At 62.7% G+C, this 115,343-nt stretch carries 100 protein-coding genes, 2 tRNA genes and 1 pseudogene (2 of these 103 running past the window's edge); 49 read left to right on the top strand and 54 right to left on the bottom strand.

Annotated features, from left to right (window positions below; all coding sequences use genetic code 11):
* Positions 1-6,023, top strand: the 3' portion of a protein-coding gene (locus G7Y31_RS01330; RefSeq protein ID WP_165011229.1) for a type I polyketide synthase. 3,187 nt of this gene lie to the left of the window's left edge; 6,023 of the gene's 9,210 nt are visible here — the last part of the coding sequence; its start codon lies beyond the left edge, outside the window; it ends in the stop codon at positions 6,021-6,023.
* 499 nt (positions 6,024-6,522) lie between these two features.
* Positions 6,523-7,686: a Fic family protein gene (locus G7Y31_RS01325; RefSeq protein ID WP_244977417.1), complete on the top strand. Its 1,164-nt coding sequence runs from the start codon at positions 6,523-6,525 to the stop codon at positions 7,684-7,686.
* A gap of 384 nt (positions 7,687-8,070) precedes the next feature.
* Here G7Y31_RS01325 and G7Y31_RS01320 read toward each other — a convergent pair whose 3' ends face one another.
* Positions 8,071-9,135 (bottom strand): HNH endonuclease signature motif containing protein, encoded by a 1,065-nt coding sequence (locus tag G7Y31_RS01320; protein ID WP_196823590.1) that lies wholly within the window; start codon positions 9,133-9,135, stop codon positions 8,071-8,073.
* Between the two features lie 94 nt (positions 9,136-9,229).
* Positions 9,230-9,433: a hypothetical protein gene (locus G7Y31_RS01315; protein WP_165011067.1), complete on the bottom strand. Its 204-nt coding sequence runs from the start codon at positions 9,431-9,433 to the stop codon at positions 9,230-9,232.
* 141 nt (positions 9,434-9,574) lie between these two features.
* Here G7Y31_RS01315 and G7Y31_RS01310 point away from each other — a divergent pair, with 141 nt between their 5' ends.
* A complete protein-coding gene (locus tag G7Y31_RS01310; protein ID WP_165011065.1) occupies positions 9,575-10,033 on the top strand; it encodes an S-ribosylhomocysteine lyase in 459 nt (152 codons plus the stop codon).
* A gap of 29 nt (positions 10,034-10,062) precedes the next feature.
* On the opposite strand, the gene G7Y31_RS01305 is transcribed toward G7Y31_RS01310, so the two are convergent.
* The gene (locus G7Y31_RS01305) at positions 10,063-11,247 is read right to left on the bottom strand and encodes a UDP-N-acetylmuramate dehydrogenase (RefSeq protein ID WP_165011063.1); all 1,185 of its coding nucleotides are present in this window, start codon (positions 11,245-11,247) and stop codon (positions 10,063-10,065) included.
* A gap of 24 nt (positions 11,248-11,271) precedes the next feature.
* Here G7Y31_RS01305 and G7Y31_RS01300 point away from each other — a divergent pair, with 24 nt between their 5' ends.
* The 3 genes from G7Y31_RS01300 to G7Y31_RS01290 are packed head-to-tail and all read left to right on the top strand — an operon-like array spanning position 11,272 to position 13,370.
* Entirely contained in the window at positions 11,272-11,766 is a 495-nt protein-coding gene (locus G7Y31_RS01300) for a DUF2505 domain-containing protein (RefSeq protein WP_165011061.1), read from the top strand.
* A gap of 6 nt (positions 11,767-11,772) precedes the next feature.
* A complete protein-coding gene (locus G7Y31_RS01295) occupies positions 11,773-12,603 on the top strand; it encodes a class I SAM-dependent methyltransferase (protein WP_165011059.1) in 831 nt (276 codons plus the stop codon).
* 2 nt (positions 12,604-12,605) lie between these two features.
* On the top strand, positions 12,606-13,370 hold the full coding sequence (locus G7Y31_RS01290) for an LmeA family phospholipid-binding protein (RefSeq protein WP_165011057.1): 765 nt from the start codon (positions 12,606-12,608) through the stop codon (positions 13,368-13,370).
* Positions 13,371-13,389: 19 nt separating this feature from the next.
* Here the strand turns inward: G7Y31_RS01290 and G7Y31_RS01285 are convergent, their stop codons facing one another.
* The 7 genes from G7Y31_RS01285 to G7Y31_RS01255 all read right to left on the bottom strand — a co-directional run bounded on the left by G7Y31_RS01285 (position 13,390) and on the right by G7Y31_RS01255 (position 19,658).
* Entirely contained in the window at positions 13,390-13,863 is a 474-nt protein-coding gene (locus G7Y31_RS01285) for a beta/alpha barrel domain-containing protein (protein WP_165011055.1), read from the bottom strand.
* Between the two features lie 15 nt (positions 13,864-13,878).
* A complete protein-coding gene (locus G7Y31_RS01280; protein WP_413227960.1) occupies positions 13,879-14,175 on the bottom strand; it encodes a DUF2516 family protein in 297 nt (98 codons plus the stop codon).
* A 7-nt stretch (positions 14,176-14,182) separates the two neighbouring features.
* Positions 14,183-15,496 (bottom strand): DUF445 domain-containing protein, encoded by a 1,314-nt coding sequence (locus G7Y31_RS01275; RefSeq protein ID WP_165011051.1) that lies wholly within the window; start codon positions 15,494-15,496, stop codon positions 14,183-14,185.
* Between the two features lie 66 nt (positions 15,497-15,562).
* Positions 15,563-15,937, bottom strand: coding sequence for a hypothetical protein (locus tag G7Y31_RS01270; protein ID WP_165011049.1), 375 nt, complete (start codon positions 15,935-15,937; stop codon positions 15,563-15,565).
* 189 nt (positions 15,938-16,126) lie between these two features.
* Positions 16,127-16,876 carry a succinate dehydrogenase/fumarate reductase iron-sulfur subunit gene (locus tag G7Y31_RS01265; RefSeq protein WP_165011047.1) on the bottom strand — a complete coding sequence of 250 codons (750 nt, stop codon included), beginning with the start codon at positions 16,874-16,876 and terminating at the stop codon, positions 16,127-16,129.
* Positions 16,876-18,885: a fumarate reductase/succinate dehydrogenase flavoprotein subunit gene (locus tag G7Y31_RS01260; protein ID WP_165011045.1), complete on the bottom strand. Its 2,010-nt coding sequence runs from the start codon at positions 18,883-18,885 to the stop codon at positions 16,876-16,878. The genes G7Y31_RS01265 and G7Y31_RS01260 overlap by 1 nt, the downstream gene beginning before the upstream one ends.
* 17 nt (positions 18,886-18,902) lie before the next feature.
* Entirely contained in the window at positions 18,903-19,658 is a 756-nt protein-coding gene (locus G7Y31_RS01255; protein WP_165011043.1) for a succinate dehydrogenase cytochrome b subunit, read from the bottom strand.
* 402 nt (positions 19,659-20,060) lie between these two features.
* Here G7Y31_RS01255 and ramB point away from each other — a divergent pair, with 402 nt between their 5' ends.
* On the top strand, positions 20,061-21,470 hold the full coding sequence (gene ramB, locus G7Y31_RS01250) for an acetate metabolism transcriptional regulator RamB (RefSeq protein WP_165011041.1): 1,410 nt from the start codon (positions 20,061-20,063) through the stop codon (positions 21,468-21,470).
* A 76-nt stretch (positions 21,471-21,546) separates the two neighbouring features.
* Here ramB and lpdA read toward each other — a convergent pair whose 3' ends face one another.
* Both lpdA and G7Y31_RS01240 read right to left on the bottom strand, forming a co-directional pair.
* A complete protein-coding gene (gene lpdA / locus G7Y31_RS01245; protein WP_165011039.1) occupies positions 21,547-22,959 on the bottom strand; it encodes a dihydrolipoyl dehydrogenase in 1,413 nt (470 codons plus the stop codon).
* A gap of 141 nt (positions 22,960-23,100) precedes the next feature.
* Positions 23,101-23,256 (bottom strand): hypothetical protein, encoded by a 156-nt coding sequence (locus G7Y31_RS01240; RefSeq protein ID WP_165011037.1) that lies wholly within the window; start codon positions 23,254-23,256, stop codon positions 23,101-23,103.
* A 177-nt stretch (positions 23,257-23,433) separates the two neighbouring features.
* On the opposite strand from G7Y31_RS01240, the gene G7Y31_RS01235 reads away from it, so the two are divergent.
* The 4 genes from G7Y31_RS01235 to G7Y31_RS01220 all read left to right on the top strand — a co-directional run bounded on the left by G7Y31_RS01235 (position 23,434) and on the right by G7Y31_RS01220 (position 28,737).
* On the top strand, positions 23,434-24,957 hold the full coding sequence (locus tag G7Y31_RS01235) for an alpha/beta hydrolase (protein WP_196823589.1): 1,524 nt from the start codon (positions 23,434-23,436) through the stop codon (positions 24,955-24,957).
* A gap of 58 nt (positions 24,958-25,015) precedes the next feature.
* Positions 25,016-26,122, top strand: a complete 1,107-nt coding sequence (locus tag G7Y31_RS01230) for an alpha/beta hydrolase (RefSeq protein ID WP_165011085.1) — start codon at positions 25,016-25,018, stop codon at positions 26,120-26,122.
* 218 nt (positions 26,123-26,340) lie between these two features.
* On the top strand, positions 26,341-27,348 hold the full coding sequence (gene rfbB, locus G7Y31_RS01225; RefSeq protein ID WP_196823634.1) for a dTDP-glucose 4,6-dehydratase: 1,008 nt from the start codon (positions 26,341-26,343) through the stop codon (positions 27,346-27,348).
* A gap of 18 nt (positions 27,349-27,366) precedes the next feature.
* Positions 27,367-28,737 carry a sugar nucleotide-binding protein gene (locus G7Y31_RS01220; RefSeq protein ID WP_165011033.1) on the top strand — a complete coding sequence of 457 codons (1,371 nt, stop codon included), beginning with the start codon at positions 27,367-27,369 and terminating at the stop codon, positions 28,735-28,737.
* A 127-nt stretch (positions 28,738-28,864) separates the two neighbouring features.
* On the opposite strand, the gene G7Y31_RS01215 is transcribed toward G7Y31_RS01220, so the two are convergent.
* The 3 genes from G7Y31_RS01215 to G7Y31_RS01205 form a co-directional block, all read right to left on the bottom strand.
* Complete coding sequence (locus tag G7Y31_RS01215) at positions 28,865-30,025, bottom strand: HNH endonuclease signature motif containing protein (RefSeq protein WP_165011031.1); 1,161 nt, start codon at positions 30,023-30,025, stop codon at positions 28,865-28,867.
* Positions 30,026-30,565: 540 nt separating this feature from the next.
* Positions 30,566-31,198 (bottom strand): MBL fold metallo-hydrolase, encoded by a 633-nt coding sequence (locus G7Y31_RS01210; protein ID WP_165011029.1) that lies wholly within the window; start codon positions 31,196-31,198, stop codon positions 30,566-30,568.
* A gap of 11 nt (positions 31,199-31,209) precedes the next feature.
* Entirely contained in the window at positions 31,210-32,304 is a 1,095-nt protein-coding gene (locus tag G7Y31_RS01205) for an S-(hydroxymethyl)mycothiol dehydrogenase (RefSeq protein WP_165011027.1), read from the bottom strand.
* 120 nt (positions 32,305-32,424) lie between these two features.
* On the opposite strand from G7Y31_RS01205, the gene rfbA reads away from it, so the two are divergent.
* The 3 genes from rfbA to G7Y31_RS01190 are packed head-to-tail and all read left to right on the top strand — an operon-like array spanning position 32,425 to position 34,540.
* A complete protein-coding gene (gene rfbA, locus G7Y31_RS01200) occupies positions 32,425-33,315 on the top strand; it encodes a glucose-1-phosphate thymidylyltransferase RfbA (RefSeq protein ID WP_165011083.1) in 891 nt (296 codons plus the stop codon).
* Positions 33,316-33,325: 10 nt separating this feature from the next.
* The gene (locus G7Y31_RS01195) at positions 33,326-33,697 is read left to right on the top strand and encodes a zinc ribbon domain-containing protein YjdM (protein ID WP_165011025.1); all 372 of its coding nucleotides are present in this window, start codon (positions 33,326-33,328) and stop codon (positions 33,695-33,697) included.
* Between the two features lie 6 nt (positions 33,698-33,703).
* Positions 33,704-34,540, top strand: a complete 837-nt coding sequence (locus G7Y31_RS01190; RefSeq protein WP_165011023.1) for a DsbA family protein — start codon at positions 33,704-33,706, stop codon at positions 34,538-34,540.
* 6 nt (positions 34,541-34,546) lie between these two features.
* Here the strand turns inward: G7Y31_RS01190 and G7Y31_RS01185 are convergent, their stop codons facing one another.
* Positions 34,547-35,374 (bottom strand): GDSL-type esterase/lipase family protein, encoded by an 828-nt coding sequence (locus tag G7Y31_RS01185; RefSeq protein WP_165011021.1) that lies wholly within the window; start codon positions 35,372-35,374, stop codon positions 34,547-34,549.
* 195 nt (positions 35,375-35,569) lie between these two features.
* Here G7Y31_RS01185 and G7Y31_RS01180 point away from each other — a divergent pair, with 195 nt between their 5' ends.
* The 7 genes and pseudogenes from G7Y31_RS01180 to G7Y31_RS01150 all read left to right on the top strand — a co-directional run bounded on the left by G7Y31_RS01180 (position 35,570) and on the right by G7Y31_RS01150 (position 45,740).
* Positions 35,570-37,246 carry an AMP-binding protein gene (locus G7Y31_RS01180; protein ID WP_165011019.1) on the top strand — a complete coding sequence of 559 codons (1,677 nt, stop codon included), beginning with the start codon at positions 35,570-35,572 and terminating at the stop codon, positions 37,244-37,246.
* A 202-nt stretch (positions 37,247-37,448) separates the two neighbouring features.
* Complete coding sequence (locus G7Y31_RS01175) at positions 37,449-39,173, top strand: ATP-binding cassette domain-containing protein (RefSeq protein ID WP_165011017.1); 1,725 nt, start codon at positions 37,449-37,451, stop codon at positions 39,171-39,173.
* Between the two features lie 27 nt (positions 39,174-39,200).
* Positions 39,201-41,015 carry an ATP-binding cassette domain-containing protein gene (locus G7Y31_RS01170; RefSeq protein ID WP_165011015.1) on the top strand — a complete coding sequence of 605 codons (1,815 nt, stop codon included), beginning with the start codon at positions 39,201-39,203 and terminating at the stop codon, positions 41,013-41,015.
* Positions 41,016-41,148: 133 nt separating this feature from the next.
* Positions 41,149-42,651 carry an ATP-binding cassette domain-containing protein gene (locus G7Y31_RS01165; RefSeq protein WP_280527295.1) on the top strand — a complete coding sequence of 501 codons (1,503 nt, stop codon included), beginning with the start codon at positions 41,149-41,151 and terminating at the stop codon, positions 42,649-42,651.
* 322 nt (positions 42,652-42,973) lie between these two features.
* Complete coding sequence (locus tag G7Y31_RS01160) at positions 42,974-44,176, top strand: IS1249 family transposase (protein WP_196823588.1); 1,203 nt, start codon at positions 42,974-42,976, stop codon at positions 44,174-44,176.
* Between the two features lie 839 nt (positions 44,177-45,015).
* Positions 45,016-45,243 (top strand): annotated as a pseudogene (locus G7Y31_RS12125) (ATP-binding protein); the annotation flags it as partial.
* A gap of 107 nt (positions 45,244-45,350) precedes the next feature.
* On the top strand, positions 45,351-45,740 hold the full coding sequence (locus G7Y31_RS01150) for a hypothetical protein (protein ID WP_165011089.1): 390 nt from the start codon (positions 45,351-45,353) through the stop codon (positions 45,738-45,740).
* A 68-nt stretch (positions 45,741-45,808) separates the two neighbouring features.
* Here the strand turns inward: G7Y31_RS01150 and G7Y31_RS01145 are convergent, their stop codons facing one another.
* From G7Y31_RS01145 to G7Y31_RS01130, 4 genes are all read right to left on the bottom strand, one after another.
* Positions 45,809-46,102, bottom strand: coding sequence for a hypothetical protein (locus G7Y31_RS01145; RefSeq protein WP_165011091.1), 294 nt, complete (start codon positions 46,100-46,102; stop codon positions 45,809-45,811).
* A gap of 11 nt (positions 46,103-46,113) precedes the next feature.
* Positions 46,114-46,293, bottom strand: coding sequence for a hypothetical protein (locus G7Y31_RS01140; protein WP_165011093.1), 180 nt, complete (start codon positions 46,291-46,293; stop codon positions 46,114-46,116).
* A 59-nt stretch (positions 46,294-46,352) separates the two neighbouring features.
* Positions 46,353-46,425: transfer RNA gene (locus G7Y31_RS01135), tRNA-Thr, on the bottom strand.
* Between the two features lie 168 nt (positions 46,426-46,593).
* Complete coding sequence (locus G7Y31_RS01130; RefSeq protein WP_165011095.1) at positions 46,594-47,829, bottom strand: DNA polymerase III subunit delta'; 1,236 nt, start codon at positions 47,827-47,829, stop codon at positions 46,594-46,596.
* Here G7Y31_RS01130 and G7Y31_RS01125 point away from each other — a divergent pair.
* Entirely contained in the window at positions 47,828-49,342 is a 1,515-nt protein-coding gene (locus G7Y31_RS01125) for an adenylate/guanylate cyclase domain-containing protein (protein ID WP_165011097.1), read from the top strand. The genes G7Y31_RS01130 and G7Y31_RS01125 overlap by 2 nt on opposite strands.
* An 80-nt stretch (positions 49,343-49,422) precedes the next feature.
* Complete coding sequence (locus G7Y31_RS01120) at positions 49,423-50,733, top strand: DUF418 domain-containing protein (RefSeq protein WP_244977416.1); 1,311 nt, start codon at positions 49,423-49,425, stop codon at positions 50,731-50,733.
* Here G7Y31_RS01120 and G7Y31_RS01115 read toward each other — a convergent pair.
* The 3 genes from G7Y31_RS01115 to G7Y31_RS01105 form a co-directional block, all read right to left on the bottom strand.
* Positions 50,647-51,351 (bottom strand): hypothetical protein, encoded by a 705-nt coding sequence (locus G7Y31_RS01115; protein WP_165011099.1) that lies wholly within the window; start codon positions 51,349-51,351, stop codon positions 50,647-50,649. The two genes, G7Y31_RS01120 and G7Y31_RS01115, sit on opposite strands and share 87 nt — an antisense overlap.
* Before the next feature lie 12 nt (positions 51,352-51,363).
* The gene (gene topA / locus G7Y31_RS01110; RefSeq protein WP_165011101.1) at positions 51,364-54,405 is read right to left on the bottom strand and encodes a type I DNA topoisomerase; all 3,042 of its coding nucleotides are present in this window, start codon (positions 54,403-54,405) and stop codon (positions 51,364-51,366) included.
* A gap of 153 nt (positions 54,406-54,558) precedes the next feature.
* Positions 54,559-55,104, bottom strand: coding sequence for a hypothetical protein (locus tag G7Y31_RS01105; RefSeq protein ID WP_165011103.1), 546 nt, complete (start codon positions 55,102-55,104; stop codon positions 54,559-54,561).
* Between the two features lie 432 nt (positions 55,105-55,536).
* Between G7Y31_RS01105 and G7Y31_RS01100 the strand changes: the two genes are divergently transcribed.
* Positions 55,537-56,166 (top strand): DedA family protein, encoded by a 630-nt coding sequence (locus tag G7Y31_RS01100; RefSeq protein ID WP_165011105.1) that lies wholly within the window; start codon positions 55,537-55,539, stop codon positions 56,164-56,166.
* A gap of 25 nt (positions 56,167-56,191) precedes the next feature.
* On the opposite strand, the gene G7Y31_RS01095 is transcribed toward G7Y31_RS01100, so the two are convergent.
* Both G7Y31_RS01095 and G7Y31_RS01090 read right to left on the bottom strand, forming a co-directional pair.
* A complete protein-coding gene (locus tag G7Y31_RS01095; protein ID WP_165011107.1) occupies positions 56,192-57,463 on the bottom strand; it encodes an MFS transporter in 1,272 nt (423 codons plus the stop codon).
* A 156-nt stretch (positions 57,464-57,619) separates the two neighbouring features.
* Positions 57,620-57,835, bottom strand: coding sequence for a cold-shock protein (locus G7Y31_RS01090; RefSeq protein ID WP_165011109.1), 216 nt, complete (start codon positions 57,833-57,835; stop codon positions 57,620-57,622).
* Positions 57,836-58,043: 208 nt separating this feature from the next.
* On the opposite strand from G7Y31_RS01090, the gene G7Y31_RS01085 reads away from it, so the two are divergent.
* Positions 58,044-60,461, top strand: coding sequence for a DEAD/DEAH box helicase (locus G7Y31_RS01085; protein ID WP_165011111.1), 2,418 nt, complete (start codon positions 58,044-58,046; stop codon positions 60,459-60,461).
* Here the strand turns inward: G7Y31_RS01085 and G7Y31_RS01080 are convergent.
* The 7 genes from G7Y31_RS01080 to ssd form a co-directional block, all read right to left on the bottom strand.
* Positions 60,458-60,841 carry an Rv3654c family TadE-like protein gene (locus tag G7Y31_RS01080; RefSeq protein WP_244977415.1) on the bottom strand — a complete coding sequence of 128 codons (384 nt, stop codon included), beginning with the start codon at positions 60,839-60,841 and terminating at the stop codon, positions 60,458-60,460. The genes G7Y31_RS01085 and G7Y31_RS01080 overlap by 4 nt on opposite strands.
* Positions 60,838-61,191, bottom strand: a complete 354-nt coding sequence (locus tag G7Y31_RS01075) for a hypothetical protein (RefSeq protein ID WP_413227956.1) — start codon at positions 61,189-61,191, stop codon at positions 60,838-60,840. The genes G7Y31_RS01080 and G7Y31_RS01075 overlap by 4 nt, the downstream gene beginning before the upstream one ends.
* Complete coding sequence (locus tag G7Y31_RS11900) at positions 61,166-61,357, bottom strand: DUF4244 domain-containing protein (protein WP_413227961.1); 192 nt, start codon at positions 61,355-61,357, stop codon at positions 61,166-61,168. The genes G7Y31_RS01075 and G7Y31_RS11900 overlap by 26 nt, the downstream gene beginning before the upstream one ends.
* 182 nt (positions 61,358-61,539) lie before the next feature.
* Positions 61,540-62,202: a type II secretion system F family protein gene (locus G7Y31_RS01065; protein ID WP_165011115.1), complete on the bottom strand. Its 663-nt coding sequence runs from the start codon at positions 62,200-62,202 to the stop codon at positions 61,540-61,542.
* Positions 62,199-63,083 carry a type II secretion system F family protein gene (locus tag G7Y31_RS01060; protein WP_165011117.1) on the bottom strand — a complete coding sequence of 295 codons (885 nt, stop codon included), beginning with the start codon at positions 63,081-63,083 and terminating at the stop codon, positions 62,199-62,201. Before G7Y31_RS01060 ends, G7Y31_RS01065 begins: the two co-directional genes overlap by 4 nt.
* Positions 63,080-64,282, bottom strand: coding sequence for a TadA family conjugal transfer-associated ATPase (locus tag G7Y31_RS01055; RefSeq protein ID WP_425321644.1), 1,203 nt, complete (start codon positions 64,280-64,282; stop codon positions 63,080-63,082). The genes G7Y31_RS01060 and G7Y31_RS01055 overlap by 4 nt, the downstream gene beginning before the upstream one ends.
* Positions 64,279-65,526, bottom strand: coding sequence for a septum site-determining protein Ssd (ssd, locus tag G7Y31_RS01050; RefSeq protein ID WP_165011119.1), 1,248 nt, complete (start codon positions 65,524-65,526; stop codon positions 64,279-64,281). Before ssd ends, G7Y31_RS01055 begins: the two co-directional genes overlap by 4 nt.
* Positions 65,527-65,813: 287 nt before the next feature.
* On the opposite strand from ssd, the gene G7Y31_RS01045 reads away from it, so the two are divergent.
* Complete coding sequence (locus G7Y31_RS01045; RefSeq protein WP_165011121.1) at positions 65,814-66,671, top strand: HAD family hydrolase; 858 nt, start codon at positions 65,814-65,816, stop codon at positions 66,669-66,671.
* 9 nt (positions 66,672-66,680) lie between these two features.
* On the opposite strand, the gene G7Y31_RS01040 is transcribed toward G7Y31_RS01045, so the two are convergent.
* Positions 66,681-67,370 carry a Fic family protein gene (locus G7Y31_RS01040; RefSeq protein WP_165011123.1) on the bottom strand — a complete coding sequence of 230 codons (690 nt, stop codon included), beginning with the start codon at positions 67,368-67,370 and terminating at the stop codon, positions 66,681-66,683.
* Positions 67,371-67,499: 129 nt separating this feature from the next.
* Between G7Y31_RS01040 and G7Y31_RS01035 the strand changes: the two genes are divergently transcribed.
* The 6 genes from G7Y31_RS01035 (at position 67,500) to G7Y31_RS01010 (ending at position 74,451) form a co-directional block, all read left to right on the top strand.
* Positions 67,500-68,009, top strand: coding sequence for a phage holin family protein (locus tag G7Y31_RS01035; protein WP_165011125.1), 510 nt, complete (start codon positions 67,500-67,502; stop codon positions 68,007-68,009).
* A gap of 20 nt (positions 68,010-68,029) precedes the next feature.
* On the top strand, positions 68,030-68,926 hold the full coding sequence (locus tag G7Y31_RS01030) for an alpha/beta fold hydrolase (RefSeq protein ID WP_165011127.1): 897 nt from the start codon (positions 68,030-68,032) through the stop codon (positions 68,924-68,926).
* A 155-nt stretch (positions 68,927-69,081) separates the two neighbouring features.
* Positions 69,082-70,683, top strand: a complete 1,602-nt coding sequence (locus G7Y31_RS01025; protein WP_165011129.1) for a peptide ABC transporter substrate-binding protein — start codon at positions 69,082-69,084, stop codon at positions 70,681-70,683.
* A 165-nt stretch (positions 70,684-70,848) separates the two neighbouring features.
* Positions 70,849-71,775, top strand: coding sequence for an ABC transporter permease (locus tag G7Y31_RS01020; RefSeq protein WP_165011131.1), 927 nt, complete (start codon positions 70,849-70,851; stop codon positions 71,773-71,775).
* On the top strand, positions 71,768-72,727 hold the full coding sequence (locus G7Y31_RS01015; RefSeq protein WP_165011133.1) for an ABC transporter permease: 960 nt from the start codon (positions 71,768-71,770) through the stop codon (positions 72,725-72,727). The genes G7Y31_RS01020 and G7Y31_RS01015 overlap by 8 nt, the downstream gene beginning before the upstream one ends.
* A gap of 2 nt (positions 72,728-72,729) precedes the next feature.
* The gene (locus G7Y31_RS01010) at positions 72,730-74,451 is read left to right on the top strand and encodes an ABC transporter ATP-binding protein (RefSeq protein ID WP_165011135.1); all 1,722 of its coding nucleotides are present in this window, start codon (positions 72,730-72,732) and stop codon (positions 74,449-74,451) included.
* A gap of 164 nt (positions 74,452-74,615) precedes the next feature.
* Here G7Y31_RS01010 and G7Y31_RS01005 read toward each other — a convergent pair whose 3' ends face one another.
* Complete coding sequence (locus G7Y31_RS01005; protein WP_165011137.1) at positions 74,616-75,158, bottom strand: hypothetical protein; 543 nt, start codon at positions 75,156-75,158, stop codon at positions 74,616-74,618.
* Between the two features lie 168 nt (positions 75,159-75,326).
* Here G7Y31_RS01005 and istA point away from each other — a divergent pair, with 168 nt between their 5' ends.
* Positions 75,327-76,919: an IS21 family transposase gene (gene istA / locus G7Y31_RS01000; RefSeq protein WP_165011245.1), complete on the top strand. Its 1,593-nt coding sequence runs from the start codon at positions 75,327-75,329 to the stop codon at positions 76,917-76,919.
* A 3-nt stretch (positions 76,920-76,922) separates the two neighbouring features.
* Positions 76,923-77,684, top strand: a complete 762-nt coding sequence (locus G7Y31_RS00995; RefSeq protein ID WP_165011246.1) for an ATP-binding protein — start codon at positions 76,923-76,925, stop codon at positions 77,682-77,684.
* A gap of 89 nt (positions 77,685-77,773) precedes the next feature.
* Here G7Y31_RS00995 and G7Y31_RS00990 read toward each other — a convergent pair whose 3' ends face one another.
* From G7Y31_RS00990 to nth, 5 genes are all read right to left on the bottom strand, one after another.
* The gene (locus G7Y31_RS00990) at positions 77,774-78,970 is read right to left on the bottom strand and encodes a hypothetical protein (RefSeq protein ID WP_165010811.1); all 1,197 of its coding nucleotides are present in this window, start codon (positions 78,968-78,970) and stop codon (positions 77,774-77,776) included.
* A 151-nt stretch (positions 78,971-79,121) separates the two neighbouring features.
* Positions 79,122-80,309, bottom strand: coding sequence for a MarP family serine protease (locus G7Y31_RS00985; RefSeq protein WP_165010813.1), 1,188 nt, complete (start codon positions 80,307-80,309; stop codon positions 79,122-79,124).
* Positions 80,310-80,372: 63 nt separating this feature from the next.
* The gene (locus tag G7Y31_RS00980) at positions 80,373-81,035 is read right to left on the bottom strand and encodes an NUDIX hydrolase (protein WP_165010869.1); all 663 of its coding nucleotides are present in this window, start codon (positions 81,033-81,035) and stop codon (positions 80,373-80,375) included.
* A gap of 14 nt (positions 81,036-81,049) precedes the next feature.
* A complete protein-coding gene (locus G7Y31_RS00975; RefSeq protein WP_244977414.1) occupies positions 81,050-81,628 on the bottom strand; it encodes a TlpA family protein disulfide reductase in 579 nt (192 codons plus the stop codon).
* Entirely contained in the window at positions 81,625-82,263 is a 639-nt protein-coding gene (gene nth / locus G7Y31_RS00970) for an endonuclease III (protein ID WP_165010815.1), read from the bottom strand. Before nth ends, G7Y31_RS00975 begins: the two co-directional genes overlap by 4 nt.
* 51 nt (positions 82,264-82,314) lie before the next feature.
* Here nth and G7Y31_RS00965 point away from each other — a divergent pair, with 51 nt between their 5' ends.
* Together G7Y31_RS00965 and glxR are read left to right on the top strand one after the other, a co-directional pair.
* A complete protein-coding gene (locus tag G7Y31_RS00965; RefSeq protein ID WP_165010817.1) occupies positions 82,315-82,467 on the top strand; it encodes a hypothetical protein in 153 nt (50 codons plus the stop codon).
* 220 nt (positions 82,468-82,687) lie between these two features.
* Positions 82,688-83,371, top strand: coding sequence for a CRP-like cAMP-activated global transcriptional regulator GlxR (gene glxR, locus G7Y31_RS00960; RefSeq protein WP_165010820.1), 684 nt, complete (start codon positions 82,688-82,690; stop codon positions 83,369-83,371).
* A gap of 195 nt (positions 83,372-83,566) precedes the next feature.
* On the opposite strand, the gene G7Y31_RS00955 is transcribed toward glxR, so the two are convergent.
* From G7Y31_RS00955 to G7Y31_RS00940, 4 genes are all read right to left on the bottom strand, one after another.
* Positions 83,567-84,385, bottom strand: a complete 819-nt coding sequence (locus tag G7Y31_RS00955; protein WP_165010822.1) for an MBL fold metallo-hydrolase — start codon at positions 84,383-84,385, stop codon at positions 83,567-83,569.
* Between the two features lie 30 nt (positions 84,386-84,415).
* Complete coding sequence (locus G7Y31_RS00950) at positions 84,416-84,874, bottom strand: RidA family protein (protein ID WP_165010824.1); 459 nt, start codon at positions 84,872-84,874, stop codon at positions 84,416-84,418.
* Positions 84,874-85,035, bottom strand: coding sequence for a Sp36 family protein (gene sp36, locus G7Y31_RS00945; protein WP_196823586.1), 162 nt, complete (start codon positions 85,033-85,035; stop codon positions 84,874-84,876). Before sp36 ends, G7Y31_RS00950 begins: the two co-directional genes overlap by 1 nt.
* A gap of 125 nt (positions 85,036-85,160) precedes the next feature.
* On the bottom strand, positions 85,161-85,478 hold the full coding sequence (locus G7Y31_RS00940; protein ID WP_165010828.1) for a WhiB family transcriptional regulator: 318 nt from the start codon (positions 85,476-85,478) through the stop codon (positions 85,161-85,163).
* Between the two features lie 190 nt (positions 85,479-85,668).
* On the opposite strand from G7Y31_RS00940, the gene G7Y31_RS00935 reads away from it, so the two are divergent.
* Entirely contained in the window at positions 85,669-88,095 is a 2,427-nt protein-coding gene (locus G7Y31_RS00935; RefSeq protein WP_165010830.1) for a transglycosylase domain-containing protein, read from the top strand.
* An 84-nt stretch (positions 88,096-88,179) separates the two neighbouring features.
* Here the strand turns inward: G7Y31_RS00935 and G7Y31_RS00930 are convergent, their stop codons facing one another.
* Positions 88,180-88,629, bottom strand: a complete 450-nt coding sequence (locus tag G7Y31_RS00930) for a GatB/YqeY domain-containing protein (RefSeq protein ID WP_165010832.1) — start codon at positions 88,627-88,629, stop codon at positions 88,180-88,182.
* A 35-nt stretch (positions 88,630-88,664) separates the two neighbouring features.
* On the opposite strand from G7Y31_RS00930, the gene G7Y31_RS00925 reads away from it, so the two are divergent.
* Both G7Y31_RS00925 and G7Y31_RS00920 read left to right on the top strand, forming a co-directional pair.
* A complete protein-coding gene (locus tag G7Y31_RS00925) occupies positions 88,665-89,570 on the top strand; it encodes a metallophosphoesterase (protein ID WP_235922933.1) in 906 nt (301 codons plus the stop codon).
* A 155-nt stretch (positions 89,571-89,725) separates the two neighbouring features.
* Positions 89,726-89,802, top strand: a tRNA-Pro gene (locus G7Y31_RS00920).
* A gap of 136 nt (positions 89,803-89,938) precedes the next feature.
* Here G7Y31_RS00920 and G7Y31_RS00915 read toward each other — a convergent pair.
* A complete protein-coding gene (locus tag G7Y31_RS00915; protein WP_165010836.1) occupies positions 89,939-90,097 on the bottom strand; it encodes a hypothetical protein in 159 nt (52 codons plus the stop codon).
* Between the two features lie 91 nt (positions 90,098-90,188).
* Between G7Y31_RS00915 and G7Y31_RS00910 the strand changes: the two genes are divergently transcribed.
* On the top strand, positions 90,189-91,649 hold the full coding sequence (locus tag G7Y31_RS00910) for an HNH endonuclease signature motif containing protein (RefSeq protein ID WP_244977413.1): 1,461 nt from the start codon (positions 90,189-90,191) through the stop codon (positions 91,647-91,649).
* A gap of 411 nt (positions 91,650-92,060) precedes the next feature.
* Here G7Y31_RS00910 and G7Y31_RS00905 read toward each other — a convergent pair whose 3' ends face one another.
* Both G7Y31_RS00905 and G7Y31_RS00900 read right to left on the bottom strand, forming a co-directional pair.
* Entirely contained in the window at positions 92,061-93,392 is a 1,332-nt protein-coding gene (locus tag G7Y31_RS00905; protein ID WP_165010838.1) for an AAA family ATPase, read from the bottom strand.
* Between the two features lie 66 nt (positions 93,393-93,458).
* Complete coding sequence (locus G7Y31_RS00900; RefSeq protein ID WP_165010840.1) at positions 93,459-95,006, bottom strand: catalase; 1,548 nt, start codon at positions 95,004-95,006, stop codon at positions 93,459-93,461.
* Positions 95,007-95,376: 370 nt separating this feature from the next.
* Between G7Y31_RS00900 and G7Y31_RS00895 the strand changes: the two genes are divergently transcribed.
* Positions 95,377-95,934 (top strand): RNA polymerase sigma factor, encoded by a 558-nt coding sequence (locus G7Y31_RS00895; RefSeq protein ID WP_165010842.1) that lies wholly within the window; start codon positions 95,377-95,379, stop codon positions 95,932-95,934.
* Between the two features lie 226 nt (positions 95,935-96,160).
* Positions 96,161-97,603, top strand: coding sequence for a YkvI family membrane protein (locus tag G7Y31_RS00890; RefSeq protein ID WP_244977412.1), 1,443 nt, complete (start codon positions 96,161-96,163; stop codon positions 97,601-97,603).
* Positions 97,604-97,677: 74 nt separating this feature from the next.
* On the opposite strand, the gene G7Y31_RS00885 is transcribed toward G7Y31_RS00890, so the two are convergent.
* From G7Y31_RS00885 to G7Y31_RS00875, 3 genes are all read right to left on the bottom strand, one after another.
* Positions 97,678-98,448, bottom strand: coding sequence for a hypothetical protein (locus G7Y31_RS00885; protein ID WP_196823585.1), 771 nt, complete (start codon positions 98,446-98,448; stop codon positions 97,678-97,680).
* Positions 98,449-98,818: 370 nt separating this feature from the next.
* Complete coding sequence (locus tag G7Y31_RS00880) at positions 98,819-99,850, bottom strand: aspartate-semialdehyde dehydrogenase (protein ID WP_165010846.1); 1,032 nt, start codon at positions 99,848-99,850, stop codon at positions 98,819-98,821.
* A 54-nt stretch (positions 99,851-99,904) separates the two neighbouring features.
* On the bottom strand, positions 99,905-101,170 hold the full coding sequence (locus tag G7Y31_RS00875) for an aspartate kinase (protein WP_165010848.1): 1,266 nt from the start codon (positions 101,168-101,170) through the stop codon (positions 99,905-99,907).
* Positions 101,171-101,474: 304 nt separating this feature from the next.
* On the opposite strand from G7Y31_RS00875, the gene G7Y31_RS00870 reads away from it, so the two are divergent.
* Positions 101,475-102,332 (top strand): DMT family transporter, encoded by an 858-nt coding sequence (locus tag G7Y31_RS00870; RefSeq protein ID WP_165010850.1) that lies wholly within the window; start codon positions 101,475-101,477, stop codon positions 102,330-102,332.
* Positions 102,333-102,384: 52 nt separating this feature from the next.
* Here G7Y31_RS00870 and G7Y31_RS00865 read toward each other — a convergent pair whose 3' ends face one another.
* From G7Y31_RS00865 to G7Y31_RS00855, 3 genes are read right to left on the bottom strand one after another with little or no spacing between them, the layout of a single operon-like run.
* Complete coding sequence (locus tag G7Y31_RS00865; RefSeq protein ID WP_165010852.1) at positions 102,385-103,080, bottom strand: AAA family ATPase; 696 nt, start codon at positions 103,078-103,080, stop codon at positions 102,385-102,387.
* Between the two features lies 1 nt (position 103,081).
* A complete protein-coding gene (locus G7Y31_RS00860; RefSeq protein WP_165010854.1) occupies positions 103,082-103,828 on the bottom strand; it encodes an AAA family ATPase in 747 nt (248 codons plus the stop codon).
* Positions 103,828-105,027 carry a mannosyltransferase family protein gene (locus tag G7Y31_RS00855; RefSeq protein WP_244977411.1) on the bottom strand — a complete coding sequence of 400 codons (1,200 nt, stop codon included), beginning with the start codon at positions 105,025-105,027 and terminating at the stop codon, positions 103,828-103,830. Before G7Y31_RS00855 ends, G7Y31_RS00860 begins: the two co-directional genes overlap by 1 nt.
* A 213-nt stretch (positions 105,028-105,240) precedes the next feature.
* On the opposite strand from G7Y31_RS00855, the gene leuA reads away from it, so the two are divergent.
* From leuA to G7Y31_RS00825, 6 genes are all read left to right on the top strand, one after another.
* Complete coding sequence (leuA, locus tag G7Y31_RS00850; protein WP_165010856.1) at positions 105,241-107,061, top strand: 2-isopropylmalate synthase; 1,821 nt, start codon at positions 105,241-105,243, stop codon at positions 107,059-107,061.
* A gap of 110 nt (positions 107,062-107,171) precedes the next feature.
* Positions 107,172-108,131, top strand: coding sequence for a hypothetical protein (locus G7Y31_RS00845; protein WP_165010858.1), 960 nt, complete (start codon positions 107,172-107,174; stop codon positions 108,129-108,131).
* Between the two features lie 232 nt (positions 108,132-108,363).
* Positions 108,364-110,715, top strand: coding sequence for a hypothetical protein (locus G7Y31_RS00840; protein ID WP_165010860.1), 2,352 nt, complete (start codon positions 108,364-108,366; stop codon positions 110,713-110,715).
* 52 nt (positions 110,716-110,767) lie between these two features.
* Complete coding sequence (locus tag G7Y31_RS00835) at positions 110,768-112,093, top strand: DNA polymerase III subunit epsilon (RefSeq protein WP_196823584.1); 1,326 nt, start codon at positions 110,768-110,770, stop codon at positions 112,091-112,093.
* A 27-nt stretch (positions 112,094-112,120) separates the two neighbouring features.
* The gene (locus tag G7Y31_RS00830) at positions 112,121-113,419 is read left to right on the top strand and encodes a Mur ligase family protein (protein ID WP_165010862.1); all 1,299 of its coding nucleotides are present in this window, start codon (positions 112,121-112,123) and stop codon (positions 113,417-113,419) included.
* Positions 113,412-114,161: a type 1 glutamine amidotransferase gene (locus G7Y31_RS00825; protein ID WP_165010864.1), complete on the top strand. Its 750-nt coding sequence runs from the start codon at positions 113,412-113,414 to the stop codon at positions 114,159-114,161. Before G7Y31_RS00830 ends, G7Y31_RS00825 begins: the two co-directional genes overlap by 8 nt.
* A 36-nt stretch (positions 114,162-114,197) precedes the next feature.
* Here the strand turns inward: G7Y31_RS00825 and G7Y31_RS00820 are convergent, their stop codons facing one another.
* Positions 114,198-115,343: the 3' portion of an MFS transporter gene (locus tag G7Y31_RS00820; RefSeq protein WP_244977454.1), read on the bottom strand. Its footprint extends 57 nt past the window's final position; the window shows 1,146 of its 1,203 coding nt (coding positions 58-1,203); its start codon lies off the right edge, out of view; the stop codon is at positions 114,198-114,200.

Raw genomic sequence — 115,343 nt, 5'->3', positions numbered from 1 at the left:
TCGAGGGCCTGCTCAACGCCGTGCACCTGGACCACGTGGTGGATGTGCGGGTGCCGTTGGCACAGCTGGCTAATTCCCGGCGCATTAACGTGACCTCGCAGTGCTCCAGCATTGCAGAGTCCGTCTCCGGCCGGGTGGTCACTGTGGACTTGGAGCTTGCCGATGCCGCCACCGGTGAGGTGGTTGCCACCCAAACGCAGCGCTTTGCCATCCGCGGCCGGGCCCACGGCAACGCCGCGCCGGTGCCGGCGCCGCAATATGGCGGCGGTAAGTCAGCGGAGCTGATTGAGGCCACCCCGCGGTCCTTTGTGGACCGCGGCACCGTGACCGCCCCGGCGGATATGACGGCCTTTGCGCTGGTTTCTGGTGACTACAACCCCATCCACACCTCCTATAACGCGGCGCAGCTGGTGAATCTGCGCGCCCCGCTGGTCCACGGCATGTGGCTGTCTGCCACTGCCCAGCACCTGGCTGCCAAGCACGGCACGGTGGTGGGCTGGACCTACTCCATGTATGGGATGGTGCAGCTCGAAGACACGGTGGAAATCACCGTCGAGCGCGTGGGCCGCAAGGGCATCCACGCCGCTCTGGAAGTCACCTGCCGGATTGATGGCGAGGTGGTCTCGCGTGGCCAGGCCTTGCTGGCGGCTCCGCGCACCGCCTATGTCTACCCCGGCCAGGGCATTCAGGCTGTGGGAATGGGCGCTGGCGATCGCGCTGCCTGCCCGGCTGCCCGCGAGGTCTGGCGCCGCGCTGACCGGCACACCCGGGAGAACTTGGGCTTTAGCATCACCCAGATTATTGATGAAAACCCCACAGTGCTCAACGTGCGCGGCACCACTTTCCGTCACCCGCAGGGCGTGCTGCACCTGACGCAGTTTACCCAGGTGGCCCTGGCGGTGGTGGCCTACGCCCAGACTGAGCGCCTGCGGGCCGCCGATGCTTTGGCCCCGGCGAGTGCCTCCTATTACGCCGGCCACTCCCTGGGCGAATACACCGCCTTGGCGTCTTTGGCCAACATCTTTGACCTCGAGGGCGTTATTGACATCGTCTACTCGCGCGGTTCTGCGATGGGCTCGCTGGTCCCGCGCGATGCCGAGGGCAACTCCGAGTACGCCATGGCCGCACTGCGCCCGAACTTGGTGGGTGCTGACGCCGCTGACGTGGACGCTTATGTCGCCCGCGTGGGCGCAGACACCGGCGAGTTTCTGGAGATTGTCAACTACAACATCCGCGGCCAGCAGTACTCCGTTGCGGGTACCAAGCGCGGCCTGGCCGAGCTGGTGGCCCGCGCTACCGCCGCCCACCCGCGCGCCGCGGTGCTGGTGCCGGGCATTGACGTGCCTTTCCACTCGCGGGTGCTGCGCGATGGCGTGCCGGCTTTTGCTGAAAAACTGGACCAGCTGCTGCCGCGCGAGCTCGACCTGGATGCCCTGGTAGGCCGCTATATCCCCAACCTAGTGGCACGTCCCTTCGAGCTGACGCAGGAGTTCGTCGACGCAGTTGCGCCGCTGGCTCCGTCGGGCCGCTTGGATGGTCTGCGCGCAGAAACGCTCAGCGAGCAGGAGCTAGCACGCACGCTGCTTATCGAGCTGCTGTCCTGGCAGTTCGCTTCCCCGGTGCGCTGGATTGAGACCCAGGAGCTGCTCTTCGAGCGCGTGGAGCAGATTATCGAAGTCGGCTTGGCGTCCTCGCCGACCCTGACTAACTTGGCTACGCGTTCCCTCGATGTTGCCGGCGTTCCGGCTGGGCGCATTGCTGTGTTCAATGTGGAGCGCGACCAGGATCAGGTCATGTTGGCTGACTCCCGCCCCGCCCCTGCCGCTCCCACCACCGACTCCTCTGACTCCTCCGCGGCTACAGCTGGTGCGCCTGCACCAGCTGCCGATGCCGCCACCCCGGCTGACTCCGCGACTACAGCTGGTGCACCTGCACCAGCTGCCGACCCTGCCGATACCGCCGCTCCTGCTGCCTCCGCTGCTCCAGCTGGTGCGTCTGCACCAGCTGCTGGCGGCGGATCTGGCGCGGATGCCCCGGAGTTGGCCTTTGGCGCCGCGGACGCCATCGACGTGCTCTTCGCCTTCCAGAACAAGATCCGCCGCGAGCAGATTCTGGCCTCGGACACCATCGAGGAGCTGACCAACGGCATCTCCTCGCGCCGCAACCAGCTGCTCATGGACATGTCCGCGGAGCTTGGCGTGCCCGCCATCGACGGCGCCGCCGATGCCGACGTGACCTCCCTGCGCGAAAAAGTCACCACCGCTGCCCCCGGCTACAGCGCTTTTGGCTCCGTGCTTGGCGATGCCGTCGCCGCCCGCCTGCGCAGCCTCTTCGGCGCCGCTGGCCTCAAGCCGGCCGCCGTGGCTGACCGGGTGACCGGCACCTGGTCCCTGCCCGCTAGCTGGGTGGCCCACGTCGAAGCCGAACTACTGCTGGGCACCCGCGATGAGGATTCCGTGCGCGGTGGAACGCTAGCCACCCTGCCGACTGCGGTCAGCAGCGCCGCCCAGGCCCACGAGCTGATCGATGCCGCCGTCCAAGCCGTCGCCCAGGCCCACAACGTCTCCGTCTCGCTCAACTCCGGCGGGTCCAGCTCCGGTGGTGCCGTGGTGGATTCCGCCGCACTCGATGCCTTCGCGGACACCGTCACCGGCCCCGATGGCGTGCTGGCTTCCACGGCCCGCCACCTGCTGACCCAGCTGGGCATCACCGAACCCGAGGAAGCCGCTGAGCTTCCCGATACCACCGCCATCGACGCCATCGAAGCCGAACTCGGCTCCCAGTGGCTGGCCTCGGTCACCCCGGCCTTCGACGCCGCCCGCGCGGTACTCTTCGATGACCGCTGGGCCAGTGCCCGCGAAGACCTCGCCCGCGTAGCCCTGGGCCACGCAGACCTGCCGGTAGCGCGTTTCCAAGGCACGGGACAAACTATCGCCAAGCAAGCAACCTGGTGGGCAGCCCAGGACACCGTCTCTGCGCCCGTGCGCGAGACCCTGCGTGAGATCGCTCAGGCCGCCACCGATGCCCCGGCTGCCGAATACAGCCAGGACATCGCCCTGGTCACCGGCGCGGCCCCTGGTTCGATTGCCACCGCCCTGGTCGAAAAACTGCTCGCCGGTGGCGCCACCGTCATCATGACCGCGTCCTCCGTGACCCAGGCACGCAAGGAATTCGCCCGCCAGCTCTACGCCACCCACGCTGCACCCGGCGCGGCCCTGTGGCTGGTCCCGGCCAACCTATCGAGCTACCGCGACGTCGATGCCCTGGTCGAGTGGATCGGCTCCGAACAGCGCCAATCCGTGGGCAACGAGGTCAAGATCCTCAAGCCGGCCCTTATCCCCACCCTGGCCTTCCCCTTTGCCGCACCGTCGGTCTCCGGCTCGCTGGCGGAAGCCGGCGGCCAGGCCGAGTCCCAAACTCGTCTGCTGCTGTGGTCGGTTGAGCGCACCATCGCCGGGCTCTCGCGTCTGGCCCAGGCCGGCGTGGACACCCGCTGCCACGTGGTGCTGCCGGGCTCGCCCAACCGCGGCACCTTCGGCGGCGACGGCGCATACGGTGAGGTCAAGGCCGCCCTCGATGCCATCGTGGCCAAGTGGCACGTCGAAGCCGGCTGGCCCGCGGGCATCACCTTGGCCCAGGCGATTATCGGCTGGGTCTCCGGCACCCACCTCATGGGCGGCAACGACGCCCTGGTGCCCACCGCCGAAAAGAATGGCATCCACGTGTGGACCCCGGAGGAAATCTCCTCCGAGCTGCTCGCCCTGGCCAGCCCGGATGCCCGCGCCCAGGCCGCCGAGGCTCCGCTCAGTGCCGACCTCACCGGTGGTCTTGAGGGCGTCTCCCTAACTGCCCTCGCTGCCGATGCCGCCGCCGATGCCGCCGCTACCGACGCATCCACCGCGGCCGACTCCGCAACCGCATCCGACGCAACCACCGCAACCGGGACTGCAAGCGCACCCACGGGGGCATCGGCAAGCACCATTGCTGCCCTGCCCAGCCCCGCACGGCCGGTACAACCTGGCCTGGACGGGGGCATCGGCACGGTAGCCACGGACCTCGAAGACATGGTGGTCATCGCTGGCATCGGCGAAGTCAGCTCTTGGGGCTCCGGGCGCACCCGCTTCGAAGCCGAATACGGCATCCAACGCGACGGCTCCGTGGAACTAACCGCCGCCGGCGTGCTCGAACTCGCGTGGATGATGGGCCTGGTGCAATGGCGCGAAGACCCCCACCCCGCCTGGTTCGTGGGTGATACCAGCGAAGAAATTGCCGAGGAAGACATCTACGCCCGCTTCCGCGACGAGGTCGTTGCCCGCTCCGGCGTGCGCACCCTCACCGACAAGTACCACCTGGTAGACCAAGGATCCATCGACTTGACCCCGGTGTTCCTTGACCGCGACGTCACCTTCGCTGTCGCCTCCGCTGAGGAGGCACACGACATCATCGACGCCGACCCCGAGTTCACCACCGCCACCGAAGTCGACGGCGAATGGCTGGTCACCCGCCGCCGCGGCGCCACCGTACACGTTCCACGCAAGGCCACCCTCACGCGCACCGTCGCCGCCCAAATGCCCGACGACTTCGACGCTGCCAAATGGGGGATCCCCGAGCACATGCTCGACGCCCTCGACCGCATGGCCGTATGGAACCTGGTCACCGCCGTGGACGCCTTCATCAACGCCGGCTTTAGCCCCGCAGAGCTGCTGCAAAGCATCCACCCGGGGCAAGTGGCCACCACCCAAGGCACCGGTATCGGCGGCATGGAATCCCTGCACAAGGTCTTCGTGTCGCGCTTCCTGGGTCAGGAGCGCCCCTCCGACATCCTGCAAGAGGCGCTGCCCAACGTCATCGCCGCACACACCATGCAATCGCTAGTCGGCGGCTACGGCTCCATGATTCACCCCATCGGTGCCTGCGCCACCGCCGCCGTGTCTATTGAAGAAGGCGTGGACAAAATCGCCCTGGGTAAGGCCGACGTAGTGGTTGCCGGCGGCATCGACGACGTGCAAGTTGAGTCCCTGACCGGCTTCGGTGACATGAACGCCACCGCGGAGACCGCCGCGATGACCGCCCAAGGCATCGACCCACGGTTTATCTCCCGCGCCAACGACCGCCGCCGCGGCGGATTCCTCGAAGGCGAAGGCGGCGGCACCGTGCTGCTGGTGCGCGGCTCGCTTGCCGCCGAACTGGGCCTGCCCGTGTTGGGCGTGGTCGCCCACGCCGCTTCCTACGGCGACGGCGCCCACACCTCCATCCCGGCCCCCGGCCTGGGTGCGCTCGGCGCTGGCCGTGGCCGCGAGAACTCCCGTCTGGCGCGCTCCCTGCGCGGACTGGGGCTCAGCCCCAACGACGTCACCGTGCTGTCCAAGCATGACACGTCCACCAACGCCAACGACCCCAACGAGTCCGAGCTGCACTCCCTGTTGTGGCCGGCGATTGGGCGCGACGCGGACCAGCCGCTGTTCGTCATCTCCCAGAAGACGCTTACCGGCCACTCCAAGGCGGGCGCTGCACTGTTCCAGACCGGTGGAATCCTGGACGTCTTCCGCACCGGGCAGATTCCGGCCAACGCGTCCCTGGACTGCGTGGACCCGCTGATCGAGGCCAAGGCCAAGAACCTAGTGTGGCTGCGTTCCCCGTTGGACGTCGGCGCTGCCGACCGCCCGGTCCTGGCGGCCGCACTGACCTCCCTGGGCTTCGGGCACGTGGGCGCGCTGCTGGTGTACGCGCACCCTGGCGTCTTCGAGGCCGCTGTCGAGCAGCAGCGCGGCGCCGAGGCTGCCGCCACCTGGCGTGCTCGCGCCGAGGCCCGCTTGGCCGCCGGCCACGACCGCTTCGAGGCCGGCATGCTGGGGCGTGCCCCGCTGTTTGAGGTCATTGAGGGCCGTCGTCTGCCCGCCGGCTCTGCCCCGGTGGAGATCCCCGGCTACGGCACCGTCGCCGCTGACAAGGCCGCCGAGATTGCCATGCTTCTCGATGCCTCCGTCCGCCTCACCCCCGAGGGCACCTACCCCAGCGCCTAGCTTTCCGATGCCGCCCAGCCACCAGCTGCCGTACTGCGTCGCTTGGGTGCGCCCAGCTGCCAGCCGTGCGTAAGCCACCGGTGAGTGCCCAGTAAGGCAAGGCCCGTGTCCCCTTCTTTTATGGGGCGCGGGCCTTTGCCATGCGCACCGGGCGGGATGAGCCTGATTAGCCAGCGTGTACTGGCCGCAATGCCTTTGCCATGCGCACGGGGCGGTGCACTGAGCACGGGAACAGGTTAAGCCCTAACCCAGCAGACTACTCACGTAATCCACCTAGATAACTCTTAACCTAGTAAACTGCTCACGTAATCCACCTAGATAACTCTTAAGGTGGCACCCCAAGCAGACAGTGTATCCACGCAGGCAGTGCATCCACGCAGGCAGAGTATCAAGGAGTTGATAATGGCCCGGCACGTTAAGTTGCACTGGATCCCGATTGATGGCTCCGGACTCTCAAGGCGGGACCTACCATGCCTTCGTTCCCGATACTCTCGCGTCATTGGCTGTTAGACTTCCTGCTGAGCTCTCGCAGCGGATCGTCCTCGTCGAGCGCACTATTCACCGACTGTCGGCTTACAATAACCCTTTGTCGCTGGAAGCCGTTTTCCGGCTACTTTTACGTTCCGAGGCTGTAGCGTCCTCCCGCATTGAGGGCTACGCGCCTAATTCGGACAAAGTAGCCATGGCAGTCCTCGCTGGCAGTTCTTCACAGCACATTGCCGGTTTCTCGGCCGCTGCGGCAGCCGTGGCGCGCAATGTCAGTATCCTTAGCGACCTTAACCCTCAGCTCGCTGATAAGGATGTACTCGAGCTCGAAGATTTCATCACCATGCAATCCAGCCTTGTCGCGGAGACTCAGCTTAAAGGAATTCGCCACACCCAGAACTGGATTGGTGGTTCGAACTACCACCCATTGACGGCTGCATTCGTACCACCACCTCCAGAGGAGGTTGAAGGTCTTCTCGAAGACCTCCTCACCTACCTCAACGGTGCAGACCACTCCGCCTTGGTGCAGGCTGCACTCGTCCATGCGCAGTTCGAGACCATTCATCCCTTCCCGGACGGAAATGGCCGTGTAGGCCGAGCGATGATCCACACTGTGCTCCAACGCCGCGGCCTGACCCAGGCTGCAGTCCTGCCCATCAGTATGGTTCTGGGAACTCTGAGTGACCGTTACGTTGATGGCCTTACCGCCTTCCGAAACGGAGAGGTGCTCGACTGGATAGCCTTCTTTGTCGATGCCGCTGAAATCGCAGCGGAGAAGGCCGCCCAAATCGCCCAAGATGTCGCCGCATTGGAGGCTGATTGGACCGATCGGGTCAATGATTACCGCAAGCAGCAGGGACTGTCGCGAGCTCTACGCTCCGATTCCACCGAATCCCGGGTACTTGATAGTCTTCCCTCCACTCCCTTGGTCACGGTGGCGAGCGTCCAGTCCCTCCTGGGCACTTCATCCACTGCTGCTGCTCGCGCTGCGTTGGAGTCACTGACTGAGTCCGGGGTCCTGCGAAAGAGGAGCATCGGTCCGGGAGGCCTTCAAGGTTATTTCGCCGATGATGTCTTCCGCCTTGTCGACGATGCCGAGCGCCAACTAGCCTCCACGCAATTCGACACGCGCCTCTCCCCACCTAGCCGCCAGAACGTGCCGAAGCACCGCGAGTGAGGCTAGCCGCCCTGCCCACACTGCGCGCTTAAACCCATTCCGCTCACCCCTAACCCCTCCGGCTGCCTGTTTTCGACTGCCGTGGGACTGTGGGTGCTGCGCTGTCGCCGCCTATTGCGCCCCGCGTTGCCTGCCCGCGCTACTCGTTGCGCTGGGTTGCGCCGCTGGCTTGGAGCGCTACACCGACTATTGCGCTGAGCCCGCACGTCTAGCCCCTCCGGCTGCCTGTTTTGGCCGCCGTGGGGCTGGGGTCTTGCGCGGCGCCGGACTTGAGCGCTGCGCTGCTTGCCGCGCTGCTGGTTGCGCTGCGCTGCGCCGGACTTGTGCACTGCGCTGCTTGCCGCGTCGCGCTTGGCGTGCTGCCTGCGCTGTGGGCGCGGGGGTTTAGTTGGTGGGGCTAGTCGGCACTGGGACACCACCACCAGGTGACTGCCAAGCCACCTGCCCACCAAGCCTTGTCATCCGGCCCCGCCGGACGGGCACTCCTCCTGGCGGGTGGTCCTCGTTGGCACCATTATGGTGCGGGCATAACACTGTCAGGTTCCTGATGTTGGTTTCCCCACCATCAGCCCACGACGTGATGTGGTGGACTTGGCACTTATCAAACGGCACGTGACAGTCCAACCACGCACACTCAGGGCTCTCCGCAGCAAGGAGTAGGCGCTGCTTGTCGGTAGCAAAGCGCTCCATACGGTAAACATCCACCGGACCGTGCACCCGGCTTAGGATTGCGACAAACCCATGCTTGAACAAAATGCGCTGGGCTAACTCCGCCCCAGTCATCCGCGCCCCATTATTAGCCCGAACAATAATGTCCGAATCGGCGCCGGCAGAGTCTGCACCGGTGTGGTCGCATTCGTTAACGGCGAGCAGTTTGGCGAAGGTATCCAGCTGCAGGGTGATCATGGGGATGTAGTTCAATCGCCCGGCTCCACCTTCACCGCGTACTAGGTTAAGGAAGCTTTCTGCCGGGGCGGATTGGTCGATGGCATCGTAGACATCGGTAAGGTCCACATCGCGGGCGGTAATCGACATGGTGGCTGTGCCGTTGGCGTAGCGGCGCATGGTGACTTTTTCTACCGGGGTGTCATCCTTTGGGTTCCATTCTCGGCGTAGTTTGCGTGCCACAGTGGTGAATTGGCCTGCGGGTGTGGCGCACAGTTGTTGGCGCATTCTCCATTGTTGGGTGGTTTTGGTTTTGGTGACTTCGCGTTCTATTTCTTGCATGGCGATAAGCCCGTGGCCGTGGCGGCGGGCGCCTTTAATAGCGCTCCTTTGCCGCCGGGAGGGCTGGCCGGGCCCGTAGTACAGGCGGTAGAGGCGCACCAGGAACTCTGCGGTATCTGGTGCAACACCTAAGCCCACCAGGTCTGTGGTGGTGGCATGCTCTAGCTGTGGCAGTGCGTCGATGACGCTGCCTAGCAGGGCGGCGATGTTGATCTCGTTCATGGTTTTGACGCTAAGGCGATTGTGCAACCCTGCGCAAGGGGAATTTTGGGAAAACCCGAAATCTGTGGATAACTCTGCGAAAATGTGCACTCTATTAGACAATTGTCGAAGAATTCCACAGGGAGAATGCCACAAACGTGACATAATCTAGCCCCGCACGAGCAAAGCGGGGGTGCTGACGCAGCCCGGCCCGGCCATAAGACAGCGGCGCACACGCGGGAAAAGGGGCCACAAACCGAGCTGCCCCGTACACGGGCAGACAGCGGCGCACGCGGGGAGGGGCTGCGTGTCGAGTCATGAAAGACAAGCGTGGCGCACGGGCGGACTACGGCACGCGAGAAAGATGGGAGCCACTGGTTCAGTCTGGACCGGCGGTAGGTGGTGGCGGGTGAGGGAGAGGGGCATCGGCAAGCTAGGCAGGCGGGATAAACTGGTGGCCATGACCAAGAGCAATGTGGAATCTTTTGACCTCGACCACCGGCTAGTCAAGGCGCCATATGTACGCGTTGCCGGGCGCAAAGAGCTGGGCGGCGGGGTGGAAATAATCAAGTATGACCTGAGGTTCTGCCAACCTAATAAGGCGCACCTGGAGATGGCCACCGTGCACTCCATCGAGCACATGATGGCGAACTTCATGCGTGATTACACCGATAAGCTCATCGGGTTTGCCCCAATGGGCTGCCAAACCGGGTTTTACGCGATTACCAACAACATGGAACAAGACGAGCTGCTCAGCGCCCTCGAAAGCGCGCTCAATGACATCCTCAACGCCACTGAAGTGCCCGCCGCCAATGAACGCCAATGCGGTTGGGGCGCCAACCACGATCTTGCGGGGGCACAAGCTGCCGTGCGCAACTACCTAGCGCACAAGGACGAATGGTTAGAAGTCATGGCGTAATTGCGAACGCGCGTCATGTTAAATGCGCGCTAAATGCTCACGCCGAGCCAGATGGGTTCCGGTTCCAGCGTCACGCCGAAGGCGTCCTGGACACCGGAGCGAATCTCCCGAGCGAGGGCAACGATGTCCGCCGCCGTGGCACTGCCCCGGTTGGTCAGCGCCAAAGTGTGCTTCGTGGACAAGGTCGCAGGGCCCGAGCCCGGGTAGCCTTTGGCAAAGCCTGCGCGCTCAATGAGCCAAGCAGCCGAGAGCTTCTCCAACGGTTCGGCGGTATTAGCGCGAGTGGCTGCGGGTTCGGTGGATTCTGGCGCTGAAGGAGTGGCAAGTGCTCCCTCAGCGTCGGTGGAAGCGGCGGGGAGAGGGTGGCGGGGCATGCGGGCGGCATCGTCCTCGCCGTGCGTGTCGCGGACGCGGGCCTGGATGGTCTCGGCAAGAGAAGCCGGCACGATGGGATTAGTGAAGAAGGACCCCGCGGACCAGGTGTCATGGTCGGCGGCGTCGAGGACCATGCCTTTGGAAGCCCGCAACGCTAGGACCTGCGCGCGGACATCGGCAACCGGACGTCGCTCCCCCGGTGTTTGCGTCAGCTGGCCAAAACGCAGCGGCGCAGACAAACCATCGGTGCTCAAATGCAGCTCAATGGCCAGGACCACGCCGCGGCCGGTGAACTTCAAGTTGGAATAGCGATAAGCCAGATCCAGAGCGCTCGCGGGAACCCAGGACGCCTCACCGGTGGAGGTGTCGTAGAGATAGACCTGGGTGAGGACATCGGCAATCTCGGCGCCGTACGCGCCCACGTTTTGGACCGGCACTGCCCCCGCATGCCCCGGAATGCCGGAAAGACACTCGATGCCGCCTAAGCCTACGGCCACGGCGGTATCCACCACGTCATCCCACACCACCCCGGCCTCAGCGCGCACCAGCCCGGAAGCCACGTGGACGTCCAGCGCGTCGAATGCCAGGCGCACCACCACAATGTCTTGCGGGCCATCTGCCACCAACAAATTAGAACCACCGCCCACCACCAGGTAGCGCACGGATGCCTGGTCGAGGAGGCGGAGGGCGGCCACGGCGGACTCGGCAGACTCGCAGGAGACAGCCAGGGTTGGGGCGCCACCCACGCGCAGGGTGGTCAGCTGCGCAAACGTGGTAGAAGTATCCACACTAACCCCGTCGAGGGCGGCCAAGCGTTGGGTCAAAAATTTATCAAGCACGCCTACCACGGTAGTCTGTAAGCCATGTCTACTCGTAGCGAAAACACCGTAACCATCAACCAGCCGCTGGAGAAGGTGCATGAGGCACTGTCCACCCAGGGCTACTGGGCGCACATCGTGGCTACCCTGTCCCCGGAGCCGGGGGAGGTCCACGAATTTAGCGGCAACACCGCCGTCCTCTATGAGGTCCTGCCCACCAGCCTGCTGCCAGAAGCCGTGCAGGCCATGGTCTCCCAGGCGCTGAAGGTCAAGCGCACCGTGACCATCGGCGAGGTCGTGGACGGCCAGTTCCCAGTCAGCTTTACTGCTGACGTCAAGGGCACCCCCGTGGACTTCAAGGGCGATATCACCTACAAGGCGGAAGGCGAGGACAAGACTGTGCTCAACTACGTCACTGAGGTCTCCGTCAACATCCCGCTGATGGGCGCTGCTATCGAGCCGAAGGTGGCCGAGGCCCTGGGTGAGCTGTTTAGCAACGAGGCGCAGCTGACTGAGCAGTGGATTGCTGCCAACCTCTAAACACTGATGGCCGACCATGCGCATAATCTGCGAGCCCAGCGCGCGCATGGGCGGCCTTTTGGGGTGATCACCCGGGGCACCACCAACCAGAACCGGCTGCGCCGCTGCGACCGCTGGATGGTCAACCACCCGGAGATTTCCAGCCTGCTGCGCCACCACCCGCAGCCGTTGGCGCTGGATGTGGGCTACGGGGCCTCGCACACCACCACGGTGGAGTGGGCGGGGTGGCTGCGCCGGGTTAATCCACGGGTGCAGGTGACCGGCCTTGAGATCGCCCCGGAGCGGGTGCTGCCGCCGCGCGATGGGGTGAGTTTTGAGCTGGGCGGCTTTGAGTTGGCTGGCTACCGCCCGCAGCTGGTGCGGGCGTTTAATGTGCTGCGCCAGTACGACGTAGCGCAGGTGCCGGCGGCGTGGGAAGCGGTGACGTCGCGCCTGGCGCCGGGGGGCTTCTTTGTGGAGGGAACCTGCGATGAGCTGGGCCGGCGTTGTGCGTGGTTGCTGTTGGACGCCGCCGGTCCCCGCAGTCTGACTTTTGCATGGGAGCCTGCCGATGCCGCCCGCCCCTCCGACTTGGCTGAGCGTCTGCCCAAAATTCTGATCCACCGCAACGTACCTGGTGAGCCGATTCATGAACTATTGCAGGCTGCAGACCGCGCATGGGAGCGCAATGCGGGCTGGGCGCCGCATGGGCCGCGGGTGCGGTGGCGGATGGCTCACGCCCAATTGCGGGCGGAGGGCTGGCCGCTGGTGCCGCTGCGGCGCAGGTTGAGCGATAATTCCCTAACTATTGCGTGGGAAGCCGTTGCGCCGCAGGGTTTCAGCAGGCACGATGGGTAGCTATGGCTGCGAAGAAATCTGCCGCATCGACGGCGTGGAAGTACATTGTTGGGATCCTGGTCGCACTGATGGTGCTGGTTCTGATAGCAGAGCTGGGCTTGCGTTGGTTCTTGTCCTCCCAGATAACCAAAGAGCAAGAAGACGCCGAGGTCAGCTTCGGGTCTGCCCCGCTCACTTTGGGCATGCTGCGCGGGGAGATTGGCGCGGTGGACATGGAAATTCCCTCCACGCTGGCGGTGGACACGAAGGCCAAGACCATCACCGGCCAGCCTGCCACCCAGGTGCACTTGGAGGGCTTGAGCATGGGCGAGGATCCGGTGGCGCGCGAGCTGCACACCGTGACCACCTTGCCGCAGGACTTCCTCCTGGTGACCATCCAGCAGCAGATTGCGCAGCAGTCCGGTTACGACGTGCTGGGAGACCTGGTGCTTACCGGTCTGGAGGCTCTGCCGGACCAAGATGCCTTGGAGGTCGAGTTTGGCGGTGGGTTGTTTACCTTGACGGTACAGCCGCAGGCCCGCGATGGGCACATGGACTTTGTGGCCACCAATTCGCGCCTGCTGGCGTGGGACCTGCCGCAGCAGGTCAGTGACGCCATTACCGAAGCCCTTTCCTCCGGCACACAAGACCAGCTCCAGGGCACTGGCTTGCGGGTCGATGCCCTCCAGGTCGTCGATGGGGGTCTGCGGCTGGAGGCCTCCGGTAACAACGTCGCGTTGACCCAGGTGGGCAACATCGGCGCGGAGCAAGCCCAGCTGGCGGGATAAGGCGCTAGGTACGAAGGGGCTACGTGCGCTCGCTGAGGTCGAGCGTATGCACCGGCAGTGGCCAAGAGTCGGGCGGGTTAGCGTCTGCGCGGGCGGCAGCGGGCGCGGTGATGAAGCAGTCGTAGCCGGCGCGGGCTGCGAGGGTGGCTAAGGGGGAATCGGCAAGCTGTTGGGCATAGCCCACCGCGGCGGGGGAAATCAGGCCCAGACGAGCCGGGGCCGGGCAAGACTCGCGGATGGCCACCAAGTCCGCCAGTAGCGCATTGGGGTCCGCGACGGCGCCATCGCAGGCCACCCAGACCTCTTCGGCGCCATATTGCACAGCCAGGCGGGCCTCCGCAGCCTTGACCAGACTGTGGTGGCGCCCGGAAGGAAAGCCCGCCAAGGCGATCGCCCGCTGTGCTCCCCCGGACAGCGCGCGCGCAATATACGGCGGGGTGACCACCACCGTGCCCGTTGGCGTTGCGGCAGTGGGGTCGAATGTAATCGCCATCGCGTCTACGCGCCCTTAGTAGCCGTAGCCGCGCAGCAGATTTGAAATCTGGGGGCGCACATCAAACCAGTAGATGCCGATAATCACCGCGCCCACCCAGGAAAACAGCGTGAACCCCGGCAAAGACAAGACCGCGGCGGAGCCAACCAGCAGGGCCACCCACACCCACTTGGGCTTGCGGTCTGCGGCCTCAAAGGCATCCGGGCGAGTTGTCGCCGCCAGGCCCGCGCCCACCAGGCCGGCTAGAGCTATGGCCCAGTAAAGGCCGATGTGGAGGAGATTCACCATCGTCAATAAGCCGTACATGCGCACTAGCCTATCAGCCAAACAACAGCTGGTTCACCGTGTAGATGACCACGCCAGCCAGGGCGCCCACCACCGTGCCGTTGAGGCGGATAAACTGCAGGTCCTTGCCCACCATGAGCTCGATATTCGCCGACGCCTCCGAAGCATCCCAACGCTTGATGGTCTCCGGAATAATGCTGATGAGGTCCGGGGCGAACTTCTCCACCGCGTAGCGGGCGGCCTGGTCCACGAGTTGGTTGGCGCGGGCCAAGGTGGGGGCATCGCTAAGCACCTGCTGGGCTACCTCCTGGCATTTATCCGCCAGCTTGGTGCGCAACTGGGAGTCTGGGTCTTCCAGTTGTTCGCGCAGCGCGGTGGACACCGTCTCCCAGATGGCGCCCGGGGCGCGCTGCATCTGCGCAGAAGACAGCATCTGTGCCTTGATGTCTTCAACTTTGGCGCGCAGGGCCGGGTCGTGTTGTAGGCCGGCGGCGACGTCACTGAGCATGCGGCGCAGGGACAGACGCGCTTCGTGGTTACCGTCGGCCTGGACCTCCTGGGCAAACGCGCGGACTTGCTCGTAGACCTTCTCCCCTACCAGCTCGCGGGCAAAGCGGGGCGCCCAGCCCGGCATGCGCTCGTCAATGGTGCGCACGATGGCGCCTTCCCAGTCGTCCACCTTGCCGGCCGCCCAGGCGATGAGGTCGTCTTCAAGGGGGCGCGCTTTGCCCTCCGCGATATACGCCTCCAGCAGTCGCCCGGCGGGTGGGCCCCACTCCGGCGCGGTGGCGCGATCAATGATGTGAGTTTGGATAATCGCGGCAGCTTCCTCGCGGTCAAAGTCCGCAATCACCCCCGCTACTCGCGTGCCAATTTCTGCCGATGCCCTCTGCGCGTGCTCCGGCTGCACCAGCCACCGTGCTGCCTTGGTAGGTAGCTGCGCCTGGGTGACCTTTTCGCTCAGGGCATCTGGGGTAAGGAAGTTTTCCTCCACAAACTCGCTAAGTGCCTCGCCCACGCGATCTTTGTTACGCGGGATTAGCGCAGTGTGCGGGATGGGCAGGCCCAGCGGGTGGCGAAACAGCGCAGTAACAGCAAACCAGTCCGCAAGCCCGCCCACCATGCCGGCTTCCGCAGCGGCGCGCACGTAGCCCACCCAGGCGGGTGCGCCCTGGCTTTGCCACCAGGAACACGCCAGGAAGATAACGGCGGCACCGAGCAGGAAACTCAGTGCAATGGTCTTCCAGCGGCGTAGCTCCTGGGCGCGGTGGGGCGCGGGCGCAGGCACGACGGACGGGGTGGGCGAGGGATGGGGGGTATCGGCAGGCTGCGAAGCACGGTGAGACATGAGGGCCTTTCAGACGAAATACCCCGCCCCTTCACAAGGAAGGAACGGGGTGTTTGGGTGCGTGGTCTAGTTGACGCGGCCGGTTTCAGCGCGGTAGGCGCGGTAGAAGCGGCGGCCGTAGTGGACACAGCCCACGGCGGTGATGGCGACAACCACCAACATCACAATACCCACGATGAGCGTGACGGTGGGTTGGGAGCCCTCGCTAGAGGAACCGCCCCAGAACATCCCGGAGCTCACGCCCCACACGATGGTGCCCAGAGCCGGCAGCAGGGACAGGATGAAGCCCATGCCAATCCAGGTCTCTGCGCGCAGCAGGGAGGAGTGCGGAGCAGCGTAGGATACCGGGTCGTAGCCTTCGATGTAGCTGTCTTGGATCTTGGTGGGGAACTTGGGGTAGCTCTCCTCCAAGAAATCAGCTACTGCATGATTGTGGCTCATGGCTGACTCTTTCTCTCGTTAAAAAGTGTGTAACTTCAGCAACTATAACACCCGGGGCTTGAAAACCCGGAGCTACAGCGGCCCAAATCACTGTTCACAGCCGTCCCGGTACCCCCAAAAAGGAGGCAGCGGGGCGGCCGCGGCGCGCTTGTGGAAACTGCGGCGCGCGAGTGATAGCTGCGGCGGGGCCTAGTCGTCCTTGCCGCGCAGGGCAGCGCGGGCGCGCTCGCGGGTCACGGCACCCACGGCGGTCAGCGGCACGCCTGCCGGGCAGACATCAGCACACTCACCGAAGAGAGCGCAGTGGCCGAAGTTGGTCTCCAGGTCGTCGACCATGTTGCGGGCGCGGCGGCCGCGCTCTTCCTTGCCCAGCGGCATCAGGGAGAGGTGGACCAGCTTGGCGCCGGTGAACAGGTGAGCAGCGCCGTTGGGGCAGGCCGCCACGCAGGCACCGCAGCCGATGCAGGCCGCGTGGTCCAGGGAGAACTCGGCGGTCTCATGGTTGAGGTGGAGGGTGTCGGCATCCGGTGCGGTGCCTGCGTCCATGGAGACGTAGCCGCCCTGCTCCATCACGTGGTCCAGCGCGGAGCGGTCCACGATCATGTCCTTGATAACCGGGTATGCCGCGGAGCGGAAGGGCTCGATCTTCAGGGTGTCGCCCTCGTTGAACTGGAACAGACGCTGCTGGCAGGCAGGGGTGTTTTGTCCCGGGCCGTGCGGGCGGCCGTTGATGGTCAGGCCACAGGTACCACAGATACCCTCGCGGCAGTCGGAGGCGAAAGCGAAGGGTTCTTCGCCGCGCTCGATGTAGCCCTCGTTGACGTGGTCCAGCAGCTCCAGAATGGACATCTGCTCTGCGGCGTCGTCTACCTGGACGGTCTCGAAGGAGCCGTCCTGGGTCGGTCCGGCCTGACGCCAGATCTCAAGTGTCAGTTTCATTACTTGTAGTTCCTTGTCATCAGCGGAATCGAGTCGAAGTACAGGGGCTCAGCGTGGCGAATGAACTCGCCCTCGGCGCCGCCTGGCTCCCAAGCGGAGACGAAGCACCAGTTGGCGTCGTCACGCTCGGCCTCGCCGTCCTCGGTCAGGTGGTCGTCGCGGAAGTGAGCGCCACAGGACTCGTCGCGGTCCAGGGCGTCGATGCACATGAGCTCACCCAGGTCGATGTAGTCGGCAACGCGCAGGCCGTACTCCAGCACCTGGTTCATGTCCTCAGTCGAACCGGTAATCCGGACATTGGCCCAGAAGTCCGCGCGCAGGGCGCGAATCTTGTCGATGGCCGTCTTGAGGTCAGCGATGTTGCGAGACACGCCGCAACCCCAGTAGAGGATCTCGCCCAGTTGGCGGTGGTAGTACGCCGGGCCGTGGGGGTTCTCCCCGCGAATGCTCATCAGGCGCTCGATGCGCTGGCGGGAGCGCTCCACGGCCTGCTGTGCCTCAGCGGAGTCCTCAGCCAGCTTGGCCTCGCCCAGGTGGTGAGCCAGGTAGTTCGGAATGGTAAACGGCAGGGTGAACCAGCCGTCCACGGAAGCCGACAGCAGGGAGTTCGCACCCAGGCGGTTGGCGCCGTGGTAGGTCCAGGAGCACTCACCTGCGGCGAACAGGCCGTCCAGGGAGGTCATCTCATTGAAGTCGGTCCACAGGCCACCCATGGTGAAGTGGCAGGTGGGGGCAATACGCATGGGGGTCTCATAGGCGGACTCGCCAATGGCCTCCTCGTACATCTCAATCAGGTTGGAGTAGCGCTCGCGGATCTTGTCCTTGCCCAGACGCTCGATGGCATCGCGGAAGTCCAGGTACACGGAGTTGTGCAGCGGTCCCACGCCCAGGCCCTTGTTGATTTGCTGCGAGATGGCGCGGGAGGCCACGTCGCGCGGAACCAGGTTGCCGAAGGCCGGGTAGCGGCGCTCCAGGAAGTAGTCGCGCTCCTCTTCCGGAATCTGTGCCGGGTCACGGTCATCATTCGGCTCCACTGGGGACCAGATGCGACCGTCGTTACGCAGCGACTCGGACATCAGGATGGTCTTGGACTGCCACTCAGAGTTGACCGGCAGACCCGTCGGGTGGAACTGGATAAACGCCGGGGAGGCGAAGTAGGCACCCTGCTCGTAGGCACGCATGATGGCGCCTGCGTTGGAGTTCTTTGCCAGGGTGGACATGTGGTAGACGTTGCCGTATCCACCGGTACCCAGAATCACGGCGTGGCCAGTGAAGGCCTTGAGCTCGCCAGTGATCAGGTTGCGGGTGACAATGCCGCCGGCGCGCTTCTTCCCGCCGTCGTCGTAGGTGATGATGTCCTGCATGTCGTGGTGTGCAAAGAGCTCCACGTTGCCCAGCCCAATCTGGCGGTAAAGCGCAGAGGTGGTGGACAGCTGCAGCTGCTGACCCGTTTGGCCGCGGGTGTAGTAGGTACGCGAGACCTGCACGCCGCCGAAGGAGCGGGTGGCCAGGGTGCCGCCGTACTCACGGGCAAACGGAGCGCCGATGGCGTTCATGTGGTCAATCACGCGCACGGACTCGGTGGCCAGACGCCAGCAATCGGACTCACGGCAGCGGTAGTCGCCGCCCTTGACGGTGTCCTTGGTGTGGCGGTATGCGGAGTCGTTATCCACCTTCTTGTGGCGCGAAGAGTTCACGCCACCCTGGGCCGCAATGGAGTGCGCGCGGCGCGGGGAGTCGTGGTAGGTAAAGACCTTGACCTGGTAGCCCAGCTCGCCCAGTGCCGCAGCGGCCGCGCCGGCTGCCAGGCCGGTTCCGACTACCACGATCTCGAACTTGCGGCGGTTGAGCGGGGAGACCAGCTCCATGTGGTCCTTTTGGTAGGACCACATGTCCTTCATGGGTACACCGTGGGGCTCGTTGGACTCGAGGATGGTGCCTGCGGTCACGCCCGGAACGATGGACTGCGGGTGCGAGAAATCAGGGTGCTCGCGCTTCAAATTAGTCATGGGTTAATTCACTCCTCTTAAGAGACCCAGCCCAGGGCGATGGACAGCGGCATAACGATGTTCGCCAGGCACACAACAGCCGGGACAATGTAGGCCAGGATCAAGAAGACCTGACGCCACTTGGCACCGGTAATACCCAGGTCAGAGGCGGCCAAGCGGATGCCGTGGGTCAGGTGCAGGAACAGCGCGCACATGGCCAACACGTAGAAGATGGTCACCGGCCAGCGGCTGAAGGTAGCGATCATGTTCGCCTTGACGGCACCGTGGACAAAGGCCTCGGAGGCCACCGGCTGGACACCCATGGTCAGGTCCAGGATGTGGAAGATGATGAAGAGCAGCAGGATAACGCCGGTCACCAGCATGGTGCTGGTGGCAAAGGAATCCAGGCCGCCCATCAGGTTGGTGCGACGGAACTTGCCGCGGGATGCCCGCGAGCGCGAGATCAGGGTGAACGCGCCGTAGATGTGCGCCAGCACGCAGGCCAGCAGCACAATGCGCACGATCCACAGGGCGTGACCCTCCGGGATCAGCGGATCACCGAGTGCACGCAGGTACTCGCCGTAGTGGTCGATTGCTGGGGCACCATCGTGGTCCGGCAGGTAAATCTTCAGGTTGCCGGCCATGTGGCCCACCACGAAGAGTGCGAAGAACAGGCCGGTGACGGCCATGATCAGCTTGAGTGCCCAAGTCGGAACGCCCGGCTTGGTACGAATTGTTTCATTAGTAATTCGGCCGTGAGCGATTGCCTCACGGTCTGGATTTCTTACAGTCATGACACCTCCATAGTCGCCTTAACCTTACGCACGCCTATGCCCTGGCCACTAGTCGAATTGGTACCGATTTCCCAGCCACACTCAAGGTAGCCATTTCCGGAGAAATTCCTTTAGGTAAGGATCGCCTTAAACGCGGATTTCAAAAACCGCAACACGCTTGCGTTGTGGGATTTAGAAAACTCGAATGTTGCGTATTTCCCCACCCCTCACAGCGGCCCTGTGACGTTCCACACAGCACCCCGATAGAGTGAAGAACCTACCCCGTTAGGTATCAAACTTTCGCACGATACCCCCGCATTCTCACCCGTCACAGCGCCCCCTCTACGCTGCCACGTCACAATCCTTCACAAGGCATTTGCAAAGGTTGTGTATCCCCCGCCAAAACGCGGTAATCTACCTCACATGAGCAAGACTTACGTGGGATCCCGCTTACGCCAGCTGCGCCGCGAACGCGATCTTTCCCAGGCTTCGCTAGCTGCCACCCTGGGGCTTTCCGCCAGCTACGTCAACCAGATCGAGCACGACGTCCGCCCGCTCACCGTGCCCGTACTAATGAAGATCACCGAAGTCTTCGGCGTGGACGCCACCTTCTTCTCCCGTGATGACGACTCGCGCCTGCTGGCGGAAATCCAAGACGTGATCCAAGACCAGGAAATTTCCCCCTCCCCTGTGGAGCTCCAGGAGCTCTCCGAGCTGGTCTACAACCACCCTTCCGTCGCCCGCACCCTGGTAGACATTCACCGCCGCTACCGCAATATGCGCGACAAGCTCACTTTGGCCACCGACATTCGCCGCTCCGCCCCCGGCTCCCAGGTTCTGTCCATGCCCCACGATGAAGTCCGCGATTTCTTCTACGCTCGGCAGAACTACCTGGACTCCCTTGACCACCAGGCCGAGGACCTCGCTGCTCAGCTGGGCGTGGAGGCCTTTGGCATCCGCGACACCGAGGCCGCCATTGCCCGCCATCTGCACCAGGCCCACAACGTCACCATCACTACCCACGCGCACCTCGATGGGACGCTGCACCGTTTCGATTCTGCCACCGGCCACCTGGAGCTGGCCGCGCGCCTGAGCCCCGGCCAGCGCGCGTTCCGCATGGCCGCAGAGCTGTGCTTCCTGGAGGCCCACTCGCACATCACAGAATTGATTGCCGATGAACCCTTCACCTCGCAGGCATCAGTCAACCTGGCTAAGCGCGGTATCGCTAGTTACTTCGCCGCTGCCGTCTTGTTGCCCTATAGCCTCACGCACTCCCGCGCGGAGCAGGACGGCTACGACATTGAGCACCTCTGCCAGGTCTTCGGCGTGGGCTATGAGACAGTGGCCTCCCGGCTGTCGACCTTGCAGCGGCCCAACCAGCGCGGTATCCCGTTTACCTTCGTGCGCGTGGACCGCGCGGGCAATATGTCCAAGCGCCAATCTGCCACCGGCGTGCACTTTTCTAATTCCGGCGGCACCTGCCCGCTGTGGTGTGTCTATGAGACCTTCGCCCAGCCGGAGGTCATCGTGCGCCAGCTGGCCCAGATGCCGGATGGCCGCAACTACCTGTGGGTTGCCCGCGCCGTGGGCCACAACCGCGGCCGCTTTGCAGAGACCAACAAGCTCTTCGCTATCGCCTTGGGCTGCGAGGCCCGCCACGCTGACCGCACCGTCTACTCCGCCGGCCTGGACCTCACCGACGCCAGTTCCGCTACCCCCATCGGCGCCGGTTGCCGCACCTGCCCGCGTACCAATTGCGCCCAGCGCGCCTTCCCCGCCATCAACGAAGCGCTGACCATCGACGCCCACTCTTCTACCGTGGCTCCCTATTAGCCCAAAACTGCCGATGCGCCTGCAGACGACGTCAGCAGGCGACAAAATCTGCAGGCGGCACGCAGGAAGGGCTGGGCTATAGGTTGATCATGTGCCCGCCGATGCCCTCGGCAGCTTCCTTCATTGCTTCCGACAGCGTCGGGTGCGTGTGGACGTTGCGGCCGATCTCCTCCGCAGTCAGGTCAAAGCGTTGCGCCAGGGTCAGCTCCGGCAGCAGCTCGGAGACGTTGGAGCCCACCATGTGGCCACCGATGAGCTCGCCGAACTCGCCGTCGGCGATGAGCTTGACAAAACCCGCGGTCTCATTCAGACCAGCAGCCTTACCGTTGGCAGAGAACGGGAAGGTGGCGACCTTGATCTCGCGGTCCGGGAACTTCTCGCGAGCCTGCTCCTCGGTGTAGCCGAAGGAGGCCACCTGCGGGTTGCAGAAGGTAGCGCGCGGCATGTTCATGTAGTCGCCCAGCAGCTGGGTCTCTGCCCCGGCGATAACCTCTGCGGCCACCACACCCTGGGCCTCCGCCACGTGGGCCAGCTGCAGCTTGGCGGTGACGTCGCCGATGGCGTAGATGCCCTCAACGTTGGTGCGCATGTGGTCGTCGATAGCAATGGCGCCACGCTCAGTCAGCTCCACGCCGGTGTTTTCCAGGCCGTAGCCCTCCACACGCGGGGCGAAGCCGATGGAAACCATGCAGCGCTCAACGGTCAGGGTGTCGGTCTTGGAGCCATCCTTGGACTCGACCTCCACGGTGACGTTATCGCCATTGTCCTTAATCGAGGTGGTCTTGTAGCCGGTGAGCAGCTTCACGCCCAGCTTCTTGTACTGCTTTGCGATCTCCTTGGAGACATCCTTGTCCTCGTTAGGCAGCACGCGGTCCATGAACTCCACGATGGTCACGTCCACACCGTAGTTGGCCAGTACGTAGGCAAACTCCATGCCGATGGCGCCCGCGCCCACAATCACCATGGACTTAGGCGCGTCTTCCTTCAGAATCTGCTCTTCGAAGGAGACGATGTTGCCGCCGATTTCTACGCCCGGAAGGGAGCGCACCACGGAGCCAGTAGCGATGATGCAGTTATCGAAGGTGACGGTGGTGCCCTTGGCGTCGCCCTCGGTAATCTCAATGGTCTTGGCGTCCTTGAAGGAACCCAGACCGTTGATCTCGGTGATCTTGTTCTTCTTCATCAGGTAGTGCACGCCCTTGACGATGCCCTCCGAGACCTTCCGGGAGCGCTTGTGCGCCGCCCCGAAATCGAAGCTGACCTCACCAGAGATACCAAAGTCCTTGGCCTCGTGGTTGAAGATGTGGGCAACCTCTGCGTTCTTCAGCAGCGCCTTAGAGGGGATGCAGCCCACGTTCAGGCAGACACCGCCCCAGTACTGCTTCTCAATAACCGCAACCTTCTTGCCCAGCTGGGCTGCGCGGATGGCGGACACGTAGCCGCCGGGGCCCGCGCCGAGTACTACAACGTCAAAATGTTCATTAGTCACGCCCTACAGAATACGTACTTAAGTCCTATTTGTCTGCATGGACCGCGATTTTCTCCCCCACCACCCCGAACCCGCCCTGCCTGGCCACCCCGCACGCAGGGCAGTGGGGTGAGGCCAGGGGGCATCGGCAAGCTCAGGTGCTTACATCAGCCCCAGGTTGAGCGCGCCAACGGCCAGCGCGGAAGAACCCTGGTGGACAAAGCCGCCGAGGAATTCGTTGATCATGACCAGGAGCTGTTCAAAATTCACAGGGAAGTTTGCGGGAATGTTCACTGGAAAATTCACGGGGAAGTTCATGGGAGTCCTTAAAAAATCTGGGAAATTCGTCGCGTTAGAACTAACGCTTCGCCGCAAATTATGACACAATTGTCACACCAGCACCAGCTTTCACGCCGCCGTGGCGGAAACTTGCTAACGGAACCCAGTTACACAACGATGTTGACAAAGACAACCGCACACAGGAAGAAACAATCCATGAAGCTCTTGAGGACTCTCACCTCTGCCACCGCGGCCGCCGCCCTGGCCGTAGGCGCCTTAACCACCCCCATCGCCAGCGCCGGACACGCGCCCGAAACCCGCTGGCCCAACAATGTTGCCCCAGCAGACCGCCTGTCCACCATCGAAGAACTCGACATCGAGCAAGAAGCCCAAAAGTACTTCAAGCGCGACGACAACGGGGAATTCATCGTCGAAGACGGCAACTTCATCAGCAACCCGCCCGACCACCTCAAGTGGCTGACCCCTGCCTACAACAAGCGCAAGAACGTCAAGTTCCTCACCGCCACCTCCCCCGCCATGGACGGTGCCAAGGTCAACCTGGCCGTCATCACCCCCACCGGCAACTTCGACCGCTCCCGCCCCACCATCTACCTGCTCAACGGCGCCGGCGGTGCCGAGCAGGGCATCGACTGGCTGGTGATGACCGACGGCGAAAAGGGCAACACCAACCTCATCGACTTCTACATCAAAAAGGACGTCAACGTCGTCGTAGTCCAAGACGGCGCATTCTCCTACTACACCGACTGGGTCAACGCACCAAAGACCGACTACCTGGACACCAAGCAAATGTGGGAGACCTTCCTAATCAAGGAACTCCCCGGCCCCCTGGAGCACCACATCAACGGCAACGGCAAGCGCGCCATCGCCGGCATGTCCATGTCCGCAACCTCCGCCCTCCTGCTCGCCGAACACAACCCGGGCTTCTACGACGCCGTGGGCTCCTACTCCGGCTGCGCCGCCACCTCCACCCCCATGCCGTGGCTCTACACCAGCCTGACCGTCCAGCGCGGCGGCGCCACCCCGGAGCAAATGTGGGGCCCGCGCGGCGGCGCCTACAGCCGCTTTAACGACGCCCTGATCAACTCCAACAACCTGCGCGGGGCCCACGTGTACGTCTCCACCTCCACCGGCCTGCCCGGGGAAAATGAGATGCTGTCCTCCTTCCTGCAAAACGGCAACACCAACCTGTCGTCCGCGTTTAAGTCCTCCTCCACCGTCACCATCGAAGGCGGCGCCATCGAGGCAGCCATGTACGACTGCACCACCCAGCTCAAGCGCAAGATGGACCGCGAGGGCATCCCCGCCGACTGGAACTTCCGCCCCACCGGCACCCACTCCTGGCCGGGTTGGAAGGAAGACATCTGGAAGTCCTGGAACACCTACGCCAAGGCCTTTGGCCAGCCGGAAGGCTACGGCGAAGACCCGAACCGCGGCATCGTTCCCGCTCCGGCCCCGGCCCTGCGCAGCGCCGTTGACCCGACCGCTGAGAAGACCGTTACCGAGCTGAACCTTGCAGACCTGAAGAACCTGCCTGCCGATATCTTGCCCGGGACTGCCGATGCCCCCAATGCCGATGCCGCGCCCACTGCTCCTGCAGCTCCCGCAGCGGCCGCTGCTCCCGCAGCCCCGGCCCCTGCTGCTCCTGCGGGCCCGACCTCCGGTGCGCCCGCACCGGCCCCTGAAGTGGTCGCACCTGCACCAGCCCCGACCGGAGCCTAAACACGCACCCGAACCCCAGAAGGACTTCTTCATGACTCACACGCGTCTTTCCGCAATGATGGCTGGCCTAACCACCGGCCTATCGGCAAAGGTCGCTGCGGCGTCGCTGAGCGCCGTGGCATTGGCCGGAGCGGCCTTTGCTGTCCCAGCGCAGGCCGCCACCGTGACCCCGCAGCAAGCAGCTGGCGGTGCACCGCAATCACAGATCAGCAACCTGCAAGTCACCCCGGAGGTAGCCAGCCGCACGTGGTTCGAGAAGTTTGGCAATGACCCCCGGGTGCTCAAACTTCAGGCCTCCTCCCCCGCGATGGGCGGACGCCAGATTCCTCTGGCGGTCATTCCCGCTGGTGAGCCCAACCGGCCTACCATCTACCTGCTCAACGGCGCGGGCAGCGCTGAGCAGAACTCTGACTGGCTGTCCATGTCCGACGTGGTGAACTTCTATGCGGACAAGAAGGTCAACGTAGTGGTCCCGCAGGCGGGTGCGTTCTCCTACTACACGGACTGGAATGTCTCGCCGGAGTCGAACTATCTGCGCGGCCCACAGAAATGGGAGACCTTCCTGACTAAGGAGCTGCCCGGACCGCTAGAGGCACGTCTGCAGGCCAACAACAAGCGGGCGATTGCTGGCATGTCGATGTCTGCAACATCCTCCCTGCTGCTGGCACAGCACAACCCCGGCTTCTATGACGCAGTGGGTTCCTTTGCTGGCTGCGCGCAGACGGCCTACCCGGCGCAGTACGAGTTCCTGCGCCTGACCGTCAACCGCGGCGGCGGCCAGCCGGAGCAGATGTGGGGCCCCATGGGATCGCCCACTAACCGCTACAACGACGCCTTCCTAAACGCCGCCAAGCTGCGCGGCACGGAGCTCTACATCTCCTCCGCCACGGGTCTGGCCAGCGCCACCGACCTGCCGGGCTATCACATGGCCCGCGGCGTCGACCCGCTGGTGGCCCACATTGGGTCCGCACAGTTGATTGTGGAAGGCGGCGTCATCGAAGCCGCAGTCAACAACTGCACCCACAACTTCAAGGCCAAACTGGATCAGCTGGGTATCCCCGCGGACTATAACTTCCGCAACGCCGGAACTCACTCCTGGCCGGGCTGGCACCAGGACCTGGAGCGTTCTTGGGCCACCTTCTGGCGCGCTTTCTACGCCAAGTAGCTCCGCGCAACACTCAAGCGGGCGGTGAGAGTTTTCTTGCCGCCCGCTTTTGCGTGCCGGCCCACACCAATCTCCCGTCGCACCCGGTCCAACACCCGTGCCGCGCCTCGCCCCACACCAATCTCCCGTCGCGCCCGGTCCAACACCCGTGCCCCGCACTACGCGCCGGTCGCCTGGCACCGCTGCACCCCTGGGTAAACTTATGCCCCATGCAAAGGATGCTTGTTACCGGCGGCGCCGGATTCATCGGCGCGAATTTTGTGCATATGGTGGCCCGCACCCGCCCGGAGGTCTCCATCGTGGTGGTGGACAAACTCACCTACGCAGGAAATCCGGCGAACCTGGCTGGCCTAGATTCGGCCCGGGTGCAGCTGGTGCAAGCCGACATCGCAGACGCCGCCGCTATGGACGAGCTGGTCGCCGCCGCGGACACGGTGGTCCATTTCGCCGCGGAGTCCCACAATGATAACTCTCTGCGCGACCCGGCCCCTTTCGTCCACACCAACCTGGTGGGCACCTTCACGCTGCTTGAAGCCGCGCGCCGCCACGACGTCCGCTTCCACCACGTATCTACGGATGAGGTCTTCGGGGACTTGGAGCTCGGCGCCGCCACGCGCTTTAGCGAGACCACCCCGTACCAGCCATCGAGCCCCTATTCGGCCACCAAGGCGGGTTCAGACCACCTGGTGCGCGCCTGGGTGCGCAGTTTCGGCCTGCGCGCCACCATCTCCAACTGCTCCAATAATTACGGACCCTTCCAGCACATTGAGAAGTTCATTCCCCGCCAGATTACGAATATCCTCGACGGGCGCACCCCGAAGCTCTACGGCACGGGCGCGCAGGTGCGCGATTGGATTCACGTCGACGATCACAACCGCGCGGTGCTTGACATCCTCGATCGCGGGCGCCTGGGCCACACGTACAACATCGGCGCTGACCAGCCAGAGCTGAGCAATAGGGACGTCATCGAGCTCATCTGCCGCCTGATGGGTGCCACGGACGCTGCTGGGCGTCCCATTTATGAACACGTCGCCGACCGCCCGGGCCATGATCAGCGCTATGCCATGGACGCCACCAAACTGCGCGCGGAGCTGGGCTGGCAGCCCGCTTTCGCAGATTTTGAGGCCGGCTTGCGCCAGACCATTGAGTGGTACACGCAGCACCCGCAATGGTGGCACGCGGCTAAGGAAGCTACGGAGGCCGCCTACGCCGCCCAGGGCCACTGATTACCCCAAGGAGCATTGATGCACACCGAACCCACCGCCATTCCCGGTTTATTGCGCCTGCATTTGGATGTGCACGGCGATAACCGCGGCTGGTTTAAGGAAAATTGGCAGCGCGAGAAAATGTTGGCCGCCGGCGTGCCGGATTTCCGCCCCGTGCAGCAGAATATTTCTTTCAATGCGGATCGCGGCGCTACCCGCGGTTTGCACGCGGAGCCTTGGGACAAGCTGGTTTCGGTGGCCGCCGGCCGGGTCTTTGGCGCGTGGTGTGACCTGCGGGAGGGCTCCCCGACGTTTGGCCAGCTGGTCACGGCGGAGCTGGGGCCGGATACCGCTTTCTTCGTTCCCCGCGGGGTGGCTAACGGTTTCCAGGCTTTGGAGGACGCTACGGTCTATTCCTACTTGGTCAATGATCATTGGTCGCCAGATGCGCAGTATTCCATGGTCAATCTGTCTGCGGTGTCCTGGCCGCTGCCCCCCACCCAGGTTTCTGCCAAGGACCTGGGGCATCCTCAGCTTGCCGATGCCGCCCCGATGCCTCCCCGTCGCATCCTCATCACCGGGGCCAATGGGCAGCTTGGGCGCGCTTTACGTGCCCTCCTGCCTGAGGCCGAGTTTTGCAACCGCGAGCAGTTTGATGTCTGTAATCCGCCCCAGCGGCCGTGGAAGCAGTACGAGGCGATTATCAATTGCGCCGCGTTTAACGATGTCAATGGCGCAGAGTCCGACCGCGCCCGCGCGTGGGAGGTTAATGCGTTAGCACCCGGCAGATTGGCGGCGATTGCTGCGGAGCACAATCTGACCCTGGTGCACGTTTCTAGTGATTATGTTTTTGGCAACCCGGCCCCGGCTCATGCGAAGACGTCGGGTTATACGGAGGCTGATGTCCCAGCCCCGTTGAGCTTGTACGGCGCGTCCAAGGCAGCCGGGGAGGCAGCTGCGGCCGGCGCGCCACGCCACTACATTATCCGCACGTCTTGGGTGTTTGGCGATGGCGCAAATTTCATCGCCACGATGGCTTCCCTGGCCCGCCGTGGGGCCACCCCTGCGGTGGTCTCCGACCAGCGCGGGCGGCTCACTTTCGCCGATGATCTGGCGGCGGGCATCGTCCACTTACTGCGTTCGGGGGCAGATTACGGCATTTATAACCTCTCCTGCACTGGCGATGCCGTAGGCCGCGACGAGGTCGCCATGGCTACCTTCATCGGCGTGGGCGCCGACCCAGCAGGGGTCACCCCAGTGACAACCGCCCAGTATGAGGAACTAGCGGGCCCCCAAGCCCCGCGCCCCGCCGAGTCCACCCTTGATTTATCCAAGTTGGAGGCCACTGGCTTTCGCCCGCGCAATTGGCGCGCCGCCCTGGCTCTCTACCTCGCCCGCCTCACACCTTAACCAACCCCGCACGTCTAGCCCCTCCGGCGGCCTGTTTTCGGCTGCCGTGGGGCTGGGGTGCTGCGCTGCTTGCTGCGCTGCTTGCCGCGTCGCGCTTGGCGTGCTGCCTGCGCTGTGGGCGCGGGGGTTAGTTGGTGGGGCTAGTCGGCACCGGAACACCACCACCGGGTGACTGCCAGGCCACCTGCCCACCAAGCCTTGTCATCCGACCCCGCCGGACGGGCACTCCTCCCGGAGGGTGGTCCTCGTTGGCACCATTATGGTGCGGGCATAACACCGTGAGGTTCTTGATGTTGGTTTCCCCACCATCTGCCCACGACGTGATGTGGTGGATCTGGCACTTATCAAACGGCACGTGACAATCCAACCACGCACACTCAGGGCTCTCCGCAGCAAGCAGGAGGCGCTGCTTGTCGGTAGCAAAGCGCTCCATACGGTAAACATCCACCGGACCATGCACCCGGCTTAGGATTGCGACAAACCCGTGCTTGAACAAAATGCGCTGGGCTAGCTCCGCCCCGCTCATCCGCGCCCCATTATTCGCCCGAACAATAATGTCGCCAGCTTCCCCCGCGCCGCCTGCGTTAGCACCGCTGGTGTTGGCATTGCCTGCGTTGGCGCTGCTTGCGCTGGCACTGGTGTGGGTGTTGCCCGTGAGGTCTGCACCGGTGCCGGTGGCACTGGTGTGGTTGCATTCGTTAACGGCGAGCAGCTTGGCGAAGGTATCTAGCTGCAGGGTAATCATGGGGATGTAGTTCAACCGCCCGGCACCACCTTCACCACGAACCAGGTTAAGGAAGCTCTCTGCCGGGGCGTCCTGATCGATGGCATCGTAGACATCGGTAAGGTCCACATCGCGAGCGGTTATCGACATGGTGGCTGTGCCGTTGGCGTAGCGGCGTATAGAGACTTTTTCTGCCGGGGTGTCATCCTTCGGGTTCCATTCCCGGCGTAGTTTGCGTGCCATGGTGGTGAATTGGCCTGCGGGTGTGGCGCATAGGTGTTGGCGCATTCGCCATTGTTGGGTGGTTTTGGTTTTGGTGACTTCGCGTTCTATTTCTTGCATGGCGATAAGCCCATGTCCGTGGCGGCGGGCGCCTTTAATAGCGCTCCTTTGCCTGCGGCTAGGCTGGCCGGGCCCACAGTACAGCTGGTAGAGGCGCACCAGGAACTCCGCGGTATCTGGCGCAACGCCTAAGCCCACCAGGTCTGTGGTGGTGGCATGCTCTAGCTGTGGCAGTGCGTCGATGACGCTGCCTAGCAGGGCGGCGATGTTGATCTCGTTCATGGTTGTGACGCTAAGGCGATAGCGCAACCCCGCGCAAGGGGAATTTTGGGAAAACCCGAAATCTGTGGATAACTCGCCGAAAATGTGCACTCTATTAGACAATTGTCGAAGAATTCCACAGGGAGAATGCCACAAACGTGACATAATCTAGCCCCCGCACGAGCAAACGGGGGTGCTGACTCAGCCCGGCCCGGCAATAAGACAGCGGCGCGAGCACGGGAAAAGGGGCCACAAACCAAGCTGCCCCGTACACGGGCAGACAGCGGCGCACGCGGGGAGGGGCCGCAAAATGGGTTGCGTGGAGAACGGGCGGACTGTGGCGCACGCGGGGAGGGGCCGCAAAATGGGTTGCGTGGAGAACGGGCGGACTGTGGCGCGCGCACGCGGGAAAGGGCCGCGAACTGCGTTGTGCGGCGCACGGGCGGATTGGGACGCACGCGAGAGGGAGCAGCGGCAGACTATTGCGGCGCGCAGGGAGGGAACCCAGCCTAGCCCGGTAAGGGGCTGAGGCGGGTGCGGGAAAGGGGCATCGGCAAGCTATTAGTAACCGCGGGCAATGTACTCGTCTAAGCGGGCGGACTCGGCGCTGATAGTGGTGGAGTCGCCGTGCCCGGGCAGGACACGATAGTCCGCGGGCAGGGCAAAAACTACCTCGCGCAGAGAGTTGATAATCGTGTCAAAGTCGGAGTACTTGCGCCCAGTGGCGCCGGGGCCGCCGTTGAATAGGGTATCGCCGCTCAGGAGTGCCGCCTCGCTGGGGATGGACAGCACCACGCAGCCGGGGCTATGCCCGGGGGTGTGCAGGACGGTGATTTCCTCCTCGCCCAGGTGCAGCGTCTGGCCGTGCGCAAGCGGCTGGTACGGGGCGCTGCCATTGCTTTCTTCCCACAGCTCCTGGTCGCCCGGGTGCAAGTAAACGTCCACGCCATAATGGGTGGCGACCTCTGGGGCCAGTTCGCAGTGGTCATTGTGGGCGTGGGTCAAAATCACGCCGCGAACGCGCCTGTCGCCCACGCGGCGGTAGACTTCGGCGGCATCGTGCGCGGGGTCCACGATGTAGACCTCGGCGTCTGCGCCCGGCGTTGCCGCCAGCACATAGACGTTGTTCTCCACGTCCCATTCGCCGCCGTCTAGGCGGAATTTCCCGGCGGTAACAAACTGCTCGATCTGCATGTAGTGCCTCCTTAAAGCTCCACCACGGAGCGCAGGACTTTGCCCTGCTTCATGGTGGTGAATCCGGCTTCGACATCGCCCAGCCCAATGCGCTCGCTGACGAACTTATCCAGCGGGAACTGCCCGTTTTGGAACAGGGAAATGTAGGCGGGGAAGTCGCGTTCTGGCAGGCAGTCGCCGTACCAGGCGGGGCGGATGGACCCACCGCGGCCGTAGAGATCAATGGCGGGGATATCAATGGTGGCCGTCAAGTTGGGCACGCCCACCATGACCATGCGCCCGGCGTGGTCGCGCGAGTAGAACGCCTGGCGCCAGGTGGCCATGATGCCCACGGCGTCAATGGCTACGTCGGTGCCAAACCCGCCGGTGAGCTCCCGTACGGCGTCGATGACTTCTTCTTCCGACTTGCCCGTGGAATTAATGGTGTGGGTGGCGCCGAATTCGCGGGCCGTGGCCAGCTTGTTATCGTCCAGGTCCACCGCAATGATGGTGGCAGCCCCTGCCAGGCGGGCACCGGCAATGGCCGCGGTGCCCACGCCGCCGCAGCCGAAGACCGCCACGGACTCCCCCAGCTGCACCTCACCGGTGTTTACGGCCGCGCCGAGTCCGGCCATAATGCCGCAGCCCAGCAGTCCCGCCGCCGCGGGGTCCGCCGCCGGGTCGACCTTGGTGCACTGGCCCTCATGGACCAGTGTCTTTTCTGCAAACGCGCCAATGCCCAGTGCGGGGGTGAGTTCCGTGCCGTCCTCGAGCGTCATCTTTTTCGAAGCGTTGTGGGTGTTGAAGCAGTACTTGGGTTCGCCCTTCTTGCAGGCCCGGCACTCGCCGCACACGGCGCGCCAGTTGAGCACCACAAAGTCGCCCTCGGCTACGTGCGTGACGTCGCTGCCTACCTGCTCGACCACACCGGCGGCTTCGTGCCCCAGTAGGAAAGGAAAGGCGTCTTCAATATCACCGTCGCGGTAGGCCAGGTCCGTGTGGCAGACGCCGCAGGTGGCAACCTTGACCACCACGTCATTGGCGCCCGGCTCCGGGATGACCACACCCACGGTCTCAACGTCGGCGCCTTTGCTGCGGGCAATTACTCCTTGCACAATCTCACTCATGCGGACCACCCTACCGTGATTTTCATTTGCCGCGCACTACTGAAAATGGATGCCGTTCTTGCCGAGGCCGCCATGCCTGCCGAGGCCCCCGTTCCTGCCCCGTCCGCTAGGCTAAACCCCATGCAACCCACCAAGGGCATTATTCTCGCCGGCGGCTCCGGCACTCGGCTGTACCCGATTACCAAGGGCATTTCTAAACAGCTCATGCCCATCTATGACAAGCCGATGGTCTACTACCCATTGACCACGCTGATTCAGGCCGGTATCCGCGAGATCCTCATTATCACCACCCCGGAGGATTCTGCGGCGTTTCAGCGTCTATTGGGCGATGGCTCCCAGTGGGGCCTGATGCTCCACTACGCGGTCCAGCCCCGCCCGGAGGGCTTAGCACAGGCCTTCCTCATTAGTGCAGACTTTGTGGGCGATTCCCCGGTGGCCCTGGTGTTAGGCGATAACATTTTCGACGGCCACGGTTTTACAGCAGCCTTGACCCAACGCCGCGAAACGGGAGGCACCATTTTTGCCTATGAGGTCTCTGATCCGCAGCGCTATGGCGTGGTGGAATTCGCCGCGGATGGCCGCGCGTTGAGCATCGAGGAAAAGCCTGCGCAACCGAAGTCCAATCACGCGGTGGTGGGGCTGTATTTCTATGACAATTCGGTCCTAGACATCGCGAAGACCATTGCCCCCAGCGCGCGGGGGGAGCTGGAAATCACCGCGATTAATGAGGAGTATTTGCGCCGCGGCCAACTCCACGTCCAGCGTATGCAGCGCGGGGATGTGTGGCTGGATACGGGCACTATTGACTCGATGAGCGAGGCCGCCTCCTACGTCGAGGTGCTCCAGAAACGCACGGGTGCCATCATTGGTTCACCGGAGGTGGCGGCGTTTGAGGCCGGGTTTATCACCCGCCAGGCGCTGCTGGATTTGGCCGCCCCGTTGCGCAAGTCTGGTTATGGTCTCTACCTGGAGGCGGCGGCCAGCGATGGTGGTGTCCAGGCCCCGTGCTAGCTTTAGGCTTATGACTGCACTTCCCGCTTGTCCCGAGTGCTCGAGTGAGTACACCTACGAAATGCCGCCGTTACTGGTGTGTCCCGAGTGTGCCCACGAGTGGCCTGCCGCTGTGGCTGATTCTAAGGCTGAGTCTGCCGATGCCGCCCCCGCCACCATCAAGGACTGCGTGGGCAATGTGCTTGCCGATGGCGACTCGGTCACCGTCACCACTACCGTCAAGGTCAAAGGTGCCTCCCAGCCGCTCAAAGCAGGAACCAAGGTCCGTAACATTCGCCTCAACCCTGATGCAGGTGCCGGTCCGGAGGACCACAATATCGACTGCAAGATTGATGGCTTTGGGGCCATGTCCTTGAAACCATCCGTGGTAAAGAAGGCGTAGCGAGAGATGTCTGGTTCTTCGCGCAACCCTCGCGGTATCGGCTGGCCGGTGCTGGTGCTGGCAATCATTGTGGCGGCAGCCGTGGCCGGGTTAGCAGTGTACGCTTTCACCCGGCCGGATAATGGCACCCAGCTGGCAGAGTCGACCGCAAGCGGCAGCCCCAGCAATTCAGCAACGGAAGTAAACGGGGAGGAAGCGGGGGCATCGGCAAGCTCTGGCACACCTGACCGGGGCAAGGGCGCAACGCTGTGGGGGCCGGGCGTGGAGCTATCGCAGCTGAGCGAGGCCGCGCAGGTGCACCGGCGCCTTGACGGCGATCCTTTTGCGAGCGGAAGGGTGGACGCGCCGGTAGTGATGTCAGAGTTTTCAGACTTTGAATGTCCCTTCTGCGCCCGGCATGCCAACGAGGTGGAGCCCCAGCTGCGCAAGCTGGTGGACGAGGGCACGCTGCGGATTGAGTGGAATGATTTCCCCGTCAACGGCGACGCCGCCACTGCCGCAGCCAAGGCCGGACGCGCGGCCGCTGAGCAGGGGAAATTTGAGCAGTTCAAGCGGGAGTTGTACTCCGCCAGCAAGGATGTGGCGGGCCACCCGAACTATGGGATTGAAGACTTCGTGCGCTTTGCCAAGCAAGCCGGTGTGGCGGACTTGGAGCGCTTCCGGGCGGATGCCACCAGCAACAAGTATGACCAGGCGATTGCGCACGCGCGGGATTATGCCAGCCAGATAGGGATTAGTGGCACCCCGGCGTTCATCGTAGGCGGGCAGTTTATCTCCGGCGCGCAGCCTGTGGAGGTCTTCCTCAAGGCCATCGAGGAAGAAGCCGCCGCGGCCCGGCCCTAAGCGCGGTTAGGAGCGCGCCACAATGCCGGCCACGTACTGCTGGCCGCGCTCGTTGATGTGCAGGGGCAGGTACTGGGTGCCTGCCCCAAAATCCACCAGGCCAGACCACATGCGCTGGCTATCGCTGGCGCACATGCCGTTGTGGCGGGTGGCTGGCTTCAAGTCCAGGAACTCCACGCCGGTGGCGCGCGCTAGGTCCACCTGCATCCACTGGGCCTTGTTTTCCCAGTCCTGGACCTGCGGCAGCGGAATGGGGGCTTGGGAGGAAGAACCGCCCAGGTTAAACAGGCAGTAGTTACCGTTATCGCCGATGGTGGGGTAGCCGACAATCTGAATGCGCGCATTCGGGGCGGCGTTGCGGATGAGCTGGATCAGGGGCACGTTGGCCCGCACCCACTGCTCGCGGATCTGCTGCATGTTCAGCCGCGGGTTGTTATAGGTGTCGTTGAAGCCAACGGTGTAGACCACGCGCGCGGTGGCCGGGGTCAGGGCGCCGGTGCGGATGGCATCATCAATCTGCGCGCGCATGTGCGGACCGTGGGACATGGTCACCGTGCCGGAGCAGGAGAAGTCACGCACCGGCATGCCCATCATGGCCCCGGCGCGGCGGGCGTAGTTATTGGACTGCGGGCAGCCCAGGCCGTTGCGCACGCTGGAGGCCTCGGGCCCCAGGCGGGAGCTCAGATAGTCGTTACCGTTCGGGTTGGCGAGTACGGAGTCGCCGAAGGCAACAAGGTTGCGCTCCTGCGCCAGGGCGGTCGCGGGGGCAAAAAGACTGGTCGCAGCCATACAGGCAGCGACGACGGCAGTGGCGCTCTTAATTCGCAGGCGCATGAGGACTTCCTCCCTGTTTTGCAGATTTTTGGCCCAGGGGTGGCGGACGCACACCCCCCTCTACGTTTACGGCCAAAAATACACTATATTGTCACTTCGGTAACTCCTAAAGCAGAATACTGCATGTTCGCCCAAAACACAGACCCAAAACACAGACCATTGCCCCTGCACGCCCGCAACACCTGAGGAAGCCCCATGAATCTCGCCCAGCTTCGCCGCCTACCTTTCCACGCGAAAACCGCAGGCCAACTAGCCCGTACCCTGTTAAGTTCTGGCATTATCGGCCCCCAGGGCGGCCCCAAGGCCATTGCCGCCCTGCCCGCCGTCCTGGCGCGCTACCGTTTCACTACCGCCCGCGAGCTGGAGCAGGGGGCGCTAACCTGCCCACAGCGCGTGGCATTGATCGACGATGACGGCCAGCTGACCTACCAGGAGCTGCGCGATCACGCCCGCGCCTTTGCCAAGTATTTACAGCAGCACGCCGCCGCCTCTTCTCTAGCCAGCGGCGCCTCCCCCATCCGGCTGGGTGTGATGGCCCGCAACGGCCGCGCGATTGTCACCGCCTTGGGTGCCAAGGGCTACGTGGGCGCGACCATCTACTTGCTCAACATCGGCTCTTCTCCGGAGCAGCTCCTGGGCACGCTGGAGGAAAACCAGATCACCCACCTGGTGGTGGACTCGGAGTTTCTCGAGCGCCTGCCGGACAACTACAGCCGGGACTTAGACATTGTGATCGGCCATGTGGACCCAGCTGACGCGGTGCCGTCGCATCTACCTGAGGAGCTCCCCACCCTGGCGGAAGTCTGCGCCCGGGACTTCTCTGCGGTCAAACTTCCGGTGTTCCCCTCCCATGGGCCGATTGTGTTGATGTCTTCCGGTACCACCGGAATCCCCAAGGGCATCATCCGCCCGGAGCCGGCCTTCCCAGCGGTGCTCAGCACGATCATGTCCAACATGCCGTGGCGTGCGGACCAGAAGGTCCAGCTCACCGCCTCCATCTTCCACACCTGGGGCTGGGCGTGCCTGAACATCGCGCTGGGGGCGCGCAACACCATTGTCACCCGCCGCGTCTTTGACCCGGTGGCCTGCTTGGAGGACATTGAGCGGCATCGGCTAGATGGGTTGCTGTCCTCGCCGGTGTTCTACAAGCAGATGGTGGAGGCAGATCCCACCGGTACTTACGATGCCTCCTCGCTTACCTTCATTGCCTCCTCCGGGCATGCTCTGTCCCCGCAATTGGTCCAGGACACCATCGCCCGCTTTGGCCCCATCTTGGCCAATGTGTACGGTTCCACGGAGCTGACCTTGGCCGCGGTGGCCAACGCCAAGCAGATTGCGGCGGATCCCACCATTGGCGGCAAGGTAGCCTCTGGCACCACCATGAAGATTTTGGACAGCAATGGCGTGGAGGTCCCTCAGGGGGAGGTGGGCGAGATTTTCCTGTCCAACTCCATGACGCTCACCGGCTACACCAAGCCCGGCATGGAAGTCGAGCGCGTCCAGGGCCTGGTCTCTATTGGCGACTTGGGCTATTTTGACGCCGATGGCTTCCTGCATGTCCTGGGCCGCGCGGATGACATGATCATCGTCGGCGGGGAAAACGTGCACCCTCAGTCAGTCACCGAGGTCCTGGAGACCATGCCGGGGGTTCATGAGGTCTACTCCGGCGGCGTGGATGATCCGGATACGTTCAAGCGCATTGCCGTGTGGGTGGTGCGCACCAAGGACGCCCTGGGCCAAGCCCTCACGGAGGACAGCATTCGTGCCTTTGTGGATGAAAAGCTGGCTTCCCACTCGATCCCCCGGGACGTCCATTTCCGCGACCGGCTCCCGCGCAACCCCACGGGCAAGGTGGTGCCGCGGCTGCTTTAGCGGCCCATTTTTCTGCGCAGTTTTCTGCACAGTTTTCCTGTGCCCGCCGCGGCGGGTGGGGTAGTCTACTGGGGAAGAACCCGTCACCATAGGTCTTGCGGAGGTGGATAGTCATGACGAATGCAGCACAGCTATCAGCTCAATCAGTATTTGCACTCTCCACCAGAAAGGCACAGGGGCACCGCCCCTTAACGCATATCCTATGGACACCCTCATTGGTTTTACTTCAATCCAGCGCGCCTGGCGCATTGCACCACTGTTAACCTCCCTGGCCCTTGTGGGCACCGTAGCGGCTAAGGCCGCACAGTTCTACCTGCTCTATTCCGTATCTCAACTGGCTGCTCAGGCCGCACAAGGCGCAGTCGAGTTTTCTGCAGCTTTCCTGACCCTGCTGCCGGTCTTGGTCGCAGTCCCGCTCATTGATGCAGCCGCAGACCACCTCATCTACCGACTCCAGGGCAGGCTGCACGCCTGGCTTCAGCCTGCCGCCTTAGCGCGGGATCTGGCCCACCCGCACGGCCAACTGGCCTCCCAAACTCAATCTTGGGTAGGCCAAGAAGGTATCTCCCTGGTGTTCTACGTCTTTCAGCAGCGGCTTTCCGGTGCAGTCTCCGTGCTGCTGCTATGCCAGTGGAATCTCCTTCTGGGCCTAGCGGTGGGGGCAGCCACCTGGTATTCCGGCGCCATGACCTCCAAATACCAAGCGGTCATGCACCAAGATCTGGCCGGTACTACGGACCAACCGGCGCAGCGCGCCCAGTTCTATTGGCACACTCTCACGGGGGCAGAATTTGCAGAGGAGTCGCGACTGTTCCAACTAGGCAGCCTCCTGCGGGAGCGCTTCACCGCCGCCACCGCGCTGAAGCTAGACACTGCAGCCACTCGCACTCGCCGCTTGGGTGCGCAAACCCTCAAGGCGAGCGCCCCCTTCTTTCTGGTGTTCTTCCTCTATATCGTCTGGACTGTGCGGCAGCCGGGGACCGACTATGCCGCGTTCCTGGGCACCATCGTGGTAGCCGCTCCCGGCCTGGCAGGCCTGGGCACCCTGGGCTCAGTGCAGCTCCACGCCATCGAGTTTGAGTCCATGTTGCGCCAGCTCGCTTTCGCTCAGTCCCCCGCAGCTTGTGTTGCCGATGCCCCCGCCGAAACCCCTGGCGGCACCGCTGCCAGCTCCCCTGTCCACAACGCCTCCGGCACGAACACCCCACCGTTGGTTACTTTCACGGACGTCTCCTTCTCTTACCGGGACTCCCTCGTGCTCGACAGGTTGAACCTCGACATTGCCCGCGGAGAGAAAGTGGCCATCGTCGGCGAAAACGGTGCTGGCAAGTCGACGCTAATTAAGCTGCTCACGGGCGAGCTCACCCCGACTACCGGAGCGGTGCAGTTAGACAACGGCAACCCACGGCACAAAGCTGCAGGAAGTGGGGGCATCGGCCTGGTAGCCCAAGACTTCATGCGCCCACCGCTGACAGCAACGGAGTCCATATACTTGGGCCGCGAGCACCTGCACCCCAACCATCGGGCAATCACGCAAGCCCTGGGCATCGGGAGTCTCATAGCCGAGCACGACGCGGACGGCGAGTATTCGCGCGGCCAGTGGCAAAAGCTCGCCATCGCCCGCGCGCTGGTCACTGCCCCAGCGCCGTGGGGTCGGCTGCTCATTCTTGACGAGCCCACCTCCGCACTCGACATCTACGCCGAAAAGGCCCTGTACGGGCAGGTCCTCCACCAGGCCGATCCCACCGATACCCTCATTGTCATCACCCACCGGCTGTTTTCCATCACGAACGTGGACCGCATCATTGTCCTCGCCAACGGTGAAGTGGTGGAGCAAGGCACGCACAGCCAGCTCCTCGCGCTCGGTGGAACATATTCCCAGATGTACCGCACCCAGCGACGCCTCTATTCCCTCGACGCCGACTAACCCGCCACCCTTGCTAGAGGAGTTTCCATGACCCCCTTAATCTCCCCCGTACGCGCCCGGATTGCCATGTGCGGATTCTTCCTTCGCCACCTTCCTGCCCGCGCTGGTGCACTGCTGCTGACCTTTAACCTCTTTAGTCTGGGCAGCGTTTTGTTCCCCACTGCGGTGGCCGTCGCACTCACCGGCCAGCTGGGCAGCTGGAACGTCCCGCAGTGGACGGGCATTGCGTACTTTGTCCTGGTGATGGCCGCAGTCCAGTTGCTTGGTCCCATGGCTGGCAGCACTCAGATTGACGTGGCCACGCGGTTGGCTGCTGAGTCCAATCAGCGCATCGCGCAGTCGCTTAGCAGCATTAAATACCTCGATGACCTTGAAGATTCCCAGCTCCAGGAGGCCCTGTCCCTATTGCGCTCACGCGACACCGTCCTGGGCGAGGCCATGGTGCGCACCTTCCAGGCCGTGGTGAACCTTAGTGTGCCTGTGCTCCTGGTGGCCGCCGCCGCGCTGTCTAACCCCCATTTCCTGTGGATTCTGCCCGCCTGCGTCCCCGCACTGTGGGCTGGCATTCGGGCGGAGAAACTGCAAGAGCTTGCCGATACCGCCGTGGCTCCCCACCAGCGCAAGCTTCAGCTTTTTGCCCAAGCAGTGGCGGGCAGTTCGCTCCCTACTGAATTGCGGGTCTACCGCGCTAGTGACTGGTATTTGCGCACCTTCGCTGGCTGGGTCCACTTGTGGAATGCTCCCCTGCAACGCACCAATCTGCGCATCACGTGGTTACATGCACTGGCTAGCTGTTTCTACTTCGGCGCAGGCGGGCTTATTGTCTGGCGGGGCGCTGACTCGTTGTCCCCGCAAGCGTCGCTGGTATCAGTGTTTACGATTATGCAGCTCGCCACCTTGCTTTCTGGCCTTCGCTTCGCTTATGCCGATCTTTCCCAGGCATACCGCGAGTATGCCCGCTTTCAATCCGTACTGCGCGCCGGGGCAACGCCTTTGACCGCCGATACTCCCGTACCACGGCAGTCAGACACCGTACCGCCGCAGTCTGACACCGTACCGACGCGCTCCGACTCCGTAATAACTCTGGACCGGGTCTGCTACACCTACCCAGGTGCTTCTGCTCCGGCGCTACACGAGGTATCGTTGCAGCTGCCTCGGGCATCGCTGATTGCCGTCATGGGCCAGAATGGTTCTGGTAAATCTACCCTGGCCATGCTACTGCGCGATGTGCGCAGGCCTTCCTCTGGAACGCTGTCCTGGAACAGCCGCAGCTATACCACCAATGCCGAGGGCACCCGGGTGTTCACGTTGGCAGGCATCCCACAGCAGCCTTCCCACTGGGAACTCACCGCATACGAAGCCGCCACCCTCCCGCAGGCCGGTGCGAATGGTCCGTTTGCTCAGCAGGATTTTGCGCTAGAGGCGAGCGGCGCTGCGGCGGTCTTTAGGCGGCTGCCCCGCGGCAAAGACACCCACATTGGTGCCAGTTGGGATGATGGTGTGAAGCTTTCCGGCGGCCAGTGGCAGCGCTTGGGCAACTGCCGGGGCCTCTTGGGTTCGCACGAGGCTGATCTGGTGGTTATTGATGAGCCCACTTCTGCGCTCGACGCCCACGCCGAAGCGCACTTGCTACACAGCTGCCGTCAGATTGTCGCGGGCTCAGACCACGGTACCTCCGTTGTTCTGATTACCCACCGAGTATCCTCCGCGCTGCGCTCGGACTTCGTGGTTTTGTTCGACCAAGGCCGCGTCGTCGCAGCTGGCCCACCGCGCGAGCTTTTGCGCACCAACTCCGCATTTGCTGAGCTGGTTGCCCAATACGGCTCCCCCAGTGACGACTGACACTAAGATGAGCCAAGTCAGGAATCTCAAACTTTTGAATACATAGTTCCCTATTTGGAGGTCTACATTGCAACACCTATGCAAAGTTGTCCGCGAGGCCTGGCAGACATCGCCGGGCAGGAATTTTCTGATTGTGCTAACGATTGTTGTCTCATCTGTGTCTACTGTGCTGGCACCGTATGCGCTGGGCCGGGGTATTGGCTCTTTGATGGCTGCGACCGATCGAACCGAGTTTTTAACAACCGCCGGCCGGGTAGCTATCGTGTATTCCCTATTGTGGCTGGTTGGGTCTTCACTGACCTACGTAATCTACCCTTTGTATGGCCTGGTGGAGCAACGTTTGCAGTCCACGGTGATGGCCCGTGCACTTAAGGACAGCATTACAGCCGATCCAAGCATGCGCCACCAGATGGATAATGGCGAGATCTCTTTTGCTATTGACACTAACGCTGGTACCTATCGTGATAGCCTGGCGGGGCTCTACCTTTCAGTTTTTCCTGCTGTGTTGTCGCTGGTAGCCGGCGTATGGGCGGTAGTTGTGGCCAGTTCCTGGGTGGAAGGCCTCATAGTTGCCGCGGCCGCTATCTTGTATGCGGTGGCAAGCAAACCCCTCATCGCAGCTCACCAAAAGGCCCAGGCGGCATTCTTCAAAGAAAATATGCGAAGCTTTGGCGTGCTTGGCAACTCTTTGGGCCTATGGAAAGAAGCCGTGGTTTTTAGCGTCCCGCAGTTCTTGTATTCGCGGTACCGGTCCGATCGCGTCACCGTGGAAAAAGCAGGCGCCGCCTCCTACGCCGCCACGCGCCGTTTATACCTGGCTCAAGGACTAATTTTGGCGGCAACAATTTGTACTCTGGTTTTCACAATTAGCTACCGCACCCCATTGGGGGACGGGCAAGTGATCGGTGCGATTGTGTCAACTGTGGGAATCGCGGTAGCAGCCATTGGCCCGCTGCAGACGGTGGGCTTTGGTATTTCTTCCCTGGCCGTGGCAATTTCCCAGCAGAAGGAATCGAGCGAGAAGATCCGTCCCCATCGCCGGGCCGAAGATGTCCAGTCAGTCGTCCGACATGACCAAGTCGCAGAATTATCCAAACTCCTGACCCAACCGCCCCACCGCCCCATTTGGGTACTCGGTGAAAGTGGTACGGGTAAGACTACGCTGCTAGAGGGGCTGTTGGGGCTTAATTCCTCTGAGGTAGAGGTCCCGCGCAGCTCTGGGTATGTGCAGCAGTCCCCGGGCCTGCTCAATGCAACGGCCGTCGATAACGTTATCTTTGGCCGCGATATTTCTCGCGAGGCCGCTGGGGACATTTTAAGCACTGTGGGCCTGGAGTCCTTTGCACCGCAAGGCTCCAACCATTCGCGTGATGTTGCCGGTGAAGAAGGCAAGGTATCCGGCGGCGAGCGGCAGCGCATCGCCATCGCGCGGGCCCTAGTATCAGACGGTGACTTGGTTGTCTTGGATGAGCCCACCAGTGGTCTTGATGCCTCTTCGCGCGCCAAGGTGTGGGCCCTGATTGAACGCTGCGCCCAAGATCGTCACATTGTGGTGGCTACTCACGATGACAGCGCCCCCATACGCGAGGATGACTTGGTGTTCCGCCCATCCCGCGTTGGTGCCCCGCGAAGCTAGCCCGTCTCCCACGCACAGCTTGCCGATGCCCTACACTGCCACCTATCGCCTCCCCTCACCGTGGCTTGTGCGTCCCGAGGCGACCCTGTCAGTATTCCAACCCCTGGGAGTCTCTATGAAAGTGTTCCTACCCCGTCGCCGTCATTACGCCCGAGCATACCCGGGCTAATGGTCAAAATGTGTTGGTGAATTTGTCTGTTTCTGTGCTCCGTGCTGGTGGTATTAGGAATGATTTACTGTTCTGGGGTAAATGAGCGGTCAATGCACTGAAATCCCACAGGCCACCGACCAAGTGTGATATGGGGGCGTAGACGATGAGGGGATGAGTACTAAACATCCCCCATGCCCGGTGTGCGCCGGGCGAAGTATCAAGCATGGAACGACTACGAGTAGCCGCCAGCGTTGGCGCTGCAAGGAGTGCGGGCACACCTTTACCCGTTGCCACGACGACGCCGGCCAAGCGATGTGGTTTAGAGTCTTCGTTGACTGGCTCACCAGCGGAATTTCACTAAACACGCTGGCCAAGATACACAACGTGAGCGTATCGACACTCCAACGCCGCTTCGCCACCTTCTGGTACGTGCAACCACCAATGCCAGCAGACCCCCACCGGGTCTATGACCAGGTCTTTATCGATGGGACATACTTCAACACAAAATGCCTGCTTGTCCTAGCCGACTGCGACCATGTCATCTCATGGTTCTGGGGATACACCGAAGATTCCTGGGCCTACGGCCGATTACTCGACACTATTGCCCCGCCACTGATTGCAACGACAGATGGCCATAAAGGCTCAGCAAAAGCCATCCGAAACACCTGGCCTGAGACCAAAATCCAACGCTGCCTCGTCCACGTCAAACGAAATATCCAAACCGCTACAGGTCTTCATCCCACATCAGCAATGGGCAAGGCACTACGCCGACTATCCCTAGAGCTACTGCACATAGACGATCTCGACCAGGCCGCCGACTGGACGATAAAGCTGCAGAAGTTCGGCCAAACCTTCAACACGCAGCTCAATGAGAAAAGCTACGTCAAAGACACCCCGCTTGAGCAGATCCCGAAATCGAAGCGACACAACAAAAGATGGTGGTACACCCACTACACCCACCGAGCCGCCTACATGCAGCTGGTGCGACTTTCCAAGGCCGGTCACTTGTTTACCTACCTGACCGAAAAGCAGGGCACCATCGCCTATAAAAGCACCACCAACAGCCTAGAAGGTGGCATCAACTCCCCGATAAAAAGCCTCCTGCACGCCCACAGAGGCCTCAGAGATGAACATCAACGCATCGCCTGCGACTGGTGGCTCTACACCCACACACAACACACCACCACCGACCCCGTAGACATCGCCAGAGAACAAAATTGGGGCAAGGACGCAACCGCCAAAGCCACGATCCTTGCCCACCACGAGCGCCAAACCGCCAACGGTCACGACGACGGGCGGCCCGCACTCCTCGACAACGCCATCGACGCTGACTACAACCACAGTATGGGAATCAGGAAAGGCACCATCCACTAACCCCCACCAACACATTCTGACCATTAAGACGACACGCCGAAAAACAACACATTTTGACCATTAGGCCGCATACCCCCCATCTTTTCGGGATAAATGCGGAGTATAGCGGTGATGAAAATCCCAGGACAACAGTATCACGGCGATTTGCGTCAGCTCCACCCCGAGCGTCTTCTCGCCTACTACTTGTGGGAAGACAAAGAACTGATGATGAACGAAATACCTCGTGCCGATTTCGGGTATTTGGTCGGGGTAGTCTGCATAGGTGGTAGGGGTGTTTCTGGCTAGGTGGTCGGGTCATGATCTGTGTGGTGGTGTGGTCGTCAATTCTGCGGCATCGTGACACGTTTTCATGACTAAGGAGGCCATGTTCATGGCTTCATTTAAAGAGATCATGGCGATGTGGCTGGAAGGCAAAAGCTTTGACGCGATTGCTTCTGCCTTGGGGTGCTCCAATCGCGAATCCCCTATCGTGCTGGGTCGGCAGGCACGGCACTGGCAAAAGGCCTCTACGGAGCCAAACGAATTCCAGCTGAACTTTCCGAGCGCGCCCGACAGTTGGCCGAGCCAACCACAAGCGCGTGGCGCGAGTGATGAAGCAATGAGGCCTGTACGGCTTCAGCAAGAAGCGCAGTGTGAAAACTACGGTGTCCGTTTCTTCCCGCCGGGTATTCCCGGACCTGGTCAAAAGGAGTTTCCGTGCCGATGAGACCAACCATTTGCACGTTGGCGATGTCACTTACCTGCTTATCCAAGGAGGAACAAATCTGTATCTCGCGACCGTTATCGACTGCTATTCCCGCAGGTCGATCGGGTTTTCTATTGCTGACCACATGCGCACTGACTTCCATGGTCAAGACGACCTAACCAAAATCTTTGTTGAAAGAGACGGCCGACTCCCGGCCATCAATTCATCGCAATCGAGTGCAGGCTACTGGCTCAAGGCCCTGCCCAATCGAGTCGGAGCAGACTCACTCGTCAGCAGGATCAGCAGCGGGCGCCATATAGAAATTGGGGACTTTGACATGCGTAAGCATCTTGTAACCATCCGCGACAACACGAACACCTAACCCCAAACACCAGCCCGGCCATGCAACGCCGGGGCTGGCAGCCCTACCAACAACCCGGAACACCACCCCGACCAACTTCCCGGAACACCCCTACCAAATACGCGCACTTGGCACCTCGTTCGTACCCTAAGCTGTCCTCGTGGCAAGCCGATTCCTTAACAGTGGATTATGGGAGGCAGATTAACGGGTTTAGCGCCCCGGCACAGCTGGGCGATAAAATTTGGCTCATCTCGGCCCGGCCGCGCCCGGGACACGATTCCGAATACGACAGCGTTTCCCCCTACCACTTCGACTACAAAGAGCACGCAATCGCTGAGATGGACTGGCTTAATGCCGACTATCCCGGAGACAACTACCTGCTGGCGTGCATAACCATCGGGTGGATCTCCCCAGACGTACTCCGACGCACCGATTGGCGCCCACCCTGGGCACCAATCGGACTACGCGAAGAAGACCAGCCCTACTCCCCCTTCCCGGGCCACGCCGCACAGTTCTAAAAAGTGTTACGCCCTGGGTGGGGGGCAGGCCTCCGGGCGCAGGCAAGGGTTCGGACTACTGGTACAGACTAGGGGTGCGGGCCGATGTAGAGGACCACAATCTTGTCCTGCGCATATTTCCAGTACATGCGCCAAGCACCGTGGGTGTTGTGTTCCACGTAGGAGATGTAGGTAGGGTCATCGGCTCTGGAGGTGCGCTTCTCCTGGTGAGTGTTGAAGGACGGGTACGTGGGGCCGAACTCGCGCATACGCTTGACGGCTTTAGCCACTTTGTCCTTCTTGGCGGGGGATTTGCGCAGCCGCTTGTCTAAGTCTTTGCGCGCAGTGGAGGTAAGTAAGACCTCGTATGCATCCCCTGCCATGACCGCGTGCTTTACATTCCGAGGCTATCGAAGCTGTCGAAACGGCCAAGATAAAAATCCTCCAGGCTCTGGTTGAGCACGGCCGTTATGGATTCAGTCGTTATGGATTCAGTGGAGAGGACTTCCGGAATTTCGCGCAGTCGGTCTTTATCCGCGGCGTAGAGATTACCTGTGGAAGTCATCAGCGTCACTGCGCTACCCCGATTCTGTCTAGCTGAGCGTGTGCCATATTGTGTATCAAGCGCACGAGAGCCGCCTGCGAGAATCGAACTCGCGACCTTCTCATTACGAGTGAGATGCTCTACCGACTGAGCTAAGGCGGCGTGCTGCGCGCGTTGCGTGCAGCGGTTAATCAGCTTAGCGCACAGCAAGGCTTTTGCAGAAATTCTGCCGCGGACCCGCCGCAACCTCGGTGCACAACCTCGGCGCACAACCTCGGCGCACGACCTCGGTGCGCAACCTCTAGGCGGAGTATGCGGGGTAGGGGGCACTTAGCGCGCGCCGCAGGCTTGGCGCAACCGGCCCACCAGGCCATCAAAGGCCAAGGCAGGACCAACGTTATTAGCAATGTGATTGCGGCAGGTGCGGATGGCATCCTGGGCGGCCACCAGGCCTTCCTCACTGACTTTGGCGGCCAATTCTTGGGCCAGGCCAGCGAAATCGGGGTGAGTCATCTCCACGTTGGCACCTACTTTGACCATGAGGGCGTCGCGGTAAATCCCTGCCAAATCCACCAAAGCCAAGTCCAATAGGTCCCGCAGGCGGCGGGTGGCCCGCTTCTTCTGCAATTCTTCTACCCGCTTGACCGCGGACTTGGCCTCGCGCTGGGCTTTGGCTGCGCCCTTGCCCTTAGCGCCGGCGCCATAGGCTAGCTCTACTGCGGCAATCTCCTTGGCATCAGCCTCCTGGTAAGCCTCTTTGGCTTCCTTCGTAATGGCGGCCAACAATCCAGTGGCGGCGGCATAACCGCCGGAGCCGTGGAATACAGACTCCGCCAAGTTGATGGCCGCAGCCCGGCGGCGCTGCGCCATGGGATCACTGACCAAACGGCGCGCCCGACCCACGTGGCGCAGGGAGGTCACGGCGGCCAGGCGGGCATCCTGAGGACTATGCCCCTCAGCCTGCAAAATCTCGACAATGCGCTCCACGGAAGGCGCCGGTATATACAGGTGGCGGCAGCGCGAGCGCAGCGTTTGGGAGAAGTCTTCCGGGGCATCGGTGGGGGCGCACAGGACCAGCACAGTGGAAGAGGACGGCTCCTCCACGGTCTTGAGCAGGGCATTGGCGGCCTCGTCGGTAAGGCGATCGGCATTATCAAAAATCACCACCCGATACGGCGCCACCGTGGGCAAGGAGGCCGCCTGGTGGATCATCTCCCGCACGCCCGCGACCCCAATGGAAAGCTCCTGCGGGCTGATAAACACCAAGTCAGTGTGCTGGCGCTGCTGCAAGATTCCCCGGCAAGACTCGCAGGCACCACAGCCTTGGCCGGGCTGGTCAGTGCACATCAACGCCGCCGCCAACGCCAAAGCGGCAGTAGAACGCCCCGCCCCCGGCGGGCCGGTAAACAGCCAGGAGTGCGCCAGTGCACGGGGGTCGGAGCCAGGCAACTTGCAGCCCGCAGCGGCGGCGCGGAGGATGGTGTCGCGGACCGAGGGGGTATCGGCAAGCAAGGCAGCAACATTCTGGGGGTTCACCCGCACCAGCCTAGTAGAGTATGAAGTCATGAACAGACTCCTGCGCGCGGCCGGTTGGTTGCTGCACACCCAGTGGCCCAAGTATGCCGCCGCGGTACTGGGCAGCAACATCGTGGGCGCAGTAGCCATCATGGTCTTTGTGCTCACCCTGCCCATGCCAGAGATCGCCCAATTTACTACCGCGGTGCCCAACCTGTGGCTCATTGCCCTGACCTACCTGGGCTTTGCGGTGCTGGTGGGCATGTTGGTGACCGGGCTGCTGTTCCGCCCGGTCATCGACTGGCAGCGCAACCCGCAGGCGCATGACCCCAATATGGTGCGGGGGTTAGTCATGCGCATCCCCGTCTACCAAGCTGGGGTGGCGGCGCTGGTGTGGGGCATTGGCATTGTGATTTCCGTGATCATCGCCACGCAGTCCTCCACGCGCCTGGCAGTGCTGGTGGGTATTTCTACCTCCTTAGCGGCGATGAGTGTGGTGCTGCTGACCTATTTGCAAGCAGAGCACCTGGTGCGTCCCGTGGCAGCGCTGGCCCTGGCGCGCCGCTTTGAGGACTCCACGCTAGAGCCGCCGGTGAAGTACCGGCTAATTTCGGCATGGTTGATGACGTCCGCGGTGCCGCTGGGCGGGATTATCCTGCTCATGTGGGCCCGCCACGCGGGGTGGTTTAATGCAGACGTCTCGGTGTCCATCGCGGCCCTTGCCTTGGCAGCGCTGGTGACGGGCTACTTTGGCACCTTCTTTGCCATGCGCTCCGTGGTGGACCCCATCTTGGACTTGCAAGACGCCATCCGCCGCGTGCGCCTGGGCGATAACGCGGTAGAGGTAGACATCTATGACGGCTCAGAGCTAGGCGTCCTGCAGGCTGGGTTCAATGAGATGATGCACGGCCTGCGCGAAAGCCAGCGAGTTCGCGAGACCTTCGCCCGCTACGTCGGCACCGAGGTAGCCCAAAAGGCCCTGGAGGAACGCCCCGAATTGGGCGGGGAAGAGCGCAAGGTGGGCGTCATCTTTGTCGATGTGATTGGCTCGACCACCTACGCCGTTAATCACCCACCTGAGCAAGTGGTAGAGGAACTGAACAGGTTCTTCGAGCGCGTGGTTACGGTAGTGCACCGCAACAAGGGAATTATCAATAAGTTCCAGGGCGACGCCGCCCTGGCCGTCTTTGGCGCGCCACACAATGTCTATGACTCCACTTCACTGGCCCTGCAAGCCGCGCGCGAATTGCGCCTGGAGTTACGCGACCTGGAGCTGGAGGCGGGCATCGGCGTGGTGGCTGGCAACGTGGTGGCCGGCCACATTGGCGGCGCGGACCGCTTCGAGTACACCGTGATTGGGGACGCCGTCAATGAGGCCGCCCGTCTGACCGAGTTAGCCAAAGACACCCCCGGACGGGTGCTGACTAACGCTGCCACCCTCAAGACCGCCAACGAGGCCGAGCAAGCCCGGTGGACTTTTATGAAGTCCATTGAGCTGCGCGGACGCCGCCGTATGACACGCCTTGCCCGGCCGGTGCGCGCCACTTTGGCGGACCGCTCCTAAGCCTGCGCCCCACCCCGCGGCCCTACCTTGGGCACGGCTGCCCTAGCCAGGGCCCGGGCGCCCCGCTAGAGTCAGTGGGCATGAGTTCCCCCACCACCACCGCCCCACCCCGCATGCTGGTTCCCGATGTCGCCCGCGGCTTGGCCCTGCTGGGCATAGCCCTGGCCAACGCACCCACCGCGTGGTTTCCCACGCACCCCGGCTCGCCCGGGTCGCACTTTGGCGGCGTGGAGAGCACTGCGGATAAAGCGGTCGTTGTCTTCACCGCAATCACCACGCATGTGCGCGGGTTACCGATGTTTTCTACGCTGCTGGGATTTGGCATTGGTCTGATTGTCATGAGTCTGTGGCGCCGGGGCTTCCCCTTGCCCACTACCCGGCGGGTGCTGCTGCGCCGCTATGGCTTCCTGGCGCTTTTTGGTGCGCTGCACCTGATCTTCCTCTTCTTCGGCGACATTATGCTGATCTACGGCGCCTCAGGAATGCTCATAGCCGCCATCTTTACCTGGCGGGATAAGACCCTGCTGCGGCTGTCGTATGGTTTGCTGGCTTTCAACTGCCTGCTGGGGATCCTTGGCGCCACGGGGGTGGCTGCCCTCGGCGGCGTCGCCCCGGGTGTTGTCTCTTTAGGCTCCGGGGATGGCTCCGGCAGCTTTTTACCCCAGAGCTATCCAGAGCTACTGCTATTGAACTCCGTCCTCCTGATGGGGCATCTGCTGACGTTGCCCATGTATTGGCTGCAGTACTTGCCGCTGATGCTCATTGGGTTTGTCTGGGCCCGCCGCGGCGTTCTTGCCGATGTCCCCTCCCACCGCCGTGAGCTGGGCATCTGGACCGCCATCGGGGCCACGGTGGCCATCGGCTTGGGTTTGCCGTGGGGCCTGAGCACCATCGGGGTGCTGCCCACCGCGTGGGCGTCGGCCCTGTCCACCGCCAATACCTTCCTTGGCGCGCTTACCGGCCCCGGAATCCTGGCCTTCTTGGCCTTGGTGCTCAATGGCGTGCAGCAGCGCGTGTGGAACGGCGCGAGCGTCCCGGTGTTGCTGCGGATCCCGGCGGCGCTGGGCAAGCGCTCCATGAGCGGTTACCTCATGCAATCGGTGCTCTTTAGCATTGTGGCGCAGCCCTTCTTGTTGGGCTGGAACCCGCCGGCTGCCGCCCAGGCGGGGCTGGCGCTGGGGATTTGGGTGCTCACGCTGGTGGGCGCCTGCCTGCTGGAGTGGGCGGGCAAGCCCGGCCCCTTTGAATACTTGCACCGCCGGCTGTCCTACGGACCCACAATGCGCCCGCAGCTGGCTAATTCCTCAGGCGTGTTCCAGGGCGTCGACAAGCAAGTAGGTCCCCACGGTGGTGGTGGCAGCCTCCCCGGCGGCCAGTCCGGTTCCCACTAGCCGCCCGGGCCGCAGGCTGCGTGCCAAGGTGGCGGCTTCTGCGGCCAGCAGCAGGTTGGCCCCGTGGGAGGCACCCCAGGTTTGCGGACGGCGCAGGCAGGCATCGCCCGCCAGGGCCGAGGTTGCCGCTGCTGCCGCGCCAGCTAAGGCAGTAGCTTGCCGATGCCCCCTCCCCGCCGCCAGCACTCCTGTGGCCCAGGCCCCTGCGCGCAGGCCCCAGCCGGAGGCAGTATTGCCCGCGCCCAGGCGCGCCAGCGCGGCAGCCAAGACCCCGTGGTGAACGATGAGGGCGGTGGTTCCCCACGCGCTGGGGGCCGGTGCGGACTTGGCCAGCGTGCCTACTGCGCCAGCCGCTAGCGACAGTTTTAAGTCCGGGCGCGGGGTGGAGCACGCCAGCAATACATAGGACCCGGCGTGCAAACCGCGGGCTAGGCGCGGTGCGCCTAAAACGTGAGCCCAGGCCGCAGATTCCCCGCAGGCCAGCGCCGCCCAGCGGCTGAGCGGGGCGCGCTGTAGCCCCCGCCAGGCGGCGTGGGCGCCTTCGCGGCTGCGCTGGCTAAAGTCCGCACCGGCCCGGCGCAGGCTGCGCGGGAGCGTGATTCGACCACTAGCAACCATGGTATTAGCCGCCTACCTGCGCGATCCCGCTTTGACCACGTTCTTGGTGGTCTGTTTGACGGAGGTCTTGGTGGACTTCTTTGTAGTTTTCTTAGCGGCCTTCTTTGTAGCTTTCTTAGCGGCCTTCTTTGTAGCCTTTTTGGTCGACTTTTTGGTGGTCTTCTTTGCGGTGCCACCCTCGGCAGCTTCCTTGGCGCGGCGCTCGGAAAGCAGCTCGTTGGCGCGGGCATCGGTAAGCTGCTCTGGGTCATCGCCACGGCGCAGCGAGGCATTGGTGGTGCCGTCCGTGACATAGGGGCCAAAGCGCCCGTCTTTGACCACCATGGGCTTGCCAGAAACATCGTTATTTCCCAGGGTCTTCAGCGGGGGCTGGGCAGCGGCGCGGCCGCGGCGCTTCGGTTCGGCATAGATAGCGCGAGCCTGCTCCAGCGTGATGGTGAAGATCTCTGCTTCCGAGGCCAAAGAACGCGAATCATTGCCCTTGCGCAGATACGGGCCGTAGCGGCCATTTTGGGCGGTAATCATTTCCCCGTCATCGTCGGCACCGACTTCGCGAGGCAGGCTGAGCAACTGCAGGGCCTGCTCCAACGTGACGGTAGCCGGTTCCATGGTAGAAAACAGCGAGGCCGTCGCCGGCTTGAGGGAGTCCTCCACGTACTGAGCAATGCGCTTTTCTTTTTGATTGGCGGCCGTCTTGGTCTCCCAATTCTTTGCCCGCTTGCCCTCGGCGGCGCGTTGCGCGTCTTCGGCAGCGCGCTCTTGCGCCACCACCTCGAGGGCCTCGGCCTCGGCCTTGGTGCGCTCATCATCGCGTACCAGCTCAGTCACGTAGGGGCCAAAACGACCTTCCTTGGCCACAATCATGCGGCCATTGGCCGGGTTGAGGCCCAGCTCGCGGCCGCCTTGCGGGGTGGCGAAGAGCTTTTCTGCCAATTCCTCATTGAGCTCATCCGGGGTCACGGTCTCTGAGAGGTTGGCACGCTGATACTCCACATTGCCCTCGGCGTCGCGGCCTACGGCGCGCTCAATGTAGGGGCCAAAGCGCCCGACGCGCACAAAGACATCCCGCCCCTCACTATCGGTGTAGAGCTTCAGGGAATTAACTTGGCGGGCGTCGATAGCCTCCAGGTTGACGTCAATCAGCGACTTCAGGCCGCCGTGGCGGGCGATAGACCCAGCGGTTTGCTCCGTGGCATCTGCGTTGCCAAAGTAGAAGCCGTTGAGCCACTCCGTGCGGTCCTCGGTACCAGCAGCGATGGCGTCAAGCTCGTCTTCCATCGAGGAGGTGAAGTCATAGTCCACCAGCTCCGTGAAGTTATTCTCCAACAATCCCACCACAGCAAAGGCCACCCAGCTGGGTACTAGGGCGTTGCCGCGGGAGAGCACATAGCCGCGGTCTTGAATGGTCTTGATAATGGAGGCATACGTCGACGGACGGCCAATACCTAAGTCTTCCATCTTTTTCACCAGCGAGGCTTCCGTGTAGCGCGCCGGCGGGTTGGTGGTGTGGCCGTCTACCGTGACCTCCTTGGCCACCAGGCCATCGCCTTCCTCCAGGTGAGGCAGGCGGGAGTCTTCGTCCTTGGCGGGCTTATCCTTGCCCGCCTTCCCGGTCTTCCCGGCTTTCCCGGCCCTGTCCGTCTCGGACTCCACGGCGTCCTCATAAGCCTTAAGGAATCCCGGGAACGTCAGCGTGCGCCCCGTGGCGGAAAACTCCACATCCACGCCGCCCTCAGCAGTCACGGCCAGGCCGGCCACAGTGACCTTCATGGAAGTACCCTTGGCGTCTGCCATCTGGGAGGCCACAGTACGCTTCCAAATCAAGTCATAGAGTTTAAACTCCTCCGCATCCAGCTGCTTAGCCAGCTGGCCAGGGGTAGCAAAGCTCTCCCCTGCCGGACGGATGGCCTCGTGAGCCTCCTGCGAGTTCTTCACCTTGCGGTCATAGACCCGCGGGGAGCTGGCCACATACTCAGCGCCATAAATGCTGGTAGCTGCGGCCCGCGCGGCATCGAGCCCCTGCTTGGACAGCGAGGTGGAGTCCGTACGCATATAGGTAATATGACCGTTTTCGTACAAACGCTGCGCAATGCGCATGGTGCGCTCAGAGGTAAAGTGCAGCCGGCGCCCGGCCTCTTGCTGCAGCGTAGAAGTCATAAATGGCGCATAGGGCTTGCGGGTATAGGGCTTGTGCTCCACCCCGGCCACATTAAGCTTCGAACCCTGCAGGCCATCGGCCAGCGCCTGCGCCCGGGCGGCATCAATCACCACCACATCACTGCTGGTCAACTGGCCACGATCATCAAAATCACGCCCGGCAGCCACCCGCTGGCCCCCAACGGCGCTTAAGCGGGCAGCAAAGGTCCTGGAGGCGGCATCGGCAGACTCAGCAGCAGAACCGGCATCCAACAGGGCACTTAAGTCCCAATAGGAAGCAGAGACAAAAGCCATGCGCTCCCGCTCGCGCTCCACAATCACGCGGGTAGCCACGGACTGCACCCGGCCAGCAGACAGGCGCGGCATAACCTTCTTCCACAGCACCGGGGAGACCTCATAGCCATAGAGGCGGTCCAGGATACGGCGGGTCTCCTGGGCATCAATCAGATTAACGTCGAGCTCACGGGTGTTATTCGCGGCCTCCACAATGGCGGACTTAGTAATCTCATTGAACACCATGCGGCGCACCGGCACCTTGGGCTTGAGCACCTCCAGCAAATGCCAGGCAATGGCCTCCCCCTCGCGGTCCGGGTCTGTGGCCAGGTAGAGCTGATCACACTGCTTGAGCTTGGCCTTGAGGTCCGCGACCTTCTTCTTCTTATCCGGGCTAATCACGTACAGCGGGCTGAAGTTGTCCTCCGGGTTCACGCCCAAACGCGCCCACGGCTCCTTCTTATAGGCCGCCGGCACGTCGGCAGCACCGCGGGGAAGATCCCGGATGTGGCCCACCGAGGCTTCAACAATGTAGTCACTACCAAGGTAGGGCTGGATCTTCTTGGCCTTGGTTGCCGACTCCACAATCACCAGGGTCTTGCCTGGCCCAGCTCCAGTTGCCACGTGAATTTCATCCCTTTCGCAGATGCGAATATAAAAATATGTCTCCCTAGCGTACACAGCGTACACAGCAAGCCCACTCCTGGGAAACCATACAGTATTTAATAGGGGCGCTGAACCGCTATGGCCGACCAGAGCCGCTAGAGTCCAACCCCCTTACACATCACCCCAAGCCGGCGGCCCCGACCATTTCTCAACATAGGACCGCGCAATCAATACAGCCAGAATAATAAAGAACGCACTGACTCCTACCCCCACAAAACAGATAAGCTGGCCCACGCCATCCTGAGAAGTCGTTTCCGGAAATCCGGACCCCAGTGTCAAAGCCGCCGCGGCTCCAATGCCTACCAAGGGAGCAGAGACCACCAAACCAGTAAAGGTGCGAACCTGACAAACAGCCATTAGTACGCAGAACAAGACTAGCGTTAAGGCACAGCAGACCAACTGCCAGGTCGGATAGTCACCAGGTGCAGGCTGAGTCAAAACCACCGATAGAGGCGTAGTAGGGTTCCAGCTCAACCATAAGGCCGGAGGGAGCAAGCCGCACACAAAGGAAACTGCGGAAATCTTAGCCATATACTTGGCCGCGACCACTCCACGCTTACGAACAGAAGCGACTATCGCCGGGATAACTAGTGGCGCTGCAAGTATGAGGGGAACCAGCAAGTTCAGGAAGAAATCTAGTAATTTGAAGTTAAGCATCTACACCCCTCACTGGTCGTCTCATGAACAACTCCAAAGATAGGAAACAGTGTGTGTTCCCAGGCACACTACGCCGCAAGGAGATAGTTCGCAAGAGAAACCAAAAAGACACCCCCGAGCGGGTCCCCACTTTGATACCCGGAGCGTGGGCTGCGCCATCAATCCCAGAGCCTGACATCCGAGAAGACTGGAGTCTCGTTCGAGACCGGCAGGGTGGAGTCTGGAAGTCACTCCTACGCCTGCGGCGGTGTAAAGTGCACGCCTAGAACGTGGCGACAGTCTGCACCCTAACCCGCGCCCTGCCACGCCCGCAGTGCCTGGCTGCCGACGGGCGGCAGACGTAGGCGGCAGACATGGGCAGCGGTGCGGTGCAGCACTGGAAGCTGCTGCCGTGCCACGAAGAGACCCGGAAGAAAAGGAGGCTTGCCGCGCATGGTGGAGACCCTGCTGAGCTGGATTGAGGCCATCATGCTCACGGAGTGGATCTATCCTCTCCTGGGCACGCTGATATTTCTGGACTGTTTTATCCCCGTCCTCCCCTCGGAGGTTCCCCTGAACTTGGTGGGTACCTGGGCTGGGTCCCAAGGTCAGCCCCACCTGCCCACCATGTTCTGGGTAGCTGTGGCCGCCGCGGTGACCGGGGATAACCTCTGCTTTGCCCTGGGCGGGCGGCTGATGCCACTGATCAACCGGGCACAGAAGGGCTCTAAGGCTTACGATGCCCTCCAATGGGTCAAGCGCAACATGCGCCGGGGTGCAGGTGCGGCCATTATCATCGCTCGGTTCATCCCGTCTGCCCGGCTGTTTATGACCATCCTTTTAGGCTCCATGCGCTACCCCTGGCCACTGTTCTTCCTCTTTGATACCTTCGGCGTGCTGCTGTGGGTCTTCCAAGCCCTGGCCGTGGGCTATGTGGGCGGCGTACTTTTTGCCGGCAATCCCGCGATTGCCATGGTGGTCTCTCTCATTGCCGCCGTTGCCCTGGGCTTTGGCATCCAGAAGGCCCAAAACTCTCTGGCCAATTGGTGGGACGCCCGCCGTGGGGTGGCTGAAACTCCTTAAGGGGAAAGTCCCCTTAACGCAGGGGCTAAGTCTGCCGCCGGCCCAAGCTGATGCCCAGGACGAAGGTGGCAAGAGCCATGCCCGTCCACAGCCCGGCGGAGAAGGTATAGCCGACATAATCCACAATGTATCCACCCAGCATGGCCCCCACTGGGACTGCGCCCATACACACAATGCGCATGGACGCCAGCCCTATGCCAATCTTGCCCTTGGGCAAAGCACTGACGAGGTAGTCCATCGCTGCAACGTTGATGAGCACCACTGCCATGGTCCACACCACAGATGAAGCCGCTGCCAAGTAGTACACCTGGCTGCGCAGGAGCACCGCCGCCAAGAAAAAGAGCGTTGCCACAAGCTGCCCCAAGGTGGCTACGACAACCAGCCGGAAGAAACTGAAACGATCGATAATGCGCGGAGTAATCAGCGATGCCACCAAGCCCGCGCCAGCGCCGAACATTTTCAAACTGGCGTAGGCCGAAGGGTCCAATGCTGTCTCGCGCAAGAGGAAGAGCGTCTGAGGGGTATCGGAAAACGCCAGGCCCAAATTCCCTGCGGCGATGAGGAGTACGGGGAGGAGGACCTGACGGTCTGCGATGATCAGTCTGAAGCCGTCCAGGAAGGAACCTGCTCTAACTTCGCCCTCTGACTGTGCAGGCTCTGGCTGTGCGGAGTCTGGCTGTGCGGCCTCTGACTGGGCAGTCTCTGCCGATGCCACGAACCCCGGCGTGCCAGCTAACCTGAGCCTGACCGGGCCAGCTATCAGCATGGCAGCGCATATCCCTAGGGCAGCAGCGCCCAAGTAACCTTCCCGGTAGAACTCTCCGGCAGCAAGGAGGGATACCACGCCGGGCGCCGCAATTCCCACTGCGCTATCCGCAGCCTCGAGCCGGGCCACCAGCTTCGGCCCTGGGGTAGCCTCTTGAATCTTCACGGCAGTGATGACTTGTGAGTTGTCGATGAACATGCCGACAAAAGACTGCATTACCTGCAAGATCAAGATGGTCCAGAAAGACAACCCACCAGCCACATAGAGCGCCGCCAAAGCGCTCAACAACAGCGCTTTTACCGCTAGCGAACCTATGAGCACTCGGAGCGGAGGGAGGGAATCCACCAGCCTTCCTATGGGCACCGCTGCGAGCAAATAGAGGACGATGGACAAAGAATTGAGTACAGCAAGCTGCCGCCCCTCGAAGCCCAGCTGATTGACCACGATAAACTGGGTAATCAGGCCCGCCGTCCGGCCAGAAAAGGCGTCCAAGACATTGGACCCGAGATACAGATACCGAATCGACTTCATGGGCTCTCCCTTATTGTCCAGATGCTTACACGGCGCCCCAGTGCGGTAGGTATCCGGTCACTCTACACCTTGCCAGCGGTGCTTAGACGCAAAACACCGGTAGCCCGACACCCCTGGCGGGGTACGGACTACCGGTGCGTGGCTGCACAGCAGGAGCTAGATCGCGTTGACGTTCTGTGCCTGCGGGCCCTTGGAGGAGTCGCCGACCTCGAAGCTGACGTGTTGGTTTTCTTCCAGGCTGCGGAAGCCGTTGCCCTGGATTTCGGAGTAGTGGACGAAGACGTCGGTGGAGCCGTCATCGGGGGCGATGAAGCCAAAGCCCTTTTCAGCGTTGAACCACTTGACGGTGCCGGTTAGTGCTTGGGTTGTCATAAAGAGTTGTCCTTACGGGGTAGTGAATACTGCGGGCATCCGCCGAACTACCCGATATCTCAAAGGGTGCTCGCTTGGTAAAGCCTGGTCTGCGAGCAATTATTACAACACTGCGCTAACGGGCGTCTGCCTTGGGTACCAGTGTGGCACGTTTTGGGCCAAAGCGATAGGCTGCGGGAGATATTTCTTCCCAAGGGGGTAATTCCACATGGCACAGCCACAGTCAGAAAGCACTGATTCTGCGGCCTCTCAGACCAGCGCGCGGCCCGGGTTGGCACAAGAACTGCTTGAGGATATTAGCCGTCGCTTCCGGGAGTCCACGTGTACGCACCAGGAGACAATGGCACCGAAGCCGTCCACGTATGCCGAATGGCCGGAGTGGACGCTGCCGCAGCTCAAGGACATTTTGCAGGATCGCGGCGTGCAAAATTTGTATACCCATCAAGCTGCGGTGGCGCAGGCGGCATGGCAAGGATCCGACGTGGTGGTCTCCACCGGAACATCGTCTGGAAAGTCTTTGGGATACCAACTGCCCATCCTCTCGCGCCTGGCTCAAAACCGGACCGACTGCGCGCTGTATATCACCCCCACTAAAGCGTTGGGATCTGACCAATTGGCCGCCGTGCAGTCGCTGTGCGCTGATATCGAAGAGCTCCGGGATGTCTTTCCGGCGCCCTATGATGGCGATACCCCGGCGGAGGCCCGCGCCGGGATCCGGGATTCCTCCCGGTTCATCTTTAGCAACCCGGACATGATCCACATGTCCCTGCTAGCGGTGCACCAGCGGTGGGCGCGGGTACTGCGCAGGCTGGCGTTCATTGTGATCGATGAGTGCCATTCTTATCGCGGGGTGTTTGGGGCCCACGTTTCGCTGGTGCTGCGCAGGCTGCTGCGGTCGTGCGCGCACTATGGCTCCCATCCGGTCATCATTTTGGCTTCGGCGACGATGAATGACCCGGCCACGCACGCGCAAAGGCTCACCGGCCGGCCTGCTTGCGCGGTAACCGAAGACGGCGCCCCCACGGGAGCACGCACGGTGGTGTTGTGGGAACCAGGCTTTATCGAAGGCGCAGAAGGCGAACATGGTGCCCCCGTGCGCAGGCCCGCCACCACGGAGGCCGCTGGCATCATGGCCACCCTAGTGGCCCAGGGTGCGCGCACGCTGACTTTCGTGCGTTCGCGTCGCTCCGCAGAAACGGTCGCGCTGCGCACCCAAGAGGAACTAGCGGGTTCTTTGGGCAGACCGGACTTTGCCCGCCGAGTGGCCAGCTACCGGGCCGGTTACTTGGCAGAAGACCGCCGGGCCTTGGAGCGCGCCTTGGACAACGGTGAGCTGCTGGGGGTGGCCACCACTAATGCATTGGAGCTGGGCATAGACGTTGGTGGTCTCGATGCCGTGGTAACCGCGGGCTTTCCGGGAACTGTGGCGAGTTTTTGGCAGCAGGCTGGCCGCGCGGGACGGCGCGGCCAGGACTCCCTGGTGGTCTTGGTTGCCCGCGATGAACCCATGGATACCTATTTGGTCCACCACCCGCAGGCACTACTGGGCCGGCCCGTTGAGGCCAGCGTGTTCAACCCGGCTAACCCGTACATCTTATACGGTCACGTCTACTGCGCCGCGGTAGAAAAGCCCCTCTTACCAGACGATATAACCGCATGGGGCGCCCAGGGAGTGGTGGACCAACTAGAAGCCGAGGGCCTATTGCGCCGCCGGGAGCGGGGTTGGTTTGCCGTGCCACTGCCTGCGGGCGACGACCCCGCAGGGTTGCGCCCGGAGACCGCGCACTCCCATGTGACGCTGCGCGGCGGAAGTGGGACCGAGGTAATGATTGTGGACGCCACCACCGGCAGACTGCTAGGCACCGTGGATTCCGCCCGTGCAGCCAGCCAAGTCCATCCCGGCGCGGTGTACTTGCACCAGGGCGAGTCTTATGTGGTGGACGCTTTGGACTTCACCGACTACGTGGCGTTAGTTCACCCAGAAACTCCGGACTACACCACCACTGCGCGCTCTGATACGGACATCCGCATTGTTGGCGAGGCCGAAGGCCTGGTGAACTACTCTCCGGGGTTGTGGGTAGCCAACGTGGAGGTTGACGTCACGCAACGGGTTACCGGCTATCAGGTCCGGCTGCCCGATGGCACCGTGGGCGATGAAGTCCCGCTTGCCATGCCGGCGCAAAACTTGCGCACTCGCGCGGTGGCCTACACCATCGATCCCCTGGTGCTGGCCGAAATCGGCGTCACCGCCGGGGCCACGCCGGGCACTCTGCATGCTGCCGAGCACGCCGCCATTGGCCTGCTGCCGCTATTGGCTACGTGTGACCGTTGGGACATCGGCGGGGTGTCTACCGCCCTCCATGTGGACACGCAGCTGCCCACCGTGTTTGTCTACGATGGCCACCCCGGCGGGGCGGGCTTTGCCGATGAAGGCTTCCGCCGCTTCCCCGAATGGATCGAGGCCACCTATGACGCCGTGCGCTCCTGCCCATGCGAAGCCGGTTGCCCTTCCTGCGTGCAATCGCCTAAATGCGGCAATGGCAACAACCCCCTGGATAAGGCGGGGGCCATCGCCTTGCTGGGGGCTTTGGTCAGCATGACGGCACACACCGATGCCGCCCCTTAATCCCCTGCAGTCGGCCCGGCCTTCGCTGTGGCAGAACTCCGGCGCACAGTGACGGTGACAACGACATCGGCACTAACGGCGACAGCGGCGGCATCGGCAAGCTGACACTGGCTCAAGGTGGCGTGGTTGTGCGCTGCGATCTCGCGGGCTTGGGCGCAGGCATCATTGCCCTGGTAGGCGGCATAGGCCCCGGCAATGGCTGCCATATCAGCGGCAACCTGAGCCTGGTGGCGTGCAGCCACCACGCTGCCCAGCCCGGCGATAGTGAGCATCAACCCCACCAACGCCACACACAACCCGGCGGTGACCACGCTAGTGCTGCCGCGCTGGGACATACACGCGCGGCAGAGGCGGGCACGTACCTCACGGAAGGGACTCACTGCCCCACCACCTCCAGTGGGAAGACGGCCTGGGCCTGCATCACCCCGAAGGGTGCCGGCACCCGGGCGGTTACCCGCACTAATTCGCCTTCCTGGTGGACCTCCACGTCCCCGCGCGGGGGCGTGAAGTCTTGCCCAATGGCATAAGCACGTGCTGCCGCCCCGGCAATATCCACCGCCGCCAGGTGGGAGCTCATGGTGGCAATCGCGGCGACCATGGCCATGACCACCAGCACCAGGGTGCTCAACCCCAGCGCGGCCTCCACGCTGACAGAGCCGCGGTCTGTACCCAGCCAGCGCCAACGCCCGTGCCACGCCATGGCGCTAGCCCGGCCGGTTATTGAGGGCATCGGTAATGATGGACTGGAAGGCCTCCGAGACCGCACCACCATTAACTACGGCGATGAGGATGCCCGCCAGTGCAGCTGCGGCCACCGCACACAGGGCGTATTCCACGGTGGTCATTCCGCGCTCGTCGCTCAAGGCACTCCCCAAGCGGGTACCTAGCCGCTGCAGGTGGTTCGCCTTCGCTTGCTTGGCGGGCGCAGGCTGCTGAGTCAGCGCGGCTTGTACGGTCGGTTCCTCGCAGTGCGAAACGTCGCAGTGCACAGCAGTGTTATTCATGGTTATCTCCTTATATTCTTTGATAGGTATGGGTTAGCTGGAAGTGGAGGGGCAAGCCCCCGGGTGTGGTGCGCTTAAAACATCTGGCCCACCAGCCCGGCAATGATGGGTACTAGGCCCAACACAATGAATGCCGGGAGGAAGCACAGCGCCAGGGGCAAGGCGATGAGTACGCCTGCGCGCTCAGCCCGAGCGGTGGCTAGGTCCTCAGCCTGCTGCCGCAGGTGTGTACTCAAGCGCCCGCACCCGGTGACGATGGCCGCGCCGGAGCTTTCAGACATCACCACCAGGGCAGCAACGTCTCCCAGGCCGGGCACCGCGCGCAGTGGCTGCCAAGCTTGGTGGGCTTCCACTCCCAGGGCAAGCAAGGCCGCGGTATCTGCCCACGCTGAGTGCGTAGAGGTTTCCGCGACCGCAGCAGCCGCACGCGCAGGGCCCAAACCCGCTTGAAGGCAAGCGGAGAAGAGTTCCACATCATGCGCTGCTACCAGGTAATTCGGCGTGGGGGTTGCCACTCGGCGCGCCAGGATGGCCAGGCGCCCCCGCAGCCCGCGCGGGCGTACCACGCCGGGGGACTGCGTGGCTGGGCTAGCTCGTGGGGTCTTTGGTCCCCGGGGGTGGTGCCCGGGGCGGTCATCATCAATGGTGCCGGCCAGTACTGCAGCCGCCGCCAGCATCAACGCCAGCGCCCAGAGCCCGGCTTGTGCGGTATCAAATCCACAGGTGAGAGTACTCATAGCGCCACCGCCTTGCGCAACAGCAGCCGCGTCCACACAAAACCCGCGCAGACTAAGGCGGTGCCCACCACGAGCGCTATCCCGCCCAGCCCACCGCCGAGTAAGAATCCCAGCGGGTGCGCGCCCAGCAGGGCACCCATGCCTATGCCCACTGCGGGCAAACACGTCAGTACTACCGCTGTGGACTGCGGTCCTTGCAGCCGCGAGCGAGTGGCTTGGTCATGGCGGCGCTGCGCATCCAGGCGCTGTTGGGCGTGCTCACAGACCTGCGCCAGGGGGATTCCATAGCGCTGCCCCACGTCCACGATGCTGGCAAAGTGCTGCAGGGGTGTTTCCTGGCCCGGGGTAGGCTCGGCAGCAGAGAGTGCGCCCGCACGCAAGACAGCGCTGACTTCCCCGCCGGTGCGCGCCACGTGCGCAGCCGCCAACAGGTGGGCCCGCAATGGTGCTGGCCCGGATTCTAGCTGTTGGGCCGCGTGCAGCATAGCTCCCGGAAAGGTGGCCCCGGCGCGCAGCTCTGCGGTCAAGGTGCCCAGGAATTGGCTCAAGCAGGCATCTTGAGCTTGCCGATGCCGCCTGCACCAGCCCTCGCGCAGCACCCACCCCGCCGTAGCTACAATGAGCGCCGCTGCTATCACCCCGCTGGGGTGCGCCCAGCCCATGCCAATGCCCCCTAGTACAGCCACTGCCAGCAGCCACAGTGCACCGCCGCGGGCCCGCTCGCTGGGACGCCGGGAGCGGGAGTGTGCCCCGGCGCGGTTCGCCGCCAGGGACGGTGGCAGCAGCGGGGGCACGGGCAGCGCACACGCGAGGGCCGCTAATCCCAAACCAGCACCGGCCCACTGGGCGGACAACGCCGTGGAGGCGCTCAGGGGAATCATCGCTCCTCCTCGCAGCCGACCAGGGCGAGCAATTGGGCGAATCCTTCCCGGCGGCCATGGGTGGAGTCCCACACCACCTGGGCGCAGACTTGCTGCTGGCCGGGAGTCGGCTCTAGTAGACCAATTTGAGCAAGCTCGCGGGTGCCGTCGCTGCGCCGTCGCATGGCTAAGACCACCCGCACCGCGGCGGCCAGCTGGGAATGTGCTGATGCCCGGTCCATCCCGCCTACCGCAGCCAACGCCTCCACGCGGGCGGGCACCTCCTGTAGGGAGTTCGCGTGCAGGGTGCCGGCACCACCTTCATGGCCGGTGTTAAGTGCTGCTAAGAGATCCACCACCTCGGCGCCGCGAATTTCGCCCACCACAATGCGGTCGGGGCGCATGCGCAGCGCTTGACGCAGTAGGAGCGACAAGGAGATCTCTCCGCTGCCTTCGGCATTGGCCCGGCGCGCCACCAGGCTGACCACGTGGGGGTGGTCAGGGGCCAGTTCGGTGGTGTCCTCGATGACGATAATGCGCTGGCTCGCCGCCACCTGCCCCAATAGCGCGGATAGCAAGGTGGTCTTGCCCGATCCGGTTCCGCCGATGATAAGGAAAGAGACCTGGTGTGCCACCAGTCCCCGCAGCAGTGCTGCGATGTCTTCTGGCACAGTACCGTTTGTTACCAGGGCTTCCAGGCTGGTTTGGGATTGGCGCAACACGCGCAGGCTCAGACAAGGTGCGCCTACCGCCGGTGGGCTCAGTAGGGCGTGAATGCGTATGGCGGCGCCATCGGGGCGGGTGAGGCGGCCATCGGCGAAGGGCTGGGCATCATCCAAACGCGCCCCGGCGGCTACTGCCAGGCGGGTGGCCAGGCGGCGGACTTCGGCGGCATCGGCAAAGCGCACGCTTGCGCGCTCCAGGCCCTGGCCGCGGTCGAAGAACACCTGATCCGGTCCATTGACTACCACGTCGGTAACCCCGGGCTGCGCCAGCACTGCCTCCAGTACGCCTAGGCCGGTGGTGTCATTGCGCAGCTGGCGCATAATGGCCAGGACGTCGACGTCGCTGATGACCCCGGCCTCCACGCGAATACGCCGCGCCAACGCGGCCGGGTCTGCTGCCAGAGCGGGTTCAGCGGCCACGATATGCGCCATCTTTTCTGCCAAGGCGTGGTGCATTGTCTGGTGGGTTACGCGATTGGCGGCTAGCGCACTCATAGCTGCCACCCCGCCGCGTCGAAGATGAGCTCACAGGGGTTGCGCACTGCCCGGGGCAGCTGCAGCGGCAACCCACCGAGTTCAATGTGCTTGGGCAAGGAGCGCAGGTGCGGGATTTCTGCGGTGACATCGGCGTGCAGCACGTGCTCCACATCCGCGACATCCAGGGAGGACCAGCCGCGGTGGCGCACCACGACGCTGTGGGCCACGCCATGGGCGCGAATCCGCGCTAACTGGGTACTGGCCGCAGCCACCGCGCGGACTTCTGCGGGCACCAGCAACACCACGTGGTCCGCCTGCTCCAAGCGCACCTGCCCGGGCTGCGTGGGTGTGGCCTCGTGTGTCTCCGCACCGCCTACCGGTAACCCATCCAAGACCACCGGGGTGTCGCGCAGGGCGCTGCTGATGGTCTCCAGCAGTTGCGGGCGCAACACGAAGGGGTCTTCGACGGTGCTGCGTGCGCCGCTAAGAACACGGATGCCATCGCTGGTAGCTGGCAGCGCCTGCACAATATCGGCAGCATCCAGGCTCCCGCCGCGAATGTTGAGCTCCGGCCAGCGCACCCCGCTGTGCTCCTCAATGCCCAGCATGAGGTCCAAGCCACCGGCATGAGGGTGGCAGTCAATGAGCACCGCGGCGCACTCGCCGAACCCTCCAGCGCCCGGTGTTCCCGCGCCCCGCCCGCCCGCGCTGACCCCACCGTGTGCCCGGTACTGCGCCCACGTGCGCGCCAGGCTCGCGGCCAGGGTGCTGCTGCCCGCTCCCCCGCACGCACCCAGCACGGCCAGACGCCGGTGGGTACCGCTGCCTGCCGGTGAACCAGATGGAGTCAGGTTATGGACGGCTTCTGCCAGCGCGGCGAGCAGCTCGCCTGCTTCCGCAGGCAGCAAAAAGGCAGCGCGCGCATGGCAACGCAGTGCGGCCTCATAATCCAAGGGGCCGGGCTCTGGGGCTACGAAGAAGACCTCACATGGCGTGCCGCCACCCGGACCAGAGGCGCTACGCTCCCGGGCGCGAATTTGGTCGGCTACCAGGGCGGCGGTGGCCGCATCTGCAATCACCACCCGCGCCCGGGGAATCAACCGGGCAATATCGCGCGGGTCTGCACATGTATAAACCTCCGCGCCAGTGGCTGCCGCGGCGTGGGCGGCTTCTGGGGTTACCACGGGATCGCTAAGCGCCAGCAGGATGAAGGCCTTGTCAGCCTCAACGTGAGTTCCGGAAGGCAGTGTCTGAGTAGTCATGCCCCAACTGTCGCCCGTGCGACCGCTAGTGCACAAGGGGAATTTTCCTGATCTGTGGATAACTGGCCTTGTTTGCCCACTCGAGTGCACAATTGGGGCCTTGCCTGTGGATAACTCCTGTGCAACAGCCCTATTAAATACTGAATAGAAGTTGGGAAAGTGGCGACATAATCTACCCGTAACCTTCGCACCACCCCCAGCGATAGTCCAGAAGAGCTCACCCCTTAAGTCACATCCGTCACAACTGTTGCGGAGTTTGCGGGGTGTACGGACTAGACTCGAGGACAATGACTTCGCAGACCCCGCACCGGCCCAGCGCCGCACAGGTACCCGCGCTGCACTCCAGCGCGGTAGCGGCATTTTTCGACCTCGATAAGACCATCATCGCCACCTCGTCTGCGTACGCCTTTGGCAAAGAATTCATGCACAACGGGCTCATTAAGCCCGGTGATGCCCTCCAGATCTCCCTGGCCAAAGCCAGCTACATGATGTTGGGCCAGTCCAGCGAACAGATGGACGCCTCCCGGGACCAGCTCACCGCCATGGTCAGCGGCTGGAGCGTGGAAGAAGTCGAAAAGATTGTCCGCGACACCATGCACACCGTAGTCACCCCGGCCATCTACGCGGAAGCCCGTGAGCTGATTAACTTCCACAAAGCCGCAGGCCACACCGTGGTAATCATCTCCGCCTCGGCCACCACCTTGGTGCAACCGATTGCCGATGAACTAGGTGTAGACGTAGTCGCCGCCACCGAACTCGAACAGCGCGACGGCCGTTTTACCGGAGAAATCCTCTTCTATTGCAAGGGGCCCGCTAAGGCTCAAGCGCTGCGCGAGATTGCCCAACGCGAAGGGATAAACCTCCAGCACAGCTTCGCCTATTCGGACTCTGCCACGGACATCCCCATGTTGGAGATGGTGGGCAACCCGGTGGCCGTCAACCCGGACCGAGCGCTAAAGAAACACGCCCTGGAGCACGGCTGGGACCTGCGCGCTTTCCGCGACCCGGTGCCGCTATTTACCATGCCCGGCGCCCGCGAGGTGGGCATTGGCGCCTCCGTGGTTGCTGGAGTAGCCGCCGTCATTGCCGCCGGTCTGTGGCTCGCGGGCAAGCCACACCCATGGGCGGATAGCTCGCCTGCTTAGACCGCCAGCCTAAACCGCCTGCGCGATGGCGTCGGCCTCCTGCCCACCTGCCTCCCAGGCCCGCAGAATGAACACCACCGCTGCCGCCGCGCGCCCCTGCCGGTAGTCTGCTAAGGCCTGCCCATAAGCTTGCCGATGCCGCCGCAAGTACACCTCAGGCACCGCAAAGCCCCGCGGGTCCAGCCCCGTATGCACCGCCATCGCCCGGCCTGCCACCCGAGCCACCACCTCACTATGTGGACCAAAAAGCTCACTGGCGGCAATTTCCAGGTGCACCACCGCCGGGGCCAAACGATCAAAACTGGGGCCCGTGCCTTGGGTGATGAATACTGCCAAACGCTGGGCTAAGTCGGCATCGGCAGACTCTGCAGCCCCACCAGCAGACACTGCCACCTTGGCCAAGACCTGCAGCGGGGCGCGGGCAAACGTGCGCACGGTGGTAGCCAGCAACTCAGGGGCCAGGTGCGAGTAGGCAGATAGCTCCGGCCCGGCCAGCGCATCCAACTCCTCCACAGGGCGCATTCCTGCAGCTGAGGTGGCGCGGGCGCCCCGTACCAAAGACTCTGCGGAGATTATCTCTGGCTTGCGCAACCCGGCTGGGCGGCGGTGAGCGCGATTGATGGCGGCGGTGGCGGCTGCGACGGCATCGGCAACGCCGGATTGCGACATCATCGGGGCCATCGGGTCATGCTCGCTCATAATTAGCTAGGATAGTGGGCAGACTTTTTAACAGACACCGCACCCTAGCCCAACCCTAGCCCAGCCACAGCGATAAGCAGAAGGGTGAGCAGAAGGGTGAGCTAAAGCACCTAAGGAAGGTTTTTCCCCGTGAGCAAAGACGGACTATTCACTGACGGCTCTGAGAACTTCGCCCCGCGCGCGAACGCCATCCCGCTCAGCGATGTAGACACCTCCAAGTCCGGTGAGGCCTCCATTGGCCAGCTGGTGTCCAATGCTTCCGAGCAGATTTCCTCCTTGGTTCGCTCCGAGCTGGAGCTGGCAAAGACGGAACTGGCGGCCGCGGCTAAGAAGGGCGGCATTGGCGCCGGCCTCTTCGGCGCCGCCGGTGTTGTGGCACTGTATAGCTCCTTTTTCTTTTTCTTCTTCCTGGCAGAGCTACTGAGCCACCTGTGGTTTGACCGCTGGGCAGCGTTCCTGATTGTCTTCCTGATTATGCTGGTGCTCGCCGGCGTGCTGGCCCTCCTGGGCTTGAAGAACGTCAAGAAGGTCAAGTCCCCGGAAAAGACCATCGCCTCTGCTAAAGAGCTTAAAAACGTCATCCCGGGCTCCAAGGGCTCCAAGGAGCTGACCAACCCGCAGTCCGGCCTGTACACCTAAGGGGCCGCGTTAACCCTGCTATGGCTTCGACGCCTGCGCTGCCGCCGTCTGTAGTTGAACTAGACGGGCCGTGGCGCCATGAATACCTCCACACCCGCGGCCTGCGCCTGCACGCCGCCACCTTGGGGGATCCCAGCCGCCCACTGATTCTGTGCCTGCACGGATCCCTGGGCGGCTGGTTTGATTATCAGTACGTACTCGAGCCGCTTGCCGCAGCAGGCTACCACGTGGCCGCATTGGACCTGCGCGGCTATGGGCTTTCCGATAAGCCACCGGTGGCGCTGGGCCAGGACATTCGGGTGCTCATTGGGGATGTCACCGGGGCCATCCAGGCTCTGGGCCACGACCGCGCCGTGTTGGTGGGTAATGACACCTCTGCAGGCCTGGCGTGGGCTACTGCGTGTGAGCGCCCGGAGCGGGTGGCCGGGGTGGTGTCCATTTCGGGGGCTCACCCGCGGGATTTGCGCCGGGCTATGCACGCGCGTCCCTGGGATTTTGGGTGGCTCCTGCTGCGCACCCTGCTTGTGCGGCTGCCCCTGGTGCGCCTGGCGCCGTGGGGTATGCTCACCGACACTGAGCTGCGGCTCAATGTGGCAGGCGACAGCCCGCGCGTGCGGGAGACTGCCGCGCTGCGGGGGCAGGCGCGCTTAATTGGCAATACCTTCCGTGGCTTTCTGTGGAACCACCGCCTGCTCACTGCCCCCGTGCCACAGTTGAGCTCCGTGCTTGCCGATGCCCCCGTACTGTTCCTGCATGCCAACCAACGGCTGTGGGGCCCGGTGCTGCGGCGGGCGCGGCGGCGGGCGCGCCAGCTACAGCCTGCGCACGTGGCCGGGAGCAAGAACTTGCCGCACATTGAACAGCCAGAAGAATTCGTGGCAGTGGTGCGTGATTGGCTGGCCCAAGAGGGTCTGTAAGAACCCCTGCCTTGATTTGGTTACCTGTTAGATAATAGGGTGGTGTGCTAACAGGACTCAGTAGGCATATTTGTGTGTTACCACCGTTACACAGTACGTTGTTCTACAAGCCTGACCACAGGACCCAGATCTCTCACGATGGAGGAACACCCCCCATGCCCATTAAGAAGATTGTTGCGCTATCAACTGCAGCAGCTCTGTCTACGGCCCTGGTGGCCTGCAGCTCCGATTCTTCCGACTCCGCCTCCGGTACTTCCGACAGCAAGGGCGGCACCAATTACGTCCTCACCAACGGCTCCGAGCCCCAAAACCCGCTGGTACCGGCAAATACCAATGAGACCGGCGGCGGGCGCATTGTCGATAGCCTCTTCGCCGGCCTGGTGCGCTACGACGCCGACGGCAAGGCCCACAATGAGGTAGCCGAGTCCATCGAATCCAACGCGGACTCCACCGAGTTCACCGTCAAGCTCAAGGACACCAAGTTCTCTGACGGCACCCCGGTAACGGCCCACTCCTTCGTGGACGCCTGGAACTACGCCGTGGCCAACGACCTGCTGGGCGCATACTTCTTTGAGCCGATCAAGGGCTACGAGGAGGGCGCGCAGTCTCTGGAGGGCCTGAAGGTTGTCGATGATAAGACCTTCACCATCACCCTGACTGCCCCCGAGGCAGACTTCCCGCAGCGCCTGGGCTACAGCGCTTACTTCCCGCTTCCGGAGTCCGCTTTTGAAGACATGGACGGCTTCGGGGAGAACCCGGTGGGCAACGGCCCGTACAAGCTGGCCGAGTGGAACCACAACCAGGACGCCATCCTGGTCCCCAATGAGGAATACACCGGGGAGACCCCGGCTAAGAACGATGGCGTGAAGTTCATCTTCTACCCCTCCCAGGATTCCGCCTACGCAGATCTGCTAGCCGGCAACCTGGACGTGCTGGATGCCATTCCGGACTCCGCCTTCTCTGTCTACGAAAACGACCTAGGGGATCGCGCAGTCAACCAGCCGGCCGCGGTGTTCCAGTCCTTCAGCCTGCCCAAGAACCTCAAGCACTTTGAGGGCGAAGAAGGCAAGCTGCGCCGCCAGGCACTGTCGCTAGCCATCGACCGCGACGCAGTAACTGAGACCATCTTCCAGGGCACCCGCACCCCGGCCAAGGACTTCTCCTCCCCGGTGCTGCCGGGCTACTCCGAGAGCATCAAGGGCAATGACGTCTTGGAGTTCAACCCCACCAAGGCCAAGGAGCTGTGGGCCAAGGCGGATGAGATTGATAAGTTCTCCGGTTCCTTCCAGATTGCTTACAACTCCGATGGTGGCCACCAGAGCTGGGTGGACGCTGTGACCAACCAGATCAAGAACAACCTGGGCATCGAGGCCAACGGCGCTCCCTACCCGGACTTCAAGTCCCTGCGCGATGAGGTCACCAACCGCACCATCACCACCGCCTTCCGCACTGGCTGGCAGGCAGACTACCCGTCCATCGGCAACTTCCTGTCCGCCGTCTACGGCACCGGCGCTGGTTCCAATGACTCGGACTACTCCAACAAGGCCTTCGACGCCAAGCTGAAGGAAGCCGGCACCGCTAAGTCCCCGGAGGACGCAGCCAAGATCTACAACGAGGCACAGGAGTTCCTCTTCGCGGACCTGCCCGCCATCCCGCTGTGGTACTCCAACGTCACCGGCGGCTACTCCGAGGCCGTAGATAACGTGGTCTTCAACTGGAAGTCCGTGCCGGAATACACCGACATCACCAAGAAATAAGGCGCCCTACTGTTTCGCGCCTGAACGCACCCGGTAGCCCTACTCCCCCTGTCCTATTGCGGAGTAGGGCTACTTGCCTGCCTGCACCCGCTTAGTTTCCACACCTGGCATTGCTTATGATTTATCCAGCAATGGGAAGCTACTTAGAAAAGGAATCTTCATCCAATGTTGCGCTATATCGGGCGACGCGTGTTGCAGATGATCCCGGTGTTCCTCGGAGCCACCTTCCTCATCTACGCGCTCGTCTTCCTCATGCCCGGTGACCCGGTCGAAGCCCTAGGCGGCGACCGTGGCCTCACCGACGCGGCCCGCGAAAGGATCGCGGCCGAATACAATCTGGACAAGCCTTTCTTGGTCCAGTACTTGCTCTACCTCAAGGGCATTTTGGTCCTCGACTTCGGCACCACCTTCTCTGGCGTACCTGTTACCCAGGTGATGGCCAACGCTTTCCCGGTCACCCTGAAGCTGGCGCTAATGGCCATCGTCTTTGAGTCTGTCTTTGGCATCATCTTCGGCGTGATATCCGGTATCCGCCGCGGCGGCGTCTTCGACTCCACCATCCTGGTGCTCTCCCTGGTAGTCATCGCAGTGCCTTCCTTCGTGGTGGGCTTCGTCTTCCAGTATCTGGTGGGCATCAAGTGGGGCCTGCTGCCGGTGACGGTGGGTGCGAATGCCAGCTTCAAGTCACTGCTCATGCCCGCCATCGTGCTCGGCGCCATGTCCTTTGCGTACGTCATTCGCCTGACCCGCCAGTCGGTGAGCGAGAACCTGCGCGCGGATTACGTGCGCACCGCCCGCGCCAAGGGCCTGCCCAACGCGACCACCATGAACCGCCACGTGCTGCGCAACTCCCTCATCCCGGTAGTCACCTACATCGGTGCGGACCTGGGCGCGCTGATGACGGGCGCGATTATCACCGAGGGCATCTTCGGCATCAACGGCGTGGGCGGCACGATGTACCAGGCCATCTTGCGCGGTGAGCCCACCACCATCGTTTCCTTCACCACGGTCTTGGTGATGATCTACATCATCTCCAACCTTTTGGTTGACCTCCTGTACGCCGTACTTGATCCGAGGATCCGCTATGCCTAATTTTGAAACCGCCTCCCCGCGCCCCGGCCAAGAGCACTTCATCGCAGAAACGGATGAGACCGGACTCGGTGCTGTCGATGCCGTCAAGGATGAGTCCGCCCCGTCTTCCCAATGGGGTGAGGCCTGGCGTTACCTGCGCCGCCGCCCGCTGTTCTGGGTCGCGGCCGCCATGATTGCCGTAGCGGTAGCCATGGCCGCCTTCCCCGGCCTGTTCACCTCCACGGATCCGCGCTTTTGCGAGCTTTCCCGCTCGCTAGCAGGCCCAGAGCCTGGCCACGTGTTCGGCTTCAACCGCCAAGGCTGCGACATTTATTCGCGCCTGATTTACGGCGCCCGGGCCTCCGTGGCGGTGGGCGTGCTCTCCACGCTGATTGTCACTGTATTGGGCTCAATCATCGGCGCCTTGGCCGGCTACTTTGGCGGCTGGCTGGATGCCGTGCTCTCCCGTATCACGGACGTCTTCTTCGCCATCCCGCTGGTCCTGGCCGCCATTGTGGTCATGCAGCTGTTCAAGGAGCACCGCACCATCCTGACGGTGGCCGTGGTCCTGGGTGCTTTCGGCTGGGTGTCCATTGCTCGCATTACTCGTGGTGCGGTGATGAGTGTGAAGAACGAGGAGTTCGTCACCTCCGCGCGCTCCATTGGTGCCTCGAATGCCAAGATCCTTTTTAGCCACATCATGCCCAACGCTGCGGCCCCCATCATCTCCTATGCCACGGTGGCCCTGGGCACCTTTATTGTGGCGGAGGCGACGCTGTCCTTCCTGGGCATCGGCTTGCCGCCCACCATCGTGTCGTGGGGCGGCGACATCTCGCAGGCGCAACAGTCCCTGCGCACCAACCCTGAGGTCCTCTTCTACCCGGCCACCGCGCTGGGCTTGACGGTCCTGAGCTTCATCATGATGGGCGACGTCGTGCGCGACGCCCTGGATCCCAAGGCAAGGAAACGTTAATCATGGCAGATAACCACGCACAGCAATCTCCTGCTAATCCACAGCCATTGTTGGAGATGCGCGACGTCCAGATTTCCTTCGAGTCCTCCACCGGTACGGTCGAGGCGGTCCGCGGCGTAAACCTGTGCATCTACCCGGGCCAGTCGGTGGCCATCGTGGGCGAGTCCGGCTCCGGTAAGTCCACTACCGCGATGTCGATTCTGGGCCTGCTGCCCGGCACCGGCAAGGTCACCGGCGGGCAGATCCTCTTCGAGGGCCAGGACATCACGCACTTCAATAACAAGCAGTTCGAGGCCATCCGCGGCTCCCAAATTGGTCTGGTGCCGCAGGACCCCATGTCCAATCTGAACCCGGTGTGGCGCATTGGCACCCAGATTGAGGAGTCCCTCAAGGCCAACAACGTGGTCCCCGGCTCGCAGCGCCACCAGCGCGTGGTGGAGCTGCTGGAGGAGGCCGGTCTTCCCGATGCCGCCCGCAGGTCCAAGCAGTACCCCCACGAGTTCTCTGGTGGCATGCGCCAGCGCGCCCTGATCGCAATGGGCCTGGCTGCCCGGCCGAAGCTGCTTATTGCCGATGAGCCCACCTCCGCCCTGGACGTAACCGTCCAAAAGACCATCCTGGACCACCTGGAGCACCTGACCCAGGAGCTGGGCAACGCGGTGTTGTTTATCACCCACGACTTGGGCTTGGCCGCCGAGCGCGCCGAGCACCTCATTGTCATGCACCGCGGGCGTATTGTGGAGTCTGGTCCCTCGCGCGAGATTTTGCGCGACCCCCAGCACCCCTACACCCGCCGCCTGGTCACTGCCGCACCGTCCTTGGCATCCTCTCGCATCCAGTCCGCCCGCGAGGCCGGGTTGGACACCGCCGAGCTGCACTCTCATGGTGCTGAGTCTGCCGATGCCGCCCCCGTCATCCAGGTCCGCAACCTCACCAAGGAATTCGACATCCGCGGTCAACGGGGAGAAAAGAAGCTGCTCAAGGCCGTAGACGATGTTTCCTTTGACCTGCGCCGTGGCACCACCATGGCCATCGTGGGCGAGTCTGGTTCCGGCAAGTCCACCGTGGCTAACATGGTGTTGCAATTGCTGCAGCCGACCTCAGGCTCGATTATCTACGAGGGCCAAGACACCGCCCAGATGTCGAAGAAGGAGCTGTTTAACCTGCGCCGCAAGATGCAGGTGGTTTTCCAGAACCCCTACGGTTCCTTGGACCCGATGTATTCGATCTACCGGTGCATCGAGGAGCCGCTGGCCTTGCACAAGGTAGGCTCCCGCAAGGAGCGCGAGGCTCGCGTGGCTGAGCTGCTGGACATGGTGGCCATGCCACGCTCTGCCATGCGTCGCTACCCCAATGAGCTCTCCGGCGGTCAGCGCCAGCGCATTGCGATTGCCCGCGCGCTGGCCCTGGGCCCGGAGGTAGTCGTGCTCGACGAGGCCGTCTCCGCCCTGGACGTGTTGGTGCAAAACCAGATCATCAACCTGCTGGCGCAGCTACAGGAGGATCTGCAGCTGTCCTATCTGTTTATCACCCACGACCTCGCGGTAGTCCGTCAGACCGCCGATGACATCGTGGTCATGCAGAAGGGAAAGATTGTCGAGCAAGGCACTGCCGATGCCGTCTTTGACAACCCCCAGCAGCCCTACACCCGCAACCTCATCGACTCGGTTCCGGGCCTGCACATCGAGATCGGAACCGGCGCCAACTTGGGTCTTACCGAGTAGCTACTTCTGCCAACTGCGCGCTTTACCTACTGCATGAACCACCCTGGTAGGCCCTAGAGTCATCGCGTTCCCTAGGGCCTATCCCCCTTTATGGGCGGCTCAAGGTCCCCTCTGAAAGTTAATGCATAGTACTAAGCCGGCCTAAGGCGGGCGAGGAAGTCTCCTTACATGCCAGGAAGAGCATCGACCTTGATGGAGATCAGAAGATACACACCAAAGCACGCAAAGGCAGCTGCCAGTCCCCAGAAAACGTTGAGAGAGCAAAACCCCAGGAACAGGGATATGGCACTAGGAACCACTAACCCGATACATGTCTGCAAGAAGCTATCCATAGCTTCAAAAGCACGAGTCGTCTCTGTGGTTCGCTTCTGGTAAGAGTATTCCCAGTGTAGCGTGACTATGGCGACGTTGCAGACAGTCAGCATGCTTATGCTGGCTGCGGTGAGCACAAGGCTACCTGCATGCTCGATGGCAAAGGACCCGAACAGAATTAGGAACGCCACTGCGGAACCCCAGACGGAGGTGACGAGCGTTACTGATTGATGTTGACTGGCATAGTGCTTCAGGGTTTCATTGCGATGCAAGAATGCTGCCAGGATTGTCATGGTTCCAAGCAGCAGTGGATAGATCTCTCCGCCCTCGAAGTTGAGCTGTGCTACCACCAGCGGGAGCGCGACGACGTAGCTTCCGCACAATGCGGATGCCAAAATTAATACCGTAACTGTGGCAACGTGCCGATTGCGGGTATTTGGTCGGGGTAGTCTGCATAGGTGGTAGGGGTGTTTCTGGCTAGGTGGTCGGGTCATGATCTGTGTGGCGGTGTCGTCAATTCTGTGGCACCGTGACACGTTTTCATGACTAAGGAGGCCATGTTCATGGCTGAATTCAAAGAGATCATGGCGATGCGGTTGGAAGGCAAAAGCTACGATGCGATTGCTTCTGCCTTGGGGTGCTCCAATCGCGATATTGCTCGCGTGATCGATGTCATCAACGCCTATGACATCACTGCTGAGGCGTTTGCGGGATTGTCCCCGGAGTTCTTTGACGAGCATTTTCCGGATGGACGCAGGGCGAGGAAAGCAGCGTATGTCCAGCCGGATTATAAGGCTCTTGCGGATAAGCTGGCGAAGAACAAGCATCTGACCAGGTTCATGCTGTGGGAGAAGTATTACTCCTTGCCAGCCGAGCCAGGGATGGTGAAATACCAGTACGCCCAGTTTTGTAATGGGTTGGCAGCCTACATCAAAACCCACGGACTCACCGAGGTCATTGACCATGAACCCGGTGAGGAGCTGTATGTGGATTGGGCTGGCGATAAAGTCGCTATCGAAGATCCTGCGACGGGCAAGACGGCGTTTCGTGCATCAATTTTCGTGGCTGTCTGCCCGTATTCAGGAATGTTGTTTGCGAAGGCAGCCAGGAACGAAAAGATGGACAACTGGATCGACTGCCATGTCGCCACATTGGACTATCTTGGTGCTCTACCAGCAATTATTGTTCCTGACAACGCGTCGACAGCAACTTATCGGCCGAAGAAAAACTCTTCCTATCGGGCGATCACGGATCGCTATGCTGACTTCGCTGCGTACTACGACATTCTCATTGTGCCGACCAGGCCTGGAAAGCCACGCGATAAGGCTGCCGTTGAACGCGCAGTACAAACCGTGTACTCGCTGGTCCTGGGCTATTTCGATCAGCAAAGATTCTACAGTCTCGAAGAGCTCAACGAAGCGATCGCTGAACGTATTGACGACATTAATGAGGTCCGCCAGCGCAGCGATGGGCTAACCCGGCGAGAGCTTTTTGATGCTGACGAACGCCCACTGATGCGCGCTCTGCCTCAGGATCGGTTCACTGAAGTGTTGTGGCGCAGCCTAAAAGTAGACCGGTCCTGGCACGTCACCTGTGACTATCAGTACTACTCAGTGCCATTTACCCTGGTGGGCAAAACGGTACGAGCACGTCTGACCCACTCAACGGTTAGTATCTTCTACCTCGATCAGCTAGTGGCTGAGCATCCTCGGTTGCACGGATTTCGCTATCGGTACTCCTCCGACCCGACACACAGCCCCGATGGACATTCAACGTCGAAAGCCTACACCCGTGACGAGTTGCTCTCTTGGGCCTCATCCTACGGAACTGCGACGATAGCGGTAATCAAAAAGGTCCTCGACCGCTACGCCACAGCCGTACCGAAGGGGATGAAACAAGCCAGCCTAATCCTGGCATCGCTGGGTAAGCGCCACAATGGCACCACCCTGGAACCGGCATGCCAGTACATCCTGGACCACGAGCTAGCTCCAGCTCGATCAGTAATACAGCGCGTGCAATCCAGCATCAACCACAATCGTCCTGCCACCAAAGCACCGCAGACGCAACACAGTCCAGGGCCAATCGACATCACAGGATTGGAATCAGAGGTCTTCATCCGCTCAGCAGAGCACTTCACTAACAGAAAGGATGCCTAAACCATGGATCACCTGGATGACACCACCTGGGCACGACTGCGCGCCCTACGGCTATCGACCTTCGCCGAGGTTTACTTCGAGCTCATCGCCAACGACGACTACGCCAATGCGCTACCTGAAGATATCTTCATCGCAGCCACCGATATCCTCGCCCAGCGTCGAACCGAGCGTAACATCGCCAAAGCCATCGCACAGGCAAAGTTTCGGTACCCAGATGCCACCCTCGCTGAAATCATCAGCCCCGAACAACGAGGCATCAATACCCGAGCGCTAGAACGCATCGCGAGGACCAATTGGCGAGAAGACCCTACCAACTTGCACCTGCTGGCACCTGCAGGAACTGGGAAAACCTACATTGCCTGCGCCCTAGGAGTTGCAGCGTGCCAAGCAGGGTACTCGGTGTTGTACTACCGCCTTGACCAGCTGGTGTCCACGTTGGCGGCCTTCTTGCCCAACGAGGAATCATACGAAACGGTGATGAGAAAACTCGTGAATGTCGATGTCCTGATTATCGACGACTTTCTCACCCTTGGAATAGACTCCCGTGGTCAAGACGACCTAACCAAAATCCTAATTGAAAGAGACGGCCGACTCCCGACCATCATTTCATCACAATCGAGTGCAGGCTACTGGCTCAAAGCCCTGCCCAACCGAGTCGGAGCAGACTCACTCGTCAGCAGGATCAGCAGCGGGCGCCATATAGAAATTGGCGACTTTGACATGCGCAAGCATCTTGCAACCATCCGCGACAACACGAACACCTAACCCCAAACGCCAGCCCGGCTATGCAACGCCGGGCTGGCAGCCCTACCAACAACCCGGAATACCACCCCGACCACCTTCCCGGAACACCCCTACCAAATACGCGCACTTGGCATCTGGTAAGAGTATTCCCAGTGTAGCGTGACTATGGCGACGTTACAGACAGTCAGCATGCTTATGCTGGCTGCGGTGAGCACAAGGCTACCTGCATGCTCAATGGCTAAAGACCCGAACAGAATTAGGAACGCCAATGCGGAACCCCAAACGGAGGTGGTGAGCGTTACTGATTGATGTTGACTGGCATAGTGCTTCAGGGTTTCATTGCGGTGCAAGAATGCCGCCAGGATTGTCATAGCTCCAAGCAGCAGTGGATAGATCTCTCCGCCCTCGACGTTGAGCTGTGCTACCACCAGCGGGAGCGCGACGACGTAGCTTCCGCACAACGCGGATGCCAAAATTAATGCCGCTACTGTGGCAACGTATGCCTTCGGTACAACGGGCCTAGGGAGATTACAGTCCGTAGTCTCCGCGGCATTACCAGCCTCATCTTGGCGCCCCTTGCTCCCGTGCAAACGAGGGAGTTGGCTAATGAGCAAGGCACAAACCGAGCGAGTCGCAACATTTACGAACACCGCCAATTGCAGAATTGAACCGTACTGAAAGTAGAGAATTGCAACGGCAACCACAGACGCTATACCGGTTGAGAAGTATGTGAGGAACCTCAAATGACCCCTAAAACTGACAGAAGCCGAAAGGCCAGAGGAATTACCTACAAATAGTATGTACTCAGACCGTGCAGGGAGATACAGCGAATTCCCAACGAAGGCGGTGAATAAGCATAAAAAGATCACCACTGGTGAATTAGAAAAGAGCAGGATCGGCAGAAGGGCTATGGCAAAACTACCATGCCCCATGAGCATAAGGACTTTGGCGTTTAATCCGGACAGTCTCGGCAGGACCGCTCGGTTTCCAAGGAGCAAGCCACAGGGTCCCGCGAGCAAGATGACCGAAACTATGTGCAGTGGGATCCCCTGCTCTGCGACTAAAGCATAGTTAAAAAGAAGTGGCATCAAGCTGCCGCCCAATCCGCCGAGAAATGCCGACGCAGCCAGGATCTTTCTGGTCACTAATTCAGCGGATGGGGCCATACGGATGCTTCTTTTATCTTCGGGAATGCTTGCCGCAAGTACATGTCTCGAGGAAGCCCAAAAAGAATTGAATAGCACTCCCCATGGGAATTGATTAAATGCTGCATATCGCTCGATGCGAATGTCTGTAGCGTAGCTCATACCCGGTTCCCGTGCAAGTGACCGATGTCATGAGGCGGCGGAACGTGACCATAGGGCTACGTCTCTGGATTCTCGAGATCAGCCCGGTCGGGTGGCTCCCTGGCACATAAGGCGGCATCGGCAAGCCGAAGATTAGCCCGCCTAGCAGGGTCTACTTGCTCACGCACTCGCCAGTGGCTACGGGCTCACGCAGGGCAAAGATGTCGCCGATGTTGCCGCGGACTTCCTCGGCAGTCAGGGCGTAACCGGTATCAGAGTCATCCACCGCGGCGCCGAAAACTACGCCGAGCACCTGGCCGTTGTCGTCGATCATCGGCCCGCCGGAATTGCCCTGTTGAATCAGGCCACGCACGGTATAGGCGTCACGCTCCACGCGGGAATGGGCGTAAATATCCGGGCCCACAATCCTTAACTGCTCGCGAATCCGTGCGGGCGAGGCCGTAAATGGACCCGACAGTGGGAACCCCATCACTACCGCATCCTGGCCGCGCTGGGCAGGCTCCGGCGCCCACGGCAGCGGGCTCAACCCCAGGCCCTCCGAGTGCAGCACAGCAATATCGACGTCTGGGTTGTAGTAGACCACCTCGGCTTCCTTCACACCTACCACGGTATCCAGCGAGACCACGCTGGTACCCGCCACCACGTGAGCGTTAGTAATCACGTAGTCCTCCTCCGTGACAAACCCAGAGCCCAGCAGGCGACGGCTACAACTTTCGGCATCGCCCAGAACGTGCACGACAGACGGGCGCAGGGCCTCAATTAGCTCCCGGTTTTCCACCTCAATCCGCGGGGCCTCCACCTCCGCATTGCTGGTCCACGGGTCTACTAGTGGCGGCAGGCCGGACTCATTGAGCATGGCCGCCAGTCCCGTAGGCAGATTGCGCAGCTGCGCCGGGGCCACCGCATTAATACCGCCCAAGATTTGTGACTCGCGAATCCCTTGTCCGGATTTTCCAGACAGTGCCGAGGCCAAGGGAATAGACACCAGCCACAGGATCAGAGCCACTGCCAGGAGTTGAAACAGCGCCCCCACTAGGGAGTCCACCCGCTGTTGCATCCGGCCGCGCATGCGGTCGCGCATCGCTGCCCCTAGCCCAGCACCGACCAGGTAGCCGATGCCCACCAGCAAAATCACCACCCCCAGCCCCAGGAGGAAGCGGATCACCACCTGCGGAGTCAGCGCCATCACCGATGGTGCAATAACCATCCCCAGCACAAGTCCGGCACTGATTCCCACAAAACCCAGCACTGAGGCCCACGCGCCCTGGCGCCAACCGCTATACATCGCCACGACGCCAGCCAGCACCAGCACGATGTCAACAACGAGTGCGGGAGTCACGAATACGTACCTGGCTTTCTCCGCCGGATCCGGCGGCGGGAACGGATAAACAAGTATTAAACCTTAGCGCTCATTATTGCGCGAGCGCGCCAGGACATCCTGCAAACCGTGCACTTCGTGGCGCCGCCAAGGAATCTCCCAGCCGGTGTGGCGGAACAAAGCGGCCAACAGTCCACCGGTAAATCCCCAGATGAGGTAATCCCGGTGCCAAAACGCCGGGCCCTGCCAGCCGCGAAAGCCCACTTGCAAGCGCTGGGCGGGGTCCAACAGCTCCACCAGGGGAGCCGCAAAGACATCATCGGCCTCCGCGGGGCTAGTTACCTCCAGCTGGCGCGGCGCATGCCAATGCGCCAGCACCGGGGTCACCGGGTGCCCGCTGGCACGAATGGTCACCGTGTCCCACGCGGAGAGCACGGTGGTCTCCGCTTCCTCCAGTCCGGTTTCCTCCCGCGCCTCGCGCAGCGCAGCCTGCACCGGGGTCTCCCCCGGGTCCAGCCGGCCGCCGGGGAAAGCAATCTGCCCGGAGTGCGAACGCATGCTGGGCGAACGGTGCGTAAGCAGCACCTCCCCCGTCTCCACTCCATCCCCGGATAACGCAATGAGCACCGCCGCAGGCTTGAGCCGAGCCGGCGGGTCCGTATAAAAACGCCGTTGCCCCAAAATGTCTTCCACCACGCCCGGGTCCATCTGCCGCGCGCGGTCGAGCCATGCGCTGGAGCGCTTCATCCTGGTGCGTCTAGTCATAGAAATTCCCCAATCCGCGCTTCGATTTCTGCAGCACTGTCCATGGCCTGCACAATCGTGCCCACAACCTCCCCGTCGCGCAGCACCAGCGTAATTGGCACCACCCCGGGAAGGCCCAGCGTGCCGGCGAAAGTATTGGCATCATCTTGATAGCTGGCCAGCTCCAGCCCCAGTTCTTCCAGGAACGCGGCCCCGTTGGCGGCGTTGGCGTCCGCATGCACACCCACCACGGTCCATTCGGGGTGGCGCTCCGCGACTTCCATCAGGGGTGGCAGTTCCTTGCGGCAAGGCTGGCACCACCAGGCCCACACATTAACTACTGTCACACCAGAGCTTGCCGATGCCCCCGTATCCCCACCGCCCAAACACGGCAGGTCCACCCCCGCAATGGGGCCAGTAGGGCAATCAGGGCGCTGCGCCACGCTGACCGGGGCAGCACCCTGGTCAAGGGTTGGGGGGCTGGCCGAGGGGGAATCGGCAGACTCGCCCGATAACGCCGCACGGGCAGCCACCAGCACTAGGACTGCCAGCACCACCATAGCCACAACGGAAAGCACTACACTGCGGTTTTTCACTGCTGGACTCCTGTGGGGCAACCAGGGCGCAGGGTGCACTGCGCGCACCGGGGGCGGCGGGCCGTGCACACGCGGCGGCCGTGGGTGATAACGCGGTGGGAAAACTGGGTCCACTCGGACTCTTCCAACTGTGCGGCGGCCTGCTTCTCAATACCCAACGGGGTCGACGCAGTGACCAGCCCCAGACGAGTCAACACGCGCGCAAAGTGCGTATCCACGCTCAAACCAGGCAACCCAAAGGCGTTTCCGCGCACCACCATGGCAGTTTTGCGGCCCACGCCGGGCAGACTGACCAAGTCCTCCACCGCAGTGGGCACCTGTCCGCCCCACTTGGCCACCAGGGCCTCCCCCAAGCCAATGAGGTGCCCGGCCTTAGCCCGCTGGAAACCCAGCGGGCGCAGCAACTGTTCCAATTCCGCGCGGGTGGCCTGAGCATAATCTTGCGCGCTGCGGTAACGGGCAAAAAGCTGCGGCGTGACTTGGTTGACACGCACATCCGTACATTGCGCGGATAGCACCGTGGCCACGGTGAGCTCCAGCGGGTTACTATAGTCCAGCTCACAGTGGGCGTCCGGGTAGCAGCGCGCCAGCTCAGCATTGGCGCCAGGCAGACCCAGGGGGTGCGCAACAGTCATAGGGCCCTAGTGTAGCGTGCCGCGACGGGTGCTGACTGTGGCAGACGACGGGTGCTGGCTGTGACGGACGGCGGGTGCTGGCTGTGGCGGAAGCTCGGCTACCCCGGTAGTGTAGGGACGGTGATTGCCTTAGTTATCATCGTGCCCATCGCCTTAGGAGTCTTTGTAGTCGTGATGGAAAAGCTGGAAGAAAACGAGCTCTAAGCTGTTTGACCGGCAGCGTGTCGCCGTGCCAGGCCACTGGCCGCAGCCCTGTGATTGCCGTGGCAGACCCGCGCTTGTGATTGCCTGGAGCGTGTTTAACATAAGTGACTTATTACACGGTAGTATGGGAACCGTTGCTGTGTGGGGCGCACGCTAAAGGCACCTCCCGCAGGCAACCAGCCCAAATATGAAAGCCAATTCTTTCTTCAAGGAGCGATAAGTGGAAGGCGTACAGGATATCCTCTCCCGCGCCGGCATCTTCCAAGGTGTAGATCCGGTGGCCGTGCAGAACCTCATTGAGCAGATGGAAACGGTCCGCTTCCCGCGCGGCGCCACCATTTTCGAGGAAGGTGAACCGGGCGACCGCCTCTACATCATCACCTCCGGAAAGATTAAGCTCGCCCGCCACGCCCCGGACGGGCGTGAAAATCTGCTCACCGTTATGGGCCCTTCGGACATGTTCGGCGAGCTGTCCATCTTCGACCCGGGCCCGCGCACCTCCTCCGCTGTTTGTGTGACGGAGGTCCACGCTGCCACCATGAACTCGGAGATGCTCAAGCAGTGGGTCGCTGACCACCCGGCCATCGCCCAGCAACTGTTGCGCGTCCTGGCCCGGCGCCTGCGCCGCACCAACGCCAACCTGGCGGACCTCATCTTCACCGACGTTCCCGGCCGCGTAGCCAAGACGCTGCTGCAGCTGGCTAACCGCTTCGGCTCCCAGGAAGGCGGCGCCCTGCGCGTTAACCACGATCTCACTCAGGAGGAAATCGCCCAGCTGGTGGGTGCTTCCCGTGAGACCGTGAATAAGGCCCTGGCTACCTTCGCCCACCGCGGGTGGATTCGCCTGGAGGGCAAGTCCGTGCTCATCGTGGATACGGAGCACCTGGCAAAGCGCGCCCGCTAGCGCGCCCACGCGAAAGGCCCGGCAGTTTTTGCCGGGCCTTTGTTGCGTTTTGCCGTTCGCGTTTAGCACTTAGCGCACCGCTAAACGCTTAGCGCACCGCTAAACGCACCGCTTAGCACTTAGCGCACCGCTAAACGCGCCGCTTAACGCTTAGCGCTAAGCGGCGCGCTATTGAACGGGCTGCTCAGCCGAAAACTACTGGGCGGGTTGTTCCGCCAGGTACTTCAACGCGGTGCGGGTGGACTGCTCCGCTGCGTGGCGCAGCACTGGGTCCACGTCGTCGTACATCTCATCCACCATGGTCTTGAGGTCCACGTCTTGGCCCAGGCGAGAGTGAATCTCGCGAATCTGCTCCAGGCGGTGGTGGCGGCGGTCGATGTACTTGCGGGCTACCTGGGAGACGTCATCCAAATCCGGGCCGTGGCCCGGCAGCAGGGATACGTCTTTTCCGCGAGCTTCGAGGATGTCCAGGGAACGCAGGTAGGCACCAAGGTCCCCATCAGTCTCGGAGAGCATGACGGTGTGGCGGCCCGCGATGGTGTCGCCAGTCAAAATGCCCTCCAGGCGGGAGTTGTGCGGCTCCCCGGTCCAGACAAAGAAGCTGGTGGAGTCCGCGGTGTGGCCCGGGGTGTGGACCACCTCCAGCCGCGGAGTGACATCATCCAAAGCGATAATCTCCCCATCGCTCAGGGGCTCGCCACCATTGCAGTAGTTAGCGTCGAAAGCCCGGATGGGGGCTCCGGTAAGTTGGCGCAGGCGCTGGGCACCGGAGGCGTGGTCATCGTGGCGGTGAGTGAGCACAATAAGTGCCACCTCCCCGGCGCGAGCGGTGACAACGTTGAGGTGGCCTTCATCCTCCGGCCCCGGATCGACCACGATGGCGCGGTCATCCTCCGGGGCGCGAATGATCCAGGTATTAGTCCCTTCCAGTGCGGTATAAGAGGGGTTGTCGCACAACACTACGCCTGCGGACTGGGTGACCTGGCGCAGTTGGGCATATGCAGGGTGTTCCATGGTTTCCAGCCTAACCTATCCGCGCCTGGCCTACTGCCTAACTTCTACGATGAGCTCGATCTCAACCGGGGAGTCCTTCGGCAGCACCGCCACGCCCACGGCGGAGCGGGCGTGCTGGCCAGCTGGCCCGAAAACCTCGCCAATAAAGTCCGAGGCCCCATTCACCACGGCCGGCTGTTCTACAAAGTCCGGGCTGGAAGCGACAAAACCCACGATCTTGAGCACCCGGGTGACGTTGTCTAGCCCCACCTCTGCATCCACAGCTGCAAGTGCATTGAGGACCGCCACGCGGGCCAGATCTGCGGCCTGTTGGGCATCGACCTCGGCGCCTACCTTGCCGGTTGCCAGCAGGGCGCCGTCGCGCAGCGGCAGCTGGCCGGAGGTCCACACTTGGTTGCCTACTCGCACCGCCGGTACGTAGGAAGCCAGCGGCTTGGCCACTGGTGGTAGTTCGTATCCGAGCTGCGAAAGCTTAGCCAGAAAGCTCATTAGTTCTCCTCCACCGGCCGCTTGAAGTAGGCCACCACGTTTTCTGGGTTCATGCCGGGGGTAATGGTTACCAATTCCCAGCCATCTTCACCCCAGCTGTCCAGGATTTGCTTGGTGGCGTGCGTGAGTACCGGCGCGGTTGCGTATTCCCATTTAGTCATGCGGGCCATTCTACGGCACCCGGCAGTTCCCGGCGCGCCGCTGCCTGTCCAACGGTGCGCGCGACCGGGCCGCTCTCACAGGGGCGTACCGCTTCGTGTCCCGGCGCGCCGCAGCGTGCTGCGGCTCAGATGCCGATCAGCTCGCCACCGGCGGACAGATAGTCCGCCCAGGACTTGATGTGCCTGTTTTTGCGCAAGAGGGCGCGGCGTTGGCGTTCTGTCAGCCCGCCCCACACGCCAAACTCCACGCGATTATCCAGGGCATCTGCTAGACATTGGTTCAGCACCGGGCATTCCTCGCAAATCTCGGCTGCTTTGCGCTGTTCCGCACCGCGAACAAAGAGGGCGTCCGGGTCGCAGTTGCGGCAGTTGGCTTTCCGCACCCACTCGCCACGCAACACAATCGGGTTGACTCGGGAAGCAGGTTTCAAACGGACGGTCATTAGGGGTGCGCTCCTTCCTAGCGGCTGCGTGGCGGGCCACGCGATAGGGGTTAGGGGTACTGAAGCCGTAAGTGTATTCACACGCCATACGCCTTGTCTAGCGCATCACACTTTAGGGGGGTCTGCTGGAGAAAATCGCCGCGTTTTATGGCGGCGACCGTTTTCATTAGCTCCCAAGACACGTAGGGTTATGGGGGTGACTTATCTGAAAGCCTTGGGCCAGATGTTCGTGGCCACGGTCCTGGTGGGCCTTTTGGTGGCGCTCGCCTGCGCCCCGGCAGCAGGCCTGGGCGGTCTAGCCGTCAAGGCCACCACCCAGGCCATGGTCTCTGATGTCCAGAACTTGGAGGCCGGCAACGTTCCGGGTGTGACCACCATTCGCGACGCCGAAGGTGGCACGCTGGCCTACCTCTATACACAGCGCCGGCACCCGGTGGCTCCGGAGCAGATCTCCCACACCATCAAAGACGCGATTGTCTCCATCGAGGACCGCCGCTTCTACGAGCACGAGGGCGTAGACATCCAGGGAAATTTCCGTGCCGTCGCCACCAATTTGCTAGCCGGCGGGGTCTCCCAGGGTGCGTCCACCATTAATCAGCAATACGTGAAGAACTACCTGTTGCTGGTAGACGCGGAGACCGACTCGGAGCGCCAAGCCGCCACCGAGCAGTCTGTGGCCCGCAAGCTGCGGGAGATGCGCATTGCCACCCAGATTGATAAGTCGCTGAGTAAGGATGAGATTCTGAGCAACTACCTCAACCTCATCCCCTTTGGCAATCACGCTTACGGCATTGAGGCCGCCGCCCGCACCTACTTTGGCATCCCGGCGGCGCAGCTTAACTACGCGCAGGCCGCCATGCTGGCTGGCATGGTGCAATCCTCGGAGTACCTCAACCCCTACACCAACCGCGATGCCGTGGTAGAACGCCGTAACCTTGTCCTCCAAGCCTTGGTCACTAATGGCCACCTGGCCCAGGAAGAAGCCGACCGCCTGGCCGGCCAGGACCTGGGCGTGCTCCCGAGGCCTGCCACGTTGCCCAATGGGTGCATCACTGCAGGCAACCGTGGTTTCTTCTGCGACTTCGTGCTGGACTACCTGGCCTCCAAGGGCCTGGACAAGGAAGAACTCTCCCGTGGCGGCTATACGGTAGACACCACATTGGTGCCGCATATCCAAGACGCCGCGCAGGCTGCCGTCAACGGCCAGACTTCCCCTACCGCAGAAGGCGTGGCAGAGGTGATGAGCGTGCTGGTCCCGGAGAAGAATGACCGCGACGTCGTAGCCATGGTGTCTTCGCGCGCCTACGGGCTGGACCAGGATAATTTTGAGACGATCCTGCCGCAGCCTTATTCCCTGGTGGGCAACGGCGCGGGTTCCATTTTCAAGCTCTTTACCGCCGCAGCGGCCATTGACGCAGGTTACGGCATCCAGGAAACTGTTCCCGTTCCTGCCCGCTATGAGGCCTCTGGTTTGGGCCATGGCGGCGCCGCCAATTGCCCGCCGGATAAATACTGCGTGGAAAACGCGGGCACCTACCAGCCCACTATGACGCTGCAGGATGCCCTAGCGCACTCCCCCAACAGCACCTTTGTGCAGCTCCTGGAGCAGGTGGGCGTGCCTGCCATCGTGGACATGTCCGTCAAGTTGGGCCTGCGCTCCTATACCGAGGACGCCTCCTTTAGCGAAAACACCTCCATCGCCCAAGCCGCCAAGGATGCCAACATGGGTGCCTACACACTTGGCCCCACCGCGGTTAATCCCCTGGAGCTGTCCAACGTGGGCGCCACCATCGCCGCCGAGGGCATGTGGTGCGAGCCCAACCCCGTCAACAGGGTGACGGACCGCGACGGTAACCAGGTCTTTATCGAACCCACGCCGTGCGAGCGCGCCTTGAACCCTGAGGTCGCCGCCGCCCTGACCGCAGCGCTGAGCCAGGACACCACCAAGGGCACCGCCGCCGATTCCGCCCGCGCCTTTGGCTTCGGCGCCCCTACTGCCGCCAAGACCGGTACCTCCGAGTCCAATAAGTCTTCTGCTTTCCTGGGCTTTGCCTCTGGTCTTGCGGCCGCGCCCTACATCTACAACGACGGCACCACCAACGCCCCGCTGTGCACCGCGCCGGTGCGCCAGTGCGTCGAAGGGACCCTCTTCGGCGGCATGGAGCCGGCCCGCACCTACTTCGCGCTGGCCTCCCAGGTGGACCAGGGCGTGCTGCCACCCTATAACCCCCAGTACAACAAGGGCACCACTGGCGATGCCCTCCTAGACAGCGTCCGCGGCATGTCCCAGTCGCAGGCCACCGCCACCCTGCAAAGCGCGGGCTATACCGTGACCACCAGGATGGTGCCCGGCTTCGGCGTGGGTTACGGCGCCGTGGTCCGTGCCCTCAAATCCCCCGGCCCGCTGCGCCCAGGTGGTGAGGTAGTGCTGCAGCTTTCCGATGGCACCGGTGCCCCCACCCCCACCACCGATCCGGGTGCTGCCCGGCCAGGGGCCAACCCATCCCCGGGCAACTCTGACCCTGCCCCTGCTGCTCCCCGGCCTGCCCCGAGCCTAGAAGAACAACTAGGCAACTTGGCCAATGAGTTCCGCAATGCCTTCGGCCTGAACAACTAGCCCGGCCCGGCTATCCCTGGCCACCGCTGGCCAACCCCGGCGCCAGCCTGGCCACCGTTGACCAACCCCAGCGCCAGCCCGGGGTTAGGAGCTGAGGCGGGCCCGGACGGCATCGGAAAGCCTCTTGCCATCCACCTGACCAGCGGCCTGCGCCTGAGCAGCCTTCATCACTGCCCCCATCTGCGCCATACCAACCGGGGCCTCAAGCGTGCCGATAACCCCATCCAACAACGCCTCCAGCTCCGCATCGCTGAGCTGCTGGGGCTGGTAGGCCTCGAGGAAGGGGACATCGGCAAGCTCTGCCTCTGCCAACTCCGGGCGGCCATTGTCGGCATAAACCTGGGCGGACTCCCGGCGCTTCTTAATCTCGCGGGCAATGACCTTGACAATGTCCGCGTCCTCCAATTCATGGCGCGAACCGTTGGTCTCCTCCGCCTGGATGGCCGCCAACAGGGAACGGATGGCGCTGGTGCGCTCCTTCTCCCGCGCCTTCATGGCTTCTTTCAAATCTGCGCGAATAGTTTCTTTAAGCATGTCCCCAAACATACACCGGGGTAGAGTTGGTGAGCGTGAAATCTCTACGCACCATAGCCCTCACCGCCGCTGCGAGCACTATCGGAATCGCCGCGGGATGCGCCGCCTGGGCCTTCCAGCAGACCCGAGCCTTCGAGCTCAAGGAAGTCCAGGTACCGCTGCTGCCACCGGGGACCCTGCGGGGGCGCGAATCCTTCCGCATTCTGCATGTCAGCGACCTGCACATGGTGCCCGGCCAGACAGCCAAGATTGCTTGGGTGCGCCAGCTTGATGAGCTCGAGCCGGACCTGGTGGTCAACACCGGGGACAATCTTTCCGATGCCCGCGCCGTGCCCGACACCCTGCGCGCCCTAGGCCCCCTGCTATCGCGCCCCGGGGTGTTTTGCTTTGGCACCAATGACTATTGGGCGCCGCGCCTGGCCAATCCCGTCAACTACCTGCTGGGGCGCAAAAATGAGCCCTCATATGTAGATTTGCCCTGGCAGGGCATGCGCGCGGCCTTCATGGAGCACGGCTGGCATGATGCCACCCATACCCGCGTCGAGGTCAAAATTGGTCCCGTGCGCCTAGCCGCCGCCGGGGTGGATGACCCGCACCACAATTTGGATGATTACGCCAGCATCGCCGGTACCCCCAACCCGGACTCCAACCTGGCCATTGCCCTGGTGCACTCCCCCGAGCCGCGGGTGCTGGAACGCTTTGCCGCCGATGGCTACCAGCTGTCCTTCTCCGGGCACACCCACGGCGGCCAGCTGTGCCTACCGGGCTCGCGGGCGCTGGTGACCAACTGCGGCATCGACCGCGCCCGCGTGCAGGGCCTTCACCGCTTTGGCGAGATGTACATGCACGTCAGCAACGGCCTGGGCCAGTCCAAGTTTGTCCCTTTTAGGGTTTTCTGCTGCCCTTCTGCCACACTGGTGCACATTACCGAGCGCGGCTAGACCCCCACCGCCGAGCCGGCACAGGCCCTTCGCCCCCGGCTGCCTAGAGCGCCTTCGCCCTACCCCGTTCGGGCCCCTTTACCCCGGCTGCCTGGCGTTTTGTGCCGGGCGGCGGTGGGGGCTAAAGTATTTCAGGTATCGCACTCAAGCGAGAACGGGATATGGCGCAGCTTGGTAGCGCGCTTCGTTCGGGACGAAGAGGTCGCAGGTTCAAATCCTGTTATCCCGACCACCACCCCAGCCCCTCGGCTGGACCGCCGCCGCGCAGCTAGACATTTGTTTTAGCAGTGCGGCGGCTTCGTTATGCACGGTGAGGGGTTTATGCGCCCGGCCTGCCAGCCCCGTTTACTGGCTCCTACCGGCGCCGTTTACTTGCTCCTATTGCGCGCTTCTAACACCAGTACCGCCATGCTCAGTGCCCCCGCCAGTGGGTAGAACCACCGCGTCCAGCCATCCACAGCAAAGAACAGCGCCACCCCACACGCAAAGAAAAGCACCGCCGCCACATACAGCCAACGTGCTGCCATTTTCGCCTCCTTCAGGCTCTCAACCAGGTTATCCGAAAGAATACCGCGAAACCCCTTGCGCGGGTGGCCGCTGCGGTTTAGACTGTGCGCCATGTACGCGGGGGATTTTTTCACCATCCAGTCTCGGGGCATCCACTTAGTCGCCGAGTGCGTTGGCATGAGCGCCGAGGATTTCCTGGCCATGGGTGCTGACGGTACTACTGCCGCAGAGTTTGCCCACTTGGTCCAGGTCTACTTCGAGCCTGCCGATGCCCCCTCCTCCCGCAACCGTTCCTCCAAAGCCCAGGCCCGCAACCGTTCTGCCCAGTCCGAAGCCCGTGACCGTGCCGCGGCCAAAGCCCAGGCCCAGGCCAAAAGCCTTGCTACCGCCCAAGCCGCTGCCCGTGACTTTGCCACCAAGCAAGGCCACAGCCTACGCACCCTCACCCGCATCGAAGAACACGTCAGCCGCGTAAGCAAAGACCGCCGCTGGGAACTACGCCTCCTGCTATGCTCACTGCCCTGGCAAGAACACGACACCGCTGCTGCAGACTTCCGCGGGCCTTCCAAACAATCCAACCCCGAGCGCGGAGTACGCATGACACGCCGGGCCAACGGCAACCACACCATGTCCATTACAGACACCCCACAAGCCGTAGCCGACATGTACGGAGTCCTCACCGCCCAAGCCACCGCCGAAGCCCAGGCAGCCGCTGACGCTCAAGCCGCTGCTGAAGCCCAAGCCCACGCCGCGCAAGAGTCCCTCCCCGGCCTGGACAACAACGCCGACCCCGACCTCAATGGCGCAGAACCCGACACCACGGGCAGCCGGGCCAACGCTGACCTTAGCGGCAGCAACACCGCTGACCACCACGACGCTGACCACCACGACGGTGACGATGGTGGCGGCACCGGTCGGGCTCCGGGCAGGCCTTACCGGCCGAGTCCGGTGGAGTTGGTTGATGCTGCCCACACCATCTTCTTCGGCACAGACGACAACGACGACTCCGTCCCGCATGCCGCAAGGCCCCAAGTACGCACCAACGTCATCATCCGCCTCGAAGACCTCGACACAATCATCCACGGCCACGGCGAAGAAATCACCGTGGAACTCACCAACGGCGCACGCATGACCGGCGCCCAACTCGTAGCCCGCAAACTAGCTGATATTGGGCTTATCACCCTCATCCACCCCTTTACTGGCCCAGTCAATCTCTACACGGCTCGCTCTGCCTCCTACAAACAACGCCTTATGGCATGGGCAGAACACCCCACCTGCGCCTGGCCCGGATGCAACAAGCCTGCCGAAGAATCCCAAATCCACCACATCCGCCGCCACAAAGACAACGGACAAACAGAACCGTCTAACTTGGTACCACTGTGCAAGTACCACAACGGCACCAACGACGATGACCCCACCAAACCCACAGGCAGAGGCATCATCGACCGAATCAACGGGCGCATTGTCTGGTTCCCACCCTGGGGCGGGCCACCGTGGTATATCCCCAGCCCCGCACACCCTGACCCACCACCAAGCCTGCCGCACTCACCGGAGCCACCGCAACGGGAATAAACCGACCCCAGTCGGCTAGTCCCGCACGGCCGGCAACCTTGGCAAGAGGAACAAGCCACACCAGCCAGCTGGTCAAGTCCGCGCGCCCAACACCACAGCCGGACCGGACTGCCTCAGCCGGTCAGATCGACGCGCCCGGACCCCACAACCGAACCGAGCCCGCCGCCAATCCGGCATGAATCGGCCCCTAAGCCGTCAGTTTGGGACCCACATTTTGACCATTAGGCCGGAAAATGGGAAACGACGCGGCGCCCCTACAGCTACCGCGTCGTCCCTATTCCCTATCACTCACTTGACAGCTCGAAAGCTGCGCGCCCGCCCCCTAAGCGGGCATCGTGAGCAATTGCTATAGTAACACCGATGTGCCCGAAAAACCTAGGAATCGGACACATTCACAGCTTGTTCATACGTTTAAGGCTCAATTGCCAGGGAAGGCTGCTTCTCGCGGGCAGCCGGCGCGCAGAGCCCGGCCAGCAAAATGGCCGCTAGGACCCCCAAAGACACCCAAATCAACGGCGCATGTCCGCCGTTTCCACTGGTAGTGATAGCTGACACAGTCCAGTTCATGGGGAAGAGGTTTGCCACCGCCATCACCGCCCGGTGCACTACCTCGCCGGCCGCTGCCTCGCTCCACAGCCAAGCCGACAATCCGGTCTGAGCCACCCCCAGCACCCCAGAGCTAATCACCGCGGCCTTGCGGCCCCACCCGGCGGCCAGCACGCGCACCGCCGCCCAACCAGCACCAGCACCGGCCACACACGCCGCGACACTCAGCGGGTTGATAATATCCGTCAGCAGATACCCCACCCCGGCACCGGCCGCCCCCAGGCCTATCACCCCGGCTAGGCCTGTCCAGCGCCCCAGCCGCGCCAGCACCGCGCCGCCCAGCAGCAGCAGCCCTGACAGCAAGACAGTCACAGCCGGGTCAAAGACCGGCTCACCAGGCGCCGCGGTAGGCAACACGCGCTGGATATTGCCCACGTTGCGGGAATTGTCTTGCGCCATCTGTGAGATCCGGCCTGCGCCACCGTCTAGCTCAGCCACGCCCTTTTGCGCTTCCGCCACTCCGGCTTCTAACTCCTGCAGGCCCGCCCGTAGCTCCTGTGCCCCCTTGGTCGCCTGGTAAATGCCATCATGGTAGGCATAGCCCGGCACATGCAGCTGATTGGCGATGTCCCGCGAACCATTCTTCAACTCCACCAACTGCCCCGCTAGCTGCTGGTCCAACTCAAAGGTCTCTGCCTGTGCCTTAAGCTCCTGCAGCCGCCCACGCAGCTGATTCGCCTCCGGCGATTGCTTACCCCGCAAGTCCCCCAAGGTTGAATCTATAGCCTCAATGATCTGCCCCCGCACCGCATTAACGCCAATAATTTGGTCTACCGCCTGCCCGACGCCGTCAGCGACGCGGGTGGCACCTTCACCAAGCCGGCCGGTGCCTGCCTGCAGCTCCACCAGGCCATCGGCAAGCTGTGCTGAGCCTTGGGCAAGCTCCTGCACCCCCTGGCCCAAAGGCTGGGCGCCTTCCTGCAAAGCAGCGGTACCTTCCTTGAGCTGCTTAGCGCCACTGGCCAACAAGCTGGCCTGGGCCTGTGCATCACCGGCCGCCCGGCGCGCCCCGGCGGAGTCCTGGTTGTCCTCCCGGACCACCCAGGCGTCTGCCGGAGCCCAGTCGGTGCCAAAACTAACAAAGAGCGAACCTGCCAAGACCGGCAGCAGCAGGAGGAGAGGTAGGAAGGATCTCATTCCAATAACCTATCTACCTGCTGCAATCTTGTTTGGCAGGCGCGCCGTTGTTCGGTTCTGGTTGTTTTACTTGGAGGCGGCGAAGACTTCGCGCACGCGCTGGCCCAGGAGTTCATCGACCTGGTCCCAGTACTCGTAGACGCGCTGTTCGGTCGGCTCCGAGACCCCGGCCATTGCCCCGGCGATGTTGTTTGCCAGTCGCTCCTTCTCATCGTCGTCCATAACCTCGCGGTAGAGGATTCCGGCCTGGACAAAGTCGCCGTCCTCCGGGTGCTGCACATAAGGTGCGCGGGTCAGGTCCGTACCGTGGGGGTCCGGGTTGACGTAGAGGTCTGCGGCCTGGTGGGCTTCCTCGCGGACGTTAACCTCGGTGTTATCCAAGTAGCCGGTGCCCTTGGCGTGGCGGTTGGGGGAGTACACCGGCTCTTCAGGGCCGTTGAACAGGAACTGCATGGAGCCTTCGTGCTCGTAGGTGTTGACCTGGTTCAGCGGCTGGTTAACCGGCAGCTGCTTGTAATTGGCACCGATGCGGTAGCGGTGCTGGTCCGCGTAGGCGAAGGCGCGCGCCTGCAGCATGCGGTCCGGGGAAAGGCCCACGCCGGGGACCAGGTTGCCCGGGTCTAGCGCCAGCTGCTCGATCTGGGCGAAGAAGTTGCGGGGGTTGCGGTTGAGTACAAAGTAGCCCACGTCTACCAGCGGGTAGTCCTTCTGGGACCAGGTCTTGGTCAGATCGAAGGGGTTAAAGCGGTAGTTCTCCGCGTCCTCGAAGGGCATGATCTGGACCTTGACGTCCCAGATGGGGTAGTCCCCGGCCTCGATGGCGTTGTAGAGGTCTTCGCGCTGGAAGTCGGCGTTGAGGCCGGCCATCTCCGTAGCCTCGGCGTCGGTGAAGCAGTCCCAGCCTTGGCGGGTCTTGAAGTGGTACTTGATCCACACCGGGGTGCCTTCTTCGTTGATCCACTGGAAGGTGTGGGAGCCGAAGCCGTCCTGGTGGCGGGAAGTCTTCGGAGTGCCGCGGTCGCCCATCAGGTAGGTGACCTGGTGGGCGGTTTCCGGGTTGCGGGTCCAGAAGTCCCACTGCATGTCGGCGTCGCGCAGGCCATTGGCGCCACGCCGCTTTTGGGAGTGGATGAAGTCCGGGAACTTGATGCCGTCGCGCAGGAAGAAGGTGGGCGTGTTGTTGCCGACGATGTCATAGTTGCCATCCTCGGTGTAGAAACGCAGCGCGAAGCCGTGGACGTCGCGCCAGGTATCCGGGGAGCCCTGCTCGCCAGCGACGGTGGAAAAGCGTGCCACCATCGGGGTGACGGTGCCCTTCTGGAAGACCTTGGCTTTGGTGTACTGGGAGACGTCTTCGGTGATGTGCAGCTCGCCGAAGGCGCCGTGGCCCTTGGCGTGCGGGTTGCGCTCCGGGACGCGCTCGCGGTTGAAGTGGGCGAGCTTTTCAATCAGGTGCAGGTCGTTGAGTACGTTCGCGCCCTGGGGTCCCGCGGTCATGGAGGTGTTTTCGCTTGCCACCGGCTGGCCGGATGGCCGGGTGGTGGGCGTGGTGCGGCTTTCTGGGGCTGGGCGCTGGCCGTGGTTCAGAATCTTGTCAGCTGCGGAATCAGTCATGGGGTTGTTCCTTTCTGTTAGGGCCTGCAGTGGCCGCCGGTCTGCGGCGGCCACTGCAGGCCTGTGGTCGGCTGCGGCGGCCTTTGAGGCCTGTAGTCGCCTGTGGGGTCTATGTGGGTCCAGTCCTGTATGGGTCCGTGCCGCTAAGCGTCTAGTCCTGTCCGGCCTAGTGTGGTTTTCCGGGCTCTTCCGGTAAGGATGGGCCTGGGCGCTTTCCGGGGCTCCATGTTCCGGGAAGCGCGCTTACGAAGCACGATTAATAGGACATGCTTCATAGCCTACGTCCGTTTATAGGCGTTCGCAACCAATCGCCCGCCATTTATAGGATGACGCCGCCTGGCACCCCCACAGCCTGGTAAGTTCTTTCCTTGTGAACCACCACTCCGCTGCCGACGACGCCCGCGTCACCGACCTGGCCCTCCGCGCCGGACGAGGCGACCGCGCCGCACTAACGGAGTTCATTAAAGCCACCCAAGGTGACGTGTGGCGCCTGCTGGCCCACTTAGGCGGCCCAGAAATCGCCGACGACCTTACCCAAGAAACCTACCTGCGCGTCATCGGCGCGCTGCCCCGTTTCGCCGCCCGCTCCTCCGCCCGCACCTGGCTGCTCTCGCTGGCCCGGCGCGTGTGGGTGGACAATATCCGCCACGACATGGCCCGCCCCCGCAAGTCCGCCACCGAATATGAGGACGCCGCCGCCCGCACCCCCAACACCAGCACCGAAGCCTGGTCCGATTGGATTGACGCCCGTGCGCTTGTCGATGCCCTCCCTCCCGACCGCCGCGAAGCCCTCATCCTCACCCAGGTGTTGGGCTACACCTACGAAGAAGCCGCCAAGATTGCCAATGTGCGCGTGGGCACCATCCGTTCCCGCGTGGCCCGCGCCCGCAAGGATCTCAGCCAAGCAGCCGGAAACTCAGCATTCTAAGCAGATTGTTACCAATCGGTTATGCAAGGCCAAATGCACTAGCTGTGTACGGTTTTAGCGCGAAATATCTTTACTTCCAGCCCTCTCAAGGCTGTACGCTGCTGGAATGCTCCCGGCCAACTCGTTACGGTGGAGGGAGATACACACGTGCCAAATCGACCGTCGACCCGGGCCCACGAAGCTACCAAGCGTGGGCCCGGCACGTGTGAAGACAGGATTTTCTCACATGCTTAAGCGCGCCATAGCTATTTCCATGGCCTTTGTGGGTGTCGTTGTCGGTGCAGGTTTTGCCTCAGGCCAGGAGGCAATGCAGTACTTCGTCGCCTTCGGCAACCAGGGACTGATGGGCATGGCCTTGTCCGCCATCCTCATGGTCATCGCCGGCATTGCCTTTCTGCAGCTGGGCTCCTACTTCCAGGCAACCGAGCACACCGCCGTGTACTCCAAGGTCTCCGGCCCCATCACTTCCCGCATTTTGGACTGGGGCACCATTCTGACGCTGTTTTCCATCGGGTTCGTCATGTTCGCCGGTGGCGGCGCCAACATTTCCCAGCAGTTCCCCTCCGTACCCATCTGGGTTGGCAGTCTGTCCATGCTGATCCTGGTGCTCCTAGTCGGCTTGCTGGACGTCGATAAGGTCACCACGGTGCTTGGTGTGGTGACCCCGTTTATCATCGTCTTTATTGGCTTTACCACCATTTACACCATCGTCACCACGGATGTGGACCTGGTCAGCTTCAATGAGTACGCCGTCAATAACGTCAACCCCGCCATCGGCAACCCCTGGATTTCTGCCCTGAACTACACCGGCCTCAACGCCATTTGTGCAGTCTCGATGGCCATTGTTATCGGCGGTAACTTCCTGGACAACAAGACAGTGGGCCTGGGCGGTATCTTCGGCGGCATCGTCATGGTGTTCTTGTTGGTGCTGCTGGTGGTCTCCCTGTACTTTGCCGCCCCGCAGGTCAACGGCGAGGACATGCCGGTGCTGGCGCTGATTAGCCACATCAACCCGCAGTTGGGTTATGTGATGACGTTCATCATCTACGGCATGGTGTTCAACACCGCCGTGGGCATGTTCTACGCCCTGGGCAAGCGCCTGACTCGCGGCAACCCCAAGCGCTTCTACCCGGTCTACGCCATCGCGTGTGTCATTGGCTTCCTGTTGTCCTCCGTGGGCTTCCAGTCCCTGGTGGGCTTCGTGTACCCCATCCTGGGCTACATTGGTCTGTTCATGATTGGTGTGATGGTCTTTAGCTGGATTAAGAACCGGGACAAGATTACCGATGAAGCCGACCGCCGTTCCCGCGCCCGCACCCTGGTGCAGCGTCGACTGGACCCCCGCGAGCGCTTTACCAAGAAGAATGAAAAGGAGCTGCGGAAGCTGGCGAAAGCTTCCAACATGGCCACTCCGGAGTTTATCGCCGCCTTGGCCGAGGAGATCCATGATGACCTAGAGGCCGACGCCGAGCTCGAGGACTACGACCGCGAGGACCCACACCCCTCCGTCACCTATGTAGTCCACACCGAGCCCACCGCCAAGGAGGGCACCGTACAGTCCGATTTGGACTTCGGGACTGCCGCAGAGTCTGCCGATGCCGCCGATGCCGCTGCCGCTCAGCCTGCCGATGCCCCCAAGGCCCCCGGCACCAACCCCTCCCAGTCCTGATCTCCCGGCACTAACCCGCGCAGCTGACCTCGTACGCTGGGCCCACTAACCAAGCTTGGCTCGGCCAGCGTAGCTCAGCTGATTTCTGTCACGGCGGCAATGCCGCACTGCTCAATGCGACAGGCAAAGCGCTCCGTGTTGAGGGTAGCGACTACCCGCTCCGGGTTGTTCCAGGAGCGGATCTCCACGTAGCCCTCGCGCTTCAGAGCGAATTTAGGATCTGCCGCCTTGCTACGGACCCGCAGAAAACCTTCCTCAGCAAAGTCCGCCACCGTGCCCATATACTCTGGTTTCTCGCTATCGCGGCGGCTAATGAATACCTTTCCGTCCGCATCGATAAATCCGCTTTCCCCATACGGCAGGTTGTCACTCACCGCAGCATCCTCGTACCGGGTCATCACCCGGTGGCGGACCTGTTGAGTCTCAAGCTCTTGCGCGCGGGAATCGGTTACCCGGACTTCGAACGCGGTGACCTCTGTCCGCTCCCCTTCCTCACCATTGTCCACGCGGTCAGTTTGCAAAATCTCGAACACCCCGTCCCCCATGTAATTCACGGTGGAGTACCTCATGGGCACGAAAGCTGCATCGTAGTCCTGGGGAAGAGCAACTTCCCCACCGCCACCGTCAGCGTCCATGACGAAGATTCGGTTCCGCTGCGGTGTGCCCTCCGGGGAAGTGCCCATGACAATGACGTGGTCCTCGCTCAAGTCCAGCGAATGAGACGAAAAGGGGATCCTCTGCTTAAACACAGCGCCATCAGCCCGCAACAACATAATCGTTTCGACCCCGTTCGCTGTGCCATCGCCCTGAATGCCCACCACCGCCAAGTTGCCCTCTGGGGACATCTGCATATAGTTTTGGTGGCCAGTCCGAGAAACGTCTACAACCGAGCCGTCTTTACGAAAATGGCGAAGCGAACGGTCAAAAGACAACAAGCTCGCCTGCGTAGACCCCAGTACGCCCGGGTACCAATGGCCCGCCCCACTCTGGCTATCCAACCTTTCGCCGCTAGGACTATACACATAGTACCTATTTTTGCCAGCGATAAACGGTGGCTCAATAACCGGGCCATAGGCCACAATGAAATTACCCGGCCGGGTCCATTCTTGTGCAACGCGGTCGCGCCGCCCCCCAAAGCCCGCCCAGTACACAACCCCCAGCAGCGTCACGCTGAGGACAACAATCAGTACCAGTACTGAGCGGGACCACCGCATATCAGACCAACAGTTCCGCGATCTGGATGGTGTTCAGCGCCGCCCCCTTGCGCAGGTTATCGCCGGAGACCACGAAGACCAGGCCCTTGTTGTCATCAACGGTCTGGTCCTGGCGGATACGGCCCACCAAGGAAGCGTCAATGCCGGCTGCAGCCAACGGGGTGGGGACGTCCACGACCTGGACACCGGGGGCATCGGCAAGCAAGGCACGAGCCTGGTCCGGGGTCAGGGAGCGCTCAAACTGGGCGTGCACCACCATGGTGTGGCCAGTAAAGACGGGCACACGCACACACGTCCCAGCCACCTTCAGCTCAGGAATGCCCAGAATCTTGCGGGACTCGTTGCGCAGCTTCTGCTCCTCATCGGTTTCCTCAGAGCCATCATCCACCAAGTTGCCAGCCAGCGGCAGGGCGTTGAAAGCAATGGGAGCCACGTAGGGGCCCAGCTCATTTGGCTCCAGGACGGAACCATCGTGCGTCAACTCCACGTTGCGGTCCCCAATCTCCGCCACCTGCTTAGCCAGGGTCTCTACGCCAGCCAGCCCGGAACCGGACACCGCCTGGTAGGAGGCAACGTGCATGGTGGTCAGTCCGGCGGCATCATGCAAAGCCTTAGCCACCGGCATAATCGCCATGGTGGTGCAGTTGGGGTTGGCAATTATGCCCTTGGGCAGTTGGTCCTTATCGCCCGGATTAACCTCGGAAACGATCAGCGGTACCTCCGGGTCCTTGCGCCACGCGGAGGAATTATCCACCACGGTGGCCCCGGCGGCAGCAAACAACGGGGCATACTCCTTAGAGGTGGCCCCGCCAGCGGAGAACAACGCAATGTCAATGCCGCGCAAAGACTCCTGGGTCTGCGCGCTTAGGTCCTCCACCACCACGGACTCGCCGCGGAAGGTCAGTTCCTGGCCCGCCGAACGCGCAGAGGCAAAAAAGCGCACGGTGTCTGCGGGGAAGTTGCGCTCTTCCAAAATGGAGCGCATCACGCGGCCCACCTGACCGGTGGCACCTACTACTGCAACAGTGGTCATGGTAAAAATCCTTAAACCTTAAACGTTAAACGTTAAACGTTAAACAATGTGGGTTTAGCGTCCGGTACCAGCATAAACGGTGGCTTCTTCCTCGCCACCAAGCTGGAACTTATCATGCAACGCCCGGGCTGCCTTGTCCAGGTCAGCCTCGCGCACCAGCACGGAAATGCGGATCTCTGAGGTGGAGATGAGCTCCAGGTTCACGCCCACATCGCGAAGGGCCTCGGTAAAGTCCGCGGTCACCCCGGGGTGGGACTTCATGCCGGCGCCGACCAGGGAGACCTTGCCCACCTGGTCATCGTAAAGCACCTTGGACCAGTTGCCTTCTGCCTGCAGCTTGGTCAGGATCTCCATTGCCCGGGGCCCATCGGCGCGCGGGCAGGTGAAGGTGATGTCCGTGGTGCCGGACTCCAGGGAGGAGACGTTTTGCAGCACCATGTCAATGTTGATCTCAGCGTCCGCGACTGCGCGGAAGACCTTCGCGGCCTCACCCGGACGGTCCGGGATGCCCAACAAGGTCACCTTCGCCTCAGAGTTGTCCGTTGCTACACCAGTTAGTACTGCTTCTTCCACAGGAATATCCTCCATCGAACCGGCGATCAGGGTGCCGGGATCATTTGAATAAGACGAGCGAACTCGCAGGGGTACGTTAAACGCGCGGGCGTATTCCACGCTGCGCAGGACCAGAATTTTGGAGCCCACGGCGGCCATTTCCAGCATCTCCTCAAAGGAGAGCTTTTCTAGCTTCTGGGCGTCCGGGACAATGCGCGGGTCTGCGGTGTACACACCATCGACGTCCGAGTAAATCTCACACACATCTGCCCCCAGGGCGGCCGCCAGCGCCACCGCCGTGGTGTCTGAGCCGCCGCGGCCCAGGGTGGTCACGTCCCGGGTGTCCTTATTGACGCCCTGGAAGCCGGCCACAATACAAATCTTTCCCTCACTCAGGGCCTCCGTAATGCGACCCGGGGTGACATCAATAATGCGGGCGTTGCCGTGGCGCTCCGTGGTGAGTACGCCAGCCTGGGAGCCGGTAAAGGACTGCGCCTGCGCACCCAGGGACTCCACCGCCATGGCCACCAGGGCGTTAGAGATACGCTCGCCGGCGGTGAGCAGCATGTCCATCTCCCGCTGCGGCGGCACTGGGTTGACCTGGGCGGCCAGGTCCAGCAGCTCATCGGTGGTATCTCCCATCGCGGAACACACCACCACCACGTCATTGCCCTGCTTTTTGGTGGCAACAATGCGCTCCGCGACGGCGCGGATGCGCTCTGCAGACTCCAGCGAGGAACCGCCATACTTTTGCACGATGAGGGCCACGGGCGTTCAGCCACCTTCCTTTGCGCCTTTGCGCTCGATGTTTTGAGGTAATACCTATTGCTTAGTAGTCAATTCCTACAGATTACCCGCTCAGTGCCGCTAAAGAAACACCAGCGCCAATTCTATTGTGCAGGACACTTTCTGGGCGGGATTCCCCCGGGATAGCCGTGGGATAACCGCGTGATTGCGGGGGGATTGCCGTGGGAATGTAGTGGGATTGCCGTGGGATAGCCGCGAGATTGCCGCAGGAGTGCCCAGGGGTTCGGCGCCCGGGCATCCGGCGGGAATCGGTAAGGTGGTACGAGTGTTAGGAAACGTCATCGCAGTGCTGTGCGCCCTGGCCTCTGCCCTGGTGGTGGCCTGGGGCACGGTGGTGCGCCACCGCATTGCGCTGCGGGCCCGGGGCAATGTCATGCGCACCGCCATGCGCAATCCCCGCTGGTGGGTGGGCACTGCCGCGGCCGTGGTGGCTTATGCGCTGCAGCTGGCCGCGCTTGCTTTTGGCACCCTACTGGTGGTCCAGCCCATTTTGGTGCTGTCCTTGATGTTTACCCTGCCCCTAGCCGCGCGCTATGCCGGGCGCCGCATGCCTTTCCATGAGGTCTGGTGGTCTGTGGTGCTCACCGTTGCAGTAGCCGTCCTGGTGGTCTATGGCCGCCCTACCCCAGCCGAGTCTGCCGATGCCCCCAATCACTGGCCCTCCGCCCTCCTCCTAGGTGCAGTGGCACTGCTGGCCCTGGGCGGCGCGGGCTGGTATTTCCGCCAGCAACGCGCCCTAGCCTTGGGCACTGCGTGCGGCATGATTTATGGCTACGTGGCCCTGTTGGCCAAAGCCGTGGTGGACGCCGCGGTCGCGGACTCCTTATGGTCCGTGGCGGGCAACTGGAAGCTGTGGCTGCTTATCACGCTGGCCGCAGCTGGCACGGTGGTCCAGCAGTATTCCTTCCACGCCGGTCCCCTGGAGCATTCGCTACCGGCCATGACCATTGTGGAGCCCGTCGTGGCCTTTGGGCTGGGCTATTGGGTGCTGGGCGAGCAATTCCAAGTATCTTCTGCCGCCGGGTGGGCGCTGATGGCTGCCGCGCTGGTGGCCATGGCAGTGGCCACCGTTGTCCTTTCCCGCAGCCCCGTGCCCGCGTCCACGGCGGTCCGCACGGCTTAAGCCTGTGCGATTAAGGCCGCGCGATTAAGGCCGCGCGATTAAGGCCGCGCGGTCAGGGTTGCGCGTTCAGGAAGGCCACCAGCTGCCGGTAGGCGCTGGTATCAAAAACATCCACTAGCCGCTGGATCCCGCCGGGCCCTGCTGGGCCGGGTGCGGTGAACTCGTAGAGCACCGCACCCGGCAGCCCCACCAACACCGGCGAGTGCGTAACCACAATGAACTGCGCCCCCGCCTGCGCGGCTTGGTGGATTTCTGCCAACAACGCCATCTGGCGTACCAGGGACAGCCCGGATTCGGGCTCATCCAATAAGAACAGGCCACGGCCAGAAAAAGACTGCTCTACCACTCCGAAGACGGACTCCCCGTGGGAGCGGTGCAACCAGTTTTCCGCCGTGGCCCGGGTGCGGGCAAAGGTGGCGGCCACACGATAATGGGATTCCGCCCGCAAGAAGTAGCCATCTGCAGCCTTGTCGCCGCGCACCAAGGTAGTGCAGTGCCGCAGTGGATTCACCCACGGCTGCGGTGGCAGCACCGCCAGTGGGCCGCCGTCTGGGCTAAACCCATAGTGCATGGCTATCGCCTCTAATACCGTGGATTTGCCCACCCCGTTATCCCCGGTCAGCACAGTAATGGGCGCTGATAAGTCCAGCGGGCCTGCCTGCAGACCGCGCACGGCGGGAACCTCCAAGGCCCAGGCAGGGGTGGGGGCTGAGGGGGCATCGGCAAGCTCCAGGCGGCGCACATACATCTCAGTCGACCTCCGGGTGGGTAAGAAAATAGGCGGTACCCAGGGGGTCTGCGGCCCATTCGCGCGCGGCGGACATGGCTTCCGTGGCCTCCAGGGCGGTGGGCTGGATGCCCGCGGCGGAAATCTCCAGCAACTGCGCCCCCGGGATGGCCATAAACACTGGCGAGTGCGTGGCCAGGATAATCTGGGAGCCCGCGCCCGCCAGCTGTGCTAAATACTCTGCCGCAATGCGCTGGTTGGCCACCGTGAGCCCATCTTCGGGCTCATCCAAAATAAACAGCCCACCCGCGTGAAAGCGCTGCTCCAACAGCAGCATGAGCCCCTGCCCGTGGGAGTACTGCCCCAACCGGTCCAGTCTGCTATTAGGGTTTGGGCCAGGGCCAAGGGCCTGCAGATAATCCGCCAACTCCAGGTAAGACTCCCCGCGCAGAAAGAAACCATCGCGCGGATTCGCCCGGCGCGCCAGCACCAGGTGGTAGTGCAAGGGCGACACCGAGCGGTCCTGGTCACTGAGCGCATACGTCTCAAAGCGGGTATGGCGCGAACCGCCCTCTGGGTTAAAGCCCATGCCCACCGCGATGGCTTCTACCAGGGTGGACTTGCCGGCACCATTATCGCCTACAAGGACCGTCACCGATTGTGTAAAGCGCAGCGGTTGGCGCACCAGGGATTGCACGGCCGGGAGGTTGGCCAGGTAATCCGGCCAGTCGGGTTCTACGCGCTCCAGGCGGGCGCTGGAAAGAAACATCAGATCGCCCACTCGAAGACGACCAGCATATAAGCACTAAACCACGCTCCGAAGAGCACCCAGGCCCCCACTAAGACCGCGCCCGGGACTGGCCGGGCGGCAGCGCGCAGCGCCCACGGAATGCCCAACAGTGCGGCGGGCAGCAGGAGGCGGGGCCGGGAGTGCATGAGACCATCGGATAGCAGCACGTTCGCCGCCAGCGCGGCGCTAAACAGCCACACCCCCAGGTCCACCCGGCGCCAGGCCAGTACCAGCGCCAGCGGTACCGCCACCATGGCCGCAGTGGAGAGCAGGTAGCCCACGTTGGTGCCGGTGGTCAGCGTGGTGGCCAGCCAGTGCCACGTGGCCGCGCCGAAGTCGAAGGCGGAGTTCCAGTGCTCGCGCTGCAAGCCAAAGTAGCCGTGCTCCAAGTGCGCGCTGGCCCAGGCGAGATAACCTACTAAGACCCACGGTGTAAGCGCCAGGCCTACCCACGCCCGCGGTTGGCCTCTGCCGCGCAGCAGCACCAGGGCCGCGAAGGCGGCAATCATGCACACCGCGGTCAGGCGCACTCCGCCTAGGGCGCACACCACCACCCCGGCAGCTATCCATTTGCGGTCTACCAGTAGTACTAACGCCCACACGGCCAGTGCCCCGAAGAGGGCCTCGGTATAGGGCATGGCAAAGACGATGGACATGGGCGCGCTGGTGACCACGATGGCTGCGGCCACCTGCCCCCACAGTCCCGCGCCCATACGTCGAGCCAGGGCCATCACCCCTGCGGCCATGACTGCGGTGCACACGACGCTCAGCACACAACCGGCAGCCACCGTGCCGCCCACCAGGCGCAGCAGCGCCGGGTAGGCCGGAAAGAAGGCAAAGGACTCTTCCGTGGCGTAGCCATGCTTGGCGATGCCCAGATAATGTTGCGCATCCCAGGAGTCCAGCAGCTGCCCCACACCGGGTTGTGCTGCGGGCCCAGCGGCAGTATCCCCGGCCACGCCGGTACCAGCGTGCGCGGCCGCGCCGGTGCTGTCTTGTGCCGCCGCCAGCCAGGCCAGCATGCCGATGCGCACCGCTGTACCGCCCAGCGCAATGGCTGCGGCAATCCCGGCAGCGGTCCCGGCGGACATGGCGGGGTGGGGTGCGGGGGACATCGGCAAGCTAGGGCCCAACCTTTGCCCCAGGGCTTTAGGTACTTCCAGACGGGGAACGGACATGGGCTTATCCTAACGCGGCGCCGGAAGATCTCAGCACATGAGACCAGTTGCCATGTGATGAGAAATAGCGTACTGTGGCGTGCATGACTTTCCAGCGCGTAGATCTTCTCCTAATCTACCGCGGCGGGATTTAGGCCTCATCGTTTACAAGGTCGGCCCCCGTCGCGGATATTCTGCGGCGCCGGCCACCCTTTTGACGATAGGATTTAACCCATGTCCCCCAATGACGCATATATTTCTGCTCCCCGCGAGATCACCACTCCCACCGGCCCACGCAATGAAGGCCAGCCCTCCTGGAATAAGCAGCGCGGCTCCGCCATGCCCTTTGCCCGCTACCAGGCTTTTGCCCAGGAAGTCGAAGACGTCCAGCTGCCGGACCGCACCTGGCCGGACAAGAAGATCACCGTCGCCCCGCAGTGGTGCGCGGTAGACCTGCGCGACGGCAACCAGGCGCTGATTGATCCCATGAGCCCCGCCCGCAAGCACCGCATGTTCGATCTGCTGGTCAAGATGGGCTACAAGGAAATTGAGGTCGGCTTCCCGTCCGCCTCCCAAACCGATTTCAATTTTGTCCGCGAGATCATCGAGGGCAACAAGATCCCGGACGATGTCACCATCCAGGTGCTGGTGCAGGCGCGCGAGCACCTGATTCGCCGCACCTTCGAGGCCTGCCAGGGCGCCAAGAACGTCATCATTCACTTCTACAACTCCACCTCCAAGCTGCAGCGCCGCGTGGTCTTCCGCAAGGACCGCCCCGCCATTAAGAAGCTGGCCACCGACGCAGCGGAGCTGATCAAGGAGATCGCCGCAGACTACCCGGACACCAACTGGCGCTGGGAGTACTCCCCGGAGTCCTTCACCGGCACCGAGCTCGACTTTGCCGTAGAGGTCTGCGACGCCGTGGTGGACATCATGGGCGCTACCCCGGACAATCCCATGATCATCAACCTGCCGTCCACGGTGGAAATGATCTCCCCCAATGTCTACGCAGACCAGATCGAATGGATGCACCGCAACTTTGCCAAGCGCGACTCCATCATTTTGTCCCTGCACCCGCACAATGACCGCGGCGAGGGCATTGCCGCAGCTGAGCTGGGCTACCTGGCCGGTGCAGACCGCATTGAGGGCTGCCTGTTTGGCAACGGCGAGCGCACCGGCAACGTGGACCTGATCACCCTGGGACTGAACATGATGACCCAGGGCGTGGACCCACAGATTGACTTCTCTGACCTGCCCAAGATCCGTGAGACGGTGGAGTACTGCAACCAGCTGCGCGTCCCTGAGCGCCACCCCTACGGCGGCGACCTGGTCTTTACCGCATTCTCCGGTTCCCACCAAGACGCCATCAACAAGGGCCTGGACGCCCTGGCCAACGAGGTCCGCCCCGGCGCCAACAACACCGAAGTGTCCTGGGAAGAACTGCGCGATACCACCTGGGAGGTGCCCTACCTGCCCATCGACCCCAAGGACGTGGGCCGCGACTACGAGGCCGTTATCCGCGTGAACTCCCAGTCCGGCAAGGGCGGCGTGGCCTACATTATGAAGACCGACCACGGCATCAACCTGCCGCGCGCCATGCAGGGCGAGTTCTCCGCCATTATCCAGGCCATCACCGACTCCGAGGGCGGCGAGGTCAACTCCAAGAACATGTGGGACGTCTTTGCCCGCGAGTACCTGGAGCGCGACACCCCGCTGGAGCAGATTTCCACCACCATCCGCAACGCCGAGACCATTGACGGCGAGGTCACCCTGTCCGTCAAGGTGGTCTACGCCGGCCAGGAGTCCACCATCGAGGGCAAGGGCAACGGCCCCATCGCCGCCTACGCCAACGCCCTGGAGGGCCTGGGTATCGACTTCGAGATCATCGAATACTCCCAGCAAGCCCGCTCCGCTGGTGATGACGCCGAGGCCGCCTGCTACGTGGCCGCCGACGTCAACGGCTCCAAGGTGTGGGGCGTGGGTATTGCCGGCTCCACCACCAACGCCTCCCTGCGCGCCATGACCTCGGCCGTCAACCGCGCCCTGAGCAACTAGGCCTCCAACCGCGCCGGGCCGTTTGGCCGCTTGGCCGCCAACCGCGCTGGGTGGCCAGTCCACCGCCCGGGGATTTCCCCGGCCCGCGGGCCCGGGCTATCCTGGCTGGCATGTCCGCGGTTTATATCATCCCCGGCTCCGGCTTCGGCGCCACCCGGTCCATAGCCCTGCACAACCTGCAGGGCTCTCCTCTTGCCCGCCTGTCTGGCACCCAGGATTACCCCGTCACCCTTCACGCGGATCCTGCGGTGGCCGGCCTGCGCGTGCGCCTCGACGGCACTCCCCTGGCCATCATGCCGGCAGCTGACTGTGCTGAGTATCCCGAACTGCAGTGGCTGCTGGACCAAGGGCTTACCCCCCAGGTCACTGCCCGCATTAGCGCCAATGGCTTGGCGTCGACCGCACACCTGCGCTTGCCGCGTCCGGGCCTGTGCATCCCTGCCAATAATCCGCCCACGCAGCCCTATGTGCTACTGCCCCCGGGCCTCTACGGCCATGGTGCGGTGCTCACACAGCTTCCCGATGCCCTGGGAGTCCACCCTCGCTCCCGCGTCCATGTCCTGCTCAAGCTGAGCACCAGCCCGGCCGGGGTGGAGGTTCACTTGGGCAGCCACCACGTGGGCACCCTGGCAGACGATGATGCCGCCCGCTTGGCACCCACCATCGCCCAACATGAACAGCGCGGCGTGATGGTCATTGCTCGCGGCTACTTGGCTCCGCGCGGTGACGAGTCCACGCTGACCCTCTACGCCGCCGCCAAGGACTTCGACGCCGCCGATGTCACCCACGCGGCCCCCATGCGCGGTGAGGCCTCTTCCTTTGAGACCACCACCTTTTTGGCTCAGACTCCACAGCAGCCCGGCCCGCTCAATGCCACCGGCGAGTTCCCGGCGGTACAGCCCGCGGGGTATCCCACTGCGCAACCAGCCGGATACCCCGGAGCGGATACAGCACACTCCACCAAGCCCGGCGGTGGCGGCGCAAGCCGCTGGGGAACGTGGGCTCTCCTAGCACTAGTCCTGGTTGCGGCAGCTGCGGTGCTAATTTCCCTGGCTTTTTACGTGTTTTAACCAGCTCAGGGCCTTGATACCTGAAAACGCTTAAGACACCCACACTCAACAATTAGGTCTACTCGGGCATCAGACATAGAATCGGAGTAGAATAAAGGTAAACAACAAGGGCTTCCACCGGCGCTTTTGATGCACGAGTCACTCGCCGCTTCAACAGACCGCCCGGCCCGTGGTCCTTTGCGTCTTGCGCGCCCACGTTAAGCTTTGCCCCCTCCAGTTAAGGTCTAGATTTATGAGCCCAACCTCCTACGTGGTGCCTCACCGCGGATTTGGCGAAACCCGGCGCCTCCACATCAGGGGCATCGAGCCGGAGACCTTTGCCCGTTTTTCTGACGAGGCCCTCTCTGCCACCCAACGCCACTGCGTCACCCTGGGCCGCATCTCCAAATCCAAGTCCCTGGCCGTACGCATTGAGGACAACCAGATCGGTTACCTCTCCGCAGAGGACACAGCCACCTACTCCGAGCTGGAGTGGATCCTCAGCGCGGGCTTGTACCCCCAGGCGACAGCAGAGTTCGCTTTGGATGAGGACGGCTATCCCATCGCCCACATTCTGCTGCCCGCCCCGGGACTGTGCGTACCCGCCAATAATCCCCCCAAGGTTCGCTGGGGCATGTTGGAGGGCGAGCGGGCCTTCCCCATCACCTCCATACCGGCCACCTTGGCGCACTACCCGACTACTGCGCAGCATTTCTTGGTCACCCTGCGCGCCCGGTCTTTCCTGGGCTACCGCGCCGTGTCTGCCTATGTGGACAACACCTTTGTGGGATCGCTAAGCCGCGAGGACGCCCGCGTGCTGGCAGATACAATTCTGAGCTTCGATCACACCGGTCTGATGGCCGTTGCCCGCGGCTACTACCACTTAAACAACGGCACGCCTTCTTTGGTGATCTACGCGCAGCCTGCTTCGACGCGTAACCGTTCCTTCGCCGTGGTGGCAGGAACCGCGGCCACCACATCAATGGTGCTTTCCGCCGCATCTGCTGCCCGCGCAGCGGCCTCCATCCGCACCACGGATTTCTTTGGTCCAGGTGCTGCCTCTGCTGCCGGTGGCGCCACCGGCGGCCCAGTTCCTGCGGGGTCCACGACCAGTTCGACGGCTGGCACGGCCGCTTCCTCCTCCACGGCGAGCACGGGAGCTGCCGGGACCTCTGCCGTAGGTGCCAGCACTACTGGAACCGCGGGAGCCGCCAGCACCGCCGGGGCTACTGTGGGGGTCTCTGCTAGCGCCACTGCCGCTGGTACCACCGCAGCTGCCGCCGCTACCACGGCGGGCACTTTCAGTCTGCAGGCCCTGGCAGCGGTGTCCACCGCGGTCCTTTCCGTCGGTGGCCTGGGCATTGCTGCCAATAGCATCATCAACCAGCCGGCTGAGTCTAGCTACGCAGCCCCCACCACCACCCCTGCTCCCGAAGACCCGCAGTCCGCGCTTGCCAGTTCCCCCTCCCAGCCCCAGTCGCAGTCCCAGTCCCAGTCCCAGTCCGCTGCGGCTGACGCAAGCACCACCGCCACCGCGCGCAACTCGGCTACGTCCACCCCTACGGTGCACGGCACCTCCGCTGCCAACGCAACCGCTCAGGCGACCACCCCGCGCGTCACGGTGGAACCCGGGACCCCTGCATCCCCAACCCCGCGTGAGCACGCGTCTGTGCCCGCTCCCACACCCCAGCCTGCGCGCCCGGACAGCAACCAGGGGCTGACCCTGGCCCAGCTGCGCGAACAGGAGGATTCGCGCCCACTTCTGCTGGCCTTGGCGGAACTGTGGCCGGACCTGACCCACGTGCCTGGGCAGCATAATGACGCTGCCGCTAAAAACACTTCCGGAACAGGCGATGTCCCCGCCACGCCGCTTCCCCCGGCTAGTAACCCGACTCCCTCCCAGACGCTTCGCATCCAACCCAGCACCGCTGCCGTGAGCTCGCCTGCGCCCAGTGGCCCCTCAGAGTTCGTCAATGTCCAGGGCGGTAGCGGCGCCTTGGCGTCGACCGCTGCGACCACTCCGGCAACTGCAGAAGGGACGCTGCCACCGGTCTTGGCCGTCAGCGACGCCCCCGAGGTAGATCCCACGACCGTGGAAACCACGCTCAGCGATGCCGAGCTCAACGAGCCCACGCTGGCCGTTCCCGAGCCCACGGAACCCACGTCGGCAACCTCGACCACCTCCACTGCCGAGCAAACTCGGACCATCCACACCTACGGGGCCGGCGACCCCTCCCCGGATAGCGATGACACGCTGGATTCCCCCGAGCCATTTGAGCCCGAACCAGCACCCTCGCCAGAACCCGAGGCAGAACCCGAGCCCGCTCCCGAACCCATCCCAGAGCCAGAGCCCACACCGAGCATGACGCCTACTCCGAGCATGACGCCCACTCCGAGCGTGACGCCCACCCCATCCATGGCCGTCACGCCCCCGCCAAACGGCGACAGGGCAGTGCCGGATCCCACGGAGCGCTGCGCGCCCCTCTACATCTTGTTCCCGGGTTTGGTACAAATCTGCGTCACCCACTCGCACCCGGCAGATACAGTAGAACCCACCCCCACCCGGGAAGCCACGGTGGGCCGCCGCGCCATCGAGCCTGCCTAAGCCCCGGCGCGCGGTGTCAGACTCAGCGGGCGCGTCCACTAGACTGGTCCCAATGAGTACCGCCACCCCAGCGCCCCGCACACCGGAAAGTCAGGCAGACGCGCAGCAGTCGCCTGCAGCGCAGCAGGGCGAGCGCGAACGCGAACGCCAGGAACTCATCGCCACGTACCCCTACGTGGCGGTCCACCTGGTGGCTTCCGGCATCCACCCCAGTACCTCCCGGTTGTTGCTGATCGACGCCCTGACCTTCAATGACGCCGGGGAACTCGGTGAAGAATTCCACACCGTGCTCAACCCAGAAGGCGATCCCGGCCCACGCCATCACCACGGACTTAGCTCCGGGGATTTTGCCGAAGGCCAGCTCTTTTCTACCCAGCTCAAGACCCTCAACCGCCTCATCGACGGGCGCACCCTGGTGGTGCATGACAGCACAGAGGCCTGGGGGTTTCTCGTCGCCGAATCCCGCCGCGCCATGACAGCTGCAGCCCGGGCTAATCGGGCACGCAACCGGGGCCGCAGTAGGGGCAGGCGCCGCCGCCACAAGGTCGGCCACGTCCCCCGTCCCGTGGCCATTATCGACACCCTGGCCACCGCCCGGCGTCAACAGCTCTCACTTCACGATGTCCGCCTCCCGGCAGTGGCTGCGGCAGTGGGACTGGGTGAGTATGAGGGGGCATCGGCAAACCGGGCCCAAGAACCCGCACGCCACAGCGCGCGCCAGGCCACCCAGCTACTGATAGACCTGCTGTTTGCCCTGCGCACTGGGAAGCTTGCCACCCTGGACCCGCAGCAGCTGCGCGCGGACCGCTTCGGACTGCAGCGCAGCGACGTGCGGGTAGATGCTGCCCAGGCCCCGCGCCTACACACCAACCCCGGCGTATGGCGCCACGGCGGGCGGCTGCGCAAGGGCATGGAGTTTGCCGTGGCCCCCGAGGTGGGCCTAGACCCGGACGTGCTCATTGCCGCGGGCGTGCGCGCGGAGCTGAACTATGTGGAAAAGCTCAGCCGAGAGACCTCCATTGTGGCATGCAATCAGCTTCCTCGTGCTGCCCAGGACAACGCCGGTTTAACTGGCAAGGCCATGCACGCCCACCGCAAGGACATTCCGCTGGTCAGCGATGAGGAATTCCTGCTCTTGCTTGACGATGTCGCCGAGGCCAAGGCAGTCCTGGAGACCGACGGCACTACGCGCAAGTCCCCGCAGCGCAACCCCACGGTGCCCAACGCTAATAGTCGCTCCCAACGCCGCCCCACTAGGCGCGCTACCTCCAGCAACGCAACAGCCCAGGCCAGCGCGGCCAAAAACAACCAACAGCGTCGGCGCCGCCGCGGGGGCCGCCGCAGGCGGGGCGGTTCCGGCCATGCTTCCGGCACCTAAGCCCGCGCGCGGGTTACGCTGGAACGCATGAGTTTTACTAGCGCTTTGCGTTCCGCTCGCACCGCAGTGGCCATTGCGGCAGCCAGGGCAGCGACCACGGCCTCCCGCGCTACCGGCCGCGGCGCCGGGGGCATGATCGGCGGCCTGGTAGCCGGCGCCGTGGACCCCACCATCATGTCCTCCTTAAGTGCAGGCCGCCCCGCGGTGCTAGTCACCGGCACCAACGGCAAGTCCACCACCACCCGCATGCTGGCCACCGCCGTGCGCAGCACGCACACCGTCGCCACCAATGAGGGTGGCGATAACATGGACGCCGGAATCATCTCCGCCCTATTAGCCGCCAAGGACGCCTCCCACCTGGTGTTGGAGGTCGATGAGTTGCACGTTCCACACGTGGCGGATGCCCTCTCCCCCCAGGCCCTGGTGCTGCTTAACCTCTCCCGGGACCAGCTAGACCGGGTGGGCGAGATTAATAAGATTGAGCGCGCCCTGCGTGGGGCTGTCGAGGCCCACCCGGAGATGACAGTTATTGCCAATTGCGATGACGTGCTGATGACCTCTGTGGCATATGACGCCCCCAATGTCATCTGGGTCTCCGCGGGAGCCGGTTGGCTGGGCGAGTCCGTCACCTGCCCCCGCACCGGCGGCCACATCACCCGTGAGGGGCAGAATTGGTGGGCGGTCAAGCCACTGCCAGATGGCCGGGAGTTCCGCCGCCCGCAACCTTCCTGGTCCGTGGATGCGCAAGGTTTGTGGACGCCTGAGTCTGCCGATGCCCCCGTGCCGCTTAGCCTGCGCCTGCCCGGCAACGCCAACCGCGGTAACGCCGCCCAGGCTATCGCTGCGGCCGTGGAGGTCTGCGGGGTAGGGCTAGCCGACGCCGTGAGTGCCTGCGAGTCTGTCGATGATGTGGCGGGCCGCTACTCCACCATCACGTTAGGCGAGCACGAGGTGCGCTTGCTGCTGGCGAAGAATCCCGCCGGCTGGCAAGAGGCGCTGTCCATGGTGGACCGTGATGCGGCGGGGCTGGTGATTGCCACCAACGGCCAGGTAGCCGACGGCGTAGATATGTCCTGGCTGTGGGATGTGCGCTTTGAAGACTTTGCCTCGCTAGCGGTCAAGGCTTCTGGGGAGCGCGGCACGGACCTGGCCGTGCGCTTGGTGTACGCCGATATTTCCCACGAGCTCATCGACTCCCCGCTAGAGGCCATCAAGGCCTGCCCGCCGGGGCGCGTGGAGGTGCTGGCAAATTACACGGCTTTCCGCGACCTGCGCAAGGCCCTGCTCAAAGAGCAGAAGGAGCTCAAGGAGGCAGACAATGCTTAATATCGGCCTGATTCTCCCCGATGTGCTGGGGACCTACGGCGACGACGGCAACGCCCTGGTCCTGCGCCAACGCGCCCGCCTGCGCGGCATCGATGCACAGATCCATGCCATCAAGTTGGGCGAGGCCGTCCCGGAGACCCTAGACGTCTACACCTTGGGCGGTGGCGAGGACACTGCCCAGATCCTGGCTGCGGAGCACTTGATTGCGGACGGCGGGCTAACCCGCGCCGCCCACGCTGGCCGGCCTATTTTTGCCATTTGCGCCGGCCTGCAGGTGTTGGGTGAGTCTTTCCGCGCATCTGGCCGTGTGGTTGACGGCGTGGGCTTGCTGGATGCCACCACCGTGGCACTGGAGCAGCGTGCCATCGGTGAGGTTGCCTCCACTCCCACCGGTGCGGGCATCACGGCGGAGCTCACCGAGCCCCTGACCGGTTTTGAGAACCACCAAGGCGCCACCATTTTGGGCCCTGGTGCCCAGCCCCTGGGCCGCGTGACCCGCGGCGTGGGCAACGCTGACTCCGCCGCCACGCTTGACCTTGACGATGCCCCCTCCCAGCGCACCGCCGAGGGCGCCACCCAGGGCAGCGTCATTGCCACCTACATGCACGGCCCGGCCTTGGCCCGCAATCCCCAGCTCGCCGACCTCCTCCTGGCGCAGGCCATGGGCGTCCGCTTGCAGGACCTCGAGCCCCTGAACCTGCCCGCAGTCGACCGCCTACGCGCTGAGCGCCTGAGCGTCTAGGCGTGCCAGCACCGTCGGCCCCGAGCTTCTGGTTCTCTATTTCTCCCAGCCATCAGAGGCAACGCCGGGCGGTCCGGGAACCAATGCAAAAAGAAGTATCAAGCTGCAGGCAGTCACCAAAACGATTGCGGCCAGGACGGGATAACCCACAGCGGCTACTATCAAGCCAGCACTGAGAGAACTTATCCCCGCAGCAACATTGATAGCAAAATCTAGGCCACCCTGGAGTGCGACCCGCTGGTCGACATCTGACACCCTAGATACAAGTGACGACGTTGTAATCATTCCTATAGACCAGGCCAAACCTACCCCGAAAAGGCCCAGAATGAAGAAGATAAGTAAGTGATGGAGGACAATCAAAGCAGCCGCAGATCCAACAAGAATAACTGCCCCGAGCAATAACGTCGCCTGAGGTCCGATTTTACTGAGAGCCTTGCTAACCCAGATTCCGAATGCATACATCCCCAGCAAATGTGCTGTCATGACCAAACCCGACCCCGCCGGGCCAAAAAGATGATCAGTATGCAGCGGCGCCATGGTCATCAACGCAATCATCGCAGAATGATTGAATGCTGCCACCAGGAATACAGTGATGACGTTTCGATTCCACTGCACTCGTACCTTCTTCAGAGAGGAACGCCCCCTGTAGCCGACGGGCATATAGCTGCGGCGCCGCTCCGCAACAAGAGGTGCCAGAGCCAACATGAACAAGACGGCTGAGCCCGCGAATGCCATCTGCATGGGCGTAAGCCACTGGGGATCCCACTCCGCGAAAAGACCGTAAAGATTGGGTCCGACAGCCGAACCGATGGCGGAGCCCATGAGTACCACGGCGATCGCTGCTGCGGCTGTACTATCGTTTCCTGACCCAAGCTTGTCTACAGCCGCAAATCTCGCACTCAGAGCACTTACCGTGCCGCCTCCAAGCAAGAATAAGCCTAGAAACAACAGGATTTCTCCACGGTTACCTAGCCCTACCGCTAAAGCACAAACAACTGACCCTGCAATGGCAAATATGATGGTAAAACGCAGGCTGATAATCCGGCCCCACCGCGCGGCAATTTGGGTTGCAACAATCGTAAGGACCATAGCTCCTATGATTGTGCAGGTTTGCGCTAACCCGCCAAATCGCTCGTCTCCAGTAACTTGCACCGTTGCCAGTGATGCAACAGTTAGATTAAG

It is taken from the genome of Corynebacterium lizhenjunii (assembly GCF_011038655.2).
GTDB classification, from domain to species: domain Bacteria; phylum Actinomycetota; class Actinomycetes; order Mycobacteriales; family Mycobacteriaceae; genus Corynebacterium; species Corynebacterium lizhenjunii.
The sequence above is the reverse complement of the archived record's forward strand: the minus strand, read 5'-3'. Positions and strand labels throughout refer to the sequence as shown.

Coding starts and splice junctions, on each gene's coding strand:
- G7Y31_RS00935 (WP_165010830.1), top strand. CDS start 85,669: ATGGGGGTGACTTATCTGAAAGCCTTGGGCCAGATGTTCGTGGCCACG.
- G7Y31_RS01105 (WP_165011103.1), bottom strand. CDS start 55,104: ATGCTTAACTTCAAATTACTAGATTTCTTCCTGAACTTGCTGGTTCCC.
- G7Y31_RS00830 (WP_165010862.1), top strand. CDS start 112,121: ATGAGTTTTACTAGCGCTTTGCGTTCCGCTCGCACCGCAGTGGCCATT.
- G7Y31_RS01065 (WP_165011115.1), bottom strand. CDS start 62,202: ATGAGTACTCTCACCTGTGGATTTGATACCGCACAAGCCGGGCTCTGG.
- G7Y31_RS01220 (WP_165011033.1), top strand. CDS start 27,367: ATGCACACCGAACCCACCGCCATTCCCGGTTTATTGCGCCTGCATTTG.
- sp36 (WP_196823586.1), bottom strand. CDS start 85,035: ATGACTAAATGGGAATACGCAACCGCGCCGGTACTCACGCACGCCACC.
- G7Y31_RS01180 (WP_165011019.1), top strand. CDS start 35,570: ATGAATCTCGCCCAGCTTCGCCGCCTACCTTTCCACGCGAAAACCGCA.
- G7Y31_RS01300 (WP_165011061.1), top strand. CDS start 11,272: ATGTCTACTCGTAGCGAAAACACCGTAACCATCAACCAGCCGCTGGAG.
- G7Y31_RS01040 (WP_165011123.1), bottom strand. CDS start 67,370: ATGAGCGAGCATGACCCGATGGCCCCGATGATGTCGCAATCCGGCGTT.
- G7Y31_RS01020 (WP_165011131.1), top strand. CDS start 70,849: ATGTTGCGCTATATCGGGCGACGCGTGTTGCAGATGATCCCGGTGTTC.
- G7Y31_RS01025 (WP_165011129.1), top strand. CDS start 69,082: ATGCCCATTAAGAAGATTGTTGCGCTATCAACTGCAGCAGCTCTGTCT.
- G7Y31_RS01030 (WP_165011127.1), top strand. CDS start 68,030: ATGGCTTCGACGCCTGCGCTGCCGCCGTCTGTAGTTGAACTAGACGGG.
- G7Y31_RS01015 (WP_165011133.1), top strand. CDS start 71,768: ATGCCTAATTTTGAAACCGCCTCCCCGCGCCCCGGCCAAGAGCACTTC.
- istA (WP_165011245.1), top strand. CDS start 75,327: ATGGCTGAATTCAAAGAGATCATGGCGATGCGGTTGGAAGGCAAAAGC.
- nth (WP_165010815.1), bottom strand. CDS start 82,263: ATGACTGTTGCGCACCCCCTGGGTCTGCCTGGCGCCAATGCTGAGCTG.
- G7Y31_RS01285 (WP_165011055.1), bottom strand. CDS start 13,863: ATGGCGATTACATTCGACCCCACTGCCGCAACGCCAACGGGCACGGTG.
- G7Y31_RS01095 (WP_165011107.1), bottom strand. CDS start 57,463: ATGAAGTCGATTCGGTATCTGTATCTCGGGTCCAATGTCTTGGACGCC.
- G7Y31_RS01175 (WP_165011017.1), top strand. CDS start 37,449: ATGGACACCCTCATTGGTTTTACTTCAATCCAGCGCGCCTGGCGCATT.
- leuA (WP_165010856.1), top strand. CDS start 105,241: ATGTCCCCCAATGACGCATATATTTCTGCTCCCCGCGAGATCACCACT.
- G7Y31_RS01230 (WP_165011085.1), top strand. CDS start 25,016: ATGGCTGGCCTAACCACCGGCCTATCGGCAAAGGTCGCTGCGGCGTCG.
- G7Y31_RS00940 (WP_165010828.1), bottom strand. CDS start 85,478: ATGACCGTCCGTTTGAAACCTGCTTCCCGAGTCAACCCGATTGTGTTG.
- rfbB (WP_196823634.1), top strand. CDS start 26,341: ATGCTTGTTACCGGCGGCGCCGGATTCATCGGCGCGAATTTTGTGCAT.
- G7Y31_RS01120 (WP_244977416.1), top strand. CDS start 49,423: ATGAGTTCCCCCACCACCACCGCCCCACCCCGCATGCTGGTTCCCGAT.
- G7Y31_RS01275 (WP_165011051.1), bottom strand. CDS start 15,496: ATGTCTCACCGTGCTTCGCAGCCTGCCGATACCCCCCATCCCTCGCCC.
- G7Y31_RS00880 (WP_165010846.1), bottom strand. CDS start 99,850: ATGACCACTGTTGCAGTAGTAGGTGCCACCGGTCAGGTGGGCCGCGTG.
- G7Y31_RS01315 (WP_165011067.1), bottom strand. CDS start 9,433: ATGACTCGACACGCAGCCCCTCCCCGCGTGCGCCGCTGTCTGCCCGTG.
- G7Y31_RS00890 (WP_244977412.1), top strand. CDS start 96,161: ATGCTTAAGCGCGCCATAGCTATTTCCATGGCCTTTGTGGGTGTCGTT.
- G7Y31_RS01100 (WP_165011105.1), top strand. CDS start 55,537: ATGGTGGAGACCCTGCTGAGCTGGATTGAGGCCATCATGCTCACGGAG.
- G7Y31_RS01255 (WP_165011043.1), bottom strand. CDS start 19,658: ATGACTGTAAGAAATCCAGACCGTGAGGCAATCGCTCACGGCCGAATT.
- G7Y31_RS01310 (WP_165011065.1), top strand. CDS start 9,575: ATGACCAAGAGCAATGTGGAATCTTTTGACCTCGACCACCGGCTAGTC.
- rfbA (WP_165011083.1), top strand. CDS start 32,425: ATGCAACCCACCAAGGGCATTATTCTCGCCGGCGGCTCCGGCACTCGG.
- ssd (WP_165011119.1), bottom strand. CDS start 65,526: ATGACTACTCAGACACTGCCTTCCGGAACTCACGTTGAGGCTGACAAG.
- G7Y31_RS01240 (WP_165011037.1), bottom strand. CDS start 23,256: ATGAACTTCCCCGTGAATTTTCCAGTGAACATTCCCGCAAACTTCCCT.
- G7Y31_RS00900 (WP_165010840.1), bottom strand. CDS start 95,006: ATGACTGATTCCGCAGCTGACAAGATTCTGAACCACGGCCAGCGCCCA.
- G7Y31_RS01115 (WP_165011099.1), bottom strand. CDS start 51,351: ATGGTTGCTAGTGGTCGAATCACGCTCCCGCGCAGCCTGCGCCGGGCC.
- G7Y31_RS01205 (WP_165011027.1), bottom strand. CDS start 32,304: ATGAGTGAGATTGTGCAAGGAGTAATTGCCCGCAGCAAAGGCGCCGAC.
- G7Y31_RS00955 (WP_165010822.1), bottom strand. CDS start 84,385: ATGGAACACCCTGCATATGCCCAACTGCGCCAGGTCACCCAGTCCGCA.
- G7Y31_RS01270 (WP_165011049.1), bottom strand. CDS start 15,937: ATGAGCCACAATCATGCAGTAGCTGATTTCTTGGAGGAGAGCTACCCC.
- G7Y31_RS01215 (WP_165011031.1), bottom strand. CDS start 30,025: ATGAACGAGATCAACATCGCCGCCCTGCTAGGCAGCGTCATCGACGCA.
- G7Y31_RS00995 (WP_165011246.1), top strand. CDS start 76,923: ATGGATCACCTGGATGACACCACCTGGGCACGACTGCGCGCCCTACGG.
- G7Y31_RS01045 (WP_165011121.1), top strand. CDS start 65,814: ATGACTTCGCAGACCCCGCACCGGCCCAGCGCCGCACAGGTACCCGCG.
- G7Y31_RS01195 (WP_165011025.1), top strand. CDS start 33,326: ATGACTGCACTTCCCGCTTGTCCCGAGTGCTCGAGTGAGTACACCTAC.
- G7Y31_RS01185 (WP_165011021.1), bottom strand. CDS start 35,374: ATGCGCCTGCGAATTAAGAGCGCCACTGCCGTCGTCGCTGCCTGTATG.
- G7Y31_RS01130 (WP_165011095.1), bottom strand. CDS start 47,829: ATGACTTCATACTCTACTAGGCTGGTGCGGGTGAACCCCCAGAATGTT.
- G7Y31_RS01090 (WP_165011109.1), bottom strand. CDS start 57,835: ATGACAACCCAAGCACTAACCGGCACCGTCAAGTGGTTCAACGCTGAA.
- G7Y31_RS00910 (WP_244977413.1), top strand. CDS start 90,189: ATGTACGCGGGGGATTTTTTCACCATCCAGTCTCGGGGCATCCACTTA.
- G7Y31_RS01010 (WP_165011135.1), top strand. CDS start 72,730: ATGGCAGATAACCACGCACAGCAATCTCCTGCTAATCCACAGCCATTG.
- G7Y31_RS01265 (WP_165011047.1), bottom strand. CDS start 16,876: ATGAAACTGACACTTGAGATCTGGCGTCAGGCCGGACCGACCCAGGAC.
- G7Y31_RS00865 (WP_165010852.1), bottom strand. CDS start 103,080: ATGTATGTGCGCCGCCTGGAGCTTGCCGATGCCCCCTCAGCCCCCACC.
- G7Y31_RS00930 (WP_165010832.1), bottom strand. CDS start 88,629: ATGCTTAAAGAAACTATTCGCGCAGATTTGAAAGAAGCCATGAAGGCG.
- G7Y31_RS00990 (WP_165010811.1), bottom strand. CDS start 78,970: ATGAGCTACGCTACAGACATTCGCATCGAGCGATATGCAGCATTTAAT.
- G7Y31_RS00860 (WP_165010854.1), bottom strand. CDS start 103,828: ATGTTTCTTTCCAGCGCCCGCCTGGAGCGCGTAGAACCCGACTGGCCG.
- G7Y31_RS00980 (WP_165010869.1), bottom strand. CDS start 81,035: ATGAAGCGCTCCAGCGCATGGCTCGACCGCGCGCGGCAGATGGACCCG.
- G7Y31_RS01235 (WP_196823589.1), top strand. CDS start 23,434: ATGAAGCTCTTGAGGACTCTCACCTCTGCCACCGCGGCCGCCGCCCTG.
- G7Y31_RS01075 (WP_413227956.1), bottom strand. CDS start 61,191: ATGCCCTCAATAACCGGCCGGGCTAGCGCCATGGCGTGGCACGGGCGT.
- G7Y31_RS00855 (WP_244977411.1), bottom strand. CDS start 105,027: ATGTCCGTTCCCCGTCTGGAAGTACCTAAAGCCCTGGGGCAAAGGTTG.
- G7Y31_RS01170 (WP_165011015.1), top strand. CDS start 39,201: ATGACCCCCTTAATCTCCCCCGTACGCGCCCGGATTGCCATGTGCGGA.
- G7Y31_RS00845 (WP_165010858.1), top strand. CDS start 107,172: ATGTCCGCGGTTTATATCATCCCCGGCTCCGGCTTCGGCGCCACCCGG.
- G7Y31_RS01055 (WP_425321644.1), bottom strand. CDS start 64,282: ATGAGTGCGCTAGCCGCCAATCGCGTAACCCACCAGACAATGCACCAC.
- ramB (WP_165011041.1), top strand. CDS start 20,061: ATGAGCAAGACTTACGTGGGATCCCGCTTACGCCAGCTGCGCCGCGAA.
- G7Y31_RS01060 (WP_165011117.1), bottom strand. CDS start 63,083: ATGATTCCCCTGAGCGCCTCCACGGCGTTGTCCGCCCAGTGGGCCGGT.
- G7Y31_RS01295 (WP_165011059.1), top strand. CDS start 11,773: ATGGCCGACCATGCGCATAATCTGCGAGCCCAGCGCGCGCATGGGCGG.
- G7Y31_RS00905 (WP_165010838.1), bottom strand. CDS start 93,392: ATGAGATCCTTCCTACCTCTCCTCCTGCTGCTGCCGGTCTTGGCAGGT.
- G7Y31_RS01320 (WP_196823590.1), bottom strand. CDS start 9,135: ATGAACGAGATCAACATCGCCGCCCTGCTAGGCAGCGTCATCGACGCA.
- G7Y31_RS00825 (WP_165010864.1), top strand. CDS start 113,412: ATGCTTAATATCGGCCTGATTCTCCCCGATGTGCTGGGGACCTACGGC.
- G7Y31_RS00885 (WP_196823585.1), bottom strand. CDS start 98,448: ATGTCCCCAGAGGGCAACTTGGCGGTGGTGGGCATTCAGGGCGATGGC.
- G7Y31_RS01290 (WP_165011057.1), top strand. CDS start 12,606: ATGGCTGCGAAGAAATCTGCCGCATCGACGGCGTGGAAGTACATTGTT.
- G7Y31_RS00840 (WP_165010860.1), top strand. CDS start 108,364: ATGAGCCCAACCTCCTACGTGGTGCCTCACCGCGGATTTGGCGAAACC.
- G7Y31_RS01085 (WP_165011111.1), top strand. CDS start 58,044: ATGGCACAGCCACAGTCAGAAAGCACTGATTCTGCGGCCTCTCAGACC.
- G7Y31_RS00835 (WP_196823584.1), top strand. CDS start 110,768: ATGAGTACCGCCACCCCAGCGCCCCGCACACCGGAAAGTCAGGCAGAC.
- G7Y31_RS01160 (WP_196823588.1), top strand. CDS start 42,974: ATGAGTACTAAACATCCCCCATGCCCGGTGTGCGCCGGGCGAAGTATC.
- G7Y31_RS01145 (WP_165011091.1), bottom strand. CDS start 46,102: ATGGCAGGGGATGCATACGAGGTCTTACTTACCTCCACTGCGCGCAAA.
- G7Y31_RS00950 (WP_165010824.1), bottom strand. CDS start 84,874: ATGAGCTTTCTGGCTAAGCTTTCGCAGCTCGGATACGAACTACCACCA.
- G7Y31_RS00915 (WP_165010836.1), bottom strand. CDS start 90,097: ATGGCAGCACGTTGGCTGTATGTGGCGGCGGTGCTTTTCTTTGCGTGT.
- G7Y31_RS01210 (WP_165011029.1), bottom strand. CDS start 31,198: ATGCAGATCGAGCAGTTTGTTACCGCCGGGAAATTCCGCCTAGACGGC.
- G7Y31_RS01125 (WP_165011097.1), top strand. CDS start 47,828: ATGAACAGACTCCTGCGCGCGGCCGGTTGGTTGCTGCACACCCAGTGG.
- G7Y31_RS01190 (WP_165011023.1), top strand. CDS start 33,704: ATGTCTGGTTCTTCGCGCAACCCTCGCGGTATCGGCTGGCCGGTGCTG.
- G7Y31_RS01260 (WP_165011045.1), bottom strand. CDS start 18,885: ATGACTAATTTGAAGCGCGAGCACCCTGATTTCTCGCACCCGCAGTCC.